Source organism: Pseudomonas artemisiae (assembly GCF_057128685.1).
Genome location: NZ_JBSKHS010000013.1, coordinates 56,519 through 139,026, shown reverse-complemented (window position 1 = coordinate 139,026; position 82,508 = coordinate 56,519). Strand labels below are relative to the sequence as shown.

Sequence of the window (82,508 nt, the reverse complement as noted above, 5' to 3'; positions counted from 1 at the left end):
GACCTAAGCCCTGTAGCGTACAGGGCCCAGGCTCAAACGGCTTAACGATCACTGTCCAGGTTTTGGGGCGCAGTTCAACCGGTGTAGGAGCCAGCGGAGCTGGCGAATAGACCTAAATGCCCTTGATTGCAAACCCCAGCCGCGGGAAGTGCACATGCACCGTGCCAACCTGGTCGTCCTCGCGGCGAACCACGAGTTTATCCTGGTCGCAGTACACCAATTCACCCGCGACCGGGTCCACGCCATAGTCCACCGCGGCGACGGTCACCGCGTCGCCGGCCTTGAAACCACTAGGGTCTACGAAGTCGATTTCCGGGAAGTCCGCGGGCGTAGCCGCCTTGGCCACGGCCAGCGCCTCGGCGCCGCTCATCTCGGTCGGCGTGCCATTGCCGAAGGCCAATACCCGATCCAGCCACGCCACCACCGCGGGGTAGCTGTCCACGAGCGGCGAGGTCACCGGCGTGGCCTTGAGGAACCACAGGCAGTGCGCGAAGGCAAAATCTGCATAACTGGCGGCGCCGAAGAGAAACTCACCCCCTGCCTGCAACTGGCGCTCGAACTGGCCGATAATCGCCGGCCACTGGTGACGGGCCACTTCGATAGGCAGACGAGAGGCGCTACCACCGCTGAACAGGCGAGCGCGGTCAGCCAGGAAGGCATCGCGTTGCTCGGGGGTAAAGCGCGAAAAACGCACGACGGCGGACTCTGGCTGGAACACGAAGCTTACTGCGTGCTGGAACACTACCGAGCCTGCCCAAGCGCCGAAGGCCGCGATCGCCCCCTGCTGCTCTGCCGGGAACAAGGCAGGCACGGGCTGAACCTGGTCCAGCTGACGAGCGATCAGCGCGGTATCACAGTACACGTCTGCGCCAATTTGCAGCACCGGGGTTTTGCGATAGCCGCCAGTGAGGGGCATCAGGTCGGGCTTGGGCATCATCGGCGGAATATTCACCGAGTGCCAGGCCAGCCCTTTGAAGCCCAGCATCAAGCGGGCTTTCTCGGCGAAGGGGGACGTAGGATAGTGGTGCAGGATCAAACCGGTCATTGCAGCATCCCGAGCAGGTGAAAGAGCCCCCAGCCTAGCCCCCCCAGCGCCGCTAGCCTACCCCTTGCCCGCTATGAATGTTTATCCGCCCGAACAATGGCTGCTTCGCCACTGCTCGGCCATGGCTTCTTTAGCCTGCTTGGGCAGGCGCTTGATCGACCGTTCCAGGCGCAAGGCGTCGCCCTTGGCCGCGCAGGGCTGGATATACACCAAGGCCACCGCCGGGCTGGAACGGAAAAACCGCGCGCCCTTGCCACTCTTATGCGCCGCGAACCGCCGCCGCGGGTCGTTACTGATGCCACAGTACAAGGCGCCGTTGGCGGCCCGCACCAGGTACACAGACCATGTCACAGGCTCGGCTTCAGCCATCGACCTGCTCACTGCGGACATCGACCAAGCGTGCGCGGCCAGCGCCCATGCCCGCCAGGGTCGCAGCCAGGCCAATCACGGCGAATACCCAGCCCATGGCCGACCAGCCACCGGTCAGGTCGTGTACCACGCCCACGGCCAATGGCCCCATTGATGCCAAGGTGTAACCGAAACCTTGCGCCATGCCTGAGAGGCTTGCCGCTACTTGGGCATTGCCGGAGCGCAGCACGATCAAGGTCAGGGCCACGGCGAACACCCCGCCCTGCCCTAGGCCTAACACCACCGCCCAGCCCCAAAGCCCATCCAAGGGCGCGTAAAGACAGCCGAACAGGCCAGCAAGGCTCAACGCCATGACCAGCAGGATCACCAACCGCTGGTCACGCCCTCGAGTCGCCAGCCATGGCGCGCTCAATGAGCTGGCTAGCTGCACGATGATAGAGCCGGAGGTCACCAGGCCAGCCTCGGCCGGAGAGAGACCCCGGTCGATCAGAATCGACGGCAGCCAGCCAAACACGATGTAGGCCAGGGACGACTGCAAGCCCATGAACAGCGTGACCTGCCAGGCCAGTGGGTCGCGCAGCAGGCCATGGACCTTATATCGAGCGCGCCCTAAATGGTGACTCGCTCGGGCCTGGGGCCACCAAATCACGGCCGCGATCACCGCGGGTACCAGCCAAAAGCCCAGGCCAACGCGCCAACTGTTGTCGAATACCTGGCTCAAGGGCACGCTGGCGCCAGCCGCCACCGCCGCGCCCAGGCACAACGCCATGCTGTACACCCCCATCATGGTACCGGCATGGGCGGGAAAGTCTCGCTTGACGATACCCGGCAGCAACACCCCGATCACCCCAATGCTTGCGCCTGCCACCACGCTACCGGCGAACATACCGAACGTGCCCAGCTGAGTACGCAGCACAATACCGAACGCCAGCATCAACAGCACCGCGCCCACGGTACGCTCCGGCCCGAAGCGTCGGGCCAGGATAGGTGCCAGCGGCGCGAAAAGCCCCAGGCAAAGCACCGGCAAAGTGGTCAGCAGGCCAGCGGTGGAAGCGCTCATACCCAAGTCGGCCGATACCTGCCTGAGCAAGGGGCTCAAACTGGACAGGGCCGGGCGCAGGTTCAGCGAGACCAGTACCAGAGAGGCTATAAGAAGGGCAGGTGCCCAGGTAGCGGGGGCGCTTGGATGAGGGGTATCGGTGGGCATGACAGGCTCGGCAGGCAAAGGAAGAGCGCGCGAACGCGCAGCCCGGCACTTTACGCCTGCGCGGGGAAATGGATCAATGGGTCATACGCATGTTCGCCAGCTGCCGCTGGCTCCTACCTCCTGCATGTGTAGGAGCCAACGCCAATTGGCGAATGCTCTTGCCAGAGCCTTTAGTGAATGATTTGACTCAAGAACAAACGCGTGCGATCGCTCTGTGGGCGGTCGAAGAAGTCATCTGGCGCGGCTTGCTCAACGATCTCGCCTTTGTCCATGAAGATCACACGATTGGCCACGGTGCGGGCAAAGCCCATTTCGTGGGTCACGCACAACATGGTCATACCGTCTTCGGCCAGGCCGATCATGGTGTCGAGTACTTCCTTGACCATTTCCGGGTCCAGCGCCGAGGTGGGTTCGTCGAACAGCATGATCTTGGGTTTCATGCACAGCGCGCGGGCAATGGCCACCCGCTGCTGCTGGCCGCCGGAAAGCTGCCCTGGAAACTTGTTGGCCTGCTCCGGGATACGCACGCGCTCCAGGTAGTGCATGGCGATTTCCTCGGCCTGACGCTTAGGCATCTTACGTACCCACATAGGCGCCAGGGTGCAGTTCTGCAGGATGGTCAGGTGCGGGAACAGGTTGAAATGCTGAAACACCATGCCCACTTCGCGGCGGATAGCTTCAATCTGCTTGAGGTCGTTGGTCAGCTCTACGCCGTCCACGATGATGCTGCCCTGCTGGTGTTCTTCCAGGCGGTTGATGCAGCGGATGGTGGTGGACTTGCCCGAGCCCGAGGGCCCACACAATACAATGCGCTCACCCTGGCGAACATTGAGGTTGATGTCTTTGAGCACGTGGAACTGGCCGTACCACTTGTTCACGCCGGTCATGCGAATGATGCCTTCGGCGCTGGCGGGTTGCTGCATGGGGTTGTTCATGTTTTCTCCTGACGCTTAGCGCTTATGACCGGTATCGAGCTTGCGCTCCAGATGGATGGAGTAGCGGGACATGCCGAAACAGAAAATCCAGAAAACCAGGGCCGCGAAGACATAGCCTTCGGTGGCCATGCCGAGCCATTTAGGGTCGGCGGCTGCTTGCTTGACGCTGTTAAGCAGGTCGAACAGGCCGATGATGATGACCAGGCTGGTGTCCTTGAACAGGGCGATAAAGGTATTCACCAGCCCTGGAATGACCAGCTTCAAGGCTTGAGGCAGAATCACCAGCCCCATGCTGCGCCAGTAGCCCAAGCCCATGGCCGAGGCTGCTTCGTACTGCCCCTTGGGGATCGCCTGCATACCGCCACGGACCACTTCGGCCACATAGGCAGACTGGAACAGGATCACGCCGATCAGCGCCCGCAGCAGCTTGTCGAAGTTCATGCCTTCGGGCAGGAACAGCGGCAGCATTACCGAGCTCATGAACAGTACCGTGATCAGCGGCACACCGCGCCAGAACTCGATGAAGGTTACGCACACTACCTTTACCGCCGGCATTTTCGAGCGTCGGCCCAGGGCCAGTACGATACCCAGCGGCAGAGCGCCCGCGATGCCTACCGTGGCGATCACCAAAGTGAGCATCAAGCCGCCCCACTGGTTGGTGGACACCGTGGCCAGGCCGAGCACGCCGCCGTGAAGCAGACACCAGGCAATAACGGGGTAAAGGATCAGGAACGCGATGCCGTATTTGACCTTCGCTGGCACCTTGGGAATGAACAGCGGCGCGGCGCCAAGAACAGCCAGCCACACGGTCAGGTCTACACGCCAGCGCAAGTCAGCCGGGTAGTAGCCATACATGAACTGGCCAAGGCGTTGCTCGATGAACACCCAGCAGGCGCCGGCCTTGGTGCAGTCCTCACGCACGGTGCCGACCCAATTGGCATCGAAGATGGCCCAGTTCAGCACAGGCGGCACGATCAGCCAGACAAGGTACAGCGCTACCAGCGTCAATAGCGTGTTGAACCAGCCCGAGAACAGGTTGGCGCGCATCCAGGCGACAACGCCCACGGCCTTGACCGGTGGCGGCTGGTCGGGTTTGAAAACATAAGCAGTCATGGGCAGGCCCCTAGCGTTCGATCAGCGCGATGCGCTTGTTGTAGGCGTTCATGAGCAACGAAATGCTGATGCTGATGGCCAGATAAACGCTCATGGTGATAGCGATTACTTCGATGGCCTGGCCTGTCTGGTTCAGCACGGTACCGGCAAACAGCGACACCATCTCGGGATAACCGATACCCGCGGCGAGAGAAGAGTTTTTCGCCAGGTTCAGGTATTGGCTGGTCAATGGCGGAATGATCACCCGCAGCGCCTGGGGAATGATCACCTTACGCAAGGTGGGGCCATTGCGCAGGCCAAGGGAACGTGCCGCTTCGGTCTGCCCATGGCTCACCGAGTTGATCCCCGAGCGTACGATTTCAGCGATGAACGCGGCGGTGTACACCGTGAGCGCCAACGTGAGGGCCAATAGCTCTGGGATCATCACCCAGCCACCGACGAAGTTGAACCCACGTAGGGCAGGTACTTCCCAATGCAGTGCCGAGCCAAATACCAGCATGCACAGGCCCGGGATCACCAGTAAAATCGCCAACCCCGCCCAGAATTTATGGAAGGGCTGGCCCGTGGCCTCGAAGCGGCGATTGGCCCAGCGCAGCATGGTGAACAGCGCCACTAGCGCGATCACCACGCTGACCACGAACGGCCAGAAGCCTTCAGCCAAGCTGGCGCCAGGCATGTTCAGGCCGCGGTTGCTGATAAAGAAGCCTTCACCCACGCTGATACCGGCCCGAGGACCCGGTAGGGTCAGGAATACGGCGAAATACCAGAACAGGATTTGCAGCAACGGAGGGATATTACGGAATATCTCGATATACACGGTGGCCAGCTTGTTGACCATCCAGTTCTTGGACAGCCGCGCTACCCCGATCACGAAGCCCAGCAACGTGGCCAGTACGATGCCGATGAAGCTTACCAGCAAGGTATTGAGCAGGCCGATCAGGAACACTCGCCCGTAGCTGTCCGATTCCACATAGGGGATCAAGTGCTGAGCGATGCCGAAGCCGGCGCTGCGTTCAAGGAAATCGAAGCCCGAGGTGATGCCCCGGTGTTGCAGGTTGGTCTGGGTGTTGTCGAACAAGTACCAACCTAGCGATACCACCGCGAGCACAGTGATGATCTGGAATACCCACGCACGCACTCGTGGATCGGTCAGGGAAAACCGGCTGGTTTTCGCGCTGTGTGCGCCGATGTGTTTTTGCATGAAAAGCCCCGGAATGAAACGGACGATACAACGGGTTCGAGCGCCGAGGGCGGGCTTAAACGCCAAGGCAGGCGCGGTCGCGTAGTAACCGCGTGCCTGCGCCTGCCTTGTTGCCTATCCTGCCTGCCACGCCGGCGGCTCGCGCCGGCGCATCGGCAATCAGCGTACGGGTGGTGCGTACATGATGCCGCCATTGTTCCAGAGGGCGTTCATGCCACGGTCGATTTCCAAGGAGCCCTTGCCCAGGTTCTTCTCGAAGACTTCGCCGTAGTTACCCACTTGCTTGACGATCTGCACGACCCAGTCCTTGGGCAGGCCCAGGTCTTTGCCGTATTCGCCGTCAGTGCCCAGCAGGCGGGCGACATCCGGGTTCTTGGTGCTCTTGGCCTGCTCTTCGACGTTCTGCGAGGTCACGCCCGCTTCTTCGGCGTTGAGCATTGCGAACAGGCTCCACTTGACCACGTTCAGCCACTCATCGTCACCCTTGCGTACCACCGGGCCCAGGGGCTCCTTGGAAATGGTTTCTGGCAGCACGACATAGTCAGCCTTGGAGGCCAGCTTGGAACGCTGTGCGTACAACTGAGACTTGTCGGAGGTCAGTACGTCGCAACGGCCGCTTTCCAGCGATTTGGCCGATTCGTCGGAGGTGTCGAAGGTGATGGGGGTGTACTTCAAGCCGTTGCTGCGGAAGTAGTCGGACACGTTCAGCTCGGTAGTGGTACCGGCCTGGATGCAGATGGTGGCGCCGTCCAGCTCTTTGGCGCTTTTTACGCCCAGCTTGTTGTTCACCAGGAAGCCTACGCCGTCGTAATAGGTGACGCCGGCGAAGATCATGCCCATGCCCGCGTCTCGGGAGCTGGTCCAGGTGGTGTTGCGCGACAGCACATCGATCTCACCGGATTGCAGCGCGGTGAAACGCTCCTTGGCGTTCAGCTGGCTGAATTTGACCTTGTTGGCGTCGCCAAACACGGCGGCAGCCACGGCCCGGCACACATCAGCGTCGATGCCTTTGATCTTCCCTGTGGCGTCTGGCACGGAGAACCCTGGAAGACCATCACTCACGCCGCACTGCACGAAGCCTTTTTTCTTCACGCCGTCCAGTGTAGCCCCTGCCTGAGCGAAACCGCTGGCGCCAAAGAGTGCCGCGGTAGTCAGTACCGCCAGGGTGGATTTCAACATCTTCATTCAAACCTCCAATGGGCTCTTGTTGTGTCCGAGCGTGTGTTACCCCGCACCTTTGTGAGGCGGCCACAAACCGGGTTGGCGCGTTTTGGGCCAAGCAGAGCAACTTGCAAGTGAATCAAGCCTGGCACACCTTCTGCGATACGGGCCCTGGAGCAATAGTGGCACCAGTGGCCCTCCCCCTTCGCAAGTGTTACCGATAGTAGGGCGCGGCTTCATTCGCCAATAGTTTTAGCAAAGCGCGTACCATAGTGGCACGCCTAAGCGTTTATACAGGCGTCAAGGGCAAAACATTCAGCCACGCGACGTTTTATTTACTGTTTGCCGTGCGCCGCCCTGATTCGACGCACTGATTCGAGCCAATTAGCACCAAGATGGAGCAGCCATGACCGAAACCCTGATGCTTGAGCCCCCTCAACCCGCCGATGCGTGTGTAATCTGGTTGCACGGTTTAGGTGCGGACCGTTTCGATTTCCAGCCGGTAGCGCAAGTGCTGCAACGACTATTGCCTACTGCCCGGTTCATCCTGCCCCAGGCTCCAACCCGCGCCGTAACCATCAACGGCGGTTATCACATGCCCAGCTGGTACGACATTAAAGCCATGAGCCCAGCGCGGGCCATTGACCGCGACCAGTTGAATGAATCAGCGGCCCAGGTACTGGCGCTGGCAGACGCACAAAACTCGGTGGGTATCCCTGACTCACGCATCGTTCTAGCAGGCTTTTCCCAAGGCGGCGCGGTGGTGTTGCACGCAGCTTTTGTAGAGGCCTCCCGCGCGCTAGGCGGGGTAATGGCATTGTCTACCTATGCTCCGAGCTTTGGCGACCTATTGCCCTTAACCACCGTTCAGCAGGCTATCCCGGTGCTGAGCCTGCATGGCACTCAGGACGGGGTCGTGTTGCGAGCCATGGGCCGCTCGGCCTTTGACCGGCTCCAAGACGCCGGAGTAGAGGCAACATGGCGGGAATACCCTATGGAGCACGCGGTGATCGAGGAAGAGATTCGTGACATCGGCCAGTGGCTTCAAGCCCGTTTGAGCTAAGGCATCAGGGCTCGGCACTACGCCGCGCCCGATTCTTGCATTACACTGCCCGCGTACTATTACTTACAGCCAACGACGAGATGACCGTGCTCAAAGCACTCAAAAAAATGTTCGGCAAAAGCGAGGCCGAGCCACTCGCCGCCTCGCCTGCTTCGGTCCCCGAAGCCCATAGCACTCGCCCTGCTTCAGTCACGTCACGCCCAGAACGCGCGCCCCCGCCCGTTGAAACCCCGGCAGCAGCCTCCCGCGCGGCCACGGTAGCCGAGCGCCCCCGTAGAGAGCGCAAACCGCCTGGCCCTCGCCTGGCGCCGGTGCAATGGGCCCTCGAAGACTTCCAGGTAACGGCCCAGGAAGGCAAAACCCGCTTCCATGACTTCCCACTGCGCCCAGAGGTCATGCATGCGATCCATGACCTAGGCTTTCCGTATTGCACCCCCATTCAGGCCCACGTACTGGGCTATACCCTCAAAGGTCGGGATGCCATTGGCCGGGCACAAACCGGTACCGGCAAAACCGCTGCCTTCTTGATTTCCACCATCAGCCAATTGCTACAAACGCCGCCACCGGCCGAGCGCTACATGGGTGAGCCGCGCGCGCTGATCATTGCCCCAACCCGCGAATTGGTGGTGCAAATCGCCAAGGATGCCGCTGGGCTGACCAAATACACCGGTTTGAACGTCATGACGTTCGTAGGCGGGATGGATTTCGACAAGCAGCTCAAGCAGCTTGAGGCGCGGCACTGCGACATCCTCGTGGCGACCCCGGGGCGCCTGTTGGACTTCAACCAGCGCGGCGAAGTACACCTTGATATGGTCGAGGTGATGGTGCTGGATGAAGCCGACCGCATGCTGGACATGGGTTTTATCCCTCAGGTGCGGCAGATCATCCGCCAAACTCCGCCTAAAACCGAGCGGCAGACCATGCTGTTCTCGGCTACCTTTACCGAAGACGTGATGAACCTGGCCAGGCAGTGGACGGTAGAGCCGGCCATCGTCGAGATCGAGCCGGAGCAGGTCGCCAGCGACACGGTAGAGCAACACGTGTATGCCGTGGCCGGTAGCGACAAATACAAGCTGCTCTACAACTTGGTCAATGGCCCCGGCTGGGACCGGGTGATCGTGTTCGCCAACCGCAAGGATGAAGTACGCCGCATCGAGGAGAAGCTGGTACGCGATGGCGTGAGCGCTGCCCAGCTATCGGGTGATGTACGCCAGCACAAGCGGATTAAAACCCTCGAAGCCTTCCGCGAGGGGCAGATACAGGTGCTGGTCGCCACTGACGTGGCCGGGCGAGGCATTCATATTGAAGGCATCAGCCATGTGATCAACTTCACCTTACCGGAAGACCCGGAGGACTACGTGCACCGTATCGGCCGTACCGGCCGCGCGGGTACCAGTGGTGTGTCCATCAGCTTTGCCGGGGAAGACGACTCTTACCAGTTGCCGGGTATCGAAACCTTGCTGGGCCGCAAGATCAGCTGCGAGATGCCACCGGAAACCTTGCTCAAGGCCGTGCCGCGCAAGTAGCATTTCGTCAGCTTTGCTGGCGCCTAGAGGAAAATGTCATCCGGTTGTAGGCGCCAGCGCAAGCTGGCGAACAGGGGTAAACAGCTGCCTCACCAGCGCCCCGCCGCTGCTTGGTCGCTGTGCCTGCCCTCTACCCAACGAGGCCCGTCCGGGGTGGTTTCTTTCTTCCAGAACGGTGCGCGGGTTTTCAGGTAATCCATGATGAACTCGCAGGCGCTGAAGGCCGCGCCACGGTGACTACTGGCACAGGCCACGAACACGATAGGCTGACCGGGGGGCAAGGCCCCCACACGGTGGATCACTTCAACGTTAAGCAACGGCCAACGTTGTTCGGCTTCACGCACGATGCCCGCCAGGGCTTTCTCGGTCATACCCGGGTAGTGCTCCAGAAACAGCCCAGCCACCTCATGGCCGTCGTTGAAGTCCCTTACATACCCTACAAAGCTCACCACCGCGCCAATGCCGAGTTGTTGCTGGTGGATGGCATTGAGCTCGCTGCCGGGGTCGAACGCCTCAGCCTGTACCCGGATCGCCATCTCAGCCTCCTGTCACGGTAGGGAAGAACGCAATCTCGTCACGCTCGCTCAAGGGCTCACTCAGGGTGCAAAGTTCCTCGTTGCGGGCGCACATCAGGTTGGCCTCAGCCAGTACGGCGCGGCTACCATCAGCGACCAGGTAGTTACGCAGGGCACCAACGGTGGCGAATTCCCCTTGCACTGTTTCCTGATCGCGGCCCAGGGCCTCACGAAAGCGTGCAAAATACAGCACCGTGACCTTCATGCCGGCACCGCCTGGAAGTCGCCACTCTTGCCACCGCGCTTTTCCAGCAGGCGCACGGCTTCGATCACCATGCCTTTGTCTACGGCTTTGCACATGTCATAGATCGTCAAGGCCGCCACGCTGGCGGCGGTGAGCGCTTCCATCTCCACACCGGTTTGCCCGGCGAGCTTACAGCGCGCCTGGATCAGTACAGTGTCATCGCCCTCTGCGCTCAGTTCTACTTTCACGCTGGTCAGCATCAGAGGGTGGCACAGGGGAATGAGGTCACTGGTTTTCTTCGCGGCCTGAATGCCGGCGATACGCGCCACGGCGAACACATCGCCCTTGGGGTGAGCGCCCTCGACGATCATCTGCAAGGTGGCTGGCAGCATTCGAACCCGCGCTTGGGCAACGGCTTCACGGGCCGTGACCGCCTTGGCGGTGACATCCACCATGTTAGCGCGGCCTTGGGCATCAAGATGAGTGAGCATGGGCTGGCTCCTGAAAAGTAGCGTCCAGTGTAACGCAAAAGGCCCCGTGGCAAGCCGATGGGGGGGCTTGGCACAGGGCCTCTTTTTCCACCTGAATTCGCGAGCTGTCGCTCGCGCCTACAGGCTATTTATTGGCTGATGGATTTTACCGACACACCCGGGGTTGCCATGTTGGAACGGCCATAGATGTCTTCGAAACGCTCGATGTCATCTTCGCCCAAGTAGCTGCCCGACTGCACTTCGATCAGTTCGAGTGGGATCTTGCCTGGGTTACGCAGGCGGTGAACCGACGCGATCGGAATGTAGGTGGACTGGTTTTCGGTCAGCAGGAACACGTTCTCGTCGCAGGTAACCTCGGCGGTACCGGATACCACGATCCAGTGCTCGGCGCGGTGGTGGTGCATCTGCAGCGACAGGCAAGCGCCTGGCTTGACGGTGATGTGCTTGACCTGGAAGCGGCCGCCCTGATCCACGGAGTCGTACGAGCCCCATGGGCGGTACACTTCACAGTGGTTCTGGGTTTCGCTGCGGCCCATGTCGTTCAAGGTAGCGACCATGTTCTTCACGCCCTGGACCTTGTCCTTGTGAGCGATCATGGTGGCGTCGCGGGTTTCGACCACAACAATGTTGTCCAGGCCGATCACCGATACCAGCTTGCCATTGCTATGGACCATGCAGTTGCGGCTGTCCTGGATAACAACGTCGCCTTTGGTGACGTTACCGTTTTCGTCCTTGGCTTGAACTTCCCACAGGGAGTTCCAGCACCCTACGTCGCTCCAGCCAGCGGTCAGCGGCACTACGCAAGCGCGCTGGGTTTTTTCCATCACGGCGTAGTCGATGGAGTTGTCTGGGCAGCAAGCGAAGCTGGCTTCTTCGATTTCAACGTTGCCGCCTTCGTGCTTGCTACGCTCGAGGGTCAGTACGCAGTTGTCGTAGATATCCGGATCGTGCTTTTTCAGCTCTTCCAGGAAGCGGCTGGCGCGGAACAGGAACATGCCGCTGTTCCAGAAGTAACCGCCGGCATCGACGAACTCTTGGGCACGCTTGTCGTCTGGCTTCTCGACGAAGTGCGACACGCGGCTCACGCCTTCAGGCAGCAGAGCGTCGTTAGTGGACTTGATGTAGCCATAGCCGGTTTCCGGGCGGGTTGCCGGTACGCCGAACAGCACCATCTCGCCACGCTCGGCGGCCACGGTGGCCAGGGCCAGGGCGCGCTGCAGGGCTTTCTGGTCTTCGATCACGTGGTCAGCTGGCAGCACCAGCATCAGCTCATCGTGGCCGTCGTTGACCAGCTTCATGGCGGTCAGGGCCACGGCTGGCGCGGTGTTGCGACCAAAGGGCTCCATGAGGATGCCTTGGGTTTCCAGCTTAAGGGCGCTGAGTTGCTCGTTGACAATAAAGCGGTGGTCTTTATTGCAGACCACGATCGGCTTATCCATGCCTTCGAACACCAGACGTTCCAGGGTTTGTTGGAAGAGCGTGTGCTCGCCCGTCAGCGCCAGGAATTGCTTCGGGAACTGCTTGCGCGACAACGGCCAGAGACGGGAGCCGCTACCACCTGACAAGATCACCGGGATCATGATGTTTCTCCAAGAATTACTAAATGAGTTGACTGAGTTAATGCCGTTTTTCGTCTACTTGTTGTTCCATGCGGGCCGCCCTGTTGGCGGCCGCGCAACCACCGCGATCAGCGGTTGGAAACTGGGCGCTTGACCCATACTGGGTCCAAGCTGCTGCCTTGGCCGGTCACGTACAGAACAGTGGCATCGCCACGTTCCAGCGTGACACCCGGCAGCTCTTTAACTTTGGTGGTGCCGTCGTACAGGGCGAAGGTAGCCTTGACTGGGTTGATCTCGCGCTCGCCGCTGGCGTTAGGGGCCACGGCAGGGATCACTTCGGTCTTGCCGTCGGCGGTTTTCAACGAGAGCGGCTTGTCGCTCAGGTTCTGTACACGTACCAGGGACTTTTGCTTGTTGTTGAAAGCTTTTTCTTCAACCAGCTTGGAAGTGCCCGAGGCGGTTTTAACGATGGTGTAGTAGTGGTCACCGGCCAGGTTCACCGGCAGGCTTTCGCTGCCCAACTTGGCGGTGTATTGGCCGCCAGGCATGAACTCGAAATCATTGCTGCCCTTAGGGGCGATTTCAGCAGGCTTACCGTTGCCAACGGTCGACGTCACTTCAGCGTTGCTTGCGTTGTATACACGTACGAACGCAGAGCCTTTTGGCGCGGTAGGGCCGTACAGCGCGCCATCACCGGCGGCGAATGCCTGGGTGGACAACAGGCCAAACCCTACGGCTACAGCGCAAGCCTTGGCAATGCGGGAAGTACGAAGGGCAGTCTTGAAAGTCTTAGCGGTCATGTGCGTTCCTCTCGGCGAATATGAAACGGTGCCGTTTATCAAATTAATTTCAGTTGCTCTGACCAGCAGCCAGATTCTGATTACTGTCCTGAGACTTCTTCAGTTCCGCGATCCAAGCCGGATCGAACCCACTAAGATCATTCTTCATGGGTAAGTAACGCTCAGGGAATTCCCAAACAATTACCTGCGGCGGATTATTCTTGAAACCATCGCTCTGCAAGTATTTGAGCATCGGCAGAATAGGGCCGTGACCTTCTTCGGCATAATTCACCACATCGCTATGCAGCGACTCTTGAAGCGCCCCCAGGAAGTTCCAGTGCGCGTTAGCGCTGTAGCTGGTACCTACCAGCCCGACCGGGATGCTGCTGGTGCCGAAGAGTGCATCTTCATTCTCCACTGCGCCTTCGACAGCGTGAGTTGTCTTTTGTTGCAAACTATCTGGCTCTGGAAGCAAATTTGTGAAGAGCGGGTCCAGTGGCAAGAAGGTAGTGAGATCACCTTTATAAGGCTGTGGTTCTGCGGCTTCGGTTACATATGTGACGGGCTGCACATTAATCAAGGATTGTGCCGAGATGGCGGCGCCAATATTACGTGCTACAACTTCCGCGCCCAGTGGTGTCCAGTGGGTATCAGTGCGTAAAAACACTTGCCCCTGCTGTTTGGCCTGCTGCAACGGCTGCATCAAGTCCGGCGCGAAGATGCCTGCCTGCCGCGCCTGAGCATGGAACTGCTCATAGAGGTCCCGGTGCATGCTGGCCGGCTTTTTATCGCCAAAGTGCTCTGGATACAGGCGCGCCTTGGCAGGGATGATCGCCATCACCAACTTGATGTTGTTTTGTTGCAAACGGTCACGCGCGCCACGAATCAGGTCGAAGTTTTCCTGCTCGACCTGTTCGCGGTTAGCGACTGGCTTGAACTCTTCATCGGTGAACAGCCACTGGTCCTTGCCCAGTACCACACCTGGTCGGCCCTCGTGGAAGACCTTGTAATCCACGGCCGCCCAGAGGTTGGTGCCCAGACGCTTGATCGGGAATTCCTCGTCGTAGTGCGTCTCCACAGCCTTGGAGAGCCTGCCATTGAGGAAGGTCATCTGTTCGGTGCGCTCGAAGCTGCCGAACGACACCAAGGACCACAGCCCCATCAGTACCAGGATGCCGAAGAACAGGGCGATGTAGAGGATACGTAATGAACGTGTCATGGTCGGCTCGCTCAGAACTGGAAGTAAAGGAAAGGCGAGAAGCTCTGCGCCGACAGCTTCAGGATCGAAGCGACGAACAACAGCAGAATCAACGTACGCATAAGGTAACGGGGCCAGTCGGCTACCCAGTAGGCAGGCTGAACCTGATGGCCGGCCGATTGGGCTTGCACCAGCGCTGGCTGATCACCCGGCACGGCCTTGATCTGACCAGGCTGGGCGGTGGCCGGGCCATTGGCTTCGACGCCTTGCTGGCGCTGGGCTTCGGCTTTCTGAGCACGAGCGTTGATAGGCGCCTTATAGAAGTCGCGCAAGCCGAAGATCGCCATGGTGATATAGGCCACCACCAGGGTTGCGATCTGCAAGCCAGTCAGGTTGGCGCTATTGAGTTCGGACAAGCTCCACTCACCGAAGCTGAACATAGCCTGGTACATGCGCAGGGCAACGTGTACGTTTTCGGCGCGGAAGATCACCCAACCCAATACCACCAGCAGGAAGGTAAAGGCCCACTTCACTGGGTTGAACCGCCGTGGCGCGGCGTCTGTGCCCAGGGCACGCTCGATGGCCAGCCACAGGCCATGCCACATGCCCCAAATGATGTAGGTGAAGTTCGCACCATGCCACAGGCCGCCCAGCAGCATGGTCAGGAACAGGTTGCGGTAGGTGGCGAAGGTACCGCCACGGTTACCGCCCAGGGTGATGTACAGGTAGTCACGCAGCCAGGTAGACAGGCTGATGTGCCAGCGCCGCCAGAACTCGGTAATGGATTGGCTGATGTACGGTTGCTTGAAGTTCTCCATAAAGCGGAAGCCCATCATCAGGCCAAGGCCGATGGCCATGTCGCTGTAGCCGGAAAAATCGAAATACAGTTGCGCGGTATAGGCCAAGGCCCCAAGCCAGGCATCGCCGGTGGTCGGGTCTGACAGCGCAAAGGAATGGTCCGCCACGACCGCGATGGTGTCAGCGATGAATACCTTCTTGATAAACCCTTGCATGAACCGGGTCGCGCCCTCGGAGAATTTATCCAGGGTGTGGGTGCGATGGTTGAACTGGTCGACCAGGTCCTTGAAACGCAGCACGGGGCCGGCGATCAAGTGCGGGAAAATCGCCACGAAGGCGGCAAAGTCGATCAGGTTGCGGGTGGCCGGAGTATCGCCACGGTACACGTCGATGATGTAGCTGATGGATTCGAACGTATAGAACGAGATGCCAATCGGCAAAATGATATGGGTCAGGATGAACGGTTCAAGGCCGAACGAAGTGATGATCTGGTTAAGGCTGTCTACGCCGAAGTTGGCGTATTTGAAATAGCCCAATACCACCAGGTCCACCGCTACGCCAAGCAACAGCCAGCGTTGGGAGGCTTTGGTGCGCACGCCATTGGCGCCGATGCGCAGCCCGATAAAGTAGTTCCACAGCGTAACGGCGGCAAACAGCGCGAGGAAGTCAACGCGCCACCAGGCGTAGAATACATAGCTCGCCACCAACAGCAGCAAGTTGCGATAGCGCGTTCCGCTCAGGTAGTACAGGCCGAAAAAGATCGGCATGAACAGGAACAGGAACACGTTGGATGAGAAAACCATCCCGATCTCCTTGTTTTTTCTACACTGGGGGCCGCTATGACCCCCCCACACCCCCCCAACTCATGCTGAGGGGAAAAGTACAAAGGGGGTCATACGCCTAAACTGACCCCCTTCGCTTGTTTACTGCTACTACGGCAGGGGGTTAATACCCGTCGTCATCGTCCTTGTCGCCCTTACCGCCCTTCTCCCCTTTCTCATATTGTGGGTCGAAGGTACGGGTCAGGTCACCGCCAAGGCGGAAGGTCTTGAATGGCTCCATTTCACGCTTGCGGGTGATGGTGTCCGGCGCGCAGTCGTAGAGCGAGCAGTAGGGTTCGAGCCAGGCGTACTTGCTGTCGATTTTAAGATCGGTCATGTCCTGCTCTTCGCCGTTCTTCTGCTCGAACTCTTGCGGCTCCTTGGTGCCTTCAAGCACTCGGTCACCCAGGCGCTTGAGGGCGCCGTTGTTTTCCGGGCGCAGGTCTACACCGTTGGCTTGGGCGAAGCTGGCGATCATCGCCAGCGGCGGCAAGGCATAGTTGTGGTAGGCCAATGCACGCTGCTTGCGCTTGAGCTCATTAGGCAGGAAGCCTTGGTCGTCGATCTGGTTGGCGGCGACCTTGAATTCCTTGATGGACCAGTCGAACAGGTCACGACGGTCAGTCACGATGGCCGTGGCCATGACCGACCAGGCAGCCCAATACGAGTGATTGTTGATCTTCTCAAGCGGCAGGTTGCTCCAGTCGCTCACCACTTGGTCAGCCATGCGGCTGAACCAGGCTTCGATCTTCTGGGTTTGGGCTTCACGCCCCTGCAGCGGATGGGCCTGGGAGAACTTCAGGCGCAGGTAGGACGAGGACATGCTGCCCAAGGCCCACTTACGCATGGATTTGCCGGTGTGGTTGAAATCCTTGGACATCAACGCGTTGGCATCGGCCCAGGTGCTCAGCCAGTTCAGGGTGCAGTCCAACTCGGCGGGCTTGCCGTCGCGCAGGTACTGCATCACTTGCTTGCTGACGCCCCGTTCCAGGGTGGTGATGTCCTTGGTAGAGTCGCGGAAGGCTTTTTCCGAGACTTCATTCAAGGTAGACCGTGCTTTGTCCGAACCTTCGTACTTGCTGCGAAACTGCAGCGAACCAGTGTACGGAGTAGGCGCGGCTGGGCAATCGAAGTTCCCGCCTTTCTTTGGCTTCTCGATGCCGTCGTAGTATCCCTGAGGTGGTACCAGCCCCGCGGCATGTGCCACGGAGCCAAACATGGCGAGGCCCAGCAGCGCCGGCGCCAACAGGCGGCGGGCGACGCGTGGGGTAAAACGAGAAGTCAACATATGCATTCAGCCCTCAGAGCCCGGCTTGTACGTTGCGCTTGGCAACACCAGGGAACACGTTGCGTTTGCAAATCTTCGCTTCGACTTTCTGCGGCCCAGCCTTGGCGTCTTCTGGCCCGTGCACCTCTACCGCCAGCAGGTTGCGATGTGGCCAGTCGGCGTCGTCACGCAGCTCGAAGGCAAAGCGCCCGTCAGTATCGGACGTGGTTGGTTTTTCGATCTTGATGTCTTCGTGACGGCCGTCCATGTACCAAATGGTTGCCTTGAAGTCCTTGACCGAGGGGTCAGCGAACTTGATGTCCACTTGGTGGTTCCAGTTTTCCAGCTCCTTGATACCGTTCTGGCCGTTGACCAGCAGTTCGGTCGCCTGGTTAGGCTTGACCACGCCGCTGCTCGTAAGCTCGGCGGCCTTGCCTTCACAGCCATTGCCCATCAGCGCCATCATCTGGCGGTAAGTGGTTTCTTGGTCCAGCGGGTAGAGCGGCGAGAATTCCCACACCAGGATTTTTGGCGGTTTCTTCTGGAATTCTTCGCTGCCCAGGTACTCGAGCATGGCGCCGTCGAAGCCACCACCGGGGAAGGCTACGTTCAGTACGTCGGTGCCGCTGTATTGCTGCAGGAAGCCGGCGAAGTTGTAGTTCTTGCCGCTGTGACTGGTACCTACCAGGGTCACGTCGGGGCTTGCAGTGTCGCCGAACAGGTCGCCATCGGCCGCTTCGCCCTTAGGCTCGGTGCTGAAGGTGTCCATGTACTGAATCGCGTAGCTGCTGCCGCACAACTGGCCAGCCATGTTCTGCAGGGTGCCGGTTTTACCCATGCGCCCAGAGACCTTGGTTTCGTACTCTTTCTTGGCGAGGCCCGCGTAGCCCGGCACCTTTTTCATGGTGTCGGCCACGATTTTGGCAGTGCGTTGCGCGCCATAGGGCGTCCAGTGCTGGTCGCCACGGAAGTAGAAGTCATGGGCCTGTTGCTCGTTGGTGAGCGGCGACAAGTCCGGCACGTGGTAGCCCATGGCCTGGAAGCGGCCAAGCATGTCTTTGTAGTTTTTCAGCGCGGTGTTGTAGTCGAAGCGCTCGCGGTCGGCCGGCAGCATGTGGGCACGGTCTACCAGGCCACGGGTAGGCTGGTACACGATCACCACTTCAACGCCACGGGCCTTGAAGGCGTCGTGAAGTTCTTTCATGCGCCGATAACCTTCGGGCGAGGTCTTGAATTCGGTGCGCAGGTCTTCCACGGTCCGGAACAGCCAGTCACCCTCGCCTTGAATCAACGTGGTGAAGTTTTTCTGATAGCGGGAAACGTAGTTCCTGGCATCCGCCGCGGCCGGGCATAACTGGCAGCACGGCTGGGCGGTGAAGCTAGGCGGCTGCACTTCGGCGGCCTGCGCGTTGCCCGACGCATAAAGGGCAGCGGCAAGGCCCGACAGGCTGAGCAGCTTGATCAAATGTGAATGCATGGAAATGGTCCTTAATCCTGCGCCATGTCTGTCTGTTTCTCGACCGGGTCGATCAACACTGCTTTTTTCTGGCGAATCAGCAGGTCCAGAATTTCGGTTTGATGATCACCCAGGATTCCGCTGAAGCTAATGCCACCCTGCTTGGTCGGCGCCAGCATGGCCACACGGTACAGCTCGATACTCAAAGGGGAGTCGATCGCCAGCGGGTTGGTCCCGTTGCCAGACAGCTCGCCGCCTACCACGATCATCGACACTTCAGCATCGAAGGGGTCCATCTTGATATCGCGGTCGGTGTCGCTCAGGTCTTTGATGTGCCCGTAGACACCGGTCAGGCCATTACCCATCGCCATGTTTTCGTACAGGCGGATGTTGGTACTGTTACGTACACGGATACCGTGACGCTTGTTGGCCACCAACTTGTTGCCCCACAGCAGATTGTTGCCGCTTTCATACAAGGTGATGCCGTCGGTGTGGTTCTGGTAGATCTCGTTGTAAGCCACCAGGTTGCCCACGCTGTTACGGTCTAGCACCACGCCTGAGAGGTGGTTGTCGTAGCTGCGGTTATTGATGATGAAGCTGTCGTTCACTTCACGGGATACGATGATGCCGTGCTTTTTCTTGGTCCCGTACACCGTGTTGTCCGCGATGATCAAACCGTGTGAGCGGTCGTGCGGGTCGATGCCGTAGATGATGTTGTCGTGGTAGGTGTTGCTCTTGACCACAAAGCCTTGGGTCTCGTAGCAGTAGTAGCCATACCACATGTCCGAGAAGGTCGAGCCGATGATCCAGCCAGTTGGCTCGCCACGGCCCATCTGCACCTTCATGCTCGGGGTGTACTGGGAAATACTCACGCCATAGGACTTACTCTCGTTGTAACCGAAGCTTTTCATTTCGGTATTCACAAGGTACGTCTCGGTGCCACCCCAGCTCACCAGGAACGGGCGAAACTCGTTAGGCGTCTTGAACCAGGCCTGGTCGTTCTTCGCCTCGTTCCAGCCGGTCACCTTGGTGTCGAAGGTGAACAGCTTGCCGTCGTTGACGATGAACGAACCGCCTTCCTGGGACAGGCGCAGTTCTTTCACGCGGCCGTCGATTTCCAGGATGCCCTTGTGAGCGACCACGATCGGCACCCGCGCCAGCCAAACCCCAGGCGAGGTTTCGCGCAGGTACTGCTTAGGCACGGTTTTGCTCAGGTCGTTGAAGTTCACATAGCCTTCGTCGACGAAGATCGCCTGCGGAATGCCACGCTGCTTGCCAACCCAGGCCATCATCTTGTTGTCGCCACCAATGAATGCCTTGAGCGGCAGCTCTTGCATCATGCGGCGCATGCTCACCTTGCCGTGGGTGCTACGGTCAACCTTGGCATGCGCGGCCGCGGCGGTATAACCGGTAAGGTCGGGCAGCTTGGGTGGCGCCAGGTTCAGCGGCTCGATGGGGGCGCTGGCCACGCTGTAGTTATTGGCGACCTGCAGTTCCTTGGTGGTACTCGGCTTGGCCACGGCCTGGCTGGCAGGCATGGTTGCCGCCAGGGCAGTGCCGCCAGCAACCAGCAGGGCGCCGGCCAGCACGGCGATTGGCCAGGCGGCCTTGCGCCCCTGCGGCCGCACCTTGCTATATGAATGCTTCATCTCATTGCACTCCCTTGGCGGTACCCATCAGAAACGCCAGATGACGTCGACGATGGCCCGGTGCATATAGTTGTCCACGCCACCGGCATAAGCATCGCCAGGCTTGAACACGCCAGCGCGCAGGCGTACCAGGGCGGAAGGCTCATCGAACGATTGGCTTACGCTGGCCGGCAGCAAGCCTTGCTTGAAGTACTTGGTTACGACCAGGTCCATTTCCTGACCCAGGTCTTTCTCGCCGTCATTGAGGGGCAAGGTCGACAGGGACAGATCACCCGTGGTGGCGTCGGCGGATTCGTAAGCGGCATTGATGTTGCTGCCACCGATCCGCGAATCGCCGTCTACCCGCCAGAAGCGGTGGTAGATCAGACTGGCGTCGTAGTCTTCCTGGATTTCCCAAGAGGCGAACAGCGAAGCGGTCTGCACGTTGGCCAGCTCAGCCTGGAAGGCCTCGCCGAAACGGCTGATGCGTGAACGGGTACCGGTCCAGTTGGAGCGGTTACTCTGCAGGCCATTCTGTTCGTAGTCCTTGCTCGCCCGAGCGTAGGCCGCGCCCACTTGCCACTGGGGGTCCAGACGCAAGCGCACGCCCAAGTCAGTGGCCCAGCCGCTGATATGGTCGCCTTCGGTATCGCCAGCGGTGACGATGCCGTTGTTGTCGCTACGGCTGAAGGTATCGCGATTGCCGGTCAGCCAAGTCAGGCTGCCCCAGTAGTTGAGCTGGTTGGTGTTGCGATGGTTATAGGCATCGCTGGTCGCTTCCAGGCCCAACCAGGTCAGTTCACCACTGCTGGTCTTGTCCAGGTCGTCGATTTCTTCACCGGCCTTGGCCAGGTCGCCGTCGTCATGCACATGGTGCGCGCGCAGGCCTACCCACTGGCTCGGTGCCCATTGGTACTTCACATCGCCCCATACATGGGTACGGTCTTTGTCGTTGGGAGACAGGCGCGAGAAGTCGGTGCGGTAGTCGCTGAAGCGCTGGCCTACACCCAGGTCCGCCTTGAGCAAGGTGGTGTCCAGGTTCCAGGTCAAGGATTCGATGTAGTTGTCGTGCCACTGGCCATCGTCCTGACGCAGGCGCTGACGGCCGAACTTCAGCAGCTCGCCCGGGTACGGGGTCAGCAGGCGGCTGTAACCTACCCAAAACTCGCGCAGGGCCAGGTAGCTGTCGTCAGCTTCCCGGTCCTTGCTGTAGTAGCGGCTGTTGCCCGAACCACTGACGTTATCATCAGGCTGCAGCAAGGGGTCGGTCTGGATAGTGTCGGAGGCAGTCACCGCCTGGCCCATGACATAAGCGCTCCAGTTGCCCCACTCGCCATACGCCCAAGGGCGAATGTCGAGGCCGATACCGTTGACGTCGCCGCCGGAGCGGGTGCCCAAGTCGCGGTCGTCTTCGGACTGGCCCGTGACTTTCACTTCCAGGCCGAAGTTATCGGTCGCGGTCAAGGCCGCCAGGGTGGGGCATGACCACAAGGTAGCGAAGCCCAGGCCAACACCGGCCAACATCCATTTGTTCAAAATCATAGGGTTTGATCCTCACCGACTGCTGTTTCCGGCAGCGCGTGCAGCGCTACAGGGGTGTTGCCCGGGCTTGGCAGCGTGCCACGGGCCGCGGTTTCCTGCTGCAGCAGTTGCTGGGCCTGGGCCCGCATTTGCGGTGGTAGCTGTTGTTCGACAGTGGTTGCCAGGTCCAGGATTTCCTGGCGTGGCTGCGGCTGAAGCATGGTCTGGTTCTTCGCCAATTGGCTGAACACCCAGGCGTTCACGGGGTTCGGCATCGTACCGCGGCCACCAGAATACAGCTGGGCCAGGGCAAAATCAGCGCTGTTTTGGCCACGACGGGCGGCGATCAGCAAGTTGTCCACGGCTTTTTGTGGCGCAACCATGCCCAGGTAACCCCGGCGGTAGATCTGGCCCAGGTAGTAGTAGGCGCTGACCTGGTCGGGAATGGCCTTCTTCAGGTGCTCCTCGGACTTGGCTGCGTCAGGCAGTACCACCTTGCCTTCGTAGTAGATCTTGCCCAGCAACAGCTCGGCGCGGCTCGGGTCAGCGTCGTGACCCTTGTCGATGTAGCCCAGCAGTTGGTCGGTGTCGCCCAGGTCTGGGTAGTCGTACTGCAACTGCGCCAGGCTGATGTAAGCGCCTGGGTAGGTAGCAGTGGCGCTATCGAGCAGGGTCTGGGCGGTTTTCGGATCAGGCGTGCCCAGTTCCGGGTTGGCCAGGATACGCGCGACCGCGTCTACCCGCGCCGGCTGAACTCGGCCAGCGGCGAAGGCGTCCTGCAGGCGCTTGACCAGCGCGGTTTGATCTTCGGCGCGGTTCTGCTTCTGGTAAACGGTCGCCAGCTCTACGTAGCAGAGGTCGTTGGCATCCAGGGCCGCCTTACAGATGCGTTCCACTTCGGCCAGGTTCTGGTCGTAGGTGTTCTGCACCCGATAGAGAATGATCTGCGCCAGGCCAGCTTCCGGGTAACCGGCTGCTTTCCACTCGTTGATCTTCTGCTGCGCGTTGATGTTCGGGAAGCTCTGCGGGTACTGAATGTACAGCAGCGCCAGGGACATCAAGGTACCGCCTTCACCACTGTTGAAGGACTGCTTGAGCAGGCCTTCAGCTTCGTGGCGCTCAGCCTCGGTGCTGTTGGGCTTGGCGGCCAACAGCTTGCCCAGGCGGGCAGCGGCGCGTGGCGAACTGGCCGCCGCGGCGCGGTAGGTCGCCTCGGCCTTGGCCAGTTGCGCCGGATCGCCACTGGCGACCCAGATGTCGGCCAGGCCAACCTGGGCATCGGCGTAGCCCAGGTCTGCCAGTTGCTGATAGTTCTGCTGCGCCAGGGCAACGTTACCGTTCTTCATGGCTTCGTTGGCCAGGCGCTGGTCCGGCAGCCCGGCGCAGCCCGCCAGGCCCAGGGCCACGGCCAGCGCCAATACGGCCGGCCGGTGCAAGTGTCGTAGAGTGTCAGCCACGCTCATTCTCCTGGCGCTCACTTAGAAACCGTGGGCCATGGCTTTGTCGATCAGCCAGTCCAGGGAAGGACCATGGGTGCTCGACACGTCTACCGGACGACCAGCGAACTTGATGTCCAGAGGCTGGTCAGGCTTGATGGTCACACGCATGTCGGTGGACAGGTCGTCGCTCTTGAGGTTGGTGGACGAGATCACTTGACCGGAACGCACTTGGTCGTCGCCCGCTACGCGGAAGTCAACCTTGGTGCCTGGACGAACGTCGTCGATCTGGCGGTAGGTGTAACGCGCTTCGATGTTGGCGCTGGTGTTACGCGGTACCAGGTTGAAGATCACGTCACCTTTGCTAGCGTATTGGCCGTTGGCGACCATTTGCTGAGCCACGACGCAATCGCAAGGCGAAGTCAGGGTGCCGGTCATTTGCTTGCCGAACAGCTCGGTGACTTTCTGCGGGGTCAGGTCTTGCTCTTCCAGGTGGCCCTTGAGTACGTCCAGCATGCTGGTGCTGAAGGTAGCCAGTGGCGAGCCTTTAGGGGCCATGCCGTTAGCGCCGATCAGGCTGGACACGGTACCGTCGCGAGGCATGGTGATGTTCATGCCAGGGGCGCTTACCAGGCCGGATTCGGCGTGGGTCACGAAGTACAGGTTGTACACCGACTTGAAGATATAACCGAAGGCCACCAGGCCAATCAGGAAGATCCCCAGGCTGAAGGTTATGGCGCGCAAACGACCGAAGAAGCTCATGTCATTGCCTGCGGCCTTGCGCTTGCGGGCCTTGGTGAAGTTGTCGCGCTGCAGGGTACCAAGTACGTCGCCCATGGTGACCAACTCACCGGACAGGTGAGAGGTGATCAGGTGGCGCAGGGTAGCGATGTCGGCCTGTTCCAGGTTTTGGAACTGGGCGCCAACGCGACCGTTGCCTTCGACGGAGCGAGCCTGGAACTCTACGTCCATGCCCAGGCCCAGGTTGTCGATGACGAACATCAGGCGGCCACGGTACAGCTCGCCTTCTACGACGGGCTTCTTGGGCATGAAGGAGAAGCCACCAGCGGACAGTTCGTCCACGTTGGCTTCCTGGGTTTCACGGTTAGGGCCGATGAAGCGGATTTTCGCTGGCAGACGAACACGTGCGTGCTGGCGCTGGGCTTCGGACTCATGGACCACATTGGGGTTGACGGCTGTATTCATGGCAATTGTTCCTACTTAATCCATTGAGGGCTGGTCAGACGATCGCAAACAGGAAAGCGACGAAGATACTGCCTGCCGAAAACGTCATGGTCCGAGAAGACCAGGTGTTGAACCACTGTTGAAAACTGGCCAGATCGCGCTTGGTAGAGGTTGGCTGGCGAGTCCAGGACTGCCGGTCGAGCCTGAAGAACACGTAGATCTTCATCAACGCGCCAACGATCTGGTTGTAATAAAGGATGATCGGATACGCTGGCCCCACCGGGTGCCCGCTGAACGCCAGCAGGATGGTAAGAATCAAGCGGGTGATGCCGATCCATAGCAGGTACGCGAACAGGAAGGTCACGCTGTATTTAAGCGTGGCGATCAAGGCCGCGGTCAGGCCCAGCAGCGAGGTCCACATGGATACGCGCTGGTCGAACAGCACCACCATGGTGAACAGCCCCAGCCGGCGAAGACCCAGGCCCAATGCCCGAGAGTTCTGGCGCAGGTTGTTGCCATACCAGCGGTACATGAGTTTGCGGCTAGCCTTGACAAAACTCTTCTCAGGCGGGTGCTCCACCGTATTGATGGCCGCATCCGGCACATAGAAGGTGTCATAGCCCAGGCGCATCAGGCTGAACCAGCTCGACTTGTCGTCACCGGTCAGGAAGCGGAACGTACCCAGGCGCCAGTGCTTGAGTGAGTCGCTTTCTACGTCGGCGATAAACATCGGGTCGGTTACCACCGAAGCACGGAACACCGACATCCGACCGGTCATGGTCAGTACCCGCTTGGACAAGGCCATGGAGCACATGTTGATGTGGCGCTGAGCGAAACGCAGCTTGTGCCATTCACTCATGATGTAGCCGCCGCGCACTTCGCAGAATTCGTTGGTGGTCAAGCCACCCACGTTCGGCCACAGGGCGAACCAGGGTACGGTCTTGAGTACAACGCCTTCGTTAAGCACGGTATCGCCGTCGATCACCGCGACAACCGCGTGCTCGTCAGGCATGTGCCGAGAAATCGCGCGGAAGCCATAGGCCAGGCCGTCGCGTTTACCGGTACCGGCGATGCGCACGAAGTCCAGGCTTACACGCTCAGGCGGGCTCATCTTGGCCCACAGCGACTTCATGAGCATTTCATCGCTCATTTCCACCAGCGAGGCCACGATGGTGGTGGGGTAGCCACAATCGATCGCTTCGCGGATGACCGATTGATAAACGGCAGCGGTGGTGCTGGCGTCGATACGGAAGCTTGTGACCATCAGGAATACATGGGACGGGTCAGCCGCCGAACCCAGCTTGCGCACTTTGCGTCGCAGGAGCGGATAGACCACGTACAGGAACAACATGCCGCGCACGAAGTGCATGGCACCCATTGAATAGCGCCAGATACCCACGGCGCCAATCAGAAATATGAAATCCTTGGAGTCCGAGTTGAACAGCGATGGGGGGAGCGCAAGCGCCAGGCCCATCAGCAGACCCAAGTAAAACAGCCATCCAGCAGCCTGGAGCAGGCCGTGTTTTAGCCTCGACATATCCGCATCCGTCTCTTCATCGACCGCCCGGATCGGCGTTCGAAAGTGTTAAGGCAGGCGTAAAGAACCGCGGGGGCCCGAAAGCCCGCCGCGGTCACGGCTGTTACCAGCAGATACCTTCGTAGCTTGAATTCGAATCGGTCGCTTCTTTTTTCAGGAAGCCGACCAGGTCGAAGACTTGCTTGCCAGCTGGCGGGTTCTGCAGCATCTCGCCGAAGGCCTTGTCACCGTTACCCAGGATCAGGACTTCGGCATCGTTTACCACGGCGTCGAAGTCAGACTTCAACAGCGAGGAAACGTGAGGGATCTTCGACTCGATGTATTCCTTGTTGGCGCCCAGGATACGAGCGTGCTCAACGTTCTTGTCGTAGATACTCAGCTCGAAGCCTTTACCAATCAGACGTTCGGCCAGCTCTACCAGCGGGCTTTCACGCAGGTCGTCGGTGCCGGATTTGAAGCTCAGGCCCAGCAGGGCAATCTTGCGCTTGCCGTAGCCGCTGATCACGTCGTAGGCGTTCTGCACTTGTTGCTCGTTGCTGAGCATCAGCGAGTTGAGCAATGGCGTTTTCACGTCCATGGCGCTGGCGCGGTAGGTCAGGGCACGAACGTCCTTGGGCAGGCAGGAGCCACCGAAGGCGAAGCCTGGACGCATATAGTAAGCCGACAGGTTCAGAACCTTGTCCTTGCAGACCACTTCCATCACTTCGCGGCCGTCTACACCGGCTGCCTTGGCGATGTTGCCGATTTCGTTGGCAAAGGTCACCTTGGCGGCGTGCCATACGTTACAGGTGTACTTGATCATCTCGGCCACTTCGACCGGCTTGCGAATGATCTCGGCGTCCAGCTCTTCGTACAGGCTCTGCAGCACGTCACCGGACTCTTTATCGAACTCGCCGATAACGGTCATTGGTGGGTGGTCGTAGTCTTTGATCGCGGTGCTTTCGCGCAGGAACTCAGGGTTTACCGCTACGCCGAAGTCAACGCCGGCTTTCTTGCCAGAGTATTGTTCCAGGGTAGGGATAACCACGTTCTTCACGGTGCCTGGCAGCACGGTGCTGCGAACCACCACGGTGTGGCGCTCGGTTTTGTCTTTCAGCACTTCACCGATGCTTTTGCAAACGGCTTCGATGTAGTTCAGTTCCAGGTCGCCATTCTTCTTGCTTGGCGTAGGTACACACAGCATCGAAACGTTGGTTTCGCGAACGGCTTTGGCGAAATCAGTGGTGCCGCTCAGCTTGCCCTTGCTCACTGCGCTAGCCAGGAGTTCTTCCAGGCCAGGCTCGACGATTGGCGATTTGCCGTTATTGATCAGGTCGATTTTGACCTGAGAAACGTCAACCCCAACTACATCGTGACCACGAGCTGTCAAGCAACCCGCACATACCGCGCCAACATAGCCCAAACCAAAGATGCTGATACGCATCGCTTCACCTCATGTGTTTATCACGCCGACTCACTCAGGAGCCAGCTGGGGGTTAATTAACCAGCAAAAATTCAGGCACCAGGATGCATAACAGCCAATCTGTCATTACGACCGTTATACAACCTAATGCAGGCATATAATTCCGAGCGCCCTTTGAATGCGCGCTCAACTAGGGCAATGTGAACCCACGCTTACCGGGTTCGCCCTGAAATGTAGCCAGCCTTTATGACAAAACGGCTCACTTACTTTCGCTACTTGCCTTCGCTGGTATTATTGTGCCTTGCGAATCAAGCATTAAGCCGTATGCATGAGTTTGCCTTGCAAACTCGGGAACTGGCCTTGCGTTGAAGGTAGTTATAGTGTGGTCTCTCCTGAGATTAACCTTCGGGCTGCCTCTGCAATACCCTTGATCACACGGCTGGAGCACTACATCCAGACGCCTCCTTCTCCTGCTTTGTACGTCATCTCTCACACGATCCTGAATCGGTACGCGTCGTATGAGCTACAGACACCCCAGTTAGTTCCGGAGAGGGTAGACCGCTCGTGCCATTTTCCTTCGGATTTTTCCTACAGAAAGCGGGGTAATCTACCTATTTTTACGTGTTAAATCCTTTAAATACAATAGCTTGAAATCGTTAACCACTAAAACACCAGCGCGGAAAATTTTTTTGGCTTTTTTAGGTTTTTTTTGGGTTTAGCGCGGGGCGATTACAAGGCCAGGGAAAACAGACTTTATATTGGCGCCAAACTTACGTCAAATTGCAGCTTGCACGAGGTTTGGAGCCAGTTTTAGAGGCAAATTATCCCGCAAGCGAGTGTGATTCTCATCACACTTCAAGCGTCTCGTAAAAAAACCAGGTTATTTAGCGTAGAACAGCCAGGGGAATACCGGTATCCAGCCTCGTCGAACCCCTTCAGCCCCTCCGGTTGATCGATACGTTGGGTAATCACATAACGGGCCATCAGCCCCCGGGCTTTTTTGGCGTGAAAGCTGATGATCTTGTACTCGCCATTTTTCTGATCACGAAATTCGCAGTCGATAATCCGCGCGGTCAACGCGCTTTTCTTGACTACGGAGAAGTATTCCCTTGAAGCCAAATTAACCAGTACCTCATCGCCCTGCTCGGCCAGGGCAGCGTTCAACCACTGGCTTACCCGCTCACCCCAAAAGGCGTAGAGGTCCTTACCCCGTGGATTGGCCAAGGCAGTGCCCATTTCCAAGCGGTAAGGCTGCATAAGGTCCAGCGGCCGTAGTAGGCCATATAAGCCTGACAACATACGCAAGTGCTGTTGCGCATAATCGAAATCGGCTTCGGAAAAATCTTCGGCCTGCAAACCGGTATAAACGTCACCTTTAAATGCCAGAATGGCCGGGCGCGCGTTTTCGGGAGTAAATACAGGTGACCAACTACCAAACCTGGCAGCATTAAGGCCAGCGAGCTTGTCCGAAATCCCCATCAGCTGGCTGAGTTGGGCGGGGGTATAGCCGCGCAACACAGCCACCAGTGCCTTGGAGTGTTCGATAAAGGCAGGTTGGGTAAACCCAGAGGTGGCCAAGGGCGTTTCATAATCAAGGGTCTTGGCCGGCGAGATTACCAACAGCATGGGGTGCTCCTGAATAAAAGAGGCAAAGCTTGGCCCCTGCGCGGCTGCGCTTCAACACCCTTGTGGCTATCACTTCGATAAATGCGACAGCCGCCGGCCCGCTGGCTATGATGCCCCCGACCCTTGCCATGGAGAACCTTGCGTTGCGATTGCCCCCTTTGATGCTCGCCTTAGCCTTATCGTTCGGGTTTACCGGTGCCCAGGCAGCACCGGCAGAAGTCGCTACCCTGGACCGGGCGCTATGGCCTGAAGCGCTCAGCACCCCTGCCCTCTTCGATGTGGCATCGCGTGCGCAGATTTTAAGTTTCGCGCGGGAGTTGCTGACCACCGAGGCACTGGACGAAACCGCCCTGGCCGCCCGGCTGGACCTGCGGCAAATCAATATGACGGCTATCAACACCTTGCGCGAGCAGTGGTGGCAGCGGCTATGGGTGGGGTATGACCATGCCCAGCAAAGCTGCGAGGAAGACGCGTCGTTCTGTTACGCCATCGACAACCTGGACGACCTCAAGGCACAGGCCGGGCAATTCGCTGTGGCATCGGATTCCTTTTATGCAGGCTGGGCCGAGCCAGGCCGGGCCTTTAGCCGCGCCTACCTGGATGAGCAATTGCACATGGCTGCGCTGTTGCCGGATATCAGCAGCGAAGTGACGACCTTTTCCAAAGTGGAGCACAACGGCGACAGCCTCAATGATCGGGTGTTTCTGCTGACCTTCGACAGTGGCCCCAGCCCGGCCGAAGGCAATACCGACTGGATGGCTGATTTTCTACGGCGGCAAAGGCTGAGCGCGACCTTCTTCGTACTGGGCAGCCGGGTAGAGCAACGTCTTCAGGGCGGGGCCATGGATGACCTCGACGGGGTGTACCGCGAGCAGTGCGTGGGGGTGCAAGGCTGGCAATATCGCTCCCATAGCCAATGGCTGGACTGGCAGAACTCGGTACTGCGCAGCGTGGCCCTGGTGCAAAGCCAGCTACCGGATACCTACGTGCCGCAATTTCGCCCGCCCTATGGCCAACGCAGGGCAGACAGCGGGGAGTTCTTCGAGGCGCAGCAGTTGGACGTGGTGCTCTGGGACATCGACGCTCAGGACAACAATACCCAGCTTAGCCCCGAGGACAGCCGCGACCGCGTGCTGAGCCTGATGCTGCTATGGCGCAAGGGGATCATTCAATTCCACGATGACCAGCTCAAGGCGCGTACCGCCGTGCCTGCCGTGCTCGCCGCTACCGCCCAGAGCGGCATTGCCTGGGAAGACTGCCGGGATTATCCATGAAGGGAAGCTGCAAACTGCAAGAGAAAAGGGCTGCGACTATGCCCTTGTGGCTAATGCGTGAAAGGCGAAGCGATCCAGGCCTTGAAATCGGCCAGCCAGGGTAGAAGGTCTGTGGTTGACTACCGACTGTAGCGGCAGCCAGCAATCTCGCCAAGGGTTATTCGTCTCGCCGGAAAATAAACCTGCAAAGCGCGCAAAGTGCTTTGTTCCTTCGCAGGTTTTGCGGTACTAAGAAGTAGACCGCCGAACCCTGCCGACACAGGTGGCGTCTACCCGGGCTCCGCTGTATGTCGCAGGTCTCTCTTTGGAGTGACGGCGGCCATTCGAGGCGCGGTACCGTTCAGGTGCTGCGTCCATTGGCTCCCACGAAAGGTGACCGAGTATGGATGAACAAGGACGCACGCTTGCCCCCCACCAGCATATTCTTTATGTGCTGGATACAAACGTCCTGATCCACGACCCCAACGCCCTGCTCAATTTCCAGGAACACCACGTTGCTATCCCCATGACCGTGCTTGAGGAGTTGGACAAGCTCAAGGACGGTAAACATTCGGTCGCCGCCGAATGCCGCCAGGCCATCCGCCTGATCGACAAATTACTGGGTGAGGCCACGCCCCAGGACGTAGAGCGCGGCGTGCCTATCCAACGGGGCAAAGGCGACCCCAAGGGCTTTCTGTCTATTCTGATGAACAAGCGGGGGGCGCTGGAGAGCCCGCTGCCCGACCACCTCAACGATAATGTGATCATCAACCAACTGCTTGACCTGCATACTCGGCGGCATGACCTGAACGTGGTGCTGGTCTCCAAAGACATCAACATGCGCCTGAAGGCGCGCGGCTGCGGCATTGCCGCCGAAGACTACAGCACCGACCAGTTGGTGGATGATGTATCCCTGCTGTCGCGTGGCTATCATAGCGTGCCGGGTTCGTTCTGGGACCGCGTGCAGAAGGTCGATACCCGCCAGGATCATGGCCGTACCTGGCATCGGGTCCAGCTTAGCGAAGTGCTGCCCGCCGCCCATGTGAATGAATTCATCATCGATGAGCAGGGCTTCGTGGGCTGGATCAAAGCCGTGCGCAATGATGAGCTGATGATTCTGGACATGCACCAGGAGCCGCTGCTTCATCAGGAAGCCTGGGGGCTTAAGCCCCGGGACATTCACCAGGCCCTGGCTTTGTTCGCCCTGCTGGACCCGGACATTCACTTGGTGAACCTCTCCGGTGCGGCGGGCTCGGGCAAAACCATCCTGGCGCTGGCTGCGGCCATCGAGCAAACCATGGTAAGCAAGCGTTATCGGCGCATCATCGCTACCCGCAGTGTACAAGGCCTGGACCAGGAGATCGGTTTCTTGCCAGGCACCGAAGCGGAAAAAATGGAGCCCTGGCTGGGCGCGATCACCGACAACCTCGAAGCCTTGCACATGGATGACGAAAGCACCCATGGCAGCGTGGATTACATCCTTAGCAAGGTGCCGCTGCAGTTCAAATCCCTCAACTACATTCGGGGCCGCAGCTTCCAGCAAAGCCTGATCCTGATCGACGAGTGCCAGAACCTCACGCCACACCAGATGAAAACCATCATCACCCGCGCCGGTACTGGCTCCAAGGTGGTGTGCCTGGGTAACCTGGCGCAGATCGACACCCCTTACCTGTCGGCAACCAGTTCGGGGCTGACCTACCTGACCGAGCGCTTCAAAGACTTCCCCCATGGTGTGCACATTACCCTGCAGGGTGTGCCGCGCTCGATCCTGGCGGAATACGCTGAAACTCACCTGTAACCCTTCGCCAGGCGACCCCGCCGGTTTCGCCTGGCCTCCCCCGCCGCGTTGCCGCGACCGGGTTAGACATGGTGGCATGGCCGGTCGCGAGCAAGCTCGGCTGCTACGCGGCGATGAGCTAACGGATGATCACGGTGCAGGTGGTCCCGGCAGCCAGCAGCATCCCCTCGGGCACTTCATCCAAATGAATGCGCACCGGTACTCGCTGGGCCAGACGTACCCAATTAAAGGTAGGGTTCACATCCGCCAGCAGTTCGCGGCTTTCAGGGTTGTCCCGGTCGTAGATGCCTCGGGCGATGCTTTCTACATGCCCCTTCAGGGTTTCGCCGCTCATCATCTGCAACTCGGCCGTATCCCCCACCCGCACATGGGGCAGCTTGGTCTCTTCGAAAAACCCGTATACCCAGAACGAATGCTCGTCCACCACGGCCATTTTCGCATCACCGGCCTTGGCGTAATCCCCGGCGTGTACGTTCAGGTTAGTCACGTAGCCATCCACCTGGGCCACCACCCGAGTGCGTGTCAGGTTCAGTTCGGCCGCCGCCAGAGCCGCCTGGGCCTGGTGGTAGGCAGCCTCGGCGGCATCGGCCACGCTGCTGGCGTCTTCCTGGTTTTCCTTGGAAATCACCATGGCGTCCAGGTCGGCGCGGCGCTTGGCATTGAGCCGGCGCATGCTCCAATCGGCCTTGCGCGCGGCCACCTGCGCGCGCGCCTGGTCCACGGCGACCTGGTAATGGGCCGGGTCCACCTGGATCAGCAGATCGCCCTTGCGTACCTGTTGATTGTCCTTAACCGGCACCGCTACCACATAGCCTGCAACGTCGGCGGCCACATTGATGATATCGGCCCGCACGCGGCCGTCCCGAGTCCAGGGTGTGTCCATGTAACTGACCCACAGCACGCGCCCCAGCCACAGGGCCAAACCGAAGACAATCAAGGTACCAACCACGCTAAACAGCTTTTTCATGAGGTTTCTCAGCGGTAAACAGTGAGCGCCAACGCGCCGAATACACAAAAGAACAGGCTTAGCCTCAACAGCGCCGGGTGCCAGAACCAGCGATACACGTCCAGGCTGGCGAGCAAGCGGTCCAACCCCCAGGCCACACCCATGGCCAGAATCAGCATCAGGGTCAGCGCGGGCAGGTACACGCCCTGGAACGCAATTTCACGGGGCATGGGTCACTCCAGAAGGGGCAGGCAATTGAGCAAGTGGCGAGCGCGGGTCCAGCAAGCTGCTACGAATAAAATGCAGGTAGCTTTGCATCCGCCGCAGCACGGAGGTATCGAAGTGCCGTGCGAAGGGCTCGTCGGCCTCGCGTACGTTGCTGATTGCTTGGTCCACCGCGGCCAACGCCCGCTCCCGGTTGGCGAAATCTGGCTGAATAAACAAGCGGATCAACGCCCGGCCCATGGCGCGGATCGCTTGCCGCCAGGGCTGATGCTGGGCATACGCAGGGTGTACGAACAACCCCTCCTGCTCCTGGCGAATCTCGATCACCGCGTGGCCGATTTCCAGCACTAGCAGCATCCAGCGCAGCAGTTCGCGCTGTACGTCGGGCTGAGCCGCCGCCAGTCCATAGGCGTGATGGACAATGTCCCGCGCACGGCTCTCGAAGCCACCCAAGCGTTTAGAGGGCGCGCTTACCGCGAACACCATCAATTGCCGCAGCTCGGCTTGCAGTTGCCGCCACATCCAGCCAGCGTTGGGCGGCAGAATGACTGCCCCGGCCGCCGCGCACACCAGCATGCCCAGCACCATGGCGATATAGTCATTGATAAACCCATAAGGGTTGTACAGCGTGAGGTTGTCAGGCACTGAACCGATGGAAAAGAAAATCAGCAGCCCCAAGCCATACCCGGCCAAAGGCGGGCGAGACGCCAAGAAGGCCCCCAGGGCAAATACCGGTGCAAGTACCATGCACAGCAACGGGAAACCATCGATTCGCGGGTACACGTACACGTACTCGACAAAGCCCACGCAGGCACCCAGCAAGGTGCCGCAGGCCATTTGGAACGACATCCGCCGAGGGTTGGGCGTGGCAGCCGACAGGCCAATGGTCGCGGCGGCCACCAGGGTCATGGTGGCGCCGCTGGGCCAGGCCGTGGCGATCCAAAAACTGCCCAGCCCTAGCAGCACCAGCGACCCGCGCACACCCGATGCGAGGGACGCCAGCCAGTGGGTATGGGCCTTGTACGCATGCCGCTGCTGTTGCTGAGGGTCGTGATGATCGGCCAGGGACGCATGGGTAAGGGCATAGCCTTGCAGCGCCTCGATAAATCGATAGAGCAATTCGAAGGCGGTATGAAAATCCAGCAGATCTTGGTCGCTGGGCTTGGTGTCCAGAAACCCCGCCCGTAGCGCGCGCACCTGCTCGGTGAAGTGCTCGCGGTAATGCTCCAGGGCAGCAGACAGGCGGCCAGCATCTTCCAGGGTCAGCGGTTGGCCGGCGAAGGGCGTCATGCAGCCGGCGAAGGCGTCTAGACCCGGCGTTAGAAAGGGCCGCACCCGGCTGTTGCCATCCAGGCGTGCCAGCAGTTGATATAAGGCATTGAAACGAGTGGTCAGGGCCATGAACTGGTTATTGAGGCGGCTGACCCGCCCGCTGCGCCGACGCATGTGCGGGTCTTCGAACGCCGTGGCGCTGCGCAGCCCTTCCAGGCCTACGGCTTCGGCCATAAAGCGGGCGTTGCTGTGCTCGAATGCGGCCTCGCTCCCCCTGCCGGCCAAGTTGTCCAATACAAAGGCGGCAAAGGTCCCGAAGCGCTGATACAAGGCGTTGCGCATGGCGGCGCTGGCTGACTGCGGCAACACCGCCGCGCTCACGCTGGTGGCCACCAGCAGCCCCAGACAAATTTCCAGCACCCGCCAGAGGGCTGCGAACAAGGCCCCCTCGGGATGGGCCAGCACGGGTAAGCCGATCATGGCGGCGGTATAGCCCGCCAGCACGAACCCATAACCTCGAAAATTACGCTGGCGCATCGCACCCGCCGAGCATAGGCCCACCCACAGGGCCAGGCTGGGCAAAAACAGCTCGGTGTTCTGGGGAAAGACCGCGATCAGCGCCAAGGTAACCATGGAGCCAGCCAAGGTCCCCAGCAGGCGGTAAAAGCTTTTGGCAAACACTTGCCCGCTTTGCGGCTGCATCACGATAAACACTGTGGCCAAGGCAGTGCGCGGCTGCGGCAGCTCCAGGCGCATGGCCAGCCATAGCGTAAGGAACGCCGCCAGCAGCACCTTGAAGATAAACACCCAGGTCACGCCGTCGCTACGGGCCCATTCCAGGCCACCTCGCCTCAGGCGCGCGGCTAACGACCCCATAGCCAGCGTCATGGCCTTACCCGCTTACGCGCCTCATCCATCAGCGATAGCGCAGCGGGCAGCCCAGGCGCGTTCAACCGACCTGGCGCTGGGCTGTCGCTACCCGCCTCCAGCCCGCCACCCAGGGCCGTGACAAGATCGACCTGGGTCACCAGGCGGGCGGCCTGTACGTCTTCTTGTACCGTACGCTGACGCAACAAGGCCGTTTGCGCCTGTAGCACCTCCAAATACCCGGTCAGGCCCCGTTGCCAGCCAACCGTGGCCAACGTCCAGGCGCGCTGGGCGCTGGCCACCGACTGCTCGGCGTAACGTGCCTGGTGCGCCAGTGAAGCACGGCGGATCAGTTGATCGGAGACGTCCTTCAGGGCATTGGCCAGTACCTCTTGATACTGAGCCACCGCCAGATCGTAGCCACCGGCGGCCTCGCCCAACTCAGCGCGCAGCCGGCCGCCATCAAACAGCGGCAAGCTGATGGCAGGGCCAGCGCTGTAGCCTAGCTTTTGCCCTGTCAGGAAGGCCAGTAGGCCACCGCTGGTGGTCATGTATCCCAGGCTGGCGGAGAGGTCGACGTTGGGATAGAAACTGGCCTGGGCCACTTCGATACCCCTGGCCTGGGCCGCCACCTGCCAGCGGCTGGCGACCACATCGGGGCGCTGCCCCAGCAACTGCGCGGGCAAGTGCGTGGGCACACCTAGCCCTTGCGCCAGGCTCAGCCTGGGCCGTTGAAGGCCCGCCCCCGCCCCAGGGCCCTTTCCGGCCAGGGCCGCCAACTGGTTACGCGCCTGGGCGATTTGCTCTTCCAGCGCATCGAGCTGACGCTGAGTTTCGGGGATCAGCGTTTGCGCCTGGCTGACCTCCAACTGGGTGCCGATTCCTGCCCGTAAACGCTGGTCAGCCAGAGCCAATACCTGGCGCTGCTGGCCCAGGGTCGCTTCGAGAATGTCCTGCCGGGCATAGCTCAGCGCCATACCGATATACACCCGTACCACGTCCCTTACCAACGACAGCCTTGCCTGCCGCGCCTGGGCCGCGCCCATATGGGCAAGGTCCAGCGAGCGTTCGCTGGCACTGCGGTCCCGGTGCCACAGGTCCAGGTCATAACTGAGGCTCAGGCCTGCGTGATTGTCCCACGTGGTGTGGTCGGCCAGGTCGCCCGGCCCATAGAAACCATCGGTTGGCCAGTTGCGTCGGTCGAAGGTAGCGCTTGCGCCTAGCTGTGGCGCCTCCCGGGCCTCAGCCAGCCCCGCGGCGGCCCGTGCCTGGCGCAAACGCGCATTGGCCGCCGCCAAGCTAGGGCTACCGGCAAGGGTCAGGGTTATCCACTGGTTCAGCTGAGGGTCGCCAAACCCTTGCCACCACTGGCGATCGGGCCAACCGGCCTCGGCGGTGGCTGCCTCAATGGCGGCATCTGTAGCCAGTTGGTTCGGCGCCGGCAGTTGAGCCTTGGCGGCGATACCCCCGGTGCCTACGCAAGCAGTCAAAGCCAGTGAGAACGCACAAGCACTGAGTGCTTCAAGCACTCGAAAAAAGCGACGCGGCACAGCAGCAAGTTCCGGGGATAGAGGGGTTGGGGCAGGAATGGAGGGCGCCATTCTAAGGTGGCGGGCCTCGGCCGATAAGCGGTTATTGTTGCGATTCTTTGTTACTCGGAAGAAGACAATCCGCCGTGCCAGGGCAGTCGAACTTCGTAAAAGATCATCCAATGGCGCTGATGAAACCTTTCATGCGAGCAAGACGGGCTAGTTACGATTGTGTAACTTCATGCGACAATTCGCCGGTTCATTCAGAGAACGAGCCATGGACACCCTGCAAAACATGCGCGCCTTCACCTGCGTGGCCGAAGCTGGCAGCTTTACCGCGGCCGCCGGGCAATTGGATACCACCACCGCCAACATCTCCCGCGCCATTTCCAACCTTGAAGCACATTTGCAAACCCGCCTGCTCAACCGTACCACCCGGCGCATCGCCTTGACCGAAGCAGGTAAGCGGTACCTGGTGCGTTGCGAGCAGATCCTGGCCTACGTCGAGGAGGCCGAAGCCGAGGCCAGCGACGCCCATGCTCGCCCAGCCGGCCAATTGAAAGTGCACACCATGACCGGTATTGGCCAGCACTTCGTGATTGATGCCATTGCCGGTTACCGCAAGGCCCACCCGGACGTGACCTTCGACCTTACCCTGGCCAACCGCGTGCCAGACTTGCTGGATGAAGGTTACGATGTGTCCATCGTGCTGGCCAGCGAGCTGCCAGACTCAGGCTTCGTGTCTCAGCGCCTGGGCATCACCTACAGCATCGTTTGCGCCTCGCCCGAATACGTGCGCGCCCATGGCGTGGCGCGCAAGCCTGGAGATTTACGCAACCATGCCTGCCTGCGGCTGGTCAGCCCGGTGGTGCAACTGGAACGCTGGCTGTTCCATGGCCCCGAAGGGCAGGAAATGCTCAATATTACCCATGCGCCCTTTCAGGTGAACTCCGCCGATGCGATGAAGACCGCCATCTCCAGCGGCATGGGCGTGGGCGTATTGCCCATCTACGCGGCCATCGATGGGCTGCGTAACGGCACGCTGGTACGGATGATGCCCGAGTATCGGTTGCAGGAGCTGAACCTCTATGCCATCTATCCCTCTCGTCAGTACCTGGACGCCAAGATCAAAACCTGGGTCGAATACTTGCGTGGCACCCTGCCGGACCTTCTCGCCGCCCAGGACGCCGCCTTGCGCAGCCATGTGCAGCGCTTCGAGGCCTGAGGTTATAAGCTGCGAGCTGAATTGCCGTAGGAGCCAGCGGAGCTGGCGAACAGCACGCCGCTGCTCGGTTTAACGTGCCGAAAATTGTGCAAGCCTATTTTCGCAAGCTTGCGCTCGCGCCTACATGTGATAGTAGCTTAGCCTTCACTCTCCGCCTGGAATCGTCCCGATGAGAAAGACCGTACTTGCTTTCAGCCGTATTACCCCGGCCATGGTCGAGCGTCTGCAACAAGACTTCGATGTGATCGTGCCGGACCCTGCCAAAGGCGACTTCGCGGCTCAGTTCGACGAGGCATTGCCCAAGGCCCATGGCTTGATTGGCGCCGGCCGCCCTCTGGGCGAAGCGCAGCTTAAGGCCGCCGCCAACCTGGAAGTTATCTCCAGTGTCTCGGTGGGCTACGACAACTATGACGTGGCCTACCTTACCGGTCGTGGCATCGCCCTGACCAACACGCCGGATGTACTGACCGAAAGCACCGCGGACCTTGCGTTTTCGCTACTAATGGCCAGCGCACGCCGCACCGCCGAATTGGACGCCTGGACCAAGGCCGGGCAGTGGAAAGCCAGCATCGGGCCCGAGCTGTTCGGCAGCGACATTCACGGTAAAACCCTGGGCATCGTGGGCATGGGCAACATAGGCGCAGCCGTCGCCCGGCGCGGGCACTTCGGCTTCAACATGCCGGTGGTGTACAGCGGCAACAGCCGTAAGGACGCCTTGGAAGCCGAGCTGGATGCGACCTTCCTGCCCTTGGACGAGTTGCTGGGCAAGGCGGACTTTGTTTGCCTGGTCGTGCCCTTGAGCGACAAAACCCGCCACTTGATCGGCGGCCGCGAACTGGCGCTGATGAAAAAATCCGCGTTCCTGATCAATATTTCCCGTGGGGCGGTAGTGGATGAACCTGCGCTGATAGAGGCCCTGCAAAACGGTACCATCCGGGGCGCTGGGCTGGATGTATACGCGCGTGAACCCTTGGCGGACTCTCCCCTGTTCGCCTTGAAAAACGCGGTGACGTTGCCCCACATTGGCTCGGCCACCGGCGAAACCCGCCAGGCCATGGCAGAGCGTGCCATGGACAACCTCACGGCTGCGTTGAAGGGTGAGCGCCCTACCGACCTGGTGAACCCAGATGTGCTGAAGCGCTAACGCTCGCGCCTAACTGGCCAATGCCTGGTACAGGCCCAGGGCAAGCGCCCCGGGCATGGCCAGTACGGCCAGGCGCAGAGCCAGCTTGGGGTGATAGGGCAACAGCCATACCAGCAGCCCCGCGCTAGCCATGGCCAAGGCCAGGCTTCGTACCAGGCCCATGGCCCAGCCTGCGCTGATCATCAAGGACAGCATGGCCAAGGCCAGCAGCACTACGCCAGCGATCCGCAAAATCACTTGCAGAGGCTTGCTGAGCTTGCCTCCTCGCAGCGCTTGGTGATGCCGGTCCATGGCCAGGCACAGGGCCATAAACCCTGGGTAACACAACATCGCCCCCAACAGCATCACGAAACCGCCCTGGCCGCACGGGCCGGCGCCTGCTCCGCCACGCCCTTGAGGGCCAGCTTGCGCGCCATCCAGCCTAGCGTACCCGCACAGCCCAGCAGGCTAAGGTCTACCCCGGCCGTGGCCCAGTCATTCGCGGCGACGGCCTGGGTTAACCCGCGCGATGTGGTCAGCATGCCCAGCAGCGGCAGAGAGAGATAAAGAACGGCGGCCACGGACAATTGCTCGATCCAACCCTGGCGAGTCGGGCGCAGGGCCGCATGAAGCAGGCTGCCCAGCCAGGCAAGGAAGAACACCCGCACCTCCCAGCCGCTGCGCTCGGCCAATGCCAGAGGCAACAGCCGATTGGCGCAGAAATAGGCCGCCACCGCCATTACCAAACCGGCAATGCCCGCCAGGTTCAGCGTGGCCACCACCCGCAGGCCAACGGGTGGCCGGGGTTGACGGGCATGCTTGAGCTGACGCTTGCTAAGCCACAGCACCAGCCCCGTGGCGATCATGCCACTGCCCGCCAAGCCAAATATGAAGTACAACCAACGCTCCAGGGGATTGGCGAATTGGCCCATATGCAGACCATAAAAGCCTCCACCTACCCACAGTGCCCCACTGCCTGGCACCGCTGACCCCACTGCCTGGCCGGTAACCCCGTCAAAGGCCAGGCTAGCGCCCGGCAAGTAAGCGATACGGTCGCCGCCATGGCGATAGAACACCACGCGGGCGTTTTTATCACCGGGGTTCTGGACCTCTATGCGGCTAAAGCGTGCGCCCGGCCATTGCGCCAAGGCCGCGTCGTACAAGGCTGCCAATGGGGCCTGGGGCGCCGCCTCGCCCTGCGCCGTAGGCGGGAAGGCATTGGGGAAGGCTTCCTGATAGAACTGCCCTATCCCCTCTTTATAAACGGTAGTGAAGGAGGCCGGCAGCAGCATTGCCATGAAAATCACTAGGCCGCTGTAGGTGATAATCAGATGATAAGGCAGCACCAGCACACCCACGGCATTGTGGCCATCCAGCCAGGAGCGCTGACCCTTGCCGGGGCGGAAGGTAAAGAATTCCTTGAAAAACTTTTTATGGGTGATGATGCCGCTGACCAGGGTCACCAGCATTACCAAGGCGGCCAGGCTCGCCATCCAGCGCCCCCAGGGGTAGCCAAGCTCCAACTCGTAATGGAAGCGAAAGAAAAAATCCCCGCCCCGGCTATCCCGAGTCGTTACCAGTTGCCCGCTGTGAGGGTCCAGCAGCTTGCTGACAAAGCGCCTGCCCTGCCCGCTGGTTTGTGGCCACATCACTTCCAGCGCGGGTTGGCGTTCATCCGGTGGCATCACGTACCAGGTAGACGCACCACCGGCATTGGCTTGCAGAAAGGTGTCGGCCACGGCGAGGGAGGCGCGAGTATCGAGCGCGCGTACGGGCACTTCGGGGTGGGCCCAGTGGGAGATTTCTTCCTTGAAATAGCTGAGCGTGCCGGTAAGAAATATCGCAAACAACAGCCAGCCAAAGGTCAGGCCCAGCCAGGTATGAAGCCAGGCCATTGCCTGACGCAGGCCTTCTCTCATACCAGTGACACCCGCGAAAGCCCCAGGCAACCGAGAGCCAGCACCAGTGTGCACCCTCCTACGCCCAGCCAGGCCTTGGTGGCGCTGGCACAGGCGAACACCCAGAGCACGGCCGCCACGTATACCACGAACCCTAGCATCATGCCGCTCACTGCCGCCTGGGCAGGCGGCGCGGGTACTAGAGCGGCAATAAAGGCACTGCTGGCACTGGCCAAGGCATAACCGCCAACGCTGGCGGCCAGGCACCGCGATGCGACACCTAGCCGATAACGCAAAGGAACGAACACTGGTTTCTTCATGGCGGCAACAGGAGAAAGGAAAGCAGCGATTCTATTGATAAACGTTCTCATACGCAAAGGCACTTTGAGCCTTGACGCACCGCGGCAGTGCGGGCCAATGCCCGACGCCTCTTGCCAGCCCGCTGTCGCAGTGAAACGGCAAAAGATTTACGCGCTCCTCCCTGGAGCAAAGGCTTGGTCAAAAGGCGGCACGCGCCTTGCTACCTGCCCTATACGGGCCACGGCATGGCACGCTGACGAACGGCTGGGACTCTGGACCAACGGTCAGAATCGCCAGAACTAACCATGGCCGCCTCAGTCAATAGGGGCAGTCGACCAAGGCAGGTGAAGTATGGACAACCCCTTTCAAACCATCAGCAATGCGTTTCAGCCGGAGTATCGGGTCAACCTGAGTATCCAAGGGCTGGATGGCACCATTATGCTGACGCTGTCCAATGATCAAGGCATGGTGGCCAAGCGGATGATCAGCCTGGCGCAGCGTAAGGACCCGGTGCGTCTGCAGCGGCTGATTGACAGTATCAAGTTCGGCATTGCCATCGAACGCGGCGACAGCGCCATGGAAATGCTTGCCGCGATGACCGATTCCAGCAAGCAGCCTTTGCTGCCCCAGCCGCCCGCGGCTGATTGGCAAGCGGCCGCGGGGTCCCGCTAAGTTTCAGGTTTCGCCTTTTTCCAGCTCTACGCCCACTACCTTACCCGCACGCACTTGCCGCGGCCCCTCGATCTTGATGGAGGGGTAGCGTGACGAGGCATAGCGCACCACCAAAATGGCAAAGGCCAGCAGCAGGATTGCCCCAGACAGGTACACCACCCCCAGGTCTGGCGGCGCATGGTGCGACACGTCGGAAATCAACAGGCGCGTCAGCGCGGTGATCGCCACGTAAATCAGAAAGCGCACCGGCATGTGGTTGGTCTTGAAATAAATCCCCACCATCGCGCCCAGCTCCAGGTAGATGAACAACAAGAGGATGTCATCCACGCTGATGGCGCCTTTTTCCAGCATTTGCATGAACGCCATGACCGCCGCCCAGGCCGTAACCCCGCCAATAGCGAACAGCGCCAGGTAGTGAAACCCTTCTACCAACAGGTTGCCGAGCGATTCCGCGCAGTCGTGTACCCGATCTCTCAACGCATCGGCCCAATTCTTCTTCACTGTATCCATCCTTTCACATGAACCGGGCTAACCTGCCCGGACAGCTGTTACACCAGAAGATGCAGGCTGATTCAAGCACGCGGGCTTGCCTGCGCGCTCATGACACTGTATAAATAACCAGCATACGCAAACGCTCGCGCTTGAGAGGCCCTCATGGCTGTTGAAGTTCTGTATCGAAGCACTCGTGATCTGGAGACCATATTCTTGGATAGGAAACTCGCAGACGCACACGATCAAATGTTGGAATTGGCCGAGGTCGTCGGTCAGGTTCTGGAAAAGAACATCGCTGGCCTGAATGAAAATCAGGCTGAAGAAATCGGCATTTTCCTGGCCAAGCACAGGGCGGTGTTCGCTTCGGCCTTCAAGAGCAATATCGATGCCCTGGCTGATCTCAAGTAGCCCAAAGGGCTTGATGGCGGCACTCTTAGCCCTGCCCGGTAGGCGGTTCGCACTGGACGAACACGGATTACCGCGCTACAAGAACTGAAGCACAGTGAGGCTGGCCTCGCTGGCAACGGTTGGCTGAACGGAGTGCCCTGCCCTATGAACCCACGTCAAGCGTGCCTCGACTGTATAGGCCGCGCGCCGTGCGCATTGTTTGAGGCAGCGCTGTGGCTGGCCGCCGAGCATGAGCCTAGCTTGCAGCCCGCACAGGTATTGCGGCAGGTTCAAGACTTACAAGGCACCATCGCCGCACAATTACCGTCACTGCCTGCACGGGAATTGGCCCAACCCCTGCTACGAGCGCTTAGCGCGCAGGGGTTCGCCCAGGACGATCACCTGCCTCTGCGAGTAGATGCTGCTCTGGTTCACCGGGTACTGGCAAGAAAGCGCGGCCAACCCCTGGCACTTGGGCTGTTGGCGCTGGAGCTGGCCCAGCGCATGGGCATTGCGCTGGTAGGCATTAACTTCCCAGGCCACTTTCTATTGCAGGTGCCAGGGGCCGACCATGTGTTGGACCCCTGCGGCGGTCGGCGGCTGTACCCCGAGCAATGCCGCGAACTGCTAGCCCGCCAGTACGGCGGCGACGCGAAGTTGCGTGCAGAGTACCTGGCCGCGGCTACCCCTACGCAGATGCTGCAACGACTGTCCCGTAATTTACGGCAGTTGCATGCAAGCCAAGGCGAGTACTTGCCTGCCTTGAAAGACGCTGAGCGAATATTGGAGCTGGGCCCCGGTACAACCGCCGATTACCTGGCCCGGGCGGCGTTATACCAACAGCTCGATTGCCCCGAGGCAGAGCGGTTTGACGTGGAGCACGCGCTGCTGCTCAGTGAGGACCCATTGCAACGCCTGCGCCTGACCGAGCGCCTGCAACGTTTGCCAGGCGCTGGGCGTAGGCTTCACTGATTAACCGTTCTGCCCTGGTCACGCCGATGTTATCCGGCCTCTGCACTCACCAAAGCCCAGGCTGCCTATACCTTCCTTACGGCAGCGTGCCCGCAGAATCACTTCATCACCGTCTTCGAGAAAATACCGTTGCTCACTGTTGGCCAGGGTAAGCGGTTGCGTACTGCCCAGGGTGATTTCCAGCAGGCTGCCCAATTGGGAGGGTTGCGGGCCAGAGAGTGTTCCCGAACCGAACAGATCCCCTGCCCTCAACTGGCATCCATTAGCCGTGTGGTGGGCAACCATTTGTGCCACCGTCCAGTACATATGCCGGGTATTACTCAAGGAAATGCGTTCCGGTGCCTGCCCCTGCTGGCGCATCAGGGGCGTTTGTAGCCACACCTCCAGTTCGATGGCCAAGGCCCCGTTACGCTGGTCTTCATCGCTCCACAGATAAGGCAAGGGCGCAGGGTCCCCCGCTGGCCGTGGGGGCTGAGCGTCACGGAAAGGCTCGAGGGCTTCGGGAGTGATAACCCAAGGAGACAGGCTAGTGACGAAACTTTTTGACAAGAACGGGCCCAGTGGCTGGTATTCCCAAGCCTGCACGTCCCGGGCGGACCAATCGTTGAGCAAGCAAAAGCCAGCAATATGCTCGCCGGCCGACGCAATGGGCAGCGGCTCACCCCGCGCATTACCCTGCCCCAGCCAAATGCCCAGTTCCAGTTCGAAATCCAGTTTTGCGCAAGGCCCATACTCCGGTTCACTGGCGCCAGGCGCCAACCGTTGCCCGCGGGGGCGGCGAACGTCCGCTCCCGAGGCGCGTAGAGTCGAAGCCCGGCCATGATAGGCGATGGGCAGGTACTTATAATTGGGCAGCAAGGGGTTATCTGGACGGAGCAGCCGCCCTACGTTGCGCGCGTGCTCGATACCCACGTAAAAATCGGTGTAATCGCCAATGCGTGCCGGCAGGTGCAGGTCGCAATCCTCAGCGGGAATAAGGCACGGCCGCACCAGTGCCTGCTCAACCGCTCCATGGCTGAATACTGCTAGCAGTCGCTCGCGCAGCGCCTTGCGCGGCCCCGGCCCTTGGTCGAATAAGCCATTCAGAAACCCATCAGCGCATGCCTGCACGGCTTGCTGAGCTGGCCCACTCAACAGGCCTGTGGCATCCAGGGCTTGCAGGTCGAGAATATGCTCGCCCAAGGCAACGCCTGGCCTACGGGGGCCACCCCCCTGATTAAAGATACCCAGCGGTAGGTTGTGCAGGGGGAAGTCCCCGTGACCATTGGCCTCGATCCACCAACTGACCGGGGCATGAGTCAAGGTCATAGCACCCCCTTGGGCTCGAACAGCCTCGGCAGGCTTGCCCAGCAATCGTCATAATCAGGCTGCAACTGCTCGCAGGCCAAGGCGAACTGGCTAGGGCGCAGTACCTGGCTGGTTTCGAACATAAACGCCAAGGTGCCGCTCAGCTTTACCGGGGCAAGCTCGGCCGCCATGGCTATAGCGCTGGTTTCGGCATCCGGGCCATGGGCGCTCATGCAACTGTGCAAGGAGACGCCCCCCGGCTGAAAGCCTGTGGCCTTGGCATCGTAGGTGCCTTCGATCAATCCCATGAACTCGTTCATGACATTGCGGTGAAACCACGGCGGCCTAAAGGTACCTTCGGCCACCATCCAGCGTGGTGGGAATATCACGAAGTCCATATTCGCCGCGCCGTTCAAGCCGGGCGAGGTCAATACGGTGAAAATCGAAGGGTCGGGATGGTCGTAGCTGACCGTGCCCATGGTGTTGAATCGAGCCAGGTCATAACTGTAGGGCACGTTGTTGCCATGCCAGGCCACAACGTCCAGCGGCGAATGCGCCAAGGGGGCGGCCCATAGCTCGCCGAGAAACTTCTGTACAAGCAGCGTAGGCCCGGTTTGCTCGAAACACGCCTGGGGGGCGGTGAAGTCTCGTGGGTTGGCCAGCCCGTTGCTGCCGATAGGGCCCAGTTCAGGCAAACGCAGGGGCGCGCCGTGATTTTCCGCCAGGTACCCACGGGACGCTTCGCCAAGCAGACTCAGGCGAAACCTCATGCCCCGGGGCACCACAGCGACCATTCCCGGCTGAACCTCTAGCATCCCCAGTTCAGTGAACAGGCGCACAGCGCCCAACTGCGGCACAAACAGCAGTTCGCCGTCGGCATCGTAGAACACCCGGTCCATGGAGCGATTGGCGCACCACTGGTACAAGCTGACGCCGCTGACAGCCTCGGCGTGAGCAGTGGCCGCCATGGGCCGCAGCCCGTCAATAAAATCCACTGGCGTGGCTGGCAGCGCAAGTGGGTCCCAGCGAAGGCGATTGGGGTTCACTGGCCCCATGGCGAGCCCCGGCAATTGTGTAGCCATACGCTCGAAGCGAGGGTGCAAGGCCGAAGGGCGAATACGGTACATCCAGGTGCGCCTGGCCTCGGCGCGGGGCACCGTAAAGGCGGTACCGGAGAATTGCTCGGCATACAGGCCAAGGGCCGGGCGTTGAGGTGAGTTGCGCCCCTCTGGCAACGCGCCAGCAAGCGCCTCACTGCTAAAGTGGTTACCGAAGCCGCCAAGTACGGTGTGAGTGCCTGTCACAAGGCCTCCTGGCAAGTTGCCTGATTGTTTTTATTGTAACTTGATTACGCATAACGTAATTTGCCCGCCGACAAGGGTCAAGTTATAAAGGGCGCCTTTCTCCCTGGCCAAGTGGCAACCCATGGACCCGATTCCTCACAGCGGCAATGGCAAACAGAAAGTGCGTTCCGCGCAGGTGGGCACTGACATTCTCAAGGCCCTGGCCAGCCTTACCCCCTCTACGTCACTGTCTCGCCTGGCCGAACAGGTGCAGATGCCTGCTAGCAAGGTGCATCGGTATTTGCAGGCCTTGATCGCCAGCGGCTTTGCCGAACAAAATCTTGTAACCAGTCACTACGGCTTGGGCCGTGAGGCCCTGCGGGTGGGGTTGGCGGCCTTAGGCGCCATGGACGTACTTAAGCAGGCCGCGCTGCCGTTATCCCTGCTGCGCGATACCCTGGATGAAACCTGCTTTCTCGCGGTTTGGGGCAATCATGGGCCTACGGTGGTCAACGTGGAGCCTGCGCTGCGTGAAGTCACCCTGGTCACGCAGATCGGCTCGGTACTGCCTTTGCTGGGCTCATCCACTGGCCTGGTGTTTTGCGCCTTTTTGCCGGAACGAGAAACCACGGCGTTGCAGGCTGCCGAACTGTCAGCACTGACCGCCGAGCGTCAGGCCGCGCTGCCTGGGGTGCTGGATGAGATTCGCGGTGCTGGCCTGCACGCCATACACGGCCTGCTGTTGCCAGGGGTGGATGCCCTCTCGGCGCCGGTACTGGATGCCATGGGCCGGATATCAGCGGTGATAACCGTGGTAGGGCCTAGCTCTATGTTTCAGGCGCAGGCTCAAGGGCCTGCCGCCGCGGCATTAAGGCAAGCCGCCGCGGGTGTAAGTTGGCGTATGGGTTACGAGGCCGCGCGCTAACCCATTGTTACACAAGCAGCAATAGTCAATGTTGCCTGGGCTGGTTTATCCAAAGCACCTGGCCCCGTATGCTTCTCACCGCTCGAACACTGTTCAACTTAATACTGCCTTAAGCCGGATGGCTCAGTATCAAGCCTTAGGCTCGTGTACGAAATGGTTTGGCACAAAGGTCAGGCAAGGCGAAAAACGGCGAGGAAGCGGAGTTTGCTAGTTGTAAATGAGCATTCCGAGCCGGTTTTCAACGCAGCTTCACCGAGTGCCACTACATTCCGTACCGAGCCTGTGTTCAATGTGCCCCCCGACGTTGTTTATGGTAGCTCCTGAATCAACGTCATGCTTGGCCGCTGTGTGCGCAGCGGCCTTTTTTTACGCCTGCGTATTGCCTAGCAGCGCTTGCCCGAAGGCCTCGAGCCAAGGCTCTGCGTCGGTTTCAGGGGTTACACTTTCGCTGGCATCAAGGCGCAGCATTGGCTGTACCTGGCGAACGCCTAACTCTTCGAATAGCGCCTGTAGTTGTTCACCGCCAGCGCAGAACGTATCGCTGTAGCTCGAATCCCCTAACCCAATCACTGCGCCAGGTAACCCGCGCAACGCCATGGGCAGGGTATCGCTCAGCTCGCTGTACAGCGGCGCCAAGTTGTCGGGGATCTCACCCATGCCGGTGGTGGAGGTAATGCCCAGCAAGGCCTCGGGACCATAAGCGAGCATTGCAGCCAAACTGCCGCGGGGGTCGAAGTAGCAATGATGACCCAGGGCCTGAAGCTGGCGTACCGCATGGCGAGCAACGTCTTCAGCGGCGCCGTAGACCGAACCGGAAAGCAGGGCAACTCTCATGCAAACACTCCTGAAGGTAGGTTCGGCAGTTTAACAGGGGGCAGATACTGAACTAAAACCATAGCCGCGTGCCCGAGCGGCTGGGGTAGGTTAAAATGACGTGTCGCCCCATAGTGCCTGGAGGGCCCATGATCAACGCCAAGCTGCTGCAATTAGTTGTAGATGCCTCTAACGACGGGATCGTCATCGCGGAGAAAGAGGGGCCGGACAACATCCTCATCTACGTCAACCCAGCTTTCGAGCGCATGACGGGTTACCCTCAGGACGAAATCATGTACCGAGACTGCCGCTTCCTTCAGAACGGTCAGGGCGATGAAACCGTGCGGCGTGCCTTACGCGCCGCGCTCGATGAAGAACGCCCAACCCGGCAGGTCATGCGAAACTTCCGCAAAGATGGCACTGCCTTCTGGAACGAGCTGTCCATCACGCCTGTACTCAACGAGGCAGACAACCGCTATTACTACATTGGCATTCAGAAAGACGTCACCGCAGAAGTGTCCGCGCGGGAACGAATAATGCAGCTGGAACAGGAATTGGCTGAGGCGCGTCAGGAAATTGGCCGCCTCACCACCCTTCGCCCATGAAAACCCCTTGGTTTTTGGAGGTCATCATGTCTACCCCATCGATAGCGGGTTGAGGCGCCATGCAACCTAATTCCCTGCTGACCCAGGATGAACTCGACTTCATCCAGAGCATGCACCAAGGCTTGCAAACCGACGGCGCAGAGATCAGCGCCGGGCTGCTGGTCAATGGCAATAGCCGGTTGCAAGAGCTGCTTACACGCTTGGTCGCCCAGGATCACGTCACCATTCAGGCCCAGTATGAAAATCAGCAGTTGAGCTTTCCGTTGCGCCTGGAAGAAGACGAGTTTCACGCCCAGCACATCAAGCTGGGCGCCCCTACCATTTACGAAGATGGTCCGATGGTTCGCCCTTGGCGCCTGGCCCTGGCCGATGCCCTTCCCCTGCAAGACCGGCACGGTAGCCCGGTAGCGCTACGGGTAGTGGAAATCTCTATCAACGGTGTGGTGTTGGACGTACCCGGCAGCCTGGAAGCCCCCGAGGTGTTTTCACTGTGGTTCGCCCCCGCCGGCTACGAACCCATTGCCCTGCGTGGCAGCCTGGAACGGCAAATCGCCGATGGCTTGATGGCTTATCGGCTCATCCCCCACGACCCGGAGGAAGCCGAGCGGCTACGCCATTACATTCTTGAGCAGCATCGCCTCGCCCACCCGCAGCTGCACGCCTGATCAGGTATCCAGGTGCCCGGCGATGTACTGCACCAACCGCCGCTGCATCAGCCGAGCGTCCCCACCCAGGCAGGCCACTGGCGAGTTGACCAACTGGTCCTGAATCATGTCGCTCATCTCGCCAGCCAGCAACAACGGGCAATCCACATGCAGCGCCAGTTTTGTAAAGCGTTTAGCGGCATCGGCGCCAGGGGCATGGTTGGAGAACAACACCAGTGCCTGGGGTTGAATGCGCTCGCATACCATGCTTAATTCTTCCAGCGGCTGGGCCATGCCCAAGGGTTGTACCCACACCCGTTCGCTACTGAGCAACAAGGTAGCCACCAGTAATTCGAGCTCGTGGCATTGCCCAGGAACGGCGCTGATCACAATATGGGTGTCTATGGTTTCGCGCTGAACGAATTGCAGCCGCTTGAGCACTTTCCCCCTGAGAAAATGGTCAAGAAACGCCCACTCACTGGTAACGCCGAAACTGTCTTGGCGTAGACGGCTGTGCTCCCAGATGGGCATGAAGATCTCTTCGAAAGCCAGCGCCAAGGGGTAGGTCGCAAATACCTGGCCGTACAAGCGGGTCAGGGTCAGTTCATCGAAGGCCCGCACGGCAGCGCTGAGGCGGTCGCGCCAGTGTGCGTATTCGCTGGCCCCCTGCGGCAGCTCGGTGGGTGCTTCGGCCTTGGCCGTTTGGCTGCGCGCCAGTAGCTTGCCCACTTTACTGACTGCTACGCCACGTTCGAGCCATCCCAGGATCGCCCGCACTTCGGCAACATCCGCCGGGGAATACAGGCGGTGCCCGCTTTCAGTGCGAGTGGGCTGGATCAGCCCATAGCGGCGCTCCCAGGCACGCAGGGTGACAGGATTTACCCCGGTTAAACGCGAGACTTCACGGATCGGAAACAATTCCTGCTGGCTATAACCGCCATTCGCGGCTTCGTGGTGTTCGCTATCGCTCATGGTGAAAAGAACCAGGGATTTACACACTGTGAAGGGATTGTAACTGTTTGTTGAGACATGCCGCATAGACGAACGTCCAATCTGTCTACCCTGTACAAGGCCAATGCGCCTTTAGGCTGTACAAACGCATACAGCAGCGCAAGGATAGGGAATAATCCTTGCTTGAACCCAACTGCGCCCTACCACCCCAGAGCGCGGCCGCACTGCCCTTACCCCGGGCAGTGCCTGAAACCGGAGATATACAATGTCTACGCCCCCTGTAACCCTGCTGGTCGCCCGCCGCGCCGCGCACGGGCGCTATGCCGAATTGATCGCCTGGTTGCAAGAAGGCGAGCAACTGGCCAACGACTTTCCCGGCTATTTAGGCTCGGGCATCTTGGCGCCGCCTATCGGCGACAATGAGTTTCAGATGATCTTTCGCTTCGCCGATGAAACTACCCTCCATGCCTGGGAGTTTTCAGCGTCCCGTCAAGCGTGGTTGAGGCGTGGTGATGGCCTGTTCGCACAGCCTTCAGAACGCCGGGTGCAGGGCATGGACGGCTGGTTCGCCGTGCCTGCCGCTGGCAGCGCCGAGCCCGCGCCCCCGCCACGCTGGAAGCAGGCCGTGGCCATCTGGCTGGCCTTCTTTCCCGTGTCCCTGGCCTTTAACGCAGGCTTTGGCCCCTGGCTTGGGGGATTGAGCCTGGGGCCAAGAATCCTGGTCAGTACGCTGGCCCTCACGCCATTGATGGTGTTTATCTTCATTCCACTCTCCACCCGGCTGCTGGCGCCCTGGCTCAATGCAACGCCCCGCGCCCGAGGGGCGGCCAAGCCTGGCCTGCAGCCTAAATAACGATTGGCTAGCGGGGTGAGGCAGGCTCGCCAACGGTAGCATTGCCCGTGCCCTGCTCGGCTTTTATCATCACGCCCTACTTTCGCAGGAGCCTGTTATGAATGATCAACAACGCCTGGAGTTGGAAGCCGCCGCCTTCCGCCGCCTGGTTCAGCATTTGGGCCAGCGCACTGACGTGCAGAACATCGACCTGATGAACCTGGCGGGCTTCTGCCGCAACTGCCTGTCCAAATGGTACAAGGCCGCTGCCGACGAACGTGGCCTGGAGCTGTCCCAGGAGGCCGCTCGCGAAGTGGTGTATGGCATGCCTTACGACGCATGGAAACGCCAGTATCAAGCCGAAGCCAGCCCTGCCCAGGCCGCCACCTTCGCCCAAGGGAAACCCCATGACTGACTTGAATGCCTTGCGCGCCAGCCTGGAAACCGGCCAGCACCTGTTCGCCGACACCCTGGCCTTTGTAGCCGACCACTATGATTACAGCCCACAAGGCTTTCAGAACGGCACGGTCAACAACGCCGCGGGCCAAAACGAAGGCTCGTGCAAAACCCTGGGGATGGCCAAGCTAGAGGGCTTGAGTGATACAGAGGCCCTTCAGGCCTTTGGCGAGCACTACCGCGCGGTATTGGCTACACCCGCGGGTAGCGATCACGCCAATATTCGTGCGCTGATGGCCAGCGGCTTGAACGGTGTGGAATTCCAAGTGCCGCCCCTGAGCCGCAAGGTAGCGGTGGCCTGAGTACGTAGCACCCTACGAAAACGAGCGCCCATCGGCAAACGAGTCGCTACCTCGTTGCCAATGGGCGCCCGCTTTAGGCCGCCAGTGTGTGGCCGTTACTCGAAGGTGGCGTTCTGAATGCCGTCCAGGTAACGCTCCACGTCCAAGGCCGCCATGCAGCCGGCACCGGCAGAGGTAATCGCCTGGCGGTAAACGTGGTCGGCCACGTCGCCCGCGGCGAACACACCTTCCACATTGGTAGCAGTGGCATTGCCTTCACGGCCACCATTGACCACTAGATAACCGTCCTTCAACTGCAGTTGGCCCTCGAACAGGGAGGTATTGGGGGTGTGGCCAATGGCGATGAACACGCCGTCGACCGTCAGCTCGGCGGTAGTGCCATCGTTATTTTTCAGGCGCGCGCCTGTTACGCCCATGTTGTCGCCCAGCACTTCATCCAGCACGGCGTTGAGCTTAAGCTCGATTTTGCCTTCGGCTACCCGGGCCTGCAGTTTGTCGATAAGGATCTTCTCTGCACGGAAGCTATCGCGGCGGTGCACCAAGGTGACCTTTTTAGCGATATTGGCCAGGTAGAGGGCTTCTTCCACGGCGGTATTGCCGCCGCCGACCACGGCCACATCGCGGTTACGGTAAAAGAACCCGTCACAGGTCGCGCAGGCTGATACGCCCTTACCCATAAACGCTTCTTCAGACGGCAGGCCCAGGTAACGGGCACTGGCGCCAGTGGCGACGATAAGGGCATCGCAGGTGTAGGTGCCGTTATCCCCGGTAAGGGTAAACGGCTTGGCGGCAAGGTTCACGGCGTTGATGTGGTCAAACACGATTTCAGTCTCGAAACGCTCAGCGTGTTCCTGCATCCGTTGCATCAAGCCAGGCCCGGTCAACCCATGGGGGTCGCCTGGCCAGTTGTCCACTTCGGTCGTAGTGGTCAGCTGGCCACCGGCCTGCATGCCTGTGATAAGCAGCGGCTTGAGGTTCGCCCGGGCTGCATAGACGGCCGCGCTGTAACCGGCAGGGCCGGAACCCAGAATGATCACGCGAGAATGACGAGTTGCAGACATTACATACTCCTGTCGACCGGCCAATGGATGCCGCATCGTGATGCCAGCCATGCCGGCTTAAGTAAAAAAGGGATAGCAGCCAATCCGGGAGGGCCGTCGCCACTACCCCTGTAAAACCGCGTGGCTGCGACAGCCTTTTAGCAAGTGGTTAACATTTTAAGTACTAGAAGCTTAACGATGAGCGGCGGCCTTGGGAAATACCCTTTGGCAATTCCTGCCATAGCCCCCCCCTATCTCCTCCTGACGGATTTAGGGTGACTTTATATTTCCGGGCGCCCCCAATGCTTTTCCCGGTCGGTCAAAGTCGGTACCGTGCGCTCATCTTACCGCCCTGGAGCCTTGCCTGATGCCCCTACCTGTTCTCTCCGGCCCCCACTACCTTCGTCATGGCCTGAAGCTGGTAATGAGCCCTGGCTTGCGGCTGTTCGTGCTGTTGCCCCTGTCCATCAACCTGGTGCTGTTCTTGGGGCTAATTTATTTCGCCGGGCACGAATTCAGCCTGTGGGTCAGCCAGCTCATGCCCACCCTGCCTGGTTGGCTGAGCTTTCTTAATTACATTCTGTGGCCGCTGTTCGTGGTCCTGGTGCTGTTGATGGTGTTCTTCACTTTCACCATGGTGGCCAACATCATCGCGGCGCCGTTCAATGGTTTTTTGGCCGAAAAAGTAGAAGTCGTGCTACGGGGTACCGATGACTTCCCTCCCTTCAGCTGGGCTGAGTTGGCGGCTATCGTGCCTCGAACCCTGTCCCGTGAACTGCGCAAGTTACGCTATTACCTGCCTAGGGCCATTGGGTTGCTGGTGCTTTCGGTCATTCCCGGGGTAAACGTGATAGCAGCGCCTTTATGGCTGGTGTTTGGGGTATGGATGATGGCGATCCAGTACATTGACTACCCGGCGGACAACCACAAAATGAGCTGGCAGGACATGCTCGCCTGGCTGCGCCAAAAGCGTTGGGCCAGCCTGAGTTTCGGTGGGGTGGTGTATGTGGTGCTGCTCATTCCAGTGGTCAACGTCTTGATGATGCCGGCGGCCGTGGCGGGGGCTACGCTGTTTTGGGTACGGGAGCGCGGGGAAACAGGCAAAGGCCTGGTGTAGCAATGTACCGTGGGCGGGCTGGGGTTAGCTGAAATGGCACTGCCTTCGATCAGGCACGAAAGGCCTAGGCACCTCAGAAAGGCCGGGCGCAAGGCTGCCTGTGCAGCAGCCCGCGCCCTACCTCAGTGATCAATGGTGGTGACCACCTTCGCCGTGCACATGGCCGTGAGCGGCTTCTTCTTCGGTGGCCTCACGCACGCTCACTACCTTGACCTTGAAGGTCAGGCGCTGGCCAGCCAAGGGGTGGTTGCCGTCGACGGTAACGTCTTCGCCGTCCAGGTCGCGGATGGTGACGATCTGCATCTGCCCATCGGGCGCCGAGGCGTGGAACTGCATGCCGACTTCCAGCTCCTCGACACCTTCGAACATGCTGCGATTCAGGGTGCTGACCAGTTCGGCGGAGTATTCGCCGTAGGCGTCTTCGGGTTCGATGGTGACGTCCACTTCGTCTTCCGGCTGCTTACCTTCCAGGGCTTTTTCCAGGCCTGGAATGATGTTGCCAGCGCCGTGCAGGTAGACCAGCGGCGCACCGCCGGCCGAGCTGTCAATGACCTCCCCAGCATCATTGGTGAGGGTATAGTCGATGGACACAGCCTTTTTGGCGGCAATGAGCATGGGGCGAGACCTTTGTACGAGAAATTGGAAGCGCTCAGTGTAAACAAGCATTGGGCTGATTGCGAATGCCAAGGCCGCCCGGCCGACGGCTGTGTGATTGCAGGGTTTGACCAGGACAGCCATGGGCACTAGTTCGCGCGCCTCAGTTGTGGCCACACCCAGCACCTGCGGCACCTGCCGCCTTGGCAGTCGCGCCCTTGGGTGATGGACCCCGCCGCGCGCGCGGCACATCGGCCAGCCCTTTCTCTGTGGCTGGTGCGCGCAATACCCCAATGGCGGTACCCTTGGCTGATTCTGGCTGAGCGGTGAAGGCAGACCGCGGCCTGTGTTGCCGACCGAGACCTATCATGCAAACCTTTTTCATCGCGCCCACCGATTTTGGCGTAGGCCTGACCTCCATCAGCCTAGGCCTGATCCGCACGCTGGAACGCGCCGGCCTCAAGGTCGGCTTCTTCAAGCCCGTTGCCCAGCCGCACCCGGGGGACACCGGCCCGGAGCGCTCCACCGAGCTGGTTGCCCGCACCCACGGCCTCAAGCCTCCACCTCCGCTTGCTCTGGGCCATGTAGAGCGCATGCTGGGCGACGGGCAACTGGATGAACTGCTGGAAGAAATCATCACCCTCTACCAGCAGGCCGGGGTGGGCAAGGACGTGCTGGTGGTCGAGGGCATGGTGCCCACCCGTCAGGCCAGCTATGCCGCGCGGGTGAATCAGCACCTGGCGCGCAGCATGGATGCAGATGTGATTTTGGTCTCCGCGCCAGAGAGCGAGGCGCTGGCCGAGCTGTCCGGGCGGGTGGATTTGCAGGCCCGGCTGTATGGCGGCGCCAGCGACCCCAAGCTGATCGGGGTGATCCTCAACAAGGTACGCACTGAAGAGAGCATCAAGCAGTTTTCGTTAAGGCTGCGCGAGCACTCTCCCCTGCTACGAGGCGGAGGTTTCCGCCTGCTCGGCTGCATCCCCTACCAACCCGAACTAAACGCGCCCCGCACCCGGGATATCGCCGAGCTGCTCGGCGCCCAGGTACTGAACGCGGGGGACTACGAACAACGGCGGATGTCTCGCATCATCATTTGCGCCCGTACCGTGCTCAACACCCTGCAGTTGCTTAAACCGGGCGTCCTGGTGGTCACCCCTGGGGACAGGGACGATATCCTGCTGGCAGCGGCCCTGGCCTCCCTCAACGGTGTGCCGCTGGCCGGCGTGCTGCTGACCAGCGACACCCGCCCAGACCCTCGGGTGATGGACCTGTGCCGCGGGGCCCTACAGGCGGGGCTACCGGTGTTGTCAGTCAGTACCGGCTCTTATGACACCGCTACGCGGCTCAATCAGCTCAACAATGAAATCCCGGTGGACGACCGCGAGCGGGCAGAAACCATAACCGACTTCGTGGCCAGCCACTTGGACGCCACCTGGCTGCATCAGCATTGCGGTACCCCTCGGGAGCTGCGGCTGTCGCCAGCGGTATTTCGCTATCAGTTGATCCAACTGGCGCAGCAGGCCAACAAGCGCATCGTGCTGCCAGAGGGCAGCGAACCCCTTACGGTGCAAGCCGCTGCCATCTGCCAGGCGCGGGGTATCGCCCGCTGCGTGCTGCTAGCCAAGCCCGCCGATGTAGAGGCGGTCGCGCGCGCCCAGGGCATCGAGCTGCCAGAAGGCCTCGAGGTGCTGGACCCCGACACCATTCGCGGGCGTTATGTGGAGCCTATGGTGGAACTGCGCAACAGCAAGAACCTTAACGCGCCCATGGCTGAACAGCAGCTGGAAGACCCGGTAGTCATCGGCACTATGATGCTGGCGCTGGATGAAGTCGACGGACTAGTGTCGGGGCTGGTGCATTCCACGGCCAACACCATCCGCCCAGCGCTTCAGTTGATAAAGACCGCGCCTGGCTGGAGCCTGGTGTCGTCGGTGTACTTTATGCTGTTCCCGGACCAGGTGGTGATGTACGCGGACTGCGTTATGAACCCACACCCCGATGCGGCTGAACTGGCCCAGATTGCCCTGCAAAGCGCAGATTCAGCGCAAGCCTTGGGCATCGCGCCTCGGGTGGCCATGCTCAGTTCATCCAGCAGCCAATCAGCCAGCGGCGAAGAAGTGGAAAAGGTACGCGAAGCCACCTTGCTGGCCAGGGAGGCGCAGCGTGGCCTGCTGATCGACGGCCCCCTGCAATACGATGCCGCCGCCAACGAAGCCGTGGCTCGGCAATTGGCCCCGAACAGCGAAGTAGCAGGCCGCGCGACAGTGTTCGTGTTCCCGGACCTGAACACCGGCAATACCACCCACAAGGCGGTACAGCGCAGCGCGGGCTGCGTCAGCCTGGGGCCCATGTTGCAAGGCCTGCGCAAGCCGGTAAATGACTTGCCCCGAGGGGCTCAGGTGGACGACATCGTCTACACCATCGCCCTGACTGCCATTCAGGCCAGCCGTAGCCAGGGCCACTGACTGAGGCTGGCCTGGCGCCAGGTATTATTGGGCAGGCTGCTGGTATTGCTGCCCAGGAATCGGCTTGAGATTGACCTCTACCCGGCGGTTCTGAGCACGGCCATTGGCGTCGGCGTTGCTGGCGATCGGCTGGTCTGGCCCGGCGCCACGCACGGTAAGGCGCGAGGCTTCAACGCCTTGAGAGGTCAGGTAAGTGCTTACCGCCTGAGCCCGTTGCAGAGACAGGTCCATATTGTGCTGGCGGGCACCGGTGCTATCGGTATAGCCGACAATTTCGATGATGTTCTCGTTGAACTGCTTGAAGGAACCGGCCAGGTTGTTCAGAGGCGCATAGAAGCTTGGCGCGATGGCGGACGAATCCGTGCCGAAGGTGATATTGCCCGGCATGATCAGTTTGATCTGGTCGCCCTGGCGCTGCACCTCTACGCCCGTGTTGGCCATGCTTTCGCGCAGGGCTTTTTCCTGGCGGTCAGCATAGTAGCCATAACCCGCTGAAGCCGCGCCAGCGACCGCGGCGCCAATCAACGCGCCCTTGCCACGGTGGTTATGGTCGATAGCCGCGCCTGCCACGGCGCCAGCCAGGGCGCCCATGCCGCCATATTTAGCGGTTTTACTGACGCCTTGCCCGCCCTGCCCTTGATTGGCCTGGGCTTGTTCATTGTAGGGGTTTTGCCCGGCACAACCAGCGAGCACGGCAACGGCGGTAGTGGCGAGGATCAGGCGGTTAAGGGTGAACATGGCAGACTCCTGGATTGCAAATTCAAAGTATGCGAGCGGTCCGTGGCCCATAGCCCCGGGCGGGTAGCCTTCGCAAGGGAGATTTGAGCGCCTCCCTTGGAGTGAATTCCAATGACAATTGTTTCACCGTGTATATAGCGGCCCTTCAACCTGCCGAAGCAGCGGAAACACCGCCTGTCAGAATGCCATCAAGGCCTAGGGCCATTGGCCGTTAACCCGCAGGTAGCGCCACGGATGGCAAAATAATGCTACGCCTGACCGGCTGAAACTCTCGAGCGAGGGGCCAGCCCACCCGAGCCGAACGCCATGATCGACCTTACCCCTTGGAACCTCACGCTTCCCATCGAAACCCCAGCGCTGACTGTCACCACTGCCGCGCTGCCGAGGTTACAAACGTCCTACTTCACCAACAGCGGTGACAAGGTCGTGTTCTGGGCCCCGGTCACCGGTTCGCACGCGGGCAACAGCGACTTTCCCCGCTCAGAACTGCGTGAAACCTCCCCCGACGGCAAGGCTCGGAACTGGCTATACGACAGTGGCCTGAACACGCTCAAAGGTACGCTTTCGGTCAACCAGGTACCGTCCACCGGCCGTGTGGTAGTGGCGCAGATCCATGCCAAGAACGCCACGTCGCCTCTGCTCAAGGTGGTGTACCGCTATGCCAATGGCACGGGCAATATAGACCTGGAATACCGCGTAAACCCCACGGACGTGAAAAGCCCAGTGGCCTATACCGTGCCCAATGTGCCGCTCAATAAAGCCTTTGCCTATGCCATTCAAATGAACAAGCAAGGCAAGCTCACGGTGCTGATCAACAACGCAGGCCCGCAGCTTCAGCTGGCGCCGACCTGGTATGGCTACGCGTTCTATTTCAAGGCCGGTGTCTATACCCTGGACAACGTGGGCTATGCCACCGAAGGCGGAAAGGTGACCTACACCCGCCTGGATGTAAGCCACTTGTAAGCGGCCAGCGATGGCTCAGCTGGCGGCCTTGAGCGCTTTGATCCGTCGATACAGCTTGGCGGAAACCTCGTCGGGCAATTCGGCGTCATCAATAAGGTCGGTAATTCGGTTCAGCTCGATCAGCTTGGCCTGACGCGGCAATAAGGCTGCGGCCTCGATCAAAGCCGCAAAGAGTGTGCCTTCTGAAGGTGGTGTCTCGCTGAAGGGCAAGTGGGCTTCACAGATGTGCAGCACCTTAAGCAGCGTTCCATCCGAAGGGGGCTCTGATGGGTGGCCTTGGTCCACCTGATTGTACGCCCCCAAATGAAACACATGGGGCCGCGCCTCCCGCCCTTCGCTCACCCGCGCTTGATAGGTTTGCGCGCGGTCCGCCTGTTGCAGGCTGACCAGCACCTCGCCATCGCAGGATAAGCTCACCCGCACAGTAAAGGGCTTTGCCAGTTCGATGCCCTCATACACTACCTGCTTTGGAGGCGCTTCGGTGCTCGCCCCGGTGCGCAAGCCGATCTTGAAGGTGGCTTCCCGGCCGTCCTTGGTTTCGATAAATCCCTTGAGGGTAGGGTCGTTACCATTGTGACAATGCGCCTGGATTAGCACGAAACTTCCCTTCCAGTTCACTTGGATCACTTGGACTGTCAGCGCTGCGAGGTGCTGCGCCCCGTCAGCCAGCCTAAAAGGCTTGCTCTTCAACTCACAACGCGTTCGCTGAACACTCTTTGTGGTAGCTCCGCTCGTGGGCGCCCACAACACTGCGCAGTCGTGCTCATAACGCGCAAATTCGCTGACCTCGGCAATCCGGTGCCCAGGCACCGTCAGGGCCGTGCAGCCGTCAGCCTTGGGCTTGGCGGTTGTAATGTCATAAGGGGAAAGATCAACGCTAGCCATCACTGTTCGCTCCTCAGAGGCGGAAAGGGCAAAGCCGAGCTTTACCTTACTCACCCCTGATGAAGCGACAAACTAGCAAACTACCAGGTAAATGACACCAAGTCATGACTGGCCGCGCGGCCCACGCTCAACTCAACCAAACCGCCCGGTGATGTAATCCTCGGTCTGGCTCTTGTTAGGCTTGGTGAAAATGGTATCGGTATCGCCATGCTCGATCAGTTCTCCCAGGAACATAAAAGCAGTGTAATCCGAACAACGGGCCGCCTGCTGCATGTTGTGGGTTACGATGATCACGGTGAACTGCTCTTTGAGTTCGGTGATCAGTTGCTCAATACGCCCCGTGGAAATTGGGTCCAGGGCGGAGGTGGGCTCATCGAGCAACAGCACCTGGGGCCGCAGGGCAATGGTGCGGGCGATGCACAGGCGCTGTTGCTGGCCACCGGAAAGGCTTTGCGCGCTGTGCTTGAGTTTGTCTTTGACCTCATCCCACAAGGCCGCGCCACGCAAGGCTTGCTCTACCCGTTCTTCCATTTCGCGACGGTTGAGCCGCTCGTGGTGTTTCACCGCGTAGGCGATGTTGTCGAAGATCGACATCGGGAAGGGCACCGGCTTCTGGAACACCATGCCCACGTGACTGCGCAGGCGGTTCATCGAATAACCGGGCGCGAGGATATTCTCGCCATTGAGCAATACTTCGCCGCGTGCTTCCTGCTTGGGGTACATGGAGTAGATGCGGTTGAACACCCGCAGCAAGGTGGACTTGCCACAGCCGGACGGGCCGATGATGGCAGTCACGTGCTTCTCGGGGATGTCCATGTTGATGGACTTGAGCGAGCGGTTGCTGTCGTAGAAGAACTCTAGGTCTCGCACTTGGATCTTGGTTCGTTTCGGGGCGAGGGTATTCATCAATTGGACCTATCGCGCAAAAGAATAAGGCGGGAAAGCAGGCTGAGCAGCAAGACGAACAGGGTCAATACCAGGGCGCCGGCCCAGGCCAGCGCATGCCAATCGTCGAAGGGGCTCATGGCGTACTGGAACACCACTACCGGCACACTGGCCATGGGCTTGAGGATGTCGCTGCTCCAGAACTGGTTGCCGAAGGCCGTGAACAACAGCGGCGCGGTTTCGCCGGTGATCCGTGCCAAGGCCAGCAGTACACCGGTGACCACCCCGGCCCGCGCGGCACGCAGCACGATCTGCAGGGTCAGCTTCCACTGAGGCACCCCCAGGGCCAGCGCTGCTTCACGCATGGTCGAAGGTTGCAGTTGAAGCATTTCGTCAGTGGTGCGAACCACCACCGGGATCACCAGCAACGCCAGGGTCAGTGCACCGGCCAGGGCCGAGAAGCCCACCTGGTGATTGGTCATGGCGCTGACCGGCAGAATGAACGCGGTGTACACAAACAGGCCCAGTACGATGGACGGGGCCGACAGCAAAATATCATTGATAAAGCGCACCACCATGCCCAGCCGGCTATGGCGAGCGAATTCGGCAAGCCATACGCCGGCCATCAGCCCTATTGGCGTACCTATCACCAGCGCGATCAACGACATCAGCGCGCTGCCATAAAAGGCATTCGCCAGCCCACCTGGGCTACCGGGCGGGGGTGTCATCTCGGTAAACAGCGCCGTGCCCAAGGCACCGTAGCCGTTGATCAACGTGGTGGCCAGAATCCACACCAGCCAGAGCAGGCCGAACAGGGTAGCGGCGCAGCTGAGTACCATCGCCAGGCGATTCTTGAAGGCCCGCATGCGATACAGGTTCTCGTTAGGCGAACTCACAAGCCCTCCTTGCGCGACAGGCGCATCAGCATCAAGCGGGCACAGGCCAGCACAATGAACGTGACCACGAACAAGAGGAAGCCCAGGCCGATCAGCGAAGAGCGGTGCAGGTCGGTATAGGCCTCACTGAATTCGTTGGCGATGACCGAGGCGATGGAGCTGCTGGGCATCAGCAGCGAAGCGGATAACTGGTGGGCGTTGCCCAGCACGAAGGTCACGGCCATGGTTTCACCCAGGGCTCGGCCCAGGCCAAGGAAAATACCCCCTACTACCGCGGTGCGGGTATAGGGCAATACGATGTCCCAGACCACTTCCCAGGTAGTGCCGCCCAAGGCGTAGGCCGATTCCTTCAAGGCTATCGGTACCGTGCGGAACACTTCATTCATGACGGAGGTAATGAACGGGATGATCATGATCGCCAGCACGATGCCCGCGGTCAGGGTGCCGATGCCCAGGGGTGGCCCCTGAAACAACACGCCAATGCCAGGAATGGCGCCTAGGTTGTCGTTGATCCAGGGCGCAAGGTGCTCCCCCATAAAGGGCGCGAACACGAACAAACCCCACATGCCATAAATGATGGAGGGGATGCCGGCCAGCAGCTCGATGGCCGAGCCTATAGGCATGCGCAACCAGGGCGGCGCGACTTCAGTCAGAAAGATAGCGATGCCGAAGCTCACCGGAACGGCGATCAGCAGCGCAAGAAAAGAGGTAACCAAGGTTCCGTAAACCGGTACCACGGCACCGAAACGGCCAGCGACGGCGTCCCAGTCGGTGGTAGTCAGAAAATCCAGGCCAAAGGTTCGAAAGGCTTCACTGCCACCCCACAGGGTCGAGCCGGCGATGCTGGCCAACAGGAGCAACACCAGCATGGCGGCGCCGCGCACGGTGCGGCGAAACCATACATCGTGACGTTGATCCCTGGCCGCGCGGGCTTCGCTTTCACTGTGGCGCTCGGCAGTCATGTTGGTCAGCACTTGAGAATTGTCGGTCATCGGTAGGGCCACTCATGGCAAATCCCCCAGCCCGCGGTAGCCGGCTGAGGGATGGGCTTCAGGTTGCGGTTACTTGGCGAACTCAGACTGCCAGTAGCCTTCGATGCGTTTAACCAGGGTGTCAGGCAAGGCTACGTAGTCCAGCGCTTCGGCCTGGGATTGGCCTTTTTCCAGGGTCCACTTGAAGAAGTCGAAGGCGGCCTTGCTCTGCTCGGCGTTCTTAGGCTGCTTGTACATGATGATCCAGGTGGTAGCAGCGATCGGCCAAGCGTTGTCGCCTGGGGCATTGACCATCAGCAGGTTGAAGTCTTTGGCGTTGGCCCAGTCGGCGGTGTCGGCGGCGGCCTGGAAGGTCTTCATGTCAGGCGCCACGAACTTGCCGGCAGCGTTCTTAAGCTGGGTGTGGGCCATCTTGTTGGTTTTGGCGTAGGCGTATTCAACGTAGCCAATGGAGTTCTTGATCTGCTTTACATAAGCGGCAACGCCTTCGTTACCCTTGCCACCCACGCCCACTGGCCATTGCACGGTGCTACCAGCGCCGGCCTTCCACTCGGAACTGGCTTTTTGCAGGTAATTGGTGAAGTTGAACGAGGTACCCGAACCGTCCGAACGGTGAACCACGGTGATCTTGTCGCCCGGCAGCTTCAGGCCGCTGTTCAGCGCGGCGATGGCAGGGTCGTTCCAGGTAGTGATAGTGCCTTGGAAGATCTTTGCCAGGGTTTCGCCGTCCAGCTTCAGTTGGCCGGGGGCAATGCCTTCGATATTCACAACCGGCACGATACCGCCGATCACGCTGGGGAACTGGCCCAGGCCGCCGGCTTTAAGGTCGTCCGCGCTCATGGGCGCATCGGAGGCGCCGAAATCAACGGTCGCCGCTTTGATCTGAGCGATACCGCCGCCCGAACCAATGGACTGGTAGTTGATACGGTTCTCGCTGTCCTTGGAGTAAGCCTCGCTCCATTTCGAGAGCACAGGAAATACAAAGCTGGAGCCAGCGCCGGTTACCGTGGTCGCGTGGGCGACACCGGAAAGGCACAGCGAAGCCAGCAAAATCGATAGGCGATTTTTGGTCAGCAATTTCACGTCAACACCTCAGTCAGGGTCCAATGGAGTCATTCCATGGAAGTTGGCCGTGCTGATTTAATGCTTTGAATGTGACCTTTTGATGACAGTCTGTTTAAAACATGGCATTAGGACATTGCCTGATTGCGCCCTCTCGCAACCAGGCTCAAACCGCCTCATTCGGGCTTAGCGGATCCCTTCCTGGCGCAAGGCATTGGGTGAATAGTCAGACAGGCTGGCGCTGTACTGGAAGTTGTACGCCCGGCTTTCTTCGTTCTTCATGCCCAGCGCCAAGTAGCGGCCGTTGGTAAGGTCGTAGAGCGTTTCCAGGGTGAGCCAAGGCACTTGATAGTTGTAGTACGGCTGGGCATGGGCCTCGGCCACGCGCCAGAGTTGACCGCTGTTATCGTAGTGATCCACCTCCGCCGCCTGCCAGGTGTCTTCGTCGAAATAGAAATCACGTTTGGCGTAGATATGCTTGGCCCCTGGCTTGAGCGTGGCAACCACGTGCCATACGCGGCGCAGCTCGTAGCGGGTGAAATCCTGATTGATATGGCCCGGCTTTATGATGTCGGCATATTTCAGGGCAGGCGAATCCAGCGCGAAGCTGTTGGCGGGGATATACATCTCCTGCTTGCCTTTGAGCGCCCAGTCGTAGCGGTCCGGGGCGCCGTTGAACAGGTCCTGGTTGTCGGCGGTACGCATACCGTCAGCAGCGGTACCGGGGCTGTCGTAGGTCACCTGTGGCGCCTTGCGCACCCGCCGCTGGCCGGCGTTGTAGACCCAGGCGATGCGCGGCTCTTTCACTTGGTCGAGGGGTTCGTGCACCAGCAGTACCGTTCCGGCCAGGCGGGCAGGCGCGGTGATTTCCTGTTTGAAGTATGAAAGTACATTGCCCGGGTTGGCGGGGTCATAACCCTTCATGCGCTCACGGAATACAAACGAATCCTTGAAAAAAACCAAGGTGTAATTCCCGTTGGGCTGGGGGGTCGCCTGGGTGATGGCACGGCTGATGGCGCCGCCACGGTAGCGGGTGATGTGGTTCCACACCACCTCCAGGCCGTTTTGGGGAATTGGAAAAGGTACCGCAGTCTTGAAGTTTTCCAGCCCGTTGCCGTCGGCCACCAGCTCAGCGTGGGTGGCGTTGTAGCGGATGGCGGCGAACACGGCATCGGGCACTGTAGCACTTCGATGGCTGGGGTACACCGGCAGGTGGTAGGTGGTGGGGTAGCGCTTGATCATCGCTACCTGCCCAGGGGAGAGCTTGCTGGTATAGGCGTTGACGTTTTTGTCATCGATGATGAACAAAGGTTTTTCCGCCCCATAGGGGTCGGCGAGAAACCCTTTGGCGTCCACGGCCCCTGCATCCCTGGGCAAGGGTTCCCAGGCGGGGATGCTGCCGTCGGCGTTCCCTGCCTGTTCGGCCCCCATGGGTGTCAAGCTGGCCCCGAGTTTGGCTGCTTGCGCTTGGGTCACGGCGGCCCAGCTGGGGCTGGCACCGGCCAAGCCCAGGGCAACCAGCCATACCTTGGTTGTAAATGCATTCATTGGGAGGTCTCGGTCAGAAATTCACGCCAACGCTCATGGCTACGAAGTCGCGATCGTCCACGGTGCTGTACTTGCCGTCGAAGAAGTTGGTGTAGTACAGGCTTGCGGTATAGGTGTTGAGGTAGTCCGCGTCCAGGCCGAGGCTAACCGCCTTGCGGCCTTCTTCGAAGTTGCCCCCAGGGCCAGGAGAGTAGCCGTCTACGTCGTGAGACCAGGCCAGGCTCGGCTTGAGGTTAATGCCAGCGATGGCGTTGTTGAACTCCCAGATCGCGCGCATGCGATAGCCCCAAGAGTCGGTGGTGGTAAACCCATCATTCTCGCAATAGCGGCCGGCGTTGGCGCCTGCGCCGCCCAAGGTGCCAGCGTTGAGCGCCTGGCACTGACCACCGGGCAATGGGCCAGGGCCATAGGCGGGGTCCCTCCCGTAACGCAGCTTGTCACTGCTTTCCAGCCCGCCCACATGGGTCCAGCCCACTTCCCCGATCACTGTCAGCCGGTCCGCGCCCATTACCTGGTCGAAGAAGTGCGTCAAGGTGGTTTGCAGCTGGGTAATTTCCTTGCGCCTGTAGCCAGGCTGATCGGCGCCAGGCGCACCCTGGAGCTGGGATACCCCAGGGCTCAGTGGAGACAGCCCCGAGTAGAGGATATCCGTGGTATTGATTTGCACCGGGGCATTGGGGCGGTAACTGACCTCGCCGCTCCAGGCGGTACCGGTGGGCAGCGTGGTAGAAAAGCTCAAACCGTAAAGGTGAATGTCTTCTGGGTATTCCAGAAAATAACTGCCATTGCCGCTTGCCACTACCGGTAGCAGGCTCGAGGCCAGCGCCTGGGCCGTGGCCGAGGCAATGCCGGCATTGCCCAACGCGCTCACCAGGCTGGCCGCGCTATAGGCGCTGGCTGCACCGCCGCGGCCACTGAAGATCGGCAGGCGGCTGTGGTAATTCATGTAGTAGGCACCGAATTCCGTGTTCAGCGGCTCCACATTGTAATGCATGGCCAGGCCGAATTGGCCGCTGTCGCGGGCGTCTCGATCTGGCCCGCGGTTAACGATCACCCCTTCGTTCCCGAAATTCACACCCTGGGTTTGCAAACTGCTCAACACGGCGGCCTGTTGCGCGGCGGGCAGCCCGGCCGTGGCCAAGACACTGTTCAAACTGGAGCGACCACGCAACACCGCAAGGTTGTTGGCACAGCCATCGGCGGTCACGTCCGATTGGGAGAAGAAGGTGCCGCAGTTATCGACTACGGTCTGGTCCCACTCCAACTGGTAGAAGCCTTCGGCGGAAAGGTTGTCGGTCAGGTTCTGGGACAGGTAGAACATATTGACCGGTATCAGGCCTTCCTTGATCTCCGCGCCAGGGCGGCGGAAGGCGGACACATCCAGGGGGTTGATGCTGTTAACGCCATTGCTGATAAAGGTGCTTTCACCCCAACTCACCACTTGCTTGCCCAGGCGCACGGTACCCGGCAGGTCATCGATGGCATAGTTGTGGTAGATAAAGGCATCGAGCAGTTGCGCCCCAGAGGACTTGGCCCCCTCCTTGCGCCCGCTGTCGCTGATCTGCTTGAAGCGCCGATCTTCATCCTTGAGCTCGAAGTCGTACCAGTACTTGCCGCGCAAGAACACACCGGTGTCTGCGTACTTGAGTTCGAGGTCGTGCACGCCCTTGAAGATCTTGGAGAAGGTTTCACCCCGCTTGAAGTTCAAGCGCCCGTCGTCCGAGGTTTGCGAGAGCCCATGGCCGCCGTTGTTCACACCGATCAGGCGTTTGTCCGGGCTGGCCGTGGACCAGTTGGAGCCGATGGACAAGGAGGAATCGAATTGGCCTTCGATTTCGCCGATGTTGAAGCTCACGGCAAATGCCGGGGCTGCGAAGGTCGAGGCAAGGCTGACCGCCAGCGGCAGCCTGCCCAGCCGCCAGAAGGAATGAATGTGGTAAATCACGATATTGACCAAGGAGGACTGAATGAACCACGCAGCCGGTGGCGGTTGCTCGCAAGAATGGCCGAAACTTTGGAATACGCAAGCACCTCGGCCACCCTGGCGCAGGCCTTGGGCCAGAAGGTGCTGCCAAGCCTTGTCAGTGCACTTCGCTGAACGCGATCTTGATCCCTAAAGCGATCAGTACCACGCCCATGGTGCGGTCGAACCAATGGCCGATCCGGGCAAAGCCCGCACGCACCCGGCTGTGACTGAACAGCCGGGCCACCAGGCAGAACCACGCCGCCGTGGCCACGGCCAGGTACACCCCATAGCCGGCCTGTACCAGCAAAGGCGTATGGGGGTTGATGACCACGGTAAACAACGACAGGAAAAACAACGTAGCCTTGGGGTTGAGCCCGTTGGTCATAAAGCCTGCCACGTACGCCGCCTTCGGGCTGCGGACGCCACGGTCGGCAGGGGCCGCGCTGGGCTGATTGCTGGCTGGGCCTGAACGCAGTGCCTTGAAGCCGATGTAAACCAGGTACGCCGCCGCCAGCCACTTAAGCGCATTGAACAGCACGATGGATTGGGACACGATCAAGCCGATACCCAGCAAGGAATACCCTACGTGGAGGAAGATCGCCGAGCCTACCCCCAGCGCTGTCCAAGTGCCCGCGCGGCGGCCATGGGTCACGCTTTCGCGCACCACGACGGCAAAGTCCGGGCCGGGGCTGGCCACCGCCAGCAGGTGAATGGCGGCCACCGCCAAGAACTCACTCCAGTACATGCGCATCCCTCGAATAGGTATCAAGCGTGTTCGGCAGCTACCTTACCCTGTGGATGGTTCCGCTAATAGATACAGTTCACTCCCAAGAGGCCCCATGACTGCTACCCCGTTCGCCGTATTTCTCGACTACAGCTCCCTGGACCTGGGTGACCTGGATGTGTGGAGCCTCCCGCCCACGGCAACCCGCTGCTAGACGCCAGCCTCCCACGGCAGATCGTTACCCCGCATAACGCTGGGGTAGTCGCGAAGCACGGCAGCGTATCATCCAGCAGATGGGCGAGAACGCCCAGGGCTACTTCAACGGCCGCCCGTTGCGGGGGGTCGGTTAGGCCTGCAGGTCTGGTAAACTCCCGGTTTTGCCAGGAGTTTGCCATGGACCCGCGCAGTGAAGTGCTGCTTCGCCAGGCCGCGCTGTTCGAAGGCCGCGTGTTGCTGGCCGGGCTGCCCGCCGATGGCCTGCTCGACCAACTGCCTGAAGCGCTGAGCTGGAGTTGGAACGCCGCCGATCATGCGGTGCTCGAACAACGCCACCCCGCTCGCGCCAGCTTTGGGGTCAACCCGCCAGCAACCGATTTCACGGCCGCGGTGGTGTTCTTGCCCAAGTCTCGAGAGTTGGCCGCTTACCTGCTGCAGGCCCTGGCCAGCCGCCTCGCCGGAAAGCCGCTGTTTCTGGTAGGTGAAAAACGTGGCGGTATCGAAGGCGCCGCGCGCCAATTGTCCGCGTTTGGTCGCCCACGCAAGCTCGACAGCGCCCGCCATTGCCAGCTCTGGCAAGTGGACGTAGAACACGCGCCGACGCCACCTGTGTTGGAAAACCTGGCTCAGCGCTTCACCCTGGAAGTACCCAACGCCGCGCCCTTGGACGTGATCACCCTACCCGGGGTGTTCAGCCATGGCCGGCTTGACCGAGGCACCCGCCTGCTGCTGGAGCACCTTGATGGCCTGCCTGCCACGCATGTGCTGGACTTCGGCTGTGGCGCCGGGGTGCTGGGCGCGGTGCTCAAGCGCCGTTACCCTGAGGCCCAGGTAACGCTGCTGGATGTCGATGCCTTTGCCATTGCCAGCGCGCGCCTGACCCTGGCCACCAACAACCTCGAGGCCACGTTGATCTGCGCGGACGGCATCGCCGCAGCACCGGAAGGGCTGAGCGCCATTGTCAGCAACCCGCCGTTCCATACCGGGGTACATACCGACTATCGCGCCAGCGAAGCCTTGCTCAAGGGCGCCGCCGCGCACTTGGCGCCGCGTGGCGAAATCCGCCTGGTGGCTAACAGCTTCTTGCGTTATCAGCCGCTGCTCGAAGCGCACCTGCGTACCTGTGCGGTATTGGCCGAGGCTGACGGCTTTAGGATTTACCGCGCGATACGGTAACGGTAAATCCCTTGCACTCGTCGGCGCGGGTAGGCAGAATCCGCTGCGTCCTAGGGGAGTAGTCTCCGCGAGCTCAGCTCACAGGCATGCGTCAACATACTTGGCCCCCAGGCCATGGCGCTGCGACCCCCGTGCCCTCCTACGGCACCGGCCGGTTTGACAAGACCTATGACACGTTCACCTTACCCGGGGCGGGAAGGTAGTACGTGTCATAGCCGTGTTGACCCGCCCCTGTAGGTAGCCTGATGCTCGAATCTCTGCTTGTCCCCACCGGGGTAGTAGCCCTCGCCGAAATCGGTGACAAGACCCAACTGTTGGCGCTTATTCTGGCTGCGCGCTTCCGCAAGCCATGGCCCATCATCGCCGGCATCATCGCTGCCACCTTGGCCAACCATGCCGCTGCCGGGGCCGTGGGCGCGCTGGTCAGCAACTACCTGTCGCAAACCGTGCTGCATTGGATTCTGGCCGCCAGCTTCACCGGCACCGCGCTGTGGACCCTGGTGCCCGACAAGATCGACGACGATGAAACGCGTACTGGCAAGGCCTACGGGCCGTTCGTGACTACGCTTATCGCGTTCTTCCTGGCCGAGATCGGCGACAAGACCCAGGTCGCTACCGTGATGCTGGCGGCCCAGTACCCTCACCTGCTATGGGTAATCATCGGCACCACCTTAGGCATGCTGGCCGCGAACGTGCCTGTGGTGTTGGCGGGTAATTTTGCCGCAGACAAACTGCCTCTGACCTTGATCCGCCGGCTTGCGGCCTTATCGTTCTTCGTACTGGCGGCGTTCGCCGTGTACGAAGCCATGAAGGTCAGCGGCTGGGTGGGTTGAGGGTTAGCGGGCCTGCCACGGGCTGCGAGCAGCCTTGATTATGCGGCATCTTGCGTGCAACAACCGGGGCGGGTCGAGGGTCAAGACGTTAAGTCAATGGCGACGAAGGTTTGCCATTTCCTATTTCCTGCCCTCGGACATCGCATATGAATACCAGTGATTTACTTGAACAGTTGCTACGCCGCGGCCAAGCCTCTGGGGCTGGCAGCACCAAAGGTGTGGGTGGCCTCGGTGGCCTGCTTGGTGGTTTATTGGGTGGCAGTGCCCCTGGCGCCAGCGCAGGGGGGCTTGGGGGTGGCCTTGGCGGGTTAGGCGGCCTGTTGGGCGGCTTGCTCGGCGGCGCGACAGGCGCGCAACGCCGCCCTGGTGGAAAATATGCCGCCTTGGCGTCGCTGGGCATGATGGCGTTCCAAGCTTATCAGGCCTGGCAACGCCAGCAGCCGGCGGCCGCGCAGCAGGCCGTTAGCACTATTGATACCCTGGAAGGGCCTGCCGCCGAAGTCCACAGTAAGGCCATCCTGCTCGCCCTGATTGCCGCCGCCAAGGCCGACGGCAAGATCGACGCCCAAGAGCAGCAACAGATTTCGGCGCAAATCAACAAGCAAGGTGACGACCCTGAGTTGCAACGCTGGCTGGAAGCAGAAGTGGCCAAACCGTTGAGCGCAGCTGACGTTGCGCAATACGCCACCGAGCCTGGTATCGCCTCAGAAATGTACCTGGCTAGTGTGTTGGTAGTAGACAACCAGCAGCCCGCCGAACGCGCCTACCTGGACCAGCTAGCCACCGCATTGGGCTTGGAGCCTCAGTTAAAGGCGCATTTGGAGCAACAGGCCAAGGGCGCTGTGGCATAACCCCTTGGGGCTTTCCGGGTTTTACCACGGGCAGTTTGCCCCAGGCACAGGCCTGTGGGCGCACCCTCTCTTTTTAGCCCTTCTTCGCCGCCTGATACAAAGGTTGCACCTTTGGAATGGCCGCCTGCAACGCGGCGATGCGGTGCGTACTGGAGGGGTGGGTGCTGGTAAACTCTGGCGGCGCGCTACCGGCTTCGGCGGCGGTCATCTTGTTCCATAGGCTGATCGCTGCATTGGGGTCAAAGCCTGCGCGGGCCGCCAGCTCCAGGCCTATCAGATCGGCTTCGTTTTCGTTGGCTCGGCTGTTAGGCAGGGTGAGGCTATAGTTCACCACGGTATCGGCCAATTGAAGGCTGTCCTGGCCTAGGCCCAACAGGGCACCAGCACCCGTGCGAGCCATCTGAATGCCATAGGCTTTGGACATGGCCTCTCGACCATGTTCGCGCAGGGCATGGGCGATCTCATGGCCCATGACCGCAGCCAGTTCGTCATCGGTCAGCTTGAGGGTATCAATCAGCCCGGTATAAACGATGATCTTGCCGCCAGGCCCGCAGTTGGCGTTAAGGTCATCACTTTTGATCAGGTTCACTTCCCACTTCCACTGGGCTGAGTCGGGGCGCAGCTTGGGCGCCTGGGCGATTAGCCGGTCGGCAATGGCCTTCACCCGCTTGGCTTCGGCGCTGGTGCTGTCGAGCACGCCTTTGCCGGATGCCTCTGTCAGGGTTTGTTGATAGGACTGGGCGTACATCTGGTTGACTTCATCGGTCGACAGCATGCTGAACATGTACTGCTTGCGCTCCACGCCCACGGCATCGCCGCTGGTGGTGTTGACGGCCTGACAGCCCGAAAGAAGCAAGCTGGCGGTAATGGCCAAGGTGGCGAACGGCTTACGCATGGGAGGTTCCTGTGGTTTTGCAGGTGGCCAATGCTAGCAGTTCCGTAACGGGGCAGACACAAGGCCCGATGTTATGCTTCTTGTAGCAGCTCAGCTTGCTGGCGACCGGCGGCGCCACGGTAGTGAACCCGCCGCGGGCAAGCCCTGCTGCTACAAGGTATATAGCTTCACTTGCCGAGGGAGGGCCAAGGCGGTATTTACCGGCCGGCAAGCATGGAGTCACCAGCAGTCATCAAGCCGGCGTGAGGCACTCGGGTGCGTTGAGCTTTGGGTCGTTGACCAGGTTGGCAAGGGGGCGTTCGAGCAGCGCGGCGGGTGGCTGGGCCAGTAGGGAGTGGAGCAACGGCAACGGCGTGGAAAGGTCCAGCCAGGTGGCCTGGGCAGTGGCATCAAGGATCAGCGGGCGCCGTTGACTGGCCGCGGCCTGGGTAACGATGGCCATGCTTAGCCACACTTGCTCCTGTACCGGAAAAGCCTCCCATACCGCCGCGAAATACAGGAATGACCCTTGGGCCGGGGTGAGCCAATAGGGCCGCTTGCGCACCCCACCGCGCCATTCGTAAAACCCATTGGCAGGTATCAGGCACCGCCGGGCCGCGAACGGCTCACGGAACATCGGCTGCTCGACCAAGGTTTCGGCCCGGGCATGATAAGGGGTGCGGGAAAGGTCGGTGAGCCAGGGCGGAGTCAGGCCCCAGCGGGCCTTGGCCAATTCACGCTTGCCGGCTTCCTGACGCTCGATCAGTACCTGCTGGCCTGGGCAAATATTCCATTGCGCCCGTTGCTCCGTGGGGAACCCCGGTAACGCGGCGAAGGCCGGGGCCCAACGAAACAACGCATAACGACCGCACATGAACGATAACTCCGGCTAGCACAGCAAACTGCCTGGGTAGCTATCCGGCTCGTCGGCCGGCAGCACAGAAGCAGCATTGTACGCGCCGATCAGCGCCCACGCGCGCTCAGCCTGCTCATCGGGCACTTGCAAGCCCAGCAAACCCAAGGCAGGTAGCTCACCCACGCCCCCTACCAAGTGCCGCCCACTCAGGTGCGCGGTGATACCCTCGCTGGCCAGCATGCTTAGCAGCAGCTCAGCTTCCAATAGGCTTTCCGGCTCGTAGACTCTGCGCATCAGTCATTCTCGCTACGCACGTCTAGCGTCCATTGATTTCCGTCTGTGGTGAGGCTAAACACCAATGGGCGGCAGCACACCGGGCAATCCTCTATATAGTCTTGATCCCCCGCGGAGAGGTCCAGCACGGCTTCTACCGGTTCGCCACAGCATGGGCATTGATATCGCTCGGTTTCCAGCATCAGGCTACCCCTGCAAGTTATGCGTATAATGCTGCGTTTGTTTATAACCCTAGTCGTTTCCAACAAGAGAGCATATGGGCGAATTCGATACCATCCGGCCCTACGATGATTCCGAGGTCAAGGCCGTTCTGCATCGCCTGCTGGCAGACCCGGCGTTTCTCGATATTCTCATCCGCTTTCGGTTCCCGCGCTTTGCCGGGGCACTGGGGTGGGCGTTGCGACCGTTGATCGCGCGCAAGTTGCGTCATCAATTCACGGGCATCGAAAGCGTGGCCGCCTTGCAAGACAAGGTCGAGTTCTACGTGGACCACACCATCGAACGCGCTACCGACGGCGTGACTTACACCGGCGTAGAGCAACTCCAACACGGTAAGGCCTACTTGCTACTGGCCAATCACCGGGACATCGTGATGGACCCGGCCTTCGTCAACTACGCGGTGTATCACGCCGGCTTGACCACGCCGCGCATCGCCATTGGCGACAACCTGCTGCAAAAGCCTTTCGTCAGCGACCTGATGCGTTTGAACAAGAGCTTTATCGTGCACCGTTCCATCAGCGGGCGGCGTGAAAAGCTTGCGGCGTACCAATTGCTGTCAGCTTATATCAACCACTCCATCCGCACCGATTGCCAGTCCATCTGGATCGCCCAGGCCGAGGGGCGCGCCAAGGACGGCGACGACCGCACGGATTCCGCCATCCTCAAAATGTTCCATATGAGCCGCAAGGATGAACCCTTTGGCGAGGTAATCCAGTCGCTCAACCTGACGCCGGTGTCCATTAGCTACGAATACGACCCCTGCGACCTGGCCAAGGCCAGGGAGCTGTATATTCGGGCAACCACTGGAGGCTATGTAAAAGCCGAGGGTGAAGATGACATCAGCATCGCCCAAGGCATCACCGGCTATAAGGGCCGGGTACACATCAACTTTGCCCCACCGGTAACCGAGGCGTTCGCCGACGCAAGGCTGTTAGCGGCCGAGATCGACCGCCGTGTACTGCTGGGGTACCGGTTGTTCCCCGCGCACTACCTGGCGTACGCCCAATGGGAAGGTGCGGATGCCGACCTGGCGGTACCGATTGCCCCGCAACTGTTCGGCACTGATGAGTTGGACAAAGCACAAGCTGAATGGGAGCGACGGTTGGAAGCCTGTCCCGTGGAACATCGCCCCTGGTTGATCGCGCAGTATGCTTGCCCCGTACGCAACCAATACCGGATCAAAGCAGGCCTACCGCTCGGCGATTGAATGCAGCCTGTAATACCCAAGTCATAAAGGCACGTCAGGCTGTGCGCCCACATCAAGCGCACAGTTCGACGGAGCCCGGCATGCTGCACGCCAATAATCAGGATCGCCTTTACCTCATCACCCCCAGTGACGAGCAGCAAGCCCTTATCGATGGCTTCGCGGTCAACGTACAGGATCAAAACTGGCTGGTGTATTGCGCCCTGGGCGGGCATCAGCATATCCATTGGCCGGAGCTGGATGCCGCCACAGGTATCAGTTTGCTGGATTGGCAGATCGAAGCGGCGTGAGAGCCCGGTCGCGAGCAAGCTCGGCTGCTACGGGGAAAGCAGGGACCGTAGCAGCAAGGCTTGCCTGCGACGGGCAGGTAGCCGTATGAGCTTATTGCTGCGCTAGCTTTTGCCCGATGGTTGGGTCTTTGAACAGGCGGGTCAGGCCGTCGCTAAGCACGTCGCTCACCAACTTGGTGTTGGTGTCCTGGTTCGGCGCCATGCCGAAGCGCTGGTTCAGGGAAGCGCTGTAACGCCCGCTGTAGCGGCCTGCCGAGTTTTGCACGTCGGCCCGGAAGGTGGCGCCGATGGTAGCTTCGGTAACGTACATTTTATCCTTGGGCGACTGGTACTTAAGGTCGGTCAAGGTCACTGTCAGCTGCGGTGCGTTAGAGGCACCAGCGCTTGGGGTAAAGCCCAGCAAGCGCAAGGCGGCTTCGGCCTGGGCTTGCAACTTGGGCAACACATCGGCCCCGTTTACCGAAATGGCGCTGGTTTCCGGATACAGCCCACCGCGGGTGCCCAGGGTTGGCGAGGAACGGCCATCCACGACCCGAACCACTACTGGCTGCCCCTGCCCTATCGGCGCCAGTTGTTCGGTAATCTTGGGCTGCGGATCAAGTTGCTGAGGGCTATTGGCACAACCTGTCAGAGCCAGAGCGGACGCTGCGATCAAACCAAACAACACGCGTGGCAACATGCGCGAATCTCCAAAAGAGTGACGAAACGGCAGTATAACGGAACGCCAGCCCTGGCTCACTAAAATGGGCAAGGTGCCCAACGAAGTGCGCTTAAGCCGGCCTGAAAACGATTCTGTTCAGACATCGCGCAAGAATTGCCGGTTCCAGGAGCATTTTCCCTGGTTAGGCCGCTATAATCTGGCCCCGATTATAAGGACGTCTCCTGATCGGGCCCTGCAGCCTTGCCGACTCAACGTGTCGATACATGCCGCGCCGGCGGAGAGACCTCCATCAAGGTCGGCGGCGTGGTGTATGTATACCTCTTCCGCCTGGCCTCGAGGCTCGCCAACTGCCGTGGCGGCGAACCTCCCTTTGAGGTTTACGGCTCCAAAAGAGCGTGAAAAACACCGGTTTTCACAACTTCACGAGAGTATGGCGAGCAAAACATGAATAACATTGCGTCAACAAAAGCCGACACGTACCCATTTCAGTCATTACGCCAAGCCCTTACTGTAGAAAGCAGAACGCGCGGCCGTTGATCTCATCGCCCCGCTCTAGCTTCGACCATAGGTCTATTGCCCATTACCCGCGCTCATGCGTTCATGGGCATACCCTCGGGGCTCGGGCACGAGGCGGCGCGAACGCAGAAAAATCGGCCAAGGCGGTCCATTGGCGCCATTTTACTCGCTTGACCGCGAGTTGCGGAGCATGATGGATCCTGGCTGTCTATTTGATGCAGAAGATTTGGAGATGCGTTAATGGCGCAGAACGAAGCAGTCGACGTGGTCCTGGTTGGGGCGGGCATCATGAGTGCCACCCTGGCGGTGTTGCTCAAAGAGCTCGATCCCACGCTGCGGCTGGAAGTAGTAGAAGCAATGGACTCCGGTGCGGCGGAGAGCTCCAACCCTTGGAACAATGCCGGTACCGGCCATGCGGGCCTGTGTGAACTCAATTACACGCCCCAGGCGGCGGATGGCTCCATTGACATCAAGAAAGCCGTGCAGATCAACACGCAGTTCGAGGTATCCAAACAGTTCTGGGCCTACCTTACTCAAAAAGGTGCGATCAGCTCGCCCAAGGCGTTCATCAACCCCATACCTCACCTGAGCTATGTCGCCGAAGCCGGTATTCCCTTCCTCAAAAAGCGCTTCGAAAGCCTCAAGCCCCACCATGCCTTCGCGGACATGGAGTACACCGAAGACCACGCCACCCTGGTGGACTGGATGCCTTTGATGATGGACGGGCGCCCCAGCACTGAGCGCTTGGCCGCTACTCGCGTGGCCAAGGGCACGGACGTTAACTTCGGCGCTTTGACCAACCAGTTGTTGGGGCACCTGGCAAGCTCTGGCAATGGCCAGGTCAGGTACGCCAAGAAGGTTACCGGCCTGCGCCGACGTAACGGCGGCTGGACCGTCGATATCAAGGACTCCCATACCGGCGCAACCCGTCAATTGGACGCGCGGTTTGTGTTCCTCGGCGCCGGCGGCGCGGCCCTGCCCTTGCTGCAGATGTCCGGCATCGACGAAAGCAAAGGCTTTGGCGGCTTCCCGGTTAGCGGCCAGTGGCTACGCTGCGACAACCCCGACATCGTCAACCGTCACCAGGCCAAGGTCTACAGCCAGGCGGCAGTGGGGTCTCCACCCATGTCTGTTCCGCACTTGGACACGCGCGTGGTGGACGGCAAAACATCGCTGCTGTTCGGGCCGTATGCGGGCTTCACCACCAAGTTCCTCAAACACGGCTCGCTGTTGGACCTACCACTGTCGGTGCGCGCTGGGAATATCGGCCCGATGCTAGCGGTCGCACGAGATAACATGGACCTAACCCGCTACCTGATGAGCGAGGTGATGCAGTCCATGGAGCAACGCCTGGATGCGCTGCGCCGCTTCTATCCGGAGGCCAAGGCCGAGGATTGGCGCCTGGAAGTGGCCGGTCAGCGGGTGCAGATCATCAAGAAAGACCCGAAAAAAGGCGGCGTGCTGCAATTCGGCACCGAGTTGGTATCGGCCAAGGATGGTTCGCTCGCGGCCCTGTTGGGCGCCAGCCCAGGGGCATCGGTAACGGTATCGATCATGCTTGAACTCATCGAACGCTGTTTCCCAGAGCAATACCGCTCCGAAGCCTGGACGGCAAAGCTCAAGGAAATCTTCCCTGCGCGGGAAAAAGCGCTGGCCGCGGATGCCAACCTTTACCGGAAAGTGTTCGATCACAACAATACACAGTTGGAACTGGTGCCTGCGCCAGGCGCTACGTTTGCGCCTAGTCGTGAATGGGTGCCTGGTTTGATTCGCGAGTAAGCCTGGCGAGTGGCTAGCCGGGCTCAGGCCTGGGCGGTCGCTCGCTCAATGATTTCGATGTAATCCTGAGCATTGCGCTGGTCTTTGATCTGCGCAATGAAATCCTCTCCTTGAGCGTTCGTAGCCTTCACGTCATAGCCGGCTTCGACGAAGAATGTTACGAAGCGCTCGAAGTCATCTACCCGCAAACCTCGGTAAGCCTTGACCAGCTTGTGCAAGGACGCGGGGGTATCGTCGGCGGGCTCGACGGCCAAAAACAGTTTGATCTGTTCGTCGCCGATCTCGTCACCAATGATCTGCTTCTTGTCTTTACGCATGTGTCTGCACCTTGTAAATAACCCGAGGAGTGGCAGTTTACTCTGCCCGCTCCCCCGCGCTCAACGCGCCTTGATCCCCGCAGTGTGAAGGTCTGCCCAAACGTGGCCGTTGGCGTAGGTCAGGTACTGCACATATACCCGGTCATTGCGCAGCATATCCATCAGTACGCGGTATTGGTTCAGTGGGTAGGTAAGCGACAGCGTGCCTTGCGCTTCATCCAAGGTAGGCCGCTTGAGGCTTTTGCTTTCCGCATCGAAGGTAATCACTACTTGGGTAACCGTTGCGCCCTTGCTCAGTGATTTACCTGTAAGCCGAAGGGTGACTGGCGCCGTTACCGGAATCGGCTGCTGATTGCTAAGCCGCTGGTTGCCCGCAATCACGGAAAACTCGGTGACCTGCAATAAGTGCTGTTGCTCTACGTTGCCATCACGCAGGCCCTGCTCATCGGGAGGCAGGTACTGGTCATGCAGGGGAGCAGCGGCGATTGGCAGTGAACAGGCAAGCAGTATCAGGGCTGGGAGAACTAGGCGCATGGCGGGCTCCAGAATGGACCCGCCACTGTACCACCCCTTTTAGGGCGTCAGATGCTTGGCAAGAAAGGCTTACAGGCCTTTTACGGCGTAGATGCCAGCCGCATTGCGCCAGTAGCCCTTGTAATCCATGCCGTAGCCGAAGATAAAGCGGTCCACGCACGGCAGGCCAACGAAGTCCGCTTTTAGATCCGGGCTGGCTTTACGGTCGTGCTGCTTGTCGATCAGCACCGCGGTGTGCACCGCGCGTGCACCAGCATGGTGGCAGAAGTCCATGATGGCGCTAAGGGTATGGCCTTCATCAAGGATGTCATCAATGATCAGCACATCACGGTCGATGAAAGATATTTCAGGCTTGGCCTTCCAGAACAAGTCGCCGCCACGGGTCTCGTTGCGATAACGCGTCGCATGGAGGTAGCTAGCCTCCAATGGAAAATTCAAGTGGGTCAGCAGTTTGCCAGCGAAAATCAGGCCGCCGTTCATCACGCAGAACACGACTGGGTTGCGTTCGGCCAGCTGTTCACAGACCTGTTCGCCAACACGGGCAATGGCAGCCTCTACCTCGGCATCGGTGTAAAGGCAATCGGCCTCGCGCATGACTTGACGGATGTGCTCGAGATCAGCGGACATGGCGCTCTCCATGGGGGTGCGGGTAAAAGGCGGCAAAGGTACGCACCCAGGCGCACCGAATCAAGCGTTTCTGGACTAACGTCCAGACAGCAAGCGGTGGATGCATTACTCTACCGCGCATTTTTCTGACCGTCCCTGGAGCCGTAATCCCATGCCTGTTCGCGAAATTCGCCACCCATTGATCCGCCACAAGCTTGGCTTGATGCGCAGAGCCGATATCAGCACCAAAAACTTTCGCGAACTCGCCCAAGAAGTCGCGGCCCTGCTGACCTACGAGGCCACCAAAGACCTGCCGCTGGAAACCTATGAAATCGACGGTTGGTGTGGTGCTGTTCAGGTTGAGAAGATCGCTGGCAAGAAAATCACAGTGGTGCCTATCCTGCGTGCCGGTATCGGCATGCTCGATGGCGTACTGAGTTTGATCCCTGGGGCTAAGGTCAGCGCCGTAGGCGTAGCCCGCAACGAAGAAACCCTGCAGGCCCATACCTATCTGGAAAAACTGGTCACCGGTATCGAGTCACGCCTGGCCATGATCATCGACCCGATGCTGGCCACAGGTAGCTCCATGGTCGCCACCATCGACCTGCTGAAGAAAGCCGGTTGCCGGGACATCCGAGCCATGGTGTTGGTCGCGGCCCCCGAGGGCATCGCCGCGGTGGAGCAAGCGCACCCGGATGTGCAGATCTACACCGCGTCCATTGACCAGAAGCTTAACGAGCACGGCTATATCATCCCTGGCCTGGGCGACGCGGGCGATAAGATCTTCGGCACCAAGCAGAAGGACGCCTAGCATGCGGGACGAGTTTAACGAGCCCCTATGGCGGCAGGTGCTGTCTGGGGCGCAGATGCTGTTCGTGGCCTTCGGCGCCTTGGTGCTGATGCCACTGATCACCGGCCTGGACCCTAACGTGGCGCTGTTCACCGCAGGGCTTGGGACCTTGCTGTTCCAATGGGTGACGGGGCGCCAGGTACCGGTGTTCCTGGCCTCCAGCTTTGCCTTTATCACGCCGATCATCCTGGCCAAGGGGCAGTTCGGCCTGGCGGCAACCATGGGCGGGGTAATGGCTGCAGGTTTTGTGTACACCTTTCTGGGGCTGGCGGTGAAGGTCAAGGGCACCGGATTTATCGACCGCTTGCTGCCGCCGGTGGTGATCGGCCCGGTGATCATTGCCATTGGCCTGGCCATGGCCCCTATCGCCGCCAACATGGCCATGGGCAAGTCCGGCGACGGCGCGCAGCTGATCCCCTATAACACCGCCATGCTTATCTCCATGCCTGCCCTGCTCACCACCTTGATCGTGGCAGTGTTTGGCCGGGGTATTTTCCGCCTGGTGCCTATCATCGCCGGCGTGCTGATGGGGTTTATCCTGTCGTTCTGGTTCGGGGTGGTGGATACCGCTCACATCGCCGCCGCGCCCTGGCTGAGCCTGCCGCACTTCACGGCGCCCGAATTCAATCCGCAGGCGATTCTGTTTATCGTGCCTGTGGCTTTGGCACCGGCAATCGAGCATATCGGTGGGGTAATCGCAGTGGGCAGCGTGACCGGCAAAGATTATTTGCGCACACCAGGCCTGCATCGCACGTTGCTGGGTGATGGCATTGCCACCACCGCGGCAGGCTTGTTCGGCGGGCCACCCAACACCACCTATGCCGAGGTCACGGGCGCGGTGATGCTGACGAAGAACTACAACCCCAAGATCATGACCTGGGCGGCAGTTTTTGCGATCAGCCTGGCGTTTATCGGCAAGTTCGGGGCGTTGTTGCAAAGCATTCCGGTGCCGGTAATGGGTGGGATTCTCTGCCTGCTGTTCGGCTCGATTGCAGCGGTGGGCATGAATACGTTGATTCGCCACCAAGTGGACCTGAGCGAGGCGCGTAACCTGGTGATTGTGTCAGTAACGCTGGTATTCGGCATCGGCGGCGTACTGGTCGCCACCGGGCCAGGGCCCAGCGACTTTGGGCTCAAAGGCATTGCCCTCTGCGCCTTGGTAGCCATTGCGCTGAACCTGTTGCTGCCCAAGCCTCGGGTAAAGGCGTAGCACACCAGCCTGTAGCAGCTGGCCTTGGCCGCGACGGGCATCGCGCAAGCCTTGTCGCGGCCAAGGCCAGCTGTTACGACGGGGGCGCTACGCAGGCAGCGTTTCACACAGCTCGGTCAAGGCATCGGCCCACTGGGCGTTATCGTTCAGGCAAGGTACCAGCACCAGCTCCTCGCCCCCGGCCTCGCGGAATTGTTCCGCACCGCGAATACCGATTTCCTCCAGGGTTTCGATGCAGTCGGCAACGAATGCCGGGCACATCACCAGCAGGCGCTTGACGCCTCGGGCGGCCAAAGCATTGAGGGTAGGTTCCGTATAGGGCTCGATCCACTTGTTCTTGCCCAGGCGCGACTGGAAGGCCACCGACCACTTGCCATCGGGTAACCCCATACGCTCGGCGAACATCTGGGCGACCCGAATGCACTGCCCGCGGTAGCACACCGCACGTTCTGCCGCGCTGGCATTGCGGCAACAGTCAGCGTCCCTAAGACTATGCTTGCTGCCCTTGGGTAGAAGCTTCTTGATGTGGCTTTCCGGCAGACCATGGAAGCTCAGCAGCAGGTGATCGAAATCGTGTTCCAACCAAGGCTGGGCGCTGGCGACCAAGGCATCCAGGTATTGAGGCTGGTCGTAGAACGGCGGCAACACCCGCAATTTAAGATTCAGGCGCTCCTCTTTGACCACGCGGGTGGCTTGCTCCACGGCGGTGGTGACTGTGCTGTCCGCGAATTGCGGGTACAAAGGCGCCAGGGTCACGGTTTCAACGCCGCGGGTAATCAGGCCGCGCAGCGTGGCTTCGATGGAAGGCTCGCCATAGCGCATTGCAATTTCCACCGGCCCATAGGGCCAGCGCGTGGCCATTTGTGCCTGCAGACGGCGCGTCAGTTCTACCAGGGGTGAGCCCTGCTCCCACCAGATCGAGGCATAGGCGTGAGCGGATTGCTCAGGCCGCTTGATCAGGATCAGCGACACCAACAGCCGGCGCAGGGGCCAGGGTATGTCAATGACGTAAGGGTCCATCAGGAACTGATTGAGGTAGCGCCGCACCGCTTCGACTTCAGGCGAAGCTGGGGAACCCAGGTTGATCAACAGCAGTGCGTGAGTGGTCATGCATCATCCTAATCAGGCGTGGCGCAGCAGGTCATCCAGCGCGCTTTGCAGGTCTGAAAAAGCAAAGGTATAGCCGGCCTCCTCCAGCCGAGCAGGT

Annotated in this window: 81 protein-coding genes, 1 tRNA gene and 3 pseudogenes (1 of these 85 cut by a window edge); 28 read left to right on the top strand and 57 right to left on the bottom strand. The window is 60.2% G+C overall.

Translation table 11 applies throughout. From position 1 onward, the window contains the following. Positions 1 to 112: 112 nt before the first annotated feature. The 7 genes from ACWKV4_RS15960 to ACWKV4_RS15930 all read right to left on the bottom strand — a co-directional run bounded on the left by ACWKV4_RS15960 (position 113) and on the right by ACWKV4_RS15930 (position 7,055). Positions 113 to 1,045 (bottom strand): glutathione S-transferase family protein, encoded by a 933-nt coding sequence (locus ACWKV4_RS15960; protein ID WP_483833058.1) that lies wholly within the window; start codon positions 1,043 to 1,045, stop codon positions 113 to 115. 81 nt (positions 1,046 to 1,126) lie between these two features. Next, complete coding sequence (locus ACWKV4_RS15955; protein ID WP_483833057.1) at positions 1,127 to 1,414, bottom strand: GIY-YIG nuclease family protein; 288 nt, start codon at positions 1,412 to 1,414, stop codon at positions 1,127 to 1,129. Beyond that, positions 1,407 to 2,621 carry a CynX/NimT family MFS transporter gene (locus ACWKV4_RS15950; protein WP_483833056.1) on the bottom strand — a complete coding sequence of 405 codons (1,215 nt, stop codon included), beginning with the start codon at positions 2,619 to 2,621 and terminating at the stop codon, positions 1,407 to 1,409. Before ACWKV4_RS15950 ends, ACWKV4_RS15955 begins: the two co-directional genes overlap by 8 nt. Positions 2,622 to 2,791: 170 nt before the next feature. After that, positions 2,792 to 3,556: an amino acid ABC transporter ATP-binding protein gene (locus ACWKV4_RS15945; RefSeq protein ID WP_483833055.1), complete on the bottom strand. Its 765-nt coding sequence runs from the start codon at positions 3,554 to 3,556 to the stop codon at positions 2,792 to 2,794. A gap of 15 nt (positions 3,557 to 3,571) precedes the next feature. Then, positions 3,572 to 4,669, bottom strand: a complete 1,098-nt coding sequence (locus tag ACWKV4_RS15940; RefSeq protein WP_483833054.1) for an amino acid ABC transporter permease — start codon at positions 4,667 to 4,669, stop codon at positions 3,572 to 3,574. A gap of 10 nt (positions 4,670 to 4,679) precedes the next feature. Beyond that, on the bottom strand, positions 4,680 to 5,870 hold the full coding sequence (locus ACWKV4_RS15935) for an amino acid ABC transporter permease (protein WP_483833053.1): 1,191 nt from the start codon (positions 5,868 to 5,870) through the stop codon (positions 4,680 to 4,682). Positions 5,871 to 6,029: 159 nt separating this feature from the next. Next, complete coding sequence (locus tag ACWKV4_RS15930; protein ID WP_483833052.1) at positions 6,030 to 7,055, bottom strand: amino acid ABC transporter substrate-binding protein; 1,026 nt, start codon at positions 7,053 to 7,055, stop codon at positions 6,030 to 6,032. 382 nt (positions 7,056 to 7,437) lie between these two features. Here ACWKV4_RS15930 and ACWKV4_RS15925 point away from each other — a divergent pair, with 382 nt between their 5' ends. Beyond that, a complete protein-coding gene (locus ACWKV4_RS15925; RefSeq protein WP_483833051.1) occupies positions 7,438 to 8,094 on the top strand; it encodes an alpha/beta hydrolase in 657 nt (218 codons plus the stop codon). A gap of 80 nt (positions 8,095 to 8,174) precedes the next feature. Beyond that, the gene (gene rhlB, locus ACWKV4_RS15920; protein ID WP_483833050.1) at positions 8,175 to 9,620 is read left to right on the top strand and encodes an ATP-dependent RNA helicase RhlB; all 1,446 of its coding nucleotides are present in this window, start codon (positions 8,175 to 8,177) and stop codon (positions 9,618 to 9,620) included. 89 nt (positions 9,621 to 9,709) lie between these two features. Here rhlB and moaE read toward each other — a convergent pair whose 3' ends face one another. From moaE to yaaA, 17 genes and pseudogenes are all read right to left on the bottom strand, one after another. Beyond that, complete coding sequence (moaE, locus tag ACWKV4_RS15915; RefSeq protein WP_483833049.1) at positions 9,710 to 10,156, bottom strand: molybdopterin synthase catalytic subunit MoaE; 447 nt, start codon at positions 10,154 to 10,156, stop codon at positions 9,710 to 9,712. Position 10,157: 1 nt separating this feature from the next. After that, positions 10,158 to 10,400 (bottom strand): molybdopterin converting factor subunit 1, encoded by a 243-nt coding sequence (moaD, locus tag ACWKV4_RS15910; RefSeq protein ID WP_483833048.1) that lies wholly within the window; start codon positions 10,398 to 10,400, stop codon positions 10,158 to 10,160. Next, positions 10,397 to 10,774, bottom strand: a pseudogene (gene moaC, locus ACWKV4_RS15905) (cyclic pyranopterin monophosphate synthase MoaC); the annotation flags it as partial. The pseudogene moaC and the gene moaD, both read right to left, overlap by 4 nt. After that, positions 10,756 to 10,832, bottom strand: a tRNA-His gene (locus tag ACWKV4_RS15900). The pseudogene moaC and the gene ACWKV4_RS15900, both read right to left, overlap by 19 nt. Positions 10,833 to 10,998: 166 nt before the next feature. Continuing rightward, complete coding sequence (locus ACWKV4_RS15895; RefSeq protein WP_483833047.1) at positions 10,999 to 12,450, bottom strand: mannose-1-phosphate guanylyltransferase/mannose-6-phosphate isomerase; 1,452 nt, start codon at positions 12,448 to 12,450, stop codon at positions 10,999 to 11,001. Positions 12,451 to 12,557: 107 nt separating this feature from the next. Beyond that, positions 12,558 to 13,229 carry an alginate O-acetyltransferase AlgF gene (locus ACWKV4_RS15890; protein WP_483833046.1) on the bottom strand — a complete coding sequence of 224 codons (672 nt, stop codon included), beginning with the start codon at positions 13,227 to 13,229 and terminating at the stop codon, positions 12,558 to 12,560. A 49-nt stretch (positions 13,230 to 13,278) separates the two neighbouring features. Next, positions 13,279 to 14,427: an alginate O-acetyltransferase gene (locus tag ACWKV4_RS15885; protein WP_483833045.1), complete on the bottom strand. Its 1,149-nt coding sequence runs from the start codon at positions 14,425 to 14,427 to the stop codon at positions 13,279 to 13,281. Positions 14,428 to 14,438: 11 nt separating this feature from the next. Further along, positions 14,439 to 16,007, bottom strand: coding sequence for an MBOAT family O-acyltransferase (locus ACWKV4_RS15880; protein WP_483833044.1), 1,569 nt, complete (start codon positions 16,005 to 16,007; stop codon positions 14,439 to 14,441). 142 nt (positions 16,008 to 16,149) lie between these two features. Next, on the bottom strand, positions 16,150 to 17,313 hold the full coding sequence (locus ACWKV4_RS15875; RefSeq protein ID WP_483833043.1) for a mannuronate-specific alginate lyase: 1,164 nt from the start codon (positions 17,311 to 17,313) through the stop codon (positions 16,150 to 16,152). 13 nt (positions 17,314 to 17,326) lie between these two features. Then, positions 17,327 to 18,769, bottom strand: a complete 1,443-nt coding sequence (locus tag ACWKV4_RS15870; RefSeq protein WP_483833042.1) for an alginate O-acetyltransferase — start codon at positions 18,767 to 18,769, stop codon at positions 17,327 to 17,329. An 11-nt stretch (positions 18,770 to 18,780) separates the two neighbouring features. Beyond that, positions 18,781 to 20,397 (bottom strand): mannuronan 5-epimerase AlgG, encoded by a 1,617-nt coding sequence (gene algG / locus ACWKV4_RS15865; protein WP_483833041.1) that lies wholly within the window; start codon positions 20,395 to 20,397, stop codon positions 18,781 to 18,783. A gap of 27 nt (positions 20,398 to 20,424) precedes the next feature. Next, entirely contained in the window at positions 20,425 to 21,918 is a 1,494-nt protein-coding gene (locus tag ACWKV4_RS15860) for an alginate export family protein (protein ID WP_483833040.1), read from the bottom strand. Continuing rightward, positions 21,915 to 23,360, bottom strand: coding sequence for an alginate biosynthesis protein AlgK (locus tag ACWKV4_RS15855; RefSeq protein WP_483833039.1), 1,446 nt, complete (start codon positions 23,358 to 23,360; stop codon positions 21,915 to 21,917). The genes ACWKV4_RS15860 and ACWKV4_RS15855 overlap by 4 nt, the downstream gene beginning before the upstream one ends. Positions 23,361 to 23,375: 15 nt before the next feature. After that, a complete protein-coding gene (locus ACWKV4_RS15850; RefSeq protein WP_483833038.1) occupies positions 23,376 to 24,539 on the bottom strand; it encodes a PilZ domain-containing protein in 1,164 nt (387 codons plus the stop codon). 34 nt (positions 24,540 to 24,573) lie between these two features. Next, a complete protein-coding gene (alg8, locus tag ACWKV4_RS15845; RefSeq protein ID WP_483833037.1) occupies positions 24,574 to 26,055 on the bottom strand; it encodes a mannuronan synthase in 1,482 nt (493 codons plus the stop codon). A gap of 103 nt (positions 26,056 to 26,158) precedes the next feature. Further along, complete coding sequence (locus tag ACWKV4_RS15840) at positions 26,159 to 27,478, bottom strand: nucleotide sugar dehydrogenase (protein ID WP_483833036.1); 1,320 nt, start codon at positions 27,476 to 27,478, stop codon at positions 26,159 to 26,161. 834 nt (positions 27,479 to 28,312) lie between these two features. Further along, positions 28,313 to 29,083: a peroxide stress protein YaaA gene (gene yaaA / locus ACWKV4_RS15835; protein ID WP_483833035.1), complete on the bottom strand. Its 771-nt coding sequence runs from the start codon at positions 29,081 to 29,083 to the stop codon at positions 28,313 to 28,315. A 161-nt stretch (positions 29,084 to 29,244) separates the two neighbouring features. Here yaaA and ACWKV4_RS15830 point away from each other — a divergent pair, with 161 nt between their 5' ends. Both ACWKV4_RS15830 and ACWKV4_RS15825 read left to right on the top strand, forming a co-directional pair. Continuing rightward, positions 29,245 to 30,357, top strand: coding sequence for a polysaccharide deacetylase family protein (locus ACWKV4_RS15830; RefSeq protein ID WP_483833069.1), 1,113 nt, complete (start codon positions 29,245 to 29,247; stop codon positions 30,355 to 30,357). Positions 30,358 to 30,739: 382 nt separating this feature from the next. Then, entirely contained in the window at positions 30,740 to 32,134 is a 1,395-nt protein-coding gene (locus ACWKV4_RS15825; protein WP_483833034.1) for a PhoH family protein, read from the top strand. Between the two features lie 118 nt (positions 32,135 to 32,252). Here ACWKV4_RS15825 and ACWKV4_RS15820 read toward each other — a convergent pair whose 3' ends face one another. From ACWKV4_RS15820 to ACWKV4_RS15805, 4 genes are read right to left on the bottom strand one after another with little or no spacing between them, the layout of a single operon-like run. Further along, entirely contained in the window at positions 32,253 to 33,101 is an 849-nt protein-coding gene (locus ACWKV4_RS15820; protein WP_483833033.1) for an efflux RND transporter periplasmic adaptor subunit, read from the bottom strand. An 8-nt stretch (positions 33,102 to 33,109) separates the two neighbouring features. Next, positions 33,110 to 33,310 carry a DUF1656 domain-containing protein gene (locus ACWKV4_RS15815; protein ID WP_483833032.1) on the bottom strand — a complete coding sequence of 67 codons (201 nt, stop codon included), beginning with the start codon at positions 33,308 to 33,310 and terminating at the stop codon, positions 33,110 to 33,112. Continuing rightward, positions 33,300 to 35,465 (bottom strand): FUSC family protein, encoded by a 2,166-nt coding sequence (locus tag ACWKV4_RS15810; RefSeq protein ID WP_483833031.1) that lies wholly within the window; start codon positions 35,463 to 35,465, stop codon positions 33,300 to 33,302. Before ACWKV4_RS15810 ends, ACWKV4_RS15815 begins: the two co-directional genes overlap by 11 nt. Then, positions 35,462 to 36,994 (bottom strand): efflux transporter outer membrane subunit, encoded by a 1,533-nt coding sequence (locus ACWKV4_RS15805; protein WP_483833030.1) that lies wholly within the window; start codon positions 36,992 to 36,994, stop codon positions 35,462 to 35,464. The genes ACWKV4_RS15810 and ACWKV4_RS15805 overlap by 4 nt, the downstream gene beginning before the upstream one ends. 256 nt (positions 36,995 to 37,250) lie before the next feature. On the opposite strand from ACWKV4_RS15805, the gene ACWKV4_RS15800 reads away from it, so the two are divergent. Then, complete coding sequence (locus ACWKV4_RS15800; protein ID WP_483833029.1) at positions 37,251 to 38,198, top strand: LysR family transcriptional regulator; 948 nt, start codon at positions 37,251 to 37,253, stop codon at positions 38,196 to 38,198. A gap of 169 nt (positions 38,199 to 38,367) precedes the next feature. Beyond that, on the top strand, positions 38,368 to 39,342 hold the full coding sequence (locus ACWKV4_RS15795; RefSeq protein ID WP_483833028.1) for a 2-hydroxyacid dehydrogenase: 975 nt from the start codon (positions 38,368 to 38,370) through the stop codon (positions 39,340 to 39,342). A gap of 9 nt (positions 39,343 to 39,351) precedes the next feature. Here ACWKV4_RS15795 and ACWKV4_RS15790 read toward each other — a convergent pair whose 3' ends face one another. From ACWKV4_RS15790 to ACWKV4_RS15780, 3 genes are read right to left on the bottom strand one after another with little or no spacing between them, the layout of a single operon-like run. Then, on the bottom strand, positions 39,352 to 39,687 hold the full coding sequence (locus ACWKV4_RS15790) for a DUF3325 domain-containing protein (protein ID WP_483833068.1): 336 nt from the start codon (positions 39,685 to 39,687) through the stop codon (positions 39,352 to 39,354). Continuing rightward, complete coding sequence (locus ACWKV4_RS15785) at positions 39,687 to 41,240, bottom strand: PepSY-associated TM helix domain-containing protein (protein ID WP_483833027.1); 1,554 nt, start codon at positions 41,238 to 41,240, stop codon at positions 39,687 to 39,689. The genes ACWKV4_RS15790 and ACWKV4_RS15785 overlap by 1 nt, the downstream gene beginning before the upstream one ends. Then, positions 41,237 to 41,539: a DUF3649 domain-containing protein gene (locus ACWKV4_RS15780; RefSeq protein ID WP_483833026.1), complete on the bottom strand. Its 303-nt coding sequence runs from the start codon at positions 41,537 to 41,539 to the stop codon at positions 41,237 to 41,239. The genes ACWKV4_RS15785 and ACWKV4_RS15780 overlap by 4 nt, the downstream gene beginning before the upstream one ends. 331 nt (positions 41,540 to 41,870) lie before the next feature. On the opposite strand from ACWKV4_RS15780, the gene ACWKV4_RS15775 reads away from it, so the two are divergent. Next, on the top strand, positions 41,871 to 42,191 hold the full coding sequence (locus ACWKV4_RS15775; protein ID WP_483833025.1) for a DUF3509 domain-containing protein: 321 nt from the start codon (positions 41,871 to 41,873) through the stop codon (positions 42,189 to 42,191). 3 nt (positions 42,192 to 42,194) lie between these two features. Here the strand turns inward: ACWKV4_RS15775 and ACWKV4_RS15770 are convergent, their stop codons facing one another. Further along, positions 42,195 to 42,692 (bottom strand): phosphate-starvation-inducible protein PsiE, encoded by a 498-nt coding sequence (locus tag ACWKV4_RS15770; RefSeq protein ID WP_483833024.1) that lies wholly within the window; start codon positions 42,690 to 42,692, stop codon positions 42,195 to 42,197. Positions 42,693 to 42,845: 153 nt separating this feature from the next. On the opposite strand from ACWKV4_RS15770, the gene ACWKV4_RS15765 reads away from it, so the two are divergent. Both ACWKV4_RS15765 and ACWKV4_RS15760 read left to right on the top strand, forming a co-directional pair. Then, positions 42,846 to 43,091 (top strand): YebG family protein, encoded by a 246-nt coding sequence (locus ACWKV4_RS15765; RefSeq protein ID WP_483833023.1) that lies wholly within the window; start codon positions 42,846 to 42,848, stop codon positions 43,089 to 43,091. Positions 43,092 to 43,235: 144 nt separating this feature from the next. After that, positions 43,236 to 44,042, top strand: a complete 807-nt coding sequence (locus ACWKV4_RS15760) for a SirB1 family protein (protein WP_483833022.1) — start codon at positions 43,236 to 43,238, stop codon at positions 44,040 to 44,042. Positions 44,043 to 44,060: 18 nt separating this feature from the next. On the opposite strand, the gene fahA is transcribed toward ACWKV4_RS15760, so the two are convergent. Both fahA and hmgA read right to left on the bottom strand, forming a co-directional pair. Further along, positions 44,061 to 45,350, bottom strand: a complete 1,290-nt coding sequence (gene fahA / locus ACWKV4_RS15755; protein ID WP_483833021.1) for a fumarylacetoacetase — start codon at positions 45,348 to 45,350, stop codon at positions 44,061 to 44,063. Further along, entirely contained in the window at positions 45,347 to 46,633 is a 1,287-nt protein-coding gene (hmgA, locus tag ACWKV4_RS15750; RefSeq protein ID WP_483833020.1) for a homogentisate 1,2-dioxygenase, read from the bottom strand. The genes fahA and hmgA overlap by 4 nt, the downstream gene beginning before the upstream one ends. A 121-nt stretch (positions 46,634 to 46,754) precedes the next feature. On the opposite strand from hmgA, the gene ACWKV4_RS15745 reads away from it, so the two are divergent. Continuing rightward, positions 46,755 to 47,537: an IclR family transcriptional regulator gene (locus tag ACWKV4_RS15745; RefSeq protein ID WP_483833019.1), complete on the top strand. Its 783-nt coding sequence runs from the start codon at positions 46,755 to 46,757 to the stop codon at positions 47,535 to 47,537. A gap of 366 nt (positions 47,538 to 47,903) precedes the next feature. On the opposite strand, the gene ACWKV4_RS15740 is transcribed toward ACWKV4_RS15745, so the two are convergent. Further along, positions 47,904 to 48,371, bottom strand: a complete 468-nt coding sequence (locus tag ACWKV4_RS15740) for a flavodoxin (RefSeq protein WP_483833018.1) — start codon at positions 48,369 to 48,371, stop codon at positions 47,904 to 47,906. Between the two features lie 128 nt (positions 48,372 to 48,499). Here ACWKV4_RS15740 and ACWKV4_RS15735 point away from each other — a divergent pair, with 128 nt between their 5' ends. Beyond that, positions 48,500 to 48,955, top strand: a complete 456-nt coding sequence (locus tag ACWKV4_RS15735) for a PAS domain S-box protein (RefSeq protein ID WP_483833017.1) — start codon at positions 48,500 to 48,502, stop codon at positions 48,953 to 48,955. A gap of 59 nt (positions 48,956 to 49,014) precedes the next feature. Then, the gene (locus ACWKV4_RS15730) at positions 49,015 to 49,620 is read left to right on the top strand and encodes a hypothetical protein (protein WP_483833016.1); all 606 of its coding nucleotides are present in this window, start codon (positions 49,015 to 49,017) and stop codon (positions 49,618 to 49,620) included. Here the strand turns inward: ACWKV4_RS15730 and ACWKV4_RS15725 are convergent, their stop codons facing one another. Continuing rightward, the gene (locus ACWKV4_RS15725; RefSeq protein ID WP_483833015.1) at positions 49,621 to 50,571 is read right to left on the bottom strand and encodes a MerR family transcriptional regulator; all 951 of its coding nucleotides are present in this window, start codon (positions 50,569 to 50,571) and stop codon (positions 49,621 to 49,623) included. It abuts the gene before it with no gap. 244 nt (positions 50,572 to 50,815) lie between these two features. On the opposite strand from ACWKV4_RS15725, the gene ACWKV4_RS15720 reads away from it, so the two are divergent. The 3 genes from ACWKV4_RS15720 (at position 50,816) to ACWKV4_RS15710 (ending at position 52,140) form a co-directional block, all read left to right on the top strand. Next, a complete protein-coding gene (locus tag ACWKV4_RS15720; protein ID WP_483833014.1) occupies positions 50,816 to 51,403 on the top strand; it encodes an antibiotic biosynthesis monooxygenase in 588 nt (195 codons plus the stop codon). Positions 51,404 to 51,500: 97 nt separating this feature from the next. Next, positions 51,501 to 51,797: a DUF1244 domain-containing protein gene (locus ACWKV4_RS15715; protein WP_483833013.1), complete on the top strand. Its 297-nt coding sequence runs from the start codon at positions 51,501 to 51,503 to the stop codon at positions 51,795 to 51,797. Continuing rightward, positions 51,790 to 52,140 (top strand): HopJ type III effector protein, encoded by a 351-nt coding sequence (locus tag ACWKV4_RS15710; RefSeq protein WP_483833012.1) that lies wholly within the window; start codon positions 51,790 to 51,792, stop codon positions 52,138 to 52,140. The genes ACWKV4_RS15715 and ACWKV4_RS15710 overlap by 8 nt, the downstream gene beginning before the upstream one ends. A 95-nt stretch (positions 52,141 to 52,235) precedes the next feature. Here ACWKV4_RS15710 and trxB read toward each other — a convergent pair whose 3' ends face one another. Further along, entirely contained in the window at positions 52,236 to 53,201 is a 966-nt protein-coding gene (gene trxB / locus ACWKV4_RS15705; RefSeq protein ID WP_483833011.1) for a thioredoxin-disulfide reductase, read from the bottom strand. Positions 53,202 to 53,547: 346 nt separating this feature from the next. Between trxB and cysZ the strand changes: the two genes are divergently transcribed. Then, the gene (cysZ, locus tag ACWKV4_RS15700) at positions 53,548 to 54,297 is read left to right on the top strand and encodes a sulfate transporter CysZ (RefSeq protein ID WP_483833010.1); all 750 of its coding nucleotides are present in this window, start codon (positions 53,548 to 53,550) and stop codon (positions 54,295 to 54,297) included. Between the two features lie 129 nt (positions 54,298 to 54,426). Here the strand turns inward: cysZ and ACWKV4_RS15695 are convergent, their stop codons facing one another. Next, positions 54,427 to 54,912, bottom strand: a complete 486-nt coding sequence (locus tag ACWKV4_RS15695) for an FKBP-type peptidyl-prolyl cis-trans isomerase (protein ID WP_483833009.1) — start codon at positions 54,910 to 54,912, stop codon at positions 54,427 to 54,429. Between ACWKV4_RS15695 and ACWKV4_RS15690 the strand changes: the two are divergent. Further along, positions 54,911 to 55,204: pseudogene (locus ACWKV4_RS15690) on the top strand (DUF3565 domain-containing protein). The gene ACWKV4_RS15695 and the pseudogene ACWKV4_RS15690 overlap by 2 nt on opposite strands. Before the next feature lie 55 nt (positions 55,205 to 55,259). After that, positions 55,260 to 57,356: a phosphate acetyltransferase gene (pta, locus tag ACWKV4_RS15685; RefSeq protein WP_483833008.1), complete on the top strand. Its 2,097-nt coding sequence runs from the start codon at positions 55,260 to 55,262 to the stop codon at positions 57,354 to 57,356. A gap of 24 nt (positions 57,357 to 57,380) precedes the next feature. Here pta and ACWKV4_RS15680 read toward each other — a convergent pair whose 3' ends face one another. After that, the gene (locus ACWKV4_RS15680) at positions 57,381 to 58,094 is read right to left on the bottom strand and encodes a YiaD family glycine zipper/OmpA-like lipoprotein (protein ID WP_483833007.1); all 714 of its coding nucleotides are present in this window, start codon (positions 58,092 to 58,094) and stop codon (positions 57,381 to 57,383) included. Positions 58,095 to 58,400: 306 nt separating this feature from the next. On the opposite strand from ACWKV4_RS15680, the gene ACWKV4_RS15675 reads away from it, so the two are divergent. After that, positions 58,401 to 59,057 carry a polysaccharide lyase family 7 protein gene (locus ACWKV4_RS15675; RefSeq protein WP_483833006.1) on the top strand — a complete coding sequence of 219 codons (657 nt, stop codon included), beginning with the start codon at positions 58,401 to 58,403 and terminating at the stop codon, positions 59,055 to 59,057. A gap of 15 nt (positions 59,058 to 59,072) precedes the next feature. Here the strand turns inward: ACWKV4_RS15675 and ACWKV4_RS15670 are convergent, their stop codons facing one another. The 8 genes from ACWKV4_RS15670 to ACWKV4_RS15635 all read right to left on the bottom strand — a co-directional run bounded on the left by ACWKV4_RS15670 (position 59,073) and on the right by ACWKV4_RS15635 (position 68,036). Further along, complete coding sequence (locus ACWKV4_RS15670) at positions 59,073 to 59,942, bottom strand: polysaccharide lyase family 7 protein (RefSeq protein ID WP_483833005.1); 870 nt, start codon at positions 59,940 to 59,942, stop codon at positions 59,073 to 59,075. Between the two features lie 132 nt (positions 59,943 to 60,074). Beyond that, positions 60,075 to 60,848 carry a phosphate ABC transporter ATP-binding protein PstB gene (pstB, locus tag ACWKV4_RS15665; RefSeq protein ID WP_483833004.1) on the bottom strand — a complete coding sequence of 258 codons (774 nt, stop codon included), beginning with the start codon at positions 60,846 to 60,848 and terminating at the stop codon, positions 60,075 to 60,077. Then, positions 60,848 to 61,693, bottom strand: coding sequence for a phosphate ABC transporter permease PstA (gene pstA / locus ACWKV4_RS15660; RefSeq protein WP_483833067.1), 846 nt, complete (start codon positions 61,691 to 61,693; stop codon positions 60,848 to 60,850). Before pstA ends, pstB begins: the two co-directional genes overlap by 1 nt. A gap of 26 nt (positions 61,694 to 61,719) precedes the next feature. Next, complete coding sequence (pstC, locus tag ACWKV4_RS15655) at positions 61,720 to 62,715, bottom strand: phosphate ABC transporter permease subunit PstC (protein ID WP_483833003.1); 996 nt, start codon at positions 62,713 to 62,715, stop codon at positions 61,720 to 61,722. Between the two features lie 69 nt (positions 62,716 to 62,784). Next, positions 62,785 to 63,798, bottom strand: coding sequence for a phosphate ABC transporter substrate-binding protein PstS (pstS, locus tag ACWKV4_RS15650; protein ID WP_483833002.1), 1,014 nt, complete (start codon positions 63,796 to 63,798; stop codon positions 62,785 to 62,787). Between the two features lie 165 nt (positions 63,799 to 63,963). Then, complete coding sequence (locus tag ACWKV4_RS15645; RefSeq protein ID WP_483833001.1) at positions 63,964 to 65,325, bottom strand: DUF1329 domain-containing protein; 1,362 nt, start codon at positions 65,323 to 65,325, stop codon at positions 63,964 to 63,966. Between the two features lie 13 nt (positions 65,326 to 65,338). Then, positions 65,339 to 67,267 carry a DUF1302 domain-containing protein gene (locus ACWKV4_RS15640; protein WP_483833066.1) on the bottom strand — a complete coding sequence of 643 codons (1,929 nt, stop codon included), beginning with the start codon at positions 67,265 to 67,267 and terminating at the stop codon, positions 65,339 to 65,341. A gap of 139 nt (positions 67,268 to 67,406) precedes the next feature. Then, complete coding sequence (locus ACWKV4_RS15635) at positions 67,407 to 68,036, bottom strand: LysE family translocator (protein ID WP_483833000.1); 630 nt, start codon at positions 68,034 to 68,036, stop codon at positions 67,407 to 67,409. A 159-nt stretch (positions 68,037 to 68,195) separates the two neighbouring features. On the opposite strand from ACWKV4_RS15635, the pseudogene ACWKV4_RS15630 reads away from it, so the two are divergent. From ACWKV4_RS15630 to ACWKV4_RS15615, 4 genes and pseudogenes are all read left to right on the top strand, one after another. Beyond that, positions 68,196 to 68,365, top strand: a pseudogene (locus tag ACWKV4_RS15630) (glycerate dehydrogenase); the annotation flags it as partial. Positions 68,366 to 68,408: 43 nt separating this feature from the next. After that, on the top strand, positions 68,409 to 69,407 hold the full coding sequence (locus ACWKV4_RS15625; protein ID WP_483832999.1) for a methyltransferase: 999 nt from the start codon (positions 68,409 to 68,411) through the stop codon (positions 69,405 to 69,407). Between the two features lie 245 nt (positions 69,408 to 69,652). Next, entirely contained in the window at positions 69,653 to 70,240 is a 588-nt protein-coding gene (locus tag ACWKV4_RS15620) for a TMEM165/GDT1 family protein (RefSeq protein ID WP_483832998.1), read from the top strand. Positions 70,241 to 70,386: 146 nt separating this feature from the next. Beyond that, positions 70,387 to 71,091 carry a tellurite resistance TerB family protein gene (locus ACWKV4_RS15615; protein ID WP_483832997.1) on the top strand — a complete coding sequence of 235 codons (705 nt, stop codon included), beginning with the start codon at positions 70,387 to 70,389 and terminating at the stop codon, positions 71,089 to 71,091. Between the two features lie 73 nt (positions 71,092 to 71,164). Here ACWKV4_RS15615 and ACWKV4_RS15610 read toward each other — a convergent pair whose 3' ends face one another. The 4 genes from ACWKV4_RS15610 to ACWKV4_RS15595 all read right to left on the bottom strand — a co-directional run bounded on the left by ACWKV4_RS15610 (position 71,165) and on the right by ACWKV4_RS15595 (position 73,297). Beyond that, positions 71,165 to 71,986, bottom strand: a complete 822-nt coding sequence (locus ACWKV4_RS15610; RefSeq protein WP_483832996.1) for a M48 family metallopeptidase — start codon at positions 71,984 to 71,986, stop codon at positions 71,165 to 71,167. Between the two features lie 232 nt (positions 71,987 to 72,218). Further along, positions 72,219 to 72,839, bottom strand: a complete 621-nt coding sequence (locus tag ACWKV4_RS15605) for an SOS response-associated peptidase (protein WP_483832995.1) — start codon at positions 72,837 to 72,839, stop codon at positions 72,219 to 72,221. Between the two features lie 15 nt (positions 72,840 to 72,854). Next, positions 72,855 to 73,115 carry a putative signal transducing protein gene (locus tag ACWKV4_RS15600; RefSeq protein WP_483832994.1) on the bottom strand — a complete coding sequence of 87 codons (261 nt, stop codon included), beginning with the start codon at positions 73,113 to 73,115 and terminating at the stop codon, positions 72,855 to 72,857. Then, the gene (locus ACWKV4_RS15595) at positions 73,115 to 73,297 is read right to left on the bottom strand and encodes a CPXCG motif-containing cysteine-rich protein (protein ID WP_483832993.1); all 183 of its coding nucleotides are present in this window, start codon (positions 73,295 to 73,297) and stop codon (positions 73,115 to 73,117) included. The genes ACWKV4_RS15600 and ACWKV4_RS15595 overlap by 1 nt, the downstream gene beginning before the upstream one ends. A 74-nt stretch (positions 73,298 to 73,371) precedes the next feature. Between ACWKV4_RS15595 and ACWKV4_RS15590 the strand changes: the two genes are divergently transcribed. After that, positions 73,372 to 74,541 (top strand): 1-acyl-sn-glycerol-3-phosphate acyltransferase, encoded by a 1,170-nt coding sequence (locus ACWKV4_RS15590; protein ID WP_483832992.1) that lies wholly within the window; start codon positions 73,372 to 73,374, stop codon positions 74,539 to 74,541. Between the two features lie 80 nt (positions 74,542 to 74,621). Next, entirely contained in the window at positions 74,622 to 74,828 is a 207-nt protein-coding gene (locus ACWKV4_RS15585) for a hypothetical protein (RefSeq protein WP_483832991.1), read from the top strand. A 91-nt stretch (positions 74,829 to 74,919) separates the two neighbouring features. On the opposite strand, the gene ACWKV4_RS15580 is transcribed toward ACWKV4_RS15585, so the two are convergent. Then, positions 74,920 to 75,507 (bottom strand): YajG family lipoprotein, encoded by a 588-nt coding sequence (locus tag ACWKV4_RS15580; protein WP_483832990.1) that lies wholly within the window; start codon positions 75,505 to 75,507, stop codon positions 74,920 to 74,922. 738 nt (positions 75,508 to 76,245) lie between these two features. On the opposite strand from ACWKV4_RS15580, the gene mqo reads away from it, so the two are divergent. Then, complete coding sequence (gene mqo, locus ACWKV4_RS15575; protein WP_483832989.1) at positions 76,246 to 77,784, top strand: malate dehydrogenase (quinone); 1,539 nt, start codon at positions 76,246 to 76,248, stop codon at positions 77,782 to 77,784. A gap of 23 nt (positions 77,785 to 77,807) precedes the next feature. Here the strand turns inward: mqo and ACWKV4_RS15570 are convergent, their stop codons facing one another. From ACWKV4_RS15570 to ACWKV4_RS15560, 3 genes are all read right to left on the bottom strand, one after another. After that, positions 77,808 to 78,101 (bottom strand): PA4642 family protein, encoded by a 294-nt coding sequence (locus ACWKV4_RS15570; protein ID WP_483832988.1) that lies wholly within the window; start codon positions 78,099 to 78,101, stop codon positions 77,808 to 77,810. A gap of 60 nt (positions 78,102 to 78,161) precedes the next feature. Beyond that, entirely contained in the window at positions 78,162 to 78,635 is a 474-nt protein-coding gene (locus tag ACWKV4_RS15565; protein ID WP_483832987.1) for a hypothetical protein, read from the bottom strand. A gap of 69 nt (positions 78,636 to 78,704) precedes the next feature. Then, positions 78,705 to 79,262 (bottom strand): hypoxanthine-guanine phosphoribosyltransferase, encoded by a 558-nt coding sequence (locus ACWKV4_RS15560; RefSeq protein ID WP_483832986.1) that lies wholly within the window; start codon positions 79,260 to 79,262, stop codon positions 78,705 to 78,707. Positions 79,263 to 79,413: 151 nt separating this feature from the next. Here ACWKV4_RS15560 and upp point away from each other — a divergent pair, with 151 nt between their 5' ends. Next, entirely contained in the window at positions 79,414 to 80,052 is a 639-nt protein-coding gene (gene upp / locus ACWKV4_RS15555; protein WP_483832985.1) for a uracil phosphoribosyltransferase, read from the top strand. Between the two features lies 1 nt (position 80,053). Next, positions 80,054 to 81,301, top strand: coding sequence for a uracil-xanthine permease family protein (locus ACWKV4_RS15550; RefSeq protein WP_483832984.1), 1,248 nt, complete (start codon positions 80,054 to 80,056; stop codon positions 81,299 to 81,301). Positions 81,302 to 81,388: 87 nt separating this feature from the next. On the opposite strand, the gene hemH is transcribed toward ACWKV4_RS15550, so the two are convergent. Together hemH and ACWKV4_RS15540 are read right to left on the bottom strand one after the other, a co-directional pair. Further along, positions 81,389 to 82,411: a ferrochelatase gene (gene hemH, locus ACWKV4_RS15545; protein WP_483832983.1), complete on the bottom strand. Its 1,023-nt coding sequence runs from the start codon at positions 82,409 to 82,411 to the stop codon at positions 81,389 to 81,391. 12 nt (positions 82,412 to 82,423) lie between these two features. Next, positions 82,424 to 82,508, bottom strand: partial view of a TIGR01777 family oxidoreductase gene (locus ACWKV4_RS15540; RefSeq protein ID WP_483832982.1) — the end only. Its footprint extends 818 nt past the window's final position; only the last 85 of its 903 coding nucleotides appear in the window; its start codon lies off the right edge, out of view; it ends in the stop codon at positions 82,424 to 82,426.

Excerpts from the sequence above, each read along its gene's own strand:
- ACWKV4_RS15590 (WP_483832992.1), top strand. The coding sequence starts at position 73,372 with ATGGGCGAATTCGATACCATCCGGCCCTACGATGATTCCGAGGTCAAG.
- yaaA (WP_483833035.1), bottom strand. The coding sequence starts at position 29,083 with ATGCTGTTGGTAATCTCGCCGGCCAAGACCCTTGATTATGAAACGCCC.
- hemH (WP_483832983.1), bottom strand. The coding sequence starts at position 82,411 with ATGACCACTCACGCACTGCTGTTGATCAACCTGGGTTCCCCAGCTTCG.
- ACWKV4_RS15565 (WP_483832987.1), bottom strand. The coding sequence starts at position 78,635 with ATGCGCCTAGTTCTCCCAGCCCTGATACTGCTTGCCTGTTCACTGCCA.
- ACWKV4_RS15840 (WP_483833036.1), bottom strand. The coding sequence starts at position 27,478 with ATGCGTATCAGCATCTTTGGTTTGGGCTATGTTGGCGCGGTATGTGCG.
- ACWKV4_RS15850 (WP_483833038.1), bottom strand. The coding sequence starts at position 24,539 with ATGAATACAGCCGTCAACCCCAATGTGGTCCATGAGTCCGAAGCCCAG.
- ACWKV4_RS15950 (WP_483833056.1), bottom strand. The coding sequence starts at position 2,621 with ATGCCCACCGATACCCCTCATCCAAGCGCCCCCGCTACCTGGGCACCT.
- ACWKV4_RS15560 (WP_483832986.1), bottom strand. The coding sequence starts at position 79,262 with ATGTCCGCTGATCTCGAGCACATCCGTCAAGTCATGCGCGAGGCCGAT.
- ACWKV4_RS15830 (WP_483833069.1), top strand. The coding sequence starts at position 29,245 with ATGCTCGCCTTAGCCTTATCGTTCGGGTTTACCGGTGCCCAGGCAGCA.
- fahA (WP_483833021.1), bottom strand. The coding sequence starts at position 45,350 with ATGACCTTGACTCATGCCCCGGTCAGTTGGTGGATCGAGGCCAATGGT.
- ACWKV4_RS15875 (WP_483833043.1), bottom strand. The coding sequence starts at position 17,313 with ATGTTGACTTCTCGTTTTACCCCACGCGTCGCCCGCCGCCTGTTGGCG.
- ACWKV4_RS15775 (WP_483833025.1), top strand. The coding sequence starts at position 41,871 with ATGGACAACCCCTTTCAAACCATCAGCAATGCGTTTCAGCCGGAGTAT.
- pta (WP_483833008.1), top strand. The coding sequence starts at position 55,260 with ATGCAAACCTTTTTCATCGCGCCCACCGATTTTGGCGTAGGCCTGACC.
- pstB (WP_483833004.1), bottom strand. The coding sequence starts at position 60,848 with ATGAATACCCTCGCCCCGAAACGAACCAAGATCCAAGTGCGAGACCTA.
- ACWKV4_RS15595 (WP_483832993.1), bottom strand. The coding sequence starts at position 73,297 with ATGCTGGAAACCGAGCGATATCAATGCCCATGCTGTGGCGAACCGGTA.
- ACWKV4_RS15580 (WP_483832990.1), bottom strand. The coding sequence starts at position 75,507 with ATGTTGCCACGCGTGTTGTTTGGTTTGATCGCAGCGTCCGCTCTGGCT.
- ACWKV4_RS15955 (WP_483833057.1), bottom strand. The coding sequence starts at position 1,414 with ATGGCTGAAGCCGAGCCTGTGACATGGTCTGTGTACCTGGTGCGGGCC.
- rhlB (WP_483833050.1), top strand. The coding sequence starts at position 8,175 with ATGACCGTGCTCAAAGCACTCAAAAAAATGTTCGGCAAAAGCGAGGCC.
- ACWKV4_RS15790 (WP_483833068.1), bottom strand. The coding sequence starts at position 39,687 with ATGCTGTTGGGGGCGATGTTGTGTTACCCAGGGTTTATGGCCCTGTGC.
- ACWKV4_RS15815 (WP_483833032.1), bottom strand. The coding sequence starts at position 33,310 with ATGCCCCGTGAAATTGCGTTCCAGGGCGTGTACCTGCCCGCGCTGACC.
- ACWKV4_RS15695 (WP_483833009.1), bottom strand. The coding sequence starts at position 54,912 with ATGCTCATTGCCGCCAAAAAGGCTGTGTCCATCGACTATACCCTCACC.
- ACWKV4_RS15735 (WP_483833017.1), top strand. The coding sequence starts at position 48,500 with ATGATCAACGCCAAGCTGCTGCAATTAGTTGTAGATGCCTCTAACGAC.
- ACWKV4_RS15600 (WP_483832994.1), bottom strand. The coding sequence starts at position 73,115 with ATGCGCAGAGTCTACGAGCCGGAAAGCCTATTGGAAGCTGAGCTGCTG.
- ACWKV4_RS15715 (WP_483833013.1), top strand. The coding sequence starts at position 51,501 with ATGAATGATCAACAACGCCTGGAGTTGGAAGCCGCCGCCTTCCGCCGC.
- moaE (WP_483833049.1), bottom strand. The coding sequence starts at position 10,156 with ATGGCGATCCGGGTACAGGCTGAGGCGTTCGACCCCGGCAGCGAGCTC.
- ACWKV4_RS15825 (WP_483833034.1), top strand. The coding sequence starts at position 30,740 with ATGGATGAACAAGGACGCACGCTTGCCCCCCACCAGCATATTCTTTAT.
- ACWKV4_RS15760 (WP_483833022.1), top strand. The coding sequence starts at position 43,236 with ATGAACCCACGTCAAGCGTGCCTCGACTGTATAGGCCGCGCGCCGTGC.
- ACWKV4_RS15620 (WP_483832998.1), top strand. The coding sequence starts at position 69,653 with ATGCTCGAATCTCTGCTTGTCCCCACCGGGGTAGTAGCCCTCGCCGAA.
- ACWKV4_RS15680 (WP_483833007.1), bottom strand. The coding sequence starts at position 58,094 with ATGTTCACCCTTAACCGCCTGATCCTCGCCACTACCGCCGTTGCCGTG.
- ACWKV4_RS15725 (WP_483833015.1), bottom strand. The coding sequence starts at position 50,571 with ATGAGCGATAGCGAACACCACGAAGCCGCGAATGGCGGTTATAGCCAG.
- ACWKV4_RS15810 (WP_483833031.1), bottom strand. The coding sequence starts at position 35,465 with ATGACGCTGGCTATGGGGTCGTTAGCCGCGCGCCTGAGGCGAGGTGGC.
- ACWKV4_RS15780 (WP_483833026.1), bottom strand. The coding sequence starts at position 41,539 with ATGAAGAAACCAGTGTTCGTTCCTTTGCGTTATCGGCTAGGTGTCGCA.
- ACWKV4_RS15765 (WP_483833023.1), top strand. The coding sequence starts at position 42,846 with ATGGCTGTTGAAGTTCTGTATCGAAGCACTCGTGATCTGGAGACCATA.
- ACWKV4_RS15615 (WP_483832997.1), top strand. The coding sequence starts at position 70,387 with ATGAATACCAGTGATTTACTTGAACAGTTGCTACGCCGCGGCCAAGCC.
- ACWKV4_RS15945 (WP_483833055.1), bottom strand. The coding sequence starts at position 3,556 with ATGAACAACCCCATGCAGCAACCCGCCAGCGCCGAAGGCATCATTCGC.
- ACWKV4_RS15675 (WP_483833006.1), top strand. The coding sequence starts at position 58,401 with ATGATCGACCTTACCCCTTGGAACCTCACGCTTCCCATCGAAACCCCA.
- mqo (WP_483832989.1), top strand. The coding sequence starts at position 76,246 with ATGGCGCAGAACGAAGCAGTCGACGTGGTCCTGGTTGGGGCGGGCATC.
- ACWKV4_RS15625 (WP_483832999.1), top strand. The coding sequence starts at position 68,409 with ATGGACCCGCGCAGTGAAGTGCTGCTTCGCCAGGCCGCGCTGTTCGAA.
- ACWKV4_RS15645 (WP_483833001.1), bottom strand. The coding sequence starts at position 65,325 with ATGAATGCATTTACAACCAAGGTATGGCTGGTTGCCCTGGGCTTGGCC.
- ACWKV4_RS15800 (WP_483833029.1), top strand. The coding sequence starts at position 37,251 with ATGGACACCCTGCAAAACATGCGCGCCTTCACCTGCGTGGCCGAAGCT.
- pstC (WP_483833003.1), bottom strand. The coding sequence starts at position 62,715 with ATGACCGACAATTCTCAAGTGCTGACCAACATGACTGCCGAGCGCCAC.
- ACWKV4_RS15895 (WP_483833047.1), bottom strand. The coding sequence starts at position 12,450 with ATGATCCCGGTGATCTTGTCAGGTGGTAGCGGCTCCCGTCTCTGGCCG.
- alg8 (WP_483833037.1), bottom strand. The coding sequence starts at position 26,055 with ATGTCGAGGCTAAAACACGGCCTGCTCCAGGCTGCTGGATGGCTGTTT.
- algG (WP_483833041.1), bottom strand. The coding sequence starts at position 20,397 with ATGAAGCATTCATATAGCAAGGTGCGGCCGCAGGGGCGCAAGGCCGCC.
- trxB (WP_483833011.1), bottom strand. The coding sequence starts at position 53,201 with ATGTCTGCAACTCGTCATTCTCGCGTGATCATTCTGGGTTCCGGCCCT.
- ACWKV4_RS15570 (WP_483832988.1), bottom strand. The coding sequence starts at position 78,101 with ATGCGTAAAGACAAGAAGCAGATCATTGGTGACGAGATCGGCGACGAA.
- ACWKV4_RS15610 (WP_483832996.1), bottom strand. The coding sequence starts at position 71,986 with ATGCGTAAGCCGTTCGCCACCTTGGCCATTACCGCCAGCTTGCTTCTT.
- ACWKV4_RS15860 (WP_483833040.1), bottom strand. The coding sequence starts at position 21,918 with ATGATTTTGAACAAATGGATGTTGGCCGGTGTTGGCCTGGGCTTCGCT.
- ACWKV4_RS15890 (WP_483833046.1), bottom strand. The coding sequence starts at position 13,229 with ATGACCGCTAAGACTTTCAAGACTGCCCTTCGTACTTCCCGCATTGCC.
- ACWKV4_RS15940 (WP_483833054.1), bottom strand. The coding sequence starts at position 4,669 with ATGACTGCTTATGTTTTCAAACCCGACCAGCCGCCACCGGTCAAGGCC.
- moaD (WP_483833048.1), bottom strand. The coding sequence starts at position 10,400 with ATGAAGGTCACGGTGCTGTATTTTGCACGCTTTCGTGAGGCCCTGGGC.
- ACWKV4_RS15720 (WP_483833014.1), top strand. The coding sequence starts at position 50,816 with ATGTCTACGCCCCCTGTAACCCTGCTGGTCGCCCGCCGCGCCGCGCAC.
- ACWKV4_RS15605 (WP_483832995.1), bottom strand. The coding sequence starts at position 72,839 with ATGTGCGGTCGTTATGCGTTGTTTCGTTGGGCCCCGGCCTTCGCCGCG.
- ACWKV4_RS15925 (WP_483833051.1), top strand. The coding sequence starts at position 7,438 with ATGACCGAAACCCTGATGCTTGAGCCCCCTCAACCCGCCGATGCGTGT.
- ACWKV4_RS15795 (WP_483833028.1), top strand. The coding sequence starts at position 38,368 with ATGAGAAAGACCGTACTTGCTTTCAGCCGTATTACCCCGGCCATGGTC.
- upp (WP_483832985.1), top strand. The coding sequence starts at position 79,414 with ATGCCTGTTCGCGAAATTCGCCACCCATTGATCCGCCACAAGCTTGGC.
- ACWKV4_RS15670 (WP_483833005.1), bottom strand. The coding sequence starts at position 59,942 with ATGGCTAGCGTTGATCTTTCCCCTTATGACATTACAACCGCCAAGCCC.
- ACWKV4_RS15960 (WP_483833058.1), bottom strand. The coding sequence starts at position 1,045 with ATGACCGGTTTGATCCTGCACCACTATCCTACGTCCCCCTTCGCCGAG.
- ACWKV4_RS15885 (WP_483833045.1), bottom strand. The coding sequence starts at position 14,427 with ATGACACGTTCATTACGTATCCTCTACATCGCCCTGTTCTTCGGCATC.
- ACWKV4_RS15740 (WP_483833018.1), bottom strand. The coding sequence starts at position 48,371 with ATGAGAGTTGCCCTGCTTTCCGGTTCGGTCTACGGCGCCGCTGAAGAC.
- ACWKV4_RS15935 (WP_483833053.1), bottom strand. The coding sequence starts at position 5,870 with ATGCAAAAACACATCGGCGCACACAGCGCGAAAACCAGCCGGTTTTCC.
- ACWKV4_RS15785 (WP_483833027.1), bottom strand. The coding sequence starts at position 41,240 with ATGAGAGAAGGCCTGCGTCAGGCAATGGCCTGGCTTCATACCTGGCTG.
- pstA (WP_483833067.1), bottom strand. The coding sequence starts at position 61,693 with ATGCGGGCCTTCAAGAATCGCCTGGCGATGGTACTCAGCTGCGCCGCT.
- ACWKV4_RS15730 (WP_483833016.1), top strand. The coding sequence starts at position 49,015 with ATGCAACCTAATTCCCTGCTGACCCAGGATGAACTCGACTTCATCCAG.
- ACWKV4_RS15820 (WP_483833033.1), bottom strand. The coding sequence starts at position 33,101 with ATGAAAAAGCTGTTTAGCGTGGTTGGTACCTTGATTGTCTTCGGTTTG.
- ACWKV4_RS15880 (WP_483833044.1), bottom strand. The coding sequence starts at position 16,007 with ATGGTTTTCTCATCCAACGTGTTCCTGTTCCTGTTCATGCCGATCTTT.
- ACWKV4_RS15855 (WP_483833039.1), bottom strand. The coding sequence starts at position 23,360 with ATGAGCGTGGCTGACACTCTACGACACTTGCACCGGCCGGCCGTATTG.
- ACWKV4_RS15585 (WP_483832991.1), top strand. The coding sequence starts at position 74,622 with ATGCTGCACGCCAATAATCAGGATCGCCTTTACCTCATCACCCCCAGT.
- cysZ (WP_483833010.1), top strand. The coding sequence starts at position 53,548 with ATGCCCCTACCTGTTCTCTCCGGCCCCCACTACCTTCGTCATGGCCTG.
- ACWKV4_RS15710 (WP_483833012.1), top strand. The coding sequence starts at position 51,790 with ATGACTGACTTGAATGCCTTGCGCGCCAGCCTGGAAACCGGCCAGCAC.
- ACWKV4_RS15870 (WP_483833042.1), bottom strand. The coding sequence starts at position 18,769 with ATGCATTCACATTTGATCAAGCTGCTCAGCCTGTCGGGCCTTGCCGCT.
- ACWKV4_RS15550 (WP_483832984.1), top strand. The coding sequence starts at position 80,054 with ATGCGGGACGAGTTTAACGAGCCCCTATGGCGGCAGGTGCTGTCTGGG.
- ACWKV4_RS15635 (WP_483833000.1), bottom strand. The coding sequence starts at position 68,036 with ATGTACTGGAGTGAGTTCTTGGCGGTGGCCGCCATTCACCTGCTGGCG.
- ACWKV4_RS15745 (WP_483833019.1), top strand. The coding sequence starts at position 46,755 with ATGGACCCGATTCCTCACAGCGGCAATGGCAAACAGAAAGTGCGTTCC.
- ACWKV4_RS15930 (WP_483833052.1), bottom strand. The coding sequence starts at position 7,055 with ATGAAGATGTTGAAATCCACCCTGGCGGTACTGACTACCGCGGCACTC.